The organism is Brevundimonas mediterranea (assembly GCF_014196125.1).
GTDB classification, from domain to species: domain Bacteria; phylum Pseudomonadota; class Alphaproteobacteria; order Caulobacterales; family Caulobacteraceae; genus Brevundimonas; species Brevundimonas mediterranea.
Genome location: NZ_JACIDA010000002.1, coordinates 730606 through 844640 on the forward strand (window position 1 = coordinate 730606; position 114035 = coordinate 844640).

The 114035-nt window shown below is 66.4% G+C and carries 105 protein-coding genes, 1 tRNA gene and 3 pseudogenes (1 of these 109 running past the window's edge); 51 read left to right on the plus strand and 58 right to left on the minus strand.

The features are described 5' to 3' along the window. Both GGR11_RS12365 and GGR11_RS12370 read right to left on the minus strand, forming a co-directional pair. A protein-coding gene (locus GGR11_RS12365; RefSeq protein WP_246331791.1) for an AGE family epimerase/isomerase crosses the window boundary here: on the minus strand, positions 1 to 671 show its 5' portion. 1549 nt of this gene lie to the left of the window's left edge; 671 of the gene's 2220 nt are visible here — the first part of the coding sequence; the start codon lies at positions 669 to 671; the stop codon falls past the left edge of the window. Between the two features lie 114 nt (positions 672 to 785). Then, positions 786 to 1247 (minus strand): Lrp/AsnC ligand binding domain-containing protein, encoded by a 462-nt coding sequence (locus tag GGR11_RS12370; protein WP_183197422.1) that lies wholly within the window; start codon positions 1245 to 1247, stop codon positions 786 to 788. Between the two features lie 109 nt (positions 1248 to 1356). Here GGR11_RS12370 and putA point away from each other — a divergent pair, with 109 nt between their 5' ends. The 7 genes from putA to GGR11_RS12405 all read left to right on the plus strand — a co-directional run bounded on the left by putA (position 1357) and on the right by GGR11_RS12405 (position 10918). Continuing rightward, positions 1357 to 4488 carry a bifunctional proline dehydrogenase/L-glutamate gamma-semialdehyde dehydrogenase PutA gene (putA, locus tag GGR11_RS12375; RefSeq protein WP_183197424.1) on the plus strand — a complete coding sequence of 1044 codons (3132 nt, stop codon included), beginning with the start codon at positions 1357 to 1359 and terminating at the stop codon, positions 4486 to 4488. A 171-nt stretch (positions 4489 to 4659) separates the two neighbouring features. Further along, a complete protein-coding gene (locus GGR11_RS12380) occupies positions 4660 to 5442 on the plus strand; it encodes an ABC transporter permease (protein WP_281380223.1) in 783 nt (260 codons plus the stop codon). Between the two features lie 45 nt (positions 5443 to 5487). Further along, a complete protein-coding gene (locus tag GGR11_RS12385; RefSeq protein ID WP_183197428.1) occupies positions 5488 to 6651 on the plus strand; it encodes a KpsE/RkpR family capsule polysaccharide export protein in 1164 nt (387 codons plus the stop codon). Further along, positions 6651 to 7316, plus strand: coding sequence for an ABC transporter ATP-binding protein (locus GGR11_RS12390; protein WP_183197429.1), 666 nt, complete (start codon positions 6651 to 6653; stop codon positions 7314 to 7316). Before GGR11_RS12385 ends, GGR11_RS12390 begins: the two co-directional genes overlap by 1 nt. Then, the gene (locus GGR11_RS12395; RefSeq protein WP_183197431.1) at positions 7316 to 8179 is read left to right on the plus strand and encodes a hypothetical protein; all 864 of its coding nucleotides are present in this window, start codon (positions 7316 to 7318) and stop codon (positions 8177 to 8179) included. The genes GGR11_RS12390 and GGR11_RS12395 overlap by 1 nt, the downstream gene beginning before the upstream one ends. A 189-nt stretch (positions 8180 to 8368) precedes the next feature. After that, entirely contained in the window at positions 8369 to 9799 is a 1431-nt protein-coding gene (gene rfaE2, locus GGR11_RS12400; protein WP_183197855.1) for a D-glycero-beta-D-manno-heptose 1-phosphate adenylyltransferase, read from the plus strand. Between the two features lie 3 nt (positions 9800 to 9802). After that, positions 9803 to 10918 (plus strand): AGE family epimerase/isomerase, encoded by a 1116-nt coding sequence (locus GGR11_RS12405; RefSeq protein ID WP_183197433.1) that lies wholly within the window; start codon positions 9803 to 9805, stop codon positions 10916 to 10918. A 52-nt stretch (positions 10919 to 10970) separates the two neighbouring features. Here the strand turns inward: GGR11_RS12405 and GGR11_RS16955 are convergent, their stop codons facing one another. The 4 genes from GGR11_RS16955 to GGR11_RS12425 form a co-directional block, all read right to left on the minus strand. Next, complete coding sequence (locus GGR11_RS16955; protein WP_183197435.1) at positions 10971 to 12278, minus strand: glycosyltransferase; 1308 nt, start codon at positions 12276 to 12278, stop codon at positions 10971 to 10973. Between the two features lie 107 nt (positions 12279 to 12385). Beyond that, positions 12386 to 13891: a glycosyltransferase family 4 protein gene (locus GGR11_RS12415; RefSeq protein ID WP_183197437.1), complete on the minus strand. Its 1506-nt coding sequence runs from the start codon at positions 13889 to 13891 to the stop codon at positions 12386 to 12388. Continuing rightward, positions 13891 to 16683: a glycosyltransferase gene (locus GGR11_RS12420; RefSeq protein ID WP_183197439.1), complete on the minus strand. Its 2793-nt coding sequence runs from the start codon at positions 16681 to 16683 to the stop codon at positions 13891 to 13893. Before GGR11_RS12420 ends, GGR11_RS12415 begins: the two co-directional genes overlap by 1 nt. Positions 16684 to 16910: 227 nt before the next feature. Then, a complete protein-coding gene (locus GGR11_RS12425; protein ID WP_183197441.1) occupies positions 16911 to 17765 on the minus strand; it encodes a hypothetical protein in 855 nt (284 codons plus the stop codon). Between the two features lie 333 nt (positions 17766 to 18098). Here GGR11_RS12425 and argB point away from each other — a divergent pair, with 333 nt between their 5' ends. Genes argB through dapD form a run of 3 tightly spaced genes read left to right on the plus strand, consistent with a single transcriptional unit; the run spans position 18099 to position 20538 of the window. Continuing rightward, positions 18099 to 19028, plus strand: coding sequence for an acetylglutamate kinase (gene argB / locus GGR11_RS12430; protein ID WP_183197443.1), 930 nt, complete (start codon positions 18099 to 18101; stop codon positions 19026 to 19028). Next, positions 19025 to 19684 (plus strand): pyrimidine 5'-nucleotidase, encoded by a 660-nt coding sequence (locus tag GGR11_RS12435; RefSeq protein WP_183197445.1) that lies wholly within the window; start codon positions 19025 to 19027, stop codon positions 19682 to 19684. Before argB ends, GGR11_RS12435 begins: the two co-directional genes overlap by 4 nt. Then, entirely contained in the window at positions 19681 to 20538 is an 858-nt protein-coding gene (dapD, locus tag GGR11_RS12440) for a 2,3,4,5-tetrahydropyridine-2,6-dicarboxylate N-succinyltransferase (RefSeq protein WP_183197446.1), read from the plus strand. The genes GGR11_RS12435 and dapD overlap by 4 nt, the downstream gene beginning before the upstream one ends. Positions 20539 to 20599: 61 nt before the next feature. On the opposite strand, the gene GGR11_RS12445 is transcribed toward dapD, so the two are convergent. The 9 genes from GGR11_RS12445 to GGR11_RS12485 form a co-directional block, all read right to left on the minus strand. Beyond that, on the minus strand, positions 20600 to 21100 hold the full coding sequence (locus tag GGR11_RS12445) for a YciE/YciF ferroxidase family protein (protein ID WP_183197448.1): 501 nt from the start codon (positions 21098 to 21100) through the stop codon (positions 20600 to 20602). A gap of 106 nt (positions 21101 to 21206) precedes the next feature. Next, positions 21207 to 22196: a UDP-glucose 4-epimerase GalE gene (galE, locus tag GGR11_RS12450; RefSeq protein ID WP_183197450.1), complete on the minus strand. Its 990-nt coding sequence runs from the start codon at positions 22194 to 22196 to the stop codon at positions 21207 to 21209. Positions 22197 to 22292: 96 nt separating this feature from the next. Then, a complete protein-coding gene (thrS, locus tag GGR11_RS12455) occupies positions 22293 to 24230 on the minus strand; it encodes a threonine--tRNA ligase (RefSeq protein ID WP_183197452.1) in 1938 nt (645 codons plus the stop codon). Beyond that, on the minus strand, positions 24227 to 24463 hold the full coding sequence (gene yidD / locus GGR11_RS12460) for a membrane protein insertion efficiency factor YidD (RefSeq protein ID WP_135194176.1): 237 nt from the start codon (positions 24461 to 24463) through the stop codon (positions 24227 to 24229). Before yidD ends, thrS begins: the two co-directional genes overlap by 4 nt. A 79-nt stretch (positions 24464 to 24542) precedes the next feature. Then, positions 24543 to 24998 carry an iron-sulfur cluster assembly scaffold protein gene (locus GGR11_RS12465; RefSeq protein ID WP_183197454.1) on the minus strand — a complete coding sequence of 152 codons (456 nt, stop codon included), beginning with the start codon at positions 24996 to 24998 and terminating at the stop codon, positions 24543 to 24545. Between the two features lie 73 nt (positions 24999 to 25071). Beyond that, complete coding sequence (locus GGR11_RS12470) at positions 25072 to 25962, minus strand: AraC family transcriptional regulator (protein WP_183197455.1); 891 nt, start codon at positions 25960 to 25962, stop codon at positions 25072 to 25074. A 63-nt stretch (positions 25963 to 26025) separates the two neighbouring features. Then, positions 26026 to 26694 (minus strand): HAD-IA family hydrolase, encoded by a 669-nt coding sequence (locus GGR11_RS12475; protein ID WP_183197457.1) that lies wholly within the window; start codon positions 26692 to 26694, stop codon positions 26026 to 26028. Between the two features lie 246 nt (positions 26695 to 26940). Further along, positions 26941 to 27756: a tetratricopeptide repeat protein gene (locus GGR11_RS12480; protein WP_183197459.1), complete on the minus strand. Its 816-nt coding sequence runs from the start codon at positions 27754 to 27756 to the stop codon at positions 26941 to 26943. A gap of 147 nt (positions 27757 to 27903) precedes the next feature. Beyond that, a complete protein-coding gene (locus GGR11_RS12485; protein WP_183197461.1) occupies positions 27904 to 29028 on the minus strand; it encodes a sulfotransferase domain-containing protein in 1125 nt (374 codons plus the stop codon). Positions 29029 to 29354: 326 nt separating this feature from the next. Between GGR11_RS12485 and GGR11_RS12490 the strand changes: the two genes are divergently transcribed. Then, positions 29355 to 30737: a leucyl aminopeptidase family protein gene (locus GGR11_RS12490; RefSeq protein WP_183197857.1), complete on the plus strand. Its 1383-nt coding sequence runs from the start codon at positions 29355 to 29357 to the stop codon at positions 30735 to 30737. An 82-nt stretch (positions 30738 to 30819) separates the two neighbouring features. After that, entirely contained in the window at positions 30820 to 31608 is a 789-nt protein-coding gene (locus GGR11_RS12495) for a C40 family peptidase (RefSeq protein ID WP_183197463.1), read from the plus strand. 1 nt (position 31609) lies between these two features. Here the strand turns inward: GGR11_RS12495 and mmcB are convergent, their stop codons facing one another. The 3 genes from mmcB to GGR11_RS12510 all read right to left on the minus strand — a co-directional run bounded on the left by mmcB (position 31610) and on the right by GGR11_RS12510 (position 33341). Continuing rightward, complete coding sequence (gene mmcB / locus GGR11_RS12500; RefSeq protein WP_183197465.1) at positions 31610 to 32056, minus strand: DNA repair putative endonuclease MmcB; 447 nt, start codon at positions 32054 to 32056, stop codon at positions 31610 to 31612. Between the two features lie 103 nt (positions 32057 to 32159). Next, a complete protein-coding gene (locus GGR11_RS12505) occupies positions 32160 to 32696 on the minus strand; it encodes a carbonic anhydrase (RefSeq protein ID WP_183197467.1) in 537 nt (178 codons plus the stop codon). A gap of 126 nt (positions 32697 to 32822) precedes the next feature. Then, a complete protein-coding gene (locus tag GGR11_RS12510) occupies positions 32823 to 33341 on the minus strand; it encodes a lipocalin family protein (RefSeq protein WP_183197469.1) in 519 nt (172 codons plus the stop codon). Between the two features lie 264 nt (positions 33342 to 33605). On the opposite strand from GGR11_RS12510, the gene GGR11_RS12515 reads away from it, so the two are divergent. Next, on the plus strand, positions 33606 to 35165 hold the full coding sequence (locus GGR11_RS12515; protein ID WP_343051130.1) for a methyl-accepting chemotaxis protein: 1560 nt from the start codon (positions 33606 to 33608) through the stop codon (positions 35163 to 35165). Positions 35166 to 35168: 3 nt separating this feature from the next. Here GGR11_RS12515 and GGR11_RS12520 read toward each other — a convergent pair whose 3' ends face one another. Continuing rightward, positions 35169 to 35771 carry a GNAT family N-acetyltransferase gene (locus GGR11_RS12520; RefSeq protein WP_183197471.1) on the minus strand — a complete coding sequence of 201 codons (603 nt, stop codon included), beginning with the start codon at positions 35769 to 35771 and terminating at the stop codon, positions 35169 to 35171. After that, on the minus strand, positions 35768 to 36307 hold the full coding sequence (gene thpR / locus GGR11_RS12525) for an RNA 2',3'-cyclic phosphodiesterase (RefSeq protein WP_183197473.1): 540 nt from the start codon (positions 36305 to 36307) through the stop codon (positions 35768 to 35770). Before thpR ends, GGR11_RS12520 begins: the two co-directional genes overlap by 4 nt. Positions 36308 to 36437: 130 nt before the next feature. Here thpR and GGR11_RS12530 point away from each other — a divergent pair, with 130 nt between their 5' ends. Further along, positions 36438 to 37187 carry a Bax inhibitor-1/YccA family protein gene (locus GGR11_RS12530; RefSeq protein ID WP_183197475.1) on the plus strand — a complete coding sequence of 250 codons (750 nt, stop codon included), beginning with the start codon at positions 36438 to 36440 and terminating at the stop codon, positions 37185 to 37187. A gap of 175 nt (positions 37188 to 37362) precedes the next feature. Then, positions 37363 to 37926 (plus strand): hypothetical protein, encoded by a 564-nt coding sequence (locus tag GGR11_RS12535; protein ID WP_183197478.1) that lies wholly within the window; start codon positions 37363 to 37365, stop codon positions 37924 to 37926. Positions 37927 to 37932: 6 nt separating this feature from the next. On the opposite strand, the gene GGR11_RS12540 is transcribed toward GGR11_RS12535, so the two are convergent. Together GGR11_RS12540 and GGR11_RS12545 are read right to left on the minus strand one after the other, a co-directional pair. After that, a complete protein-coding gene (locus tag GGR11_RS12540; protein WP_183197480.1) occupies positions 37933 to 38268 on the minus strand; it encodes a DUF2794 domain-containing protein in 336 nt (111 codons plus the stop codon). A 338-nt stretch (positions 38269 to 38606) separates the two neighbouring features. Then, positions 38607 to 39950: a trypsin-like peptidase domain-containing protein gene (locus GGR11_RS12545; RefSeq protein WP_183197482.1), complete on the minus strand. Its 1344-nt coding sequence runs from the start codon at positions 39948 to 39950 to the stop codon at positions 38607 to 38609. A 153-nt stretch (positions 39951 to 40103) separates the two neighbouring features. Here GGR11_RS12545 and GGR11_RS12550 point away from each other — a divergent pair, with 153 nt between their 5' ends. The 4 genes from GGR11_RS12550 to GGR11_RS12565 all read left to right on the plus strand — a co-directional run bounded on the left by GGR11_RS12550 (position 40104) and on the right by GGR11_RS12565 (position 43118). Then, positions 40104 to 40403 (plus strand): DUF6356 family protein, encoded by a 300-nt coding sequence (locus tag GGR11_RS12550; protein WP_183197484.1) that lies wholly within the window; start codon positions 40104 to 40106, stop codon positions 40401 to 40403. 81 nt (positions 40404 to 40484) lie between these two features. Further along, complete coding sequence (rlmN, locus tag GGR11_RS12555; RefSeq protein WP_154726336.1) at positions 40485 to 41645, plus strand: dual-specificity RNA methyltransferase RlmN; 1161 nt, start codon at positions 40485 to 40487, stop codon at positions 41643 to 41645. Positions 41646 to 41831: 186 nt separating this feature from the next. Then, entirely contained in the window at positions 41832 to 42272 is a 441-nt protein-coding gene (locus tag GGR11_RS12560; protein WP_008263805.1) for a DUF350 domain-containing protein, read from the plus strand. Between the two features lie 15 nt (positions 42273 to 42287). Next, a complete protein-coding gene (locus GGR11_RS12565) occupies positions 42288 to 43118 on the plus strand; it encodes a S1 family peptidase (RefSeq protein WP_183197486.1) in 831 nt (276 codons plus the stop codon). A 194-nt stretch (positions 43119 to 43312) separates the two neighbouring features. Here GGR11_RS12565 and GGR11_RS12570 read toward each other — a convergent pair whose 3' ends face one another. Both GGR11_RS12570 and GGR11_RS12575 read right to left on the minus strand, forming a co-directional pair. Continuing rightward, on the minus strand, positions 43313 to 46162 hold the full coding sequence (locus GGR11_RS12570) for a M16 family metallopeptidase (RefSeq protein ID WP_183197488.1): 2850 nt from the start codon (positions 46160 to 46162) through the stop codon (positions 43313 to 43315). 83 nt (positions 46163 to 46245) lie between these two features. Beyond that, positions 46246 to 47115, minus strand: a complete 870-nt coding sequence (locus tag GGR11_RS12575; RefSeq protein ID WP_183197490.1) for an isoaspartyl peptidase/L-asparaginase family protein — start codon at positions 47113 to 47115, stop codon at positions 46246 to 46248. A 143-nt stretch (positions 47116 to 47258) separates the two neighbouring features. Between GGR11_RS12575 and GGR11_RS12580 the strand changes: the two genes are divergently transcribed. Then, a complete protein-coding gene (locus tag GGR11_RS12580) occupies positions 47259 to 48260 on the plus strand; it encodes an NADPH:quinone oxidoreductase family protein (protein ID WP_183197493.1) in 1002 nt (333 codons plus the stop codon). Positions 48261 to 48421: 161 nt separating this feature from the next. Here the strand turns inward: GGR11_RS12580 and GGR11_RS12585 are convergent, their stop codons facing one another. Then, positions 48422 to 48820, minus strand: a complete 399-nt coding sequence (locus GGR11_RS12585; RefSeq protein WP_183197494.1) for a YkvA family protein — start codon at positions 48818 to 48820, stop codon at positions 48422 to 48424. Positions 48821 to 48875: 55 nt separating this feature from the next. On the opposite strand from GGR11_RS12585, the gene GGR11_RS12590 reads away from it, so the two are divergent. The 3 genes from GGR11_RS12590 (at position 48876) to arsH (ending at position 51171) form a co-directional block, all read left to right on the plus strand. Beyond that, complete coding sequence (locus tag GGR11_RS12590) at positions 48876 to 49658, plus strand: SDR family NAD(P)-dependent oxidoreductase (RefSeq protein ID WP_183197496.1); 783 nt, start codon at positions 48876 to 48878, stop codon at positions 49656 to 49658. A gap of 211 nt (positions 49659 to 49869) precedes the next feature. After that, positions 49870 to 49944: transfer RNA gene (locus tag GGR11_RS12595), tRNA-Gly, on the plus strand. A 471-nt stretch (positions 49945 to 50415) separates the two neighbouring features. Continuing rightward, positions 50416 to 51171 carry an arsenical resistance protein ArsH gene (gene arsH / locus GGR11_RS12600; RefSeq protein WP_035307546.1) on the plus strand — a complete coding sequence of 252 codons (756 nt, stop codon included), beginning with the start codon at positions 50416 to 50418 and terminating at the stop codon, positions 51169 to 51171. A 116-nt stretch (positions 51172 to 51287) separates the two neighbouring features. On the opposite strand, the gene GGR11_RS12605 is transcribed toward arsH, so the two are convergent. From GGR11_RS12605 to lspA, 7 genes are all read right to left on the minus strand, one after another. Beyond that, complete coding sequence (locus tag GGR11_RS12605; protein WP_183197498.1) at positions 51288 to 52397, minus strand: Fic family protein; 1110 nt, start codon at positions 52395 to 52397, stop codon at positions 51288 to 51290. A gap of 224 nt (positions 52398 to 52621) precedes the next feature. Further along, the gene (locus tag GGR11_RS12610; protein ID WP_183197501.1) at positions 52622 to 54553 is read right to left on the minus strand and encodes a cytochrome c/FTR1 family iron permease; all 1932 of its coding nucleotides are present in this window, start codon (positions 54551 to 54553) and stop codon (positions 52622 to 52624) included. 161 nt (positions 54554 to 54714) lie between these two features. Next, positions 54715 to 56127: a dihydrolipoyl dehydrogenase gene (lpdA, locus tag GGR11_RS12615; protein ID WP_183197504.1), complete on the minus strand. Its 1413-nt coding sequence runs from the start codon at positions 56125 to 56127 to the stop codon at positions 54715 to 54717. 63 nt (positions 56128 to 56190) lie between these two features. Next, entirely contained in the window at positions 56191 to 57450 is a 1260-nt protein-coding gene (locus GGR11_RS12620) for a cytochrome P450 (protein ID WP_008261169.1), read from the minus strand. Between the two features lie 112 nt (positions 57451 to 57562). Further along, positions 57563 to 57997: a MerR family transcriptional regulator gene (locus tag GGR11_RS12625; RefSeq protein WP_040349346.1), complete on the minus strand. Its 435-nt coding sequence runs from the start codon at positions 57995 to 57997 to the stop codon at positions 57563 to 57565. Between the two features lie 48 nt (positions 57998 to 58045). After that, positions 58046 to 58393 carry an MAPEG family protein gene (locus GGR11_RS12630; protein WP_153923203.1) on the minus strand — a complete coding sequence of 116 codons (348 nt, stop codon included), beginning with the start codon at positions 58391 to 58393 and terminating at the stop codon, positions 58046 to 58048. A 190-nt stretch (positions 58394 to 58583) separates the two neighbouring features. Then, complete coding sequence (gene lspA, locus GGR11_RS12635; protein WP_008258720.1) at positions 58584 to 59108, minus strand: signal peptidase II; 525 nt, start codon at positions 59106 to 59108, stop codon at positions 58584 to 58586. A 255-nt stretch (positions 59109 to 59363) separates the two neighbouring features. Here lspA and GGR11_RS12640 point away from each other — a divergent pair, with 255 nt between their 5' ends. After that, positions 59364 to 59795 (plus strand): hypothetical protein, encoded by a 432-nt coding sequence (locus GGR11_RS12640; protein ID WP_008262257.1) that lies wholly within the window; start codon positions 59364 to 59366, stop codon positions 59793 to 59795. Between the two features lie 223 nt (positions 59796 to 60018). Here GGR11_RS12640 and GGR11_RS17010 read toward each other — a convergent pair whose 3' ends face one another. Beyond that, positions 60019 to 60288 carry a hypothetical protein gene (locus GGR11_RS17010; protein ID WP_353738804.1) on the minus strand — a complete coding sequence of 90 codons (270 nt, stop codon included), beginning with the start codon at positions 60286 to 60288 and terminating at the stop codon, positions 60019 to 60021. Between GGR11_RS17010 and GGR11_RS16785 the strand changes: the two genes are divergently transcribed. The 10 genes from GGR11_RS16785 to GGR11_RS12690 all read left to right on the plus strand — a co-directional run bounded on the left by GGR11_RS16785 (position 60172) and on the right by GGR11_RS12690 (position 71764). Next, a complete protein-coding gene (locus tag GGR11_RS16785) occupies positions 60172 to 60438 on the plus strand; it encodes a hypothetical protein (protein WP_353738805.1) in 267 nt (88 codons plus the stop codon). The two genes, GGR11_RS17010 and GGR11_RS16785, sit on opposite strands and share 117 nt — an antisense overlap. A 57-nt stretch (positions 60439 to 60495) precedes the next feature. After that, positions 60496 to 61749 (plus strand): TolC family protein, encoded by a 1254-nt coding sequence (locus GGR11_RS12650; protein ID WP_135194152.1) that lies wholly within the window; start codon positions 60496 to 60498, stop codon positions 61747 to 61749. After that, on the plus strand, positions 61749 to 62957 hold the full coding sequence (locus GGR11_RS12655; RefSeq protein WP_112863179.1) for an efflux RND transporter periplasmic adaptor subunit: 1209 nt from the start codon (positions 61749 to 61751) through the stop codon (positions 62955 to 62957). The genes GGR11_RS12650 and GGR11_RS12655 overlap by 1 nt, the downstream gene beginning before the upstream one ends. Before the next feature lie 11 nt (positions 62958 to 62968). Beyond that, a complete protein-coding gene (locus tag GGR11_RS12660; RefSeq protein ID WP_112863180.1) occupies positions 62969 to 66190 on the plus strand; it encodes an efflux RND transporter permease subunit in 3222 nt (1073 codons plus the stop codon). A gap of 38 nt (positions 66191 to 66228) precedes the next feature. Beyond that, positions 66229 to 66789, plus strand: coding sequence for a cation efflux transmembrane domain-containing protein (locus tag GGR11_RS12665; protein ID WP_008261511.1), 561 nt, complete (start codon positions 66229 to 66231; stop codon positions 66787 to 66789). Next, positions 66786 to 67475 (plus strand): methyltransferase family protein, encoded by a 690-nt coding sequence (locus GGR11_RS12670; protein ID WP_008264189.1) that lies wholly within the window; start codon positions 66786 to 66788, stop codon positions 67473 to 67475. Before GGR11_RS12665 ends, GGR11_RS12670 begins: the two co-directional genes overlap by 4 nt. Before the next feature lie 150 nt (positions 67476 to 67625). After that, complete coding sequence (locus tag GGR11_RS12675) at positions 67626 to 69692, plus strand: heavy metal translocating P-type ATPase (protein WP_088582519.1); 2067 nt, start codon at positions 67626 to 67628, stop codon at positions 69690 to 69692. Continuing rightward, positions 69689 to 70132 (plus strand): CopM family metallochaperone, encoded by a 444-nt coding sequence (gene copM / locus GGR11_RS12680; RefSeq protein ID WP_088582518.1) that lies wholly within the window; start codon positions 69689 to 69691, stop codon positions 70130 to 70132. The genes GGR11_RS12675 and copM overlap by 4 nt, the downstream gene beginning before the upstream one ends. Positions 70133 to 70135: 3 nt before the next feature. Then, positions 70136 to 70558 (plus strand): hypothetical protein, encoded by a 423-nt coding sequence (locus GGR11_RS12685; protein ID WP_112863181.1) that lies wholly within the window; start codon positions 70136 to 70138, stop codon positions 70556 to 70558. Continuing rightward, the gene (locus tag GGR11_RS12690; RefSeq protein WP_183197507.1) at positions 70559 to 71764 is read left to right on the plus strand and encodes an acyltransferase family protein; all 1206 of its coding nucleotides are present in this window, start codon (positions 70559 to 70561) and stop codon (positions 71762 to 71764) included. Here GGR11_RS12690 and GGR11_RS12695 read toward each other — a convergent pair whose 3' ends face one another. Then, positions 71765 to 72403, minus strand: a complete 639-nt coding sequence (locus GGR11_RS12695) for a Fur family transcriptional regulator (RefSeq protein ID WP_240612159.1) — start codon at positions 72401 to 72403, stop codon at positions 71765 to 71767. It lies immediately after the preceding gene. 66 nt (positions 72404 to 72469) lie between these two features. Between GGR11_RS12695 and GGR11_RS12700 the strand changes: the two genes are divergently transcribed. Continuing rightward, a complete protein-coding gene (locus GGR11_RS12700; protein WP_183197508.1) occupies positions 72470 to 74626 on the plus strand; it encodes a heavy metal translocating P-type ATPase in 2157 nt (718 codons plus the stop codon). A gap of 73 nt (positions 74627 to 74699) precedes the next feature. Here the strand turns inward: GGR11_RS12700 and GGR11_RS12705 are convergent, their stop codons facing one another. The 11 genes and pseudogenes from GGR11_RS12705 to GGR11_RS12755 all read right to left on the minus strand — a co-directional run bounded on the left by GGR11_RS12705 (position 74700) and on the right by GGR11_RS12755 (position 86649). Next, positions 74700 to 75020, minus strand: coding sequence for a hypothetical protein (locus GGR11_RS12705; RefSeq protein ID WP_035307574.1), 321 nt, complete (start codon positions 75018 to 75020; stop codon positions 74700 to 74702). A gap of 52 nt (positions 75021 to 75072) precedes the next feature. Beyond that, on the minus strand, positions 75073 to 75540 hold the full coding sequence (locus GGR11_RS12710) for a DUF411 domain-containing protein (protein WP_035307575.1): 468 nt from the start codon (positions 75538 to 75540) through the stop codon (positions 75073 to 75075). Positions 75541 to 75693: 153 nt separating this feature from the next. Continuing rightward, positions 75694 to 77724: pseudogene (locus GGR11_RS12715) on the minus strand (NAD(+) synthase); the annotation flags it as partial. 167 nt (positions 77725 to 77891) lie between these two features. Next, a complete protein-coding gene (locus GGR11_RS12720) occupies positions 77892 to 78563 on the minus strand; it encodes a class I SAM-dependent methyltransferase (protein WP_230307678.1) in 672 nt (223 codons plus the stop codon). A gap of 39 nt (positions 78564 to 78602) precedes the next feature. Beyond that, complete coding sequence (locus GGR11_RS16960) at positions 78603 to 79307, minus strand: helix-turn-helix transcriptional regulator (protein ID WP_052004914.1); 705 nt, start codon at positions 79305 to 79307, stop codon at positions 78603 to 78605. Between the two features lie 36 nt (positions 79308 to 79343). Beyond that, positions 79344 to 79661 (minus strand): hypothetical protein, encoded by a 318-nt coding sequence (locus GGR11_RS12730; RefSeq protein ID WP_135194148.1) that lies wholly within the window; start codon positions 79659 to 79661, stop codon positions 79344 to 79346. Positions 79662 to 79958: 297 nt separating this feature from the next. Continuing rightward, entirely contained in the window at positions 79959 to 80369 is a 411-nt protein-coding gene (locus GGR11_RS12735) for a copper-binding protein (protein WP_035307582.1), read from the minus strand. Further along, entirely contained in the window at positions 80366 to 83518 is a 3153-nt protein-coding gene (locus GGR11_RS12740; RefSeq protein WP_112863184.1) for an efflux RND transporter permease subunit, read from the minus strand. The genes GGR11_RS12735 and GGR11_RS12740 overlap by 4 nt, the downstream gene beginning before the upstream one ends. Then, positions 83515 to 84816 (minus strand): efflux RND transporter periplasmic adaptor subunit, encoded by a 1302-nt coding sequence (locus GGR11_RS12745; protein WP_112863185.1) that lies wholly within the window; start codon positions 84814 to 84816, stop codon positions 83515 to 83517. Before GGR11_RS12745 ends, GGR11_RS12740 begins: the two co-directional genes overlap by 4 nt. Continuing rightward, the gene (locus tag GGR11_RS12750; protein WP_135194144.1) at positions 84813 to 86171 is read right to left on the minus strand and encodes a TolC family protein; all 1359 of its coding nucleotides are present in this window, start codon (positions 86169 to 86171) and stop codon (positions 84813 to 84815) included. The genes GGR11_RS12745 and GGR11_RS12750 overlap by 4 nt, the downstream gene beginning before the upstream one ends. Before the next feature lie 115 nt (positions 86172 to 86286). Beyond that, entirely contained in the window at positions 86287 to 86649 is a 363-nt protein-coding gene (locus GGR11_RS12755; RefSeq protein WP_088582514.1) for a hypothetical protein, read from the minus strand. Positions 86650 to 86821: 172 nt separating this feature from the next. On the opposite strand from GGR11_RS12755, the gene copC reads away from it, so the two are divergent. The 5 genes from copC to GGR11_RS12780 all read left to right on the plus strand — a co-directional run bounded on the left by copC (position 86822) and on the right by GGR11_RS12780 (position 89845). After that, the gene (copC, locus tag GGR11_RS12760; protein ID WP_088582513.1) at positions 86822 to 87184 is read left to right on the plus strand and encodes a copper homeostasis periplasmic binding protein CopC; all 363 of its coding nucleotides are present in this window, start codon (positions 86822 to 86824) and stop codon (positions 87182 to 87184) included. A gap of 6 nt (positions 87185 to 87190) precedes the next feature. Further along, positions 87191 to 88126 carry a copper homeostasis membrane protein CopD gene (copD, locus tag GGR11_RS12765; RefSeq protein ID WP_088582512.1) on the plus strand — a complete coding sequence of 312 codons (936 nt, stop codon included), beginning with the start codon at positions 87191 to 87193 and terminating at the stop codon, positions 88124 to 88126. 126 nt (positions 88127 to 88252) lie between these two features. Then, positions 88253 to 88462 (plus strand): hypothetical protein, encoded by a 210-nt coding sequence (locus tag GGR11_RS12770; RefSeq protein WP_221205252.1) that lies wholly within the window; start codon positions 88253 to 88255, stop codon positions 88460 to 88462. A 3-nt stretch (positions 88463 to 88465) separates the two neighbouring features. Then, positions 88466 to 89224: a cyclic nucleotide-binding domain-containing protein gene (locus tag GGR11_RS12775; RefSeq protein ID WP_183197511.1), complete on the plus strand. Its 759-nt coding sequence runs from the start codon at positions 88466 to 88468 to the stop codon at positions 89222 to 89224. Positions 89225 to 89365: 141 nt separating this feature from the next. After that, a complete protein-coding gene (locus tag GGR11_RS12780) occupies positions 89366 to 89845 on the plus strand; it encodes a pyridoxamine 5'-phosphate oxidase family protein (protein WP_343051147.1) in 480 nt (159 codons plus the stop codon). Positions 89846 to 90230: 385 nt separating this feature from the next. On the opposite strand, the gene GGR11_RS12785 is transcribed toward GGR11_RS12780, so the two are convergent. The 4 genes from GGR11_RS12785 to GGR11_RS12800 all read right to left on the minus strand — a co-directional run bounded on the left by GGR11_RS12785 (position 90231) and on the right by GGR11_RS12800 (position 94881). After that, positions 90231 to 91079, minus strand: a complete 849-nt coding sequence (locus tag GGR11_RS12785; RefSeq protein ID WP_183197515.1) for a copper resistance protein B — start codon at positions 91077 to 91079, stop codon at positions 90231 to 90233. A gap of 320 nt (positions 91080 to 91399) precedes the next feature. After that, positions 91400 to 93112, minus strand: a complete 1713-nt coding sequence (locus tag GGR11_RS12790; protein WP_425485675.1) for a copper resistance system multicopper oxidase — start codon at positions 93110 to 93112, stop codon at positions 91400 to 91402. A gap of 167 nt (positions 93113 to 93279) precedes the next feature. Next, the gene (locus GGR11_RS12795; protein WP_183197517.1) at positions 93280 to 93696 is read right to left on the minus strand and encodes a hypothetical protein; all 417 of its coding nucleotides are present in this window, start codon (positions 93694 to 93696) and stop codon (positions 93280 to 93282) included. A 489-nt stretch (positions 93697 to 94185) separates the two neighbouring features. Beyond that, the gene (locus tag GGR11_RS12800; RefSeq protein WP_183197519.1) at positions 94186 to 94881 is read right to left on the minus strand and encodes a DUF6629 family protein; all 696 of its coding nucleotides are present in this window, start codon (positions 94879 to 94881) and stop codon (positions 94186 to 94188) included. 375 nt (positions 94882 to 95256) lie between these two features. On the opposite strand from GGR11_RS12800, the pseudogene GGR11_RS17015 reads away from it, so the two are divergent. Both GGR11_RS17015 and GGR11_RS16905 read left to right on the plus strand, forming a co-directional pair. Beyond that, a pseudogene (locus GGR11_RS17015) lies at positions 95257 to 95604 on the plus strand (acetate/propionate family kinase); the annotation flags it as partial. Positions 95605 to 95671: 67 nt separating this feature from the next. Then, on the plus strand, positions 95672 to 96148 hold the full coding sequence (locus GGR11_RS16905) for an acetate kinase (protein ID WP_281380236.1): 477 nt from the start codon (positions 95672 to 95674) through the stop codon (positions 96146 to 96148). Positions 96149 to 96247: 99 nt separating this feature from the next. Here GGR11_RS16905 and GGR11_RS12810 read toward each other — a convergent pair whose 3' ends face one another. From GGR11_RS12810 to GGR11_RS12830, 5 genes are all read right to left on the minus strand, one after another. Beyond that, on the minus strand, positions 96248 to 96949 hold the full coding sequence (locus tag GGR11_RS12810) for a TPM domain-containing protein (RefSeq protein WP_183197521.1): 702 nt from the start codon (positions 96947 to 96949) through the stop codon (positions 96248 to 96250). 1 nt (position 96950) lies between these two features. After that, on the minus strand, positions 96951 to 97613 hold the full coding sequence (locus tag GGR11_RS12815; protein WP_343051131.1) for a TPM domain-containing protein: 663 nt from the start codon (positions 97611 to 97613) through the stop codon (positions 96951 to 96953). Positions 97614 to 97726: 113 nt separating this feature from the next. Continuing rightward, a complete protein-coding gene (locus tag GGR11_RS12820) occupies positions 97727 to 98335 on the minus strand; it encodes a LemA family protein (RefSeq protein ID WP_183197524.1) in 609 nt (202 codons plus the stop codon). Between the two features lie 390 nt (positions 98336 to 98725). Then, positions 98726 to 99985: a DUF4010 domain-containing protein gene (locus GGR11_RS12825; RefSeq protein ID WP_183197526.1), complete on the minus strand. Its 1260-nt coding sequence runs from the start codon at positions 99983 to 99985 to the stop codon at positions 98726 to 98728. A 739-nt stretch (positions 99986 to 100724) separates the two neighbouring features. After that, entirely contained in the window at positions 100725 to 101366 is a 642-nt protein-coding gene (locus tag GGR11_RS12830) for a lysophospholipid acyltransferase family protein (protein ID WP_221205255.1), read from the minus strand. Positions 101367 to 101681: 315 nt separating this feature from the next. Between GGR11_RS12830 and GGR11_RS12835 the strand changes: the two genes are divergently transcribed. Both GGR11_RS12835 and GGR11_RS12840 read left to right on the plus strand, forming a co-directional pair. Then, positions 101682 to 103274: an ABC1 kinase family protein gene (locus tag GGR11_RS12835; RefSeq protein WP_183197532.1), complete on the plus strand. Its 1593-nt coding sequence runs from the start codon at positions 101682 to 101684 to the stop codon at positions 103272 to 103274. A 169-nt stretch (positions 103275 to 103443) separates the two neighbouring features. Then, a complete protein-coding gene (locus GGR11_RS12840) occupies positions 103444 to 103686 on the plus strand; it encodes a hypothetical protein (protein WP_183197534.1) in 243 nt (80 codons plus the stop codon). Positions 103687 to 104320: 634 nt separating this feature from the next. Here the strand turns inward: GGR11_RS12840 and GGR11_RS12845 are convergent. Beyond that, a complete protein-coding gene (locus tag GGR11_RS12845) occupies positions 104321 to 104530 on the minus strand; it encodes a hypothetical protein (protein ID WP_221205256.1) in 210 nt (69 codons plus the stop codon). A gap of 108 nt (positions 104531 to 104638) precedes the next feature. After that, positions 104639 to 104836 (minus strand): type II toxin-antitoxin system RelE/ParE family toxin, encoded by a 198-nt coding sequence (locus GGR11_RS17020; RefSeq protein ID WP_221205322.1) that lies wholly within the window; start codon positions 104834 to 104836, stop codon positions 104639 to 104641. Between the two features lie 215 nt (positions 104837 to 105051). Between GGR11_RS17020 and GGR11_RS16910 the strand changes: the two genes are divergently transcribed. The 5 genes and pseudogenes from GGR11_RS16910 (at position 105052) to GGR11_RS12865 (ending at position 110896) form a co-directional block, all read left to right on the plus strand. Further along, on the plus strand, positions 105052 to 105183 hold the full coding sequence (locus GGR11_RS16910) for a hypothetical protein (protein ID WP_281380226.1): 132 nt from the start codon (positions 105052 to 105054) through the stop codon (positions 105181 to 105183). A 487-nt stretch (positions 105184 to 105670) separates the two neighbouring features. Further along, entirely contained in the window at positions 105671 to 106921 is a 1251-nt protein-coding gene (locus GGR11_RS12855; protein ID WP_183197537.1) for an SAM-dependent methyltransferase, read from the plus strand. Positions 106922 to 106962: 41 nt separating this feature from the next. Continuing rightward, a complete protein-coding gene (locus GGR11_RS16795; RefSeq protein ID WP_246331793.1) occupies positions 106963 to 107355 on the plus strand; it encodes a hypothetical protein in 393 nt (130 codons plus the stop codon). Between the two features lie 18 nt (positions 107356 to 107373). Then, positions 107374 to 108012: pseudogene (locus GGR11_RS16800) on the plus strand (type II glyceraldehyde-3-phosphate dehydrogenase); the annotation flags it as partial. Positions 108013 to 108415: 403 nt separating this feature from the next. Then, positions 108416 to 110896, plus strand: a complete 2481-nt coding sequence (locus tag GGR11_RS12865; protein WP_343051133.1) for a heavy metal translocating P-type ATPase — start codon at positions 108416 to 108418, stop codon at positions 110894 to 110896. A 29-nt stretch (positions 110897 to 110925) separates the two neighbouring features. Here the strand turns inward: GGR11_RS12865 and GGR11_RS12870 are convergent, their stop codons facing one another. Together GGR11_RS12870 and GGR11_RS16915 are read right to left on the minus strand one after the other, a co-directional pair. After that, positions 110926 to 111063 carry a hypothetical protein gene (locus GGR11_RS12870; RefSeq protein WP_183197539.1) on the minus strand — a complete coding sequence of 46 codons (138 nt, stop codon included), beginning with the start codon at positions 111061 to 111063 and terminating at the stop codon, positions 110926 to 110928. A 23-nt stretch (positions 111064 to 111086) separates the two neighbouring features. Then, a complete protein-coding gene (locus GGR11_RS16915; RefSeq protein ID WP_183197542.1) occupies positions 111087 to 111719 on the minus strand; it encodes a class I SAM-dependent methyltransferase in 633 nt (210 codons plus the stop codon). 218 nt (positions 111720 to 111937) lie between these two features. On the opposite strand from GGR11_RS16915, the gene GGR11_RS12880 reads away from it, so the two are divergent. Beyond that, the gene (locus GGR11_RS12880) at positions 111938 to 112717 is read left to right on the plus strand and encodes a lysophospholipid acyltransferase family protein (RefSeq protein ID WP_343051134.1); all 780 of its coding nucleotides are present in this window, start codon (positions 111938 to 111940) and stop codon (positions 112715 to 112717) included. Further along, positions 112714 to 113820 (plus strand): glycosyltransferase family 4 protein, encoded by a 1107-nt coding sequence (locus GGR11_RS12885; RefSeq protein WP_183197544.1) that lies wholly within the window; start codon positions 112714 to 112716, stop codon positions 113818 to 113820. The genes GGR11_RS12880 and GGR11_RS12885 overlap by 4 nt, the downstream gene beginning before the upstream one ends. Positions 113821 to 114035: the final 215 nt, after the last annotated feature.

A 114035-nucleotide genomic window follows, 5' to 3' on the forward strand; every position in this document is an offset into this window, starting at 1 on the left:
GCCTGATCCAGTGCGGTACGGACCGCTTCTCCAACGGCGGGGGCCCTATCCAGGATCTCGCGAACGAGCACATCGGCGCCGACGATGAAATTGCCGCTGTTCCAGAGATAGCCTTCGGAAATGTATCGTTGGGCGGTCGCTTGATCCGGCTTTTCGACGAAGGCGGAGACCTCCGACAGGGCTGGGCCCGAGGGGGCTATATAGCCATAGGCCGACGAGGGCTCTGTCGGAACCACGCCCAGGGTGACGATCCGCCCCGCCTCGGCGGCGGAAACAGCCTCTTTCACCGACCGGCGAAACGCTTCGTCATCAGGGATGTGGTGGTCCGACGCTACGAACAGATTGACGGCGTCGGGCGCGCGGCGGCTGGTCCAGAGTGCGGCGACGGCCATGGCCGCCGCCGAGTCCCGTCCTTCCGGTTCAAGCAGGACGACGGCGGTCACCCCTATTTCGTCAAGCTGGTTCAGGATGACCGCAAGGTGGGCGCTGCCGCCGACCACGATGAGTTCGCCCCCTCCGTGGATCAGGGCGTTCACGCGCGCAACAGACTGTTGGAACAACGAACGATTTCCAGCCAGCGGGATGAATTGTTTGGGAAGCGAAGGCCGGGACGCCGGCCAGAGACGGCTTCCTGAACCACCGCACATGATAACCGGATAGAGGGTAGCCATTATCGACGCCGTGAACGATCAAGGGTTCTGCCTATTAGGCGCGACGCGCGGCCTCGTCACCTCATTTGCCCGACCGGAAGTTGCGGTCTGACTCCTGAAACAAGCACCTCAATTCTACAACGGCAGCACCGTCGTCGACTTCACCTCCTCCAGCACCGCATAGGTCCGGGTCTCGCGCACCCCCGGCATCCGCACCAGGACGTCGCCGAGGAAGGCGCGATAGGCGTCCATGTCGCCGACCCGGGCCTTGATCAGATAGTCGAAGCCGCCGGCGACCATATGGCATTCCAGCACCTCGGGCTGGCTACGGACGGCGGCGGCGAAGGCTTCGAAGACGTCGCCTGTGGTGCGGTCCAGCAGCACTTCCACAAAAATCAGCAGGTCGCGGCCGACCTTGGCCGGGTCGATCATGGCGGCGTAGCCGGTGATGATCTTCTTTTCACGCAGACGCCGGACCCGTTCGAAACAGGCGGCGGGCGACAGGTTGCACTGTCGCGCCAGTTCGGCGTTGGAAAGCCGGCCGTCGGTCTGGAGCACACGCAGGATGCGGCGGTCGACGGGGTCTATATCGATCATCGGAAATCGGGCTCCTGCGCCGAACGATCTTCGGGATAGCCTCGTATCATACGAAGCACCTTCAATGAACTCCGGCCTATACGGCGGAAATCCACAGGATTTTGTCGCCATGACTTCGCCCGTCTTCACGCCCTCGAGCCTGGCCGCCTGGGATGGTCTGGACGCGCACAAGTTCCGCGACGAGCGCGAGGCCGTCGCCGCCAACCTGGCGCGGACGCCGCTGGACGCGGCCGAGCGCGCCGCCGTTGTCGCCGAAGCCACAGCCCTGGTCGAACACGCTCGCCGCAGCCAGAAGAAACAGGGGGTGGTCGAAAGTTTCCTGCAGCAGTTCTCGCTGGGCACCCGCGAGGGTCTGGCCCTGATGTGCTTGGCCGAGGCCCTGCTGCGCGTGCCGGACGAGGAGACGCGCGACCGTTTGATCGCCGAAAAGATCGGCTCGGCCGACTGGGCCTCGCATCTGGGCCAGTCCGACAGCCTGTTCGTCAACGCCTCGACCTGGGGCCTGATGCTGACCGGCAAACTGGTGGACGTGGACGACGAGGCGCGCAGCGATCTACCCGGCTTCCTGAAGCGGATCGCCGGTCGTCTGGGCGAGCCGGTCATCCGTCAGGCCGTGGCCACCGCCGTCAAGATCATGGGCGAGCAGTTCGTCGTCGGCCGCACGATCCAGGGCGCGCTGAAGCGGTCGAACAAGGAAGGCTGGCTGTGCAGCTTCGACATGCTGGGCGAGGGCGCCCGCACCGTCGCCGACGCCGACCGCTACGAGAAAATCTACGCCGACGCCATCGAGGCGGTCGGCAAGACCTCGAAGGGCCAGGGTCCCGAGCACGGCCACGGCGTGTCGGTGAAACTGTCGGCCCTGTCGCCCCGCTATGAGGCGACGCATGAGGACGACGTCTGGGCGGCCCTGTATCCCCGCATCCTGCGCCTGGCCCAGATCGCGGCCAAATACGACATCAACTATACGATGGACGCCGAGGAGGCGGACCGTCTGGCCCTGTCGCTGAAACTGCTGGACCGGCTGGCGCACGAACCCAGCCTGGGCGGCTGGACCGGCCTGGGCCTGGCGGTTCAGGCTTATCAGAAGCGCGGGCTGGAGACGATCGAGCGGGTCGCCGACCTAGCCCGTCGCTCGGGCCGCCGTCTGATGGTGCGCCTGGTCAAGGGCGCCTATTGGGACACCGAGATCAAGCGCGCCCAGGTGTTCGGCCGCACCGACTACCCCGTCTATACGACCAAGGCGGCGACCGACCTGAACTACCTCGTCTGCGCACGCGCCATGATCGAGGCGGCGCCGGCGATCTACAGCCAGTTCGCCAGCCACAACGCCCACACCCTGGCGGCCGTGCGGCGCATGGCCCGCGACCGGGGCGTGGCGGTCGAACACCAGCGCCTGCACGGCATGGGCGAGGCGCTCTACGACGCGGCGCGCGAGGCCTGGGCGGATGAGACCGTGATCGTCCGCGCCTACGCCCCTGTCGGCGGGCACGAGGAGCTGCTGCCCTATCTGGTGCGGCGCCTGCTCGAAAACGGCGCCAACTCCTCCTTCGTCCACGCCCTGCTGGACGAGCGCGTGCCCGCCTCGGCCGTCGCGGCCGATCCCATCTCCCTGGTCGAGCAGGCGCCCGACCGTCACCCCAAGATTCCGGTTCCGAAAGACATGTACGGCGATCGTCAGAACTCCCTCGGCCGCGATTATTCCCAGGCCGCCGACCGCGACCGCCACGCCGGGGCGCTGGAGCTTGTCGATCGCGAGACGCTGACCTCCGGCCCGATCATCGGCGGCAAGCTGCGCGCCGGGATCGACGCCCAGGCCGTGACCAATCCGTTCGACCGGTCCCTGGTGCTGGGCCATGCCTCGGAAGCCGAGGCGGCCGACATCGACGCCGCCGTCGAAGCCGCCGCAAACGCCCAGGTCACATGGGACCGTCAGGGCGGCGCCAAACGCGCCGTGACCTTACGCGCCATGGCCGATGCGCTGGAGGCCGATCTGGACCGCCTGGTCGCCCTGCTCAGCCGCGAGGCGGGCAAGACCCTGAACGACGGCGTCGCCGAGGTGCGCGAGGCCGCCGACTTTTGCCGCTACTACGCCCTGTTGGCCGAACGCGACTTCACCGCGCCCGAGATGCTGAAGGGCCCCACGGGCGAGACCAACCAGTTGATCCTGCATGGACGCGGCGTCTTTGCCTGCATCAGCCCGTGGAACTTCCCCCTGGCCATCTTCACCGGCCAGATCGCCGCCGCCCTGGCCGCCGGCAACGCCGTCCTGGCCAAGCCCGCCGAACAGACGCCGCTGATCGCCGCCGAGGCCGTGCGCCTGTACCACAAGGCCGGGCTGAACCCGGCTCTGCTGGCCCTGGTCCCCGGGCGCGGCGAGACGGTCGGCGCGGCCTTGGTCACGCATCCGGGCGTCGACGGCGTCGCCTTTACCGGCGGCACCGACACGGCTGCCGCGATCAACCGCGCCATCGCCGCCCGCCCCGGCGCCATCATCCCCTTCATCGCCGAGACCGGCGGCCTGAACGGCATGTTCATCGACACCACGGCGCTGAAGGAACAGGTCATCGACGACGTGATCCAGTCCGCCTTCGGCTCGGCCGGCCAGCGCTGCTCGGCCCTGCGCGTTCTCTATGTGCCCCAGGACTCGGCCGACGCCCTGATCGAGGGCCTGAAGGGCGCGCTGGCCGTCCAGACCGTCGGCGACCCCGCCGATCCCAAGACCGACATCGGCCCCGTCATCGATCCGGAATCCCGCCGCGCCCTGGAAGCCCACGTCGAACGCCTGTCCAAGGAAGCCAGGATCATCGCCCGCGCCGACCTGCCGCTGGGCGCGGAAAAGGGCGACCTGTTCGCCCCGACCCTCGCCGAGATCCCCACGCCCGACTTCCTGGAACGCGAGGTCTTCGGCCCCATCCTGCACATCTATCGCTACGCTCCCTCCGACCTGAAGTCGGTCGCCGGCAAGCTCGCCGCGCGCGGCTACGGCCTGACCCTGGGCGTCCACAGCCGTATCGAAGCCTTCGCCGCCGAAGTGATCGACCTGGTCCCCGCCGGCAACGTCTACGTCAACCGCTCGATCACCGGCGCCGTGGTCGGGGTGCAACCTTTCGGCGGGGAAGGACTTTCAGGCACCGGCCCCAAGGCGGGGGGACCCAACAGCCTGATCCGCTATGCGGCGGAGAAGACGATTAGCGTGAATATCGCGGCCCAGGGGGGGGATCCGGCGCTGTTGAATTTGTAGGGCGCCGCTTAGCACCCATGGGCGGATAAGGATCGCGCTGTGGCTGGCGTCCGCAGAAGCGCTTTCACCGACGCCGGTTTTGAGCCATAGAGCAACAAGTCTTCACATGTTCGGTGTTTCGTCGGCCACTCCCCTGATCCATATTCGATCCACGAACTTAAATCTGGTGCGATGATCCCCGTTTTTTTTAAGCTACACGGCCGGGTTGTTGGCGCCTTGCTGATGAGGGAGATGGCGACGCGCTTCGGCCGAGAAGGCCTGGGCTTTGCGTGGCTTGTCGCTGAACCTCTAGTTTTTTGTCTTGGCGTTATTTTCCTTTGGGCGCTGACCAAGCCGACATTCAATTCTGAGCACGGCATTCAACTCGCGCCTTTCGTGATGAGCGGCTACATGTGCCTGATCCTGATCAGGCACCTCATCAGCCTGCTCACGCCAGCGATCCAGGCAAATATGGGATTGCTCTACCATCGCCTTGTCACCCCGATGCACATCCTTATAGCGCGGATGCTGCTTGAAATCGGCGGCGCGACAATCGCCTTCGTAGTGCTCTATTTGGCGCTTCTGGCGATCGGGCAGGTAGGACCGCCACACAACATACTGCTCCTGTATGCCGGTTGGGGGACAGTCGCTTTTTCGGGCGCGGGTTTTGCCTTGATTATGACTGGCCTGGTCATGCGGTTCGAGGCGATGGAGCGTGTCGTGGGGCTGATTAGCTATCTCATGATCCCCGTTTCCGGGGCATTCTTCATGGTGTCTTGGCTGCCGCATTCCTTTCAAAAAATCGTCATGCTGGTCCCGTTTGTCCATGGAACCGAAGCGATACGCGCCGCTATATTCGGCGAGTTTGTGGAGACTCACTACAGCTTTAGCTACGCTATAGCTGTGGGAGCGATCCTAAATGTCGTGGGGTTACTGTTAATCTTCAGTTCACTCGACCGCATCGATGTCGAGTGATTCAGCACAACATAATAATTGCGACCTAACTAGGCCCAGCAGATCATGACCGAGACAAAAATCAACTATATGGGGCCTGCGCCCGAAGCTCTTCTGCCGGCGCCCAAAGCGCCGGCGTTCTGGAGGAAGCTGCCGTTGGGTTTTGCGCTGGTCGTGCTTTTGCCGACCATTATCGCGCTCATCTACAACCTTCTAATCGCTTCTCCCATCTATGTCTCGGAAGCGAAATTTGTTGTTCGATCACCGGGCCAGCACCAACCTTCAAGTTTCGGCGTAGCGCTTCAGGGTGTGGGTTTGTCCTCGGGCGCGAACGACTCCTTCGCGGTGCACGATTACATCACTTCGCGCGACGGCCTGAAGGACGTCCGGCGCACGCAAGATGTTGCAGCCATTATTGGGCGCCCGGACGCAGACTTTCTGAGTCGCTACCCCAGCTTCGGCGCCGCGCAAACGGAGGAGGGGCTCTATAAGGGGTTCCGACGTTTCGTAACGGTAGGATATGATTCGGCGACGGGCATCAGCACCCTAAGAGTTCGGGCGTTCCGCCCGAACGACGCCTACGCGATAAATAACGCTCTGCTGATCGCCAGCGAACAACTGATAAATCGCCTGAACGAAAGGTCGGCGACTGACCTCGTCGCCGACGCTGCTCGGACACAAAATGAGGCTCGCCAGGCCCTTCAGAGCGCCCAGGCACAACTCGCAGCCTTTCGGAATCGACAAGGCTATATCGATCCCACGCTTTCGGCGAGAGAAAGCTCCGAGTTGATCGGCGGCCTGCTGGCGAACATAGCCCAGTTGAAGGCTGAGCGTGATCAACTTCAATCCGAAGCTCCGGCAAGTCCTCAATTGGATAGCCTCAATGGGCGCATAGCCGCCTATGAACGTCAGGTGGTCTCTGAACGAGCCAAAATCGCCGGTAGCGCCAATTCGCTCGCCCCCAGCGTTGGAACCTATGAGCAGCTTGTCCTTGCCCAGGAGATTGCCGATCGGCAACTGGTCCAGGCGACCGCTGCCGTTGTCACGGCGCGTGATGACGCGCGACGACAAAATCTCTACCTGGAGCGCATTGTCAGCCCTCACATACCAGATGAGCCAGCCTTGCCACGCCGGTGGTTTGCCGTCTTCACCGTCTTCGCCTCAGCTTTGCTCGTCTACGCCTTGGGATGGCTGGTGCTGGCGGGCGTTCGGGAGCATAGGCAATCGTGATGCCGGAGGATGTCGGTCTCCGTGTGTCGGGACTCAGCAAGACTTATCGAACCGCCCACAATCCGCTGTTTCGGAACCTCAACTTTGAAATCTCTCGAAGTGGGCGACTCGCCATTCTTGGTCGAAACGGGCAAGGAAAATCGACGCTCATAAAAATGCTGGGCGGGATTCTCCCTCCCACTGAAGGGCGAATCGACTGGTTGATGAAGTCCTCGTGGCCGATCGGTTTTGGGGGCGGGTTTCAGGGCAGCCTGTCAGGGTTGGACAATATCAATTTTTTGTCGCGTCTGTATGGCAGGGACTATCAAGAGTTACGCGACCGCGTTGATGACTTCGCTGAGCTCGGCGTGGCCCTTAAGAAGCCCGTGAAGCACTATTCTTCCGGCATGCGGGCGCGACTCGCCTTTGGGCTGTCTCTAGCCATCGAATTCGACTGCTACCTGATCGATGAGTTGGTGGCCGTTGGGGACGCGCGCTTTCAGCGGAAGTGTGAAGAAGAGCTGTTTCAGCATCGTGCAGGGCGCGCCTATCTAATGGCGTCGCATGACATGAGCCTGATCTCGCAACATTGCGACCGCGCGCTCATAATCGAAAGCGGAAGCGCCAAAATTTTTGACGATATTGAGGAGGCCATCGACATCTACGTATGGCTCCGCGCGGCCTGATGGTGCCTTCCCTGGTTGTTTACTTCGGACCCGGCGAGGCGGATCGCGGTTGGCGGGACGCGGTGGAGGCTGTTGCGCTTAGTAGAGGTTGGACGTTGAACTGGCTGGGAGCCTCGGAGGGCGAGATTTCGCCGGAAGACGAAAGGTTCATCCTGGAATGTTCCCCGCCAGCTTCGCCTGACGCCGACGGCATGGACAATGTTGCGATCCTCGTGCGTCCAACGATCACGGATCGCGTTCCGTGCGAAGACGCAACCACGTTGGAGAACATCACGCGGCAGTCTGAATGGCTCGCGCGGTGTGCGCAACTCGAGAGCGAGGGCACGTCCATCGTCGACGGCAACGAGATTCACATTACGCTGCCAAAACTCGGCGACGTTGTGCGCGCGCCGCTCGATGCTCACTACGAGAATGTTGAACCGTCCCTGGCGGTCTATTCCGAATTCCCATTGGTCGATGGCGCAAAGGCGAACTGGCGGGCATCGCTGTTCCACTGCTCGGGCCGCCGGTCCCGAGTGGTCGCCAGCGATGACGGGCCGACGGAGATTGACTTGACCGGCCGCGCAGGCCCTCTCATCTCGGGTCCCTACATCCATCTTCCCAAAGGGCGGTGGAGGTTGAAAACAGTTCTGGAAATCGATCCCCAGGGCGGAGCGTCCCAACTAGCCTTCGACTGGGGCGATAATCACCATCGAGTTTATTTCGAAGCGGCGCCTAACGTCGCTGGAATATACGAAGTCCTCATGGAAACAATCAGGCATGAGGCGTGGTGTGGAGAGTTTCGTATACTTTCGCTGCATCCTCACTTTAAAGGAAAGCTGAGCTTTTCTGGGTGTGATGTAGAGTATGTCAGTCAAATATAGTGTCGTTTAGGTCATGTATGTTTGACTATATCTACTGTCTTGGAAATAAGAGCAGTAAATATAGAATCGCGGATTCATAATGTGTCCCCGTGTGGGCTTCGGCGTAATAATCGGATGACTGTCATGGCTGTAACCCTTACCGATAAAGATACAGTCCGATTCAGCGGAGAAAATCTGTTCGACCCCAGGATGAAAATTCTCGTGTTGGGGGACGTAATGCTGGACGGTTACGCCAGCGGCGATGTTGAGCGCATTTCGCCTGAGGCTCCCGTCCCCGTGTTGAAGCACATGGGACATCACGAAGTCGCAGGCGGCGCCGCTAATGTCGCGATGAATATCGCCGCCTTGGGTGGTTTTGTCACACTCATCGGCATCGTCGGACAAGACCCGGAAGCCGCAAGGTTGACGACCATCCTCGAATCTGGCGGCGTGACGACCAGATTGGTCGCAGTTGCAGGCCGACACACGACGTCCAAGGTTCGCATTCTGGCTGGAAATCACCAGATGCTCAGGATGGACAAAGAGCATTCAGGTTCTGTGGGCGTCGATGTCGAGGAACTCATACTGACGACAGTCGATGCGGCGCTTCCCAATGTGGCGGCAATCGTTCTTTCGGACTATGAGAAGGGCTGCTTGTCTGACCGGGTGCTTTCGGTGGTGATTTCGCGTGCCCGTCTGGCGGGTGTGAAGATCTTCGTAGACCCCAAACGCAGAAATTTTTCAGACTATCGCGGCGCACACTTCATTACGCCGAACAGGAAGGAATTGACCGCAGCGACTGGAATCGCTTGCAGGGACGACGCAAATTGCAAGCTTGCGGCTCAGCGCGCGGCGGAGGCTTCTGGCGCTTCTATACTGTTGACGCGGTCTGAAGAGGGGCTAAGCCTATTTTCGGTCGATGACGAAGACATCTCCCTGGCGACGGACGCAAAGGAAGTCTTCGACGTTTCTGGCGCAGGCGACACAGTTGTATCGGTGTTCGCCTATGCGATCACTAGCGGCGCCTCTCCGCTGCTGGCCTTAAAGGCCGCCAACGCCGCAGCCGGACTGGTCATTGCCAGGGCGGGCACAGCGACGACGTCGGCCAGGGAGGTCGTCAAGGCGTTGGAACTGAAGTCGGCGTCGGGCCGTGCAGAGGTTTCCCCCCACGTGCGCCAGGCCTCCTTGGAGGACGCTGTTCTCATCCGCCGCCAATGGGAGGGCGAAGGCTTGACCGTGGGGTTCACCAACGGCTGCTTCGACTTGCTACACCCCGGCCACATTAGCCTTCTCCGGCAAGCCTCGGAGTACTGTGATCGGTTGGTCGTTGGCTTGAACACCGATGCGTCCGTGCGCCGTCTGAAGGGGACCGCTCGCCCCGTCCAGAACGAAGCCGCACGCGCCGACGTCATGGCGGCGGTTCGCTTCGTCGACTTGGTCGTTATGTTTGATGAAGATACGCCTCAAAACCTGATAGCCGCTCTGGAGCCGGACCTGCTGGTCAAGGGCGCAGACTATCAAGAAGACCAGATCGTCGGCGCTGATATCGTCAAGAAACGCGGAGGCGCTGTGGTTAGGGTCGATATAGTTGCTGGCCAGTCAACCTCCAATTTGATCGCCCGCAGTCAGTCAGAGGGTTAAGGCATGACTCAAGCGATCAGGTTGCAGGAAGCCGCGCAGGAGGCGTCCCACTGGCTCTTTGAGGTCGCCATTCCGCTGTGGCTTGAACGCGGCGTCGATTGGGAACGCGGCGGCTATTATGATGCTCTTAGCTTTACGGGCGTAGAGAATGCATCAGATTTCAAGAGGCTAAGAGTTACAACCAGACAGATATATGTCTTCGCGGAAGCGGCGCGTCTTGGCGTGTCAAAAGCACAGGCCGGTGCGGAGCATGGTCTTCACTTTCTTCGAACAAACCTACGTAATTCAGATGGTGGTTTTGTCGCGCGGACGGATCTTGCAGGTCGCGTAATCGATGATACGCGTGATCTCTACGATCTGGCTTTCTCGCTCTTCGCGTTTGCACACGGCTTTCGGCTGCTGAGGGACGAAGACCTACGCACTGAAGCTGTGAACCTAGTCGACTTCATCCTTGAACGGCTTTCTCATCCATGCGGCGGCTTTCAGGAAGCTTTGCCTTCCCGGCTACCGAGGCGGCAGAACCCGCATATGCATCTGTTGGAGGCTGCCTTAGCCTGCTCCGAGCATATGGGCGATGCCGTATTCAGAACCCTCAGTGAAACCCTGATCGAGCTCTGTATCCTCCGGTTCTTCGACGCCAAAAACAGCGCCATCTACGAGTTCTTTTCCGACGATCTATCCGAACCGCTTTCCGTCGAGGGAAGAAAGGTTACGGAACCGGGGCACCACTTCGAATGGATCTGGCTGTTCCATGAAGCGGAACGTATCCTTGATCGAGGCATGCCCAGCGTCGTCGAGCTAGCGTCTTCGACCCTGCGTCGCGGCCGTGACCCCGTTTCAGGTTTGCTGTTTGGCGAAGTGTACGACAACGGCGACGTCTCCCAGGCGTCGGTTCGTTTATGGCCGCACACGGAATGGCTGAAGGCTACGCTTGTCTCGGATCACGCAGGATCGCCGATTGAGGCGTGGCGAGCACTGAACTCTTTCCTGACTCCAAATGGGCTGTGGCGTGAGGTTTGGAATGCAGAAGAGCAGCGCTTTGAAGAACCCGCCTCACCTGCAAGCTCACTCTATCACATTACGGTCGCGGTCTCGGAGCTTCGTCGAAAAGTCGGCTAAGACTTCTGCACGGCCAGTTCGCCGCCGGCCGCCGGCCGCCGCTTCCGCATTCTCAACTTGGCGATGACGTCCCGGCCAGGGCCCGTCCACCCTCGCGGGGGGCGACCGCTGTTTTGTCGAGCGCCGACAAAAGGGAGCAAATGGAATCTCTCCAGTCGGTATCACAGCCTGGACGGACGACTATGGCGCCGCTCTGGATTTCCTCAACCCAGGCAGAAATGGCTGAGGCCATGGCTATGGTATCGGCCTGCACAGGGAAATAGCGGATGCCGGATGACGAATGGCGGCAGAAGACCGCAAGATCTCGAGCAAGGACCGGTTTTCGGTAGCGTAGCGCCTCGGTCAACGGCAACCCAAATCCCTCGGCGAAGGACGCCAGGAGAACCCCATCGCTGGCTTCATAGAGGCGCATCAACGTCTCATCGCTGGCGTTATCAAGCCAATGAAGACGTTTCCCGTGCTCAGGATGGGCTCGCAGACGTTCGAGGAGGGAAGCGACCTTCCAACCGGCTCGTCCGACGATCACGAGATTCCCAACAAAACCTTCCCGCCAAAGTCGATCAAAGGCATCAAGCACTCCCTGATGGCCTTTTCGAGGTTCGAGAGTGCCCACCATCAAGATGGTGGGATTAAGCTTCAGCCTCGCGAGATAGTCATCGAAACCGTCAGGAACGCCGGTAGTGTGAAGGCTGGCCTGTATATCCGTTCCCATCGGCAAGACGTGGGTATGATAGCCCCTGCTTAATCCGAAGCGACTTCTCAGCACCTCGATCAACTCCGATTTTGTCTGCACAGAGTTGCATAGAAATCCTTCGGATAGAGATCCCAGCACGCGCAACCATTTTCCGTATCGTGCGACATTTTCGGGTGAGAACCATTCGGGCCGCTGTATCGGCAGAAGGTCATGAATCAGGAACCAAAGGCGCGCCCCCTCGCCGACGAGATGGCGAAGTTGCCCTTCGTGAATCCGGACGACGTCCAGCGAATAGTCCAGCCCCAGGAAGACGTCACCTGCTCGCGCGTGAATCGCTACGGGGTGCTCGGACGATCGCATGGCCGGCCAATCGATACGATGGTATGGCGTTCGCCTGGACGCCACCACATACCAGACATCCCAACCTTGCGCCTGGATCTCATCCTTCTGGAGCGCCAAGGCTCTGACGACGCGTTGTATGCCGGTCCCAGCGTCGTTCTTGCTGATCATTGTGACATCGATGAACATGCGTCGCATCGGGGCGCCGTCGACCGGGGAGGCGGTTCGAGCAACCCTTCGTCGGTCCAGCCAGACACGAAAACGTTCAAGCGTCCGCGGCGCGGGATTCAGTTCGATGCGTCGCCTGATCTTGGGCCAGATCGCCACTAGTTACTCTCCCAAATCCAGTAGCGGCATCGTGGCCATGACGACGAGCCTCTGCCAATTCTGCGCCCTGCAGCCTTGATGCAAGGCTTGACGTGTGAAAGCGCCTCTCAAAGCGCCTTGCCTTTATGGCGGAGCTGGCGGCCCCGCCGAAATCCGTGCAGTCTCAGCAGTATCGGTGACTTCAGAAAGGGCAAAGAGGTTAGCAATCCAGCCCAGCGCGGCAGGATGAGCCATGCGTAGTCGGCGCAGAACACGCTTTCGGCGCGCCAGGCGAACGGCAAGAATATTTTGCGGCGATGGCGTTGGTCGGCGAACATGCCCGCGTCGCGGGAGGACGGTTTGAACCGCAAGCTTCCGAACACAACAACACGCGGATCGATCCGCCAGGTGCGCGGAGGCGCGCCATAGACATCCAGGTTAAATCTCGCCTGATCTTCGTAAGTCTGTCGCATGACCTGATCCCTGCCCCGGTTGCCCATTTCGACGCGGAGCTTCTTGTCGCCGCATAGAACCGACAGATACGTCGCAAGCTCCTGGGCATCGCCAGCTTTGAACAGAAAGCCGTTACGCCCATGCTCGACGATTTCAGGGATTCCGCCCTTTCTTGAAGCGATGACCGGCCGTCCGGCGCTCATGGCTTCCATCAGGCAGACCGGTTGGTTTTCGTCCCAGACAGAAGGAAGGCAAACTATGTCGGCCTCCGAGTAAACACTGGCAATATCCTCATGAGGCACCTTACCCAGGAAACGTACCCGACCAAGAATACCTAAAGCCTCGGCTTGTTTTCGATAATTGTCCTGTTCCGGCCCTTCGCCGGCGAGAAGTAGTTCTATGTCGAAATCCGTCACAACCTGCGCCATAGCGGATAAGAGTGTGGCGACGCCTTTGTGCTGGCCGAAATATCCTATGTAGGCAATGCGGGTTCGTGACTTCGACGGCTTGTCAGATTGCTGTGAATCAAGCTTCTGGACGCCGTTGGGTATGATGTGAACATCGTCGCCCACCAGTTCAGCAGCGGCATATCTAGCCGCCACGTACCGACTCGGAGCGATGAGGTGATCGAGGTGTTCAAAACAGAAGCGCACCATGTCCCGACGCAGCCGCAGGGGCACATGGAGACCGCGACCGTCGTGAATTCGCGGCACACACGAAGCGCAGGGCAAGGAGGCGTCGCACGCCTCGCCGTCGCGGCGAACGCCCGTGTTTTGCTGGCAGAAACCCCAGAAATCGTGCAGCGTGCACACGGTTCTGATACCCGCCCGCTTCGCCAGGATGGGCAGTCTGACAGACAGGCCTATGATGTTGTGGAAATGCACGACATCAGGACGAAATGACTTTAGCACATTCCGGAAGTGGTCCTCTATCGCTGGATGGAGGAAGTTGATGTACGCCGGACTGTAGTCTTCTTCGGTCGTCTCGATCCGGACCACTGGTAGTCCATCATAGAATTCGTCCGTGCGTGAATGCCGGGGGCCGCGCCCCACGATTCCCCCGGCAAAGACCAAGACCTCGTGTCCCAGAGTGACCAGGCTTTTGGCCTGTTCGTGCGCGACCAGTTCCGCCCCCCCCATGAAGCGGGGGGGGTAGGCGTTGGTGCATACCAGAATACGCATCAGGCGATTGCGCGCATCCGAACGGCGCTGGCGATGCGGTTGATGAAGGCATCGCTTTCAAAGCCGAGGCAGTATTTGTAGCCCGCGACGCAACGGTCGAAATGATATCTTTCCTGATAGTTACACGGTGCACAGGCAGGGTGATTGGCCACCACAGTCGGATTGGCGCCAGGGTGAAGTATGCTCTCCTGAAAGTCGCGACTTAAAACTAAGGTAAAATCGTCTCTCAGAATTTGGGCGATGTGGGAAGTGAAGCTGTCCGTCGTTAGGATGCTGTTTGAGTACTTAATGATCCGGAACGTATCTAATACACTTGTTATGTTCTTGGTCTGCACGCCGTTTGACTGAAAATCATTGTGCCAGGCGCTGTCATTTTGAACATAGCAAGAGAAGTAGTCGCCGCCAAGAATCTGGTTAACTTTCTTGTAAACCAAAGGGGGGATGGTCTGGAATGATTTCCCAGCCGGAAATGCGGCATTTCCTCTAAAATTATCCCGGTCTGATTCTGACGTCATGTCGTCTACATAGTCGGACATGATAGTTCTGAGGGATTGGAGCGACCGTTTCATCTGGGATAAGAATACAGTGGGATATATGCCATGCTTGGCTGCTATCGGCTGCCAGGCTCGGAATCCAATGTACGTAGGCGCGGCGTCTTGCCATCCCATACGGCGATAGATGAATCGCTCAGACAGAAACAGTCTAACCCGTGCCTTGAACGAGTTCTCGGCGCCGCTGCGGGGAAGCGTTTTTTGGAGATCGACCGCCTCAACCCAGTTCATTCGCCAGTCGCTCCCGAAATAGGTGCTCATCCACTCTTTCGTGGTGGCCGGGGGGAGGGGTGTGTAGATCGGCCTGATCTCACGTTCTGGATGGCCTTGGCGGACCTCCAGGCCGAAACGAGAAAAGATATGGCCGCATAAATCTGCCAGGATGGGCTGAACATGGATTACACATCCCGGCGCGCAGACGGGGGCTCCGGCTTCCAGCAGCGTAAATAGGCCTGTCCAGATCATCAGGTTGTCGCCAAAACCGACATGCGACAAATCAATCATTCGCAAACGAGAGCGGGATCCCGTCGGTTTCGACAGCGCTTTCTTCATCACCGCATATGGCGCGCCGATGACGCGAGCCGCCCGAACCAGCCTTCGGGTGCCCCGCTTTGTGGGGCGAGCCGCGGGCGCCTGGCTGGGCAAGACCGGTTGTGGTTCTGAGCTGTTGTTGGGGCCGTAAAGGCTTAACATCTTGTCGCCGAGCATTTTGACAAGGATGCCGTAGCTCTCGATGCGCAGCTGTTCGGCAGCAGGAGGCGAACCGGGATTCTCTCCGACTCCAATCTTGTGGAAAATGTCTTTCCAGGTCTTCTCCAAGTCGTCGCTAATCACCTCCTCGACAAAATGACGGGCTTCCGCTCCTAGGGCGATGCGGCGTGCTTTGTCTCTCAGAAGCGCAACAACTGCGCTCGCGAGGCCCGCGACGTCTTTCTGTTCTACTACAACGTGCCCGCGCCCGCTGCGGAGGTACTCCAGATGCGGCAGATCGTACATGACGGTGGGGACCCCATGGGCCCACACCTCGCCCAACACCATAGGATATCCCTCGAATTCGGAGGTCATGACGTGAACGGCGCTCCGCCGTATAAAGACACTCACATCTTTGCTGTACCCAGTGAAGTTGACGCGGTGACCAATGCCCAGGGACGCAGCGTACTCTCTAGCCCAATCAAGATCGGGGCCACCCCCAACGATAAGGAGGCGAGCGTCGGGCTCCTCCGCAAGGACCATCGGAAACATCTGGAGCACATGGTCAATCCGCTTCTGGTGCTTTTCGGCGCGAGCAACCCAGACGATCGTGCGACCGTCAAGCGGCGCCAAGGTGGTCGGTAGTTCGTCGAATGTAAGCGGATTGTGGACCAAGCGTGCGGGAACGCCCCAGCTTTGGAACCATAACTCATCGACGCTGCTAAGGACCGCGATCAGATCAGCATGCCGGTACCCAAGGTATCTGAGGTTCGCGAGCCCAAGATCATCGAGGTTATGGATCCCGGCGTCGAAGACGTTGTGCCAGCCGACAATGGTCGGGATGCCCAAGCTCTTGGCAACCATTACATCCCAAACCGACGATACTTCATACCACTGATTTGTTACAAATAAATCAATCTCTTCGATTTGCAGTATGTCAGCCAATGCACGGCCGCGAGGGGGGTAAGAGTTATTATGCATCATCCTCTCAGGAATGATGTAGCGCTTCACCTCGCTCCCATAATCGTAGTCCTGATCTGGTATTGCCTCTTGATCTGTGATCAGTATCACGTTGAAACCCATACGGGTCCAGATTTCTATCTCCCGGGCCGTAACCCTTTCTGTTCCGCCGTTATTAAGTCGCCAATAGTAGAGTGCGATATTTTTTACAGGACGAATTCGACGTGAAAATATATTGTCGCTATCTGCCAGTTTTCGCAAAAAAGCGGGGTCAGAGAAGTAGTGTTTGCTGGCATTTATTATAAATGAGAGTGTGTCAGTGCGGCTTGAAAGGCCAGCGTTAACACGCTTCGAAGCTGTGGCGCCAGTTTTCCCTCGCTGTTCAGGCGATAGTTGTCGGGATAGATACTCCGGAGACGACGTAATCTCTCTAATGATTCGGGAGTGATCTCCATGCGTACGCAGAGCCTTCGAGTGAGCTTTCAGACCCTCTGTATCAGGAGCTCGACCCAGCAGGGCGCTGTAGAGCAGGGACACATACTCTTCAGGTGAGAGTGTGTCCTGCGTCTTGGTCGGAATAGATGTGGTCATTGTATTCGCTTAGCTCGTAATGTCGGCGCAGATTGGCGCGGCGTGAGAATCCGCTGCGATCATGGACGCAGATTGAGTGTGCGGTTTTAAAGGATCGGGTGCGGGCATGGCCAATTGGGGCTGCGTCCAGACTGTAGCACAATCAAGGAGTTTGTGGGTGGCGCCCAAACATCAGCCGGATTTTGTGTTGGTTGCGCTTAAGGCTCTCGGCTTGCGCGCTTTGGAGATTACTCGGTCACCCAGCGGCGAGGCGCTGCGGGTGGTTGGTGTTGATGTCCATACTCATAATATCTTGGCGGTTCGTAGTGCGTCGCTGCGTCAAATGGCTCTCTGAATTTCCCTCTGGCCTCTTCAAGATCAACAAAGTAGGCATTCACCCCGACTAAATCGGATCCCACTAGAGCCATTCCTTTTTCAAGGCCGATATTCTCAAAGGCCTTTAGGCTGCCGCCGTACCAAGCGGTTCCATCCCACACGCCGTTTGGATCGTAAGGCACAGTCATGGCGACGTTCGGGGGCATAGTGCAGTTATATTCAAGGCATGCGACCCTCGAGCTTCTTCTTAGAGCTCGCCAGACGTGAGGTGTGTTGTAGTCAATATCTATTGATATATAGTCAAGTTTACCGTTTTTGTCGGATTCATCTACTATTTGGCTAACATTTTCAGCAGTAATGAAGGTTTGCACAATTTTTAGATTACCAGAATCTATATATTGCTTCATGAATTCTTTTGCCGATTCCGCAAGTTCTGGGGACCCCTCCACCCAAACGCCGCTCCAGCCTCGTTCTAAAAGAAATCGCGTCGTGTTCTGCGTCCCGTCTCCAACGCCTATCTCGAAAAACCGCTTATTGCCTTCACCTATACGGCTGAATATCTCAGAAATAACACCATCTTCACCATGTTGACTGTACATCCGCCGATTGTATCGGGCGAGTGTCTTTGGATCTGAGTATCTGCCGTCCGCACCAAACGCATCCCAAAGCTGTTTAGACACCGCGAGAGCGCTTGATCGCCACGATTCATGACGAACCTCATTCAGCAACTTAATTAGTTCTGAAAGTTTTTTGTCAATATCAGTCAAGTTGGATCCGTTTTGGGGGGCTGTTTCGTCAGACATCTATATCGACCTGGTCGGTTTTGCTGTGTAAATTATATTTAGTTATTGATTTGTCATTTTAGCTCACCAATCTCTAGCGAGACAAAATGATTTCCGTCTGGACGCTATCCTGAAGCTACGTCGACAACAATGGCTCAATGCGTATCCCGAGCGATATCGTTCTATTCGTTGGGGGCTGGGCCAGCATGGCGCTAGTACCCCACAGGGGCTAGCTTTGCGCGCCCAGATTCAGCGGCTATCCTGTGGGCCTCTTTTGTTCGTGACGCTGCGCCCCTTCCCCGCTATCTCGCGCCGGTGATGAACGAAACAGAACGCCAGTCCGAGGAACGCAGCTGGGAGACGGCGAAGACGCTCGCCGAGGCCCTGCCGTATATTCAGGTCTATGACCGCGAGACCGTGGTCATCAAATACGGCGGCCACGCCATGGGCGAGAGCGCCGTGGCGCGTCAGTTCGCGGCCGATGTGGTGCTGCTGAAGCTGATGGGGGTCAATCCGGTCGTGGTGCACGGCGGCGGGCCGCAGATCAGCGCCATGCTGGAGAAGGCGGGGGTCAGGTCCAGCTTCGTCGATGGTTTGCGGGTGACGGATCCGGCGACGATGGAGGTCGCCGAAATGGTCCTGTCCGGCGCCGTGAACAAGGAGATCGCCCACTGGATCACCATGGCCGGCAAGGAGGCGGACGTGCGCGGCGTCGGTCTGTCGGGCAAGGACGCCGGCCTGCTGACGGTGGAGAAGACCCGCCGGACCAAGCGCGATCCCGACAGCATGATCGAGCACGAGGTCGACCTGGGCTATGTCGGCGAACCCACCAAGGTGGATCCCAAGCTGATCAAGGGGCTGATCGCCTCGGAGACCGAGGACTGGGTCCCGGTCATCGCCCCGATCGGGGTGGCCGAGGACGGCCAGACCTATAACGTCAACGCCGATACGGTGGCGGGCGCCGTGGCCGGGTCGCTGGGCGCCAAGCGGATGCTCCTGCTGACCGACGTGCCGGGGGTGAAGGGCGCGGACGGCGAGATCATTCGCCAGATGACGCTGGAGGAGGCGCAAGGTTTGATCGACACCGGCGTCGCCCACGGCGGCATGATCCCCAAGCTGGAGACCGCCATGGCCGCCGTGCGCGCCGGGGTTGAGGCCGTGGTCATTCTGGACGGCCGGCGTCCCCACGCCATGCTGGTGGAGCTGTTCACCGAATTCGGCGCCGGCACCCTGGTGAAGGCGTCTTGATCGACCTGTCGCACGTCAACGCCTGGGTGTTCGACATGGACGACACCCTGTATCCGCGCGAGCAGGGGTTGATGTCCTTGGTCCAGGCGCGGATCAACGCCTATGTGGTCGAGGCGGTCGGCCTGGCGCCCCAAGAGGCGCGCATCCAGCAGCGCCAGTTTCTGGATGAACACGGCACCACCCTGGCCGGGCTGATGGCCAACTACACCATCGATCCCGAGGACTTCCTGAACGTGGTCCACGACGTGCCGCTGGACGGGGTCGAGCCCAATCCGCGTCTGGCCGAACGGCTGAAGACCCTGCCGGGACGCTGTTTCGTCTTCACCAACGGCGCGCGGGATTATGCGCATCGGGTGCTGGACCGGATCGGCATCGCCGACTGTTTCGAGGGCGTCTTCGCCATCGAGGACGGGGACCTGACGCCCAAGCCGGCCCCGTCGGCCTTTCGTCGCATGATCGAACGGTTCGATTTCGAGCCGCGCTGCGCCGCCTTCTTCGAGGACACCCCGAAGAATCTGGAGCCCGCCAAGGCCCTGGGTATGGCGACCGTCCTGATCGGTGACGGCCACGGCAAACCCCTGGGGGACCATATCGACCGGATCGCCCCCGATCTTCTCGACTTCCTCAACGCCCTGACCTTCAAGGACGCCGCATGACCGACCTGTCGCATCTCGAATCCGTCATCGAGGCCGCCTGGGAAGACCGCGCCGATGTCTCGGCCGCCACCCACGGCGATGTCCGCGACGCGGTCGAGACCGCCCTGGCCCTGCTCGATTCCGGCCAGGCCCGTGTCGCCTCGCGCGGCGAGGACGGGGTCTGGACCACGCACCAGTGGCTGAAGAAGGCGGTGCTGCTGTCCTTCCGGCTGAACGACAACCAGATCATGCGCGCCGGCGACCGCGGCCCGACCAGCCACGCCCCGGGCGTCGGCCCCTATTGGGACAAGGTGCCCAACAAGTTCGGCGACTGGGCCGCCGCCGATTACCAGGCCGCCGGCTTCCGCTCGGTGCCCGGCGCCATCGTTCGCCAGGGCGCTTACATCGCCAAGAATGTCGTGCTGATGCCGTCCTTCGTGAACATCGGCGCCTTCGTCGACGAAGGGTCGATGGTGGACGCCTGGGCTACGGTCGGCTCCTGCGCCCAGATCGGCAAGAACGTGCATCTGTCTGGCGGGGCGGGCATCGGCGGGGTGCTGGAGCCGCTTCAGGCCAATCCGACTATCATCGAGGACGGCTGTTTCATCGGCGCCCGCGCCGAGGTCGCTGAAGGCGTGATCGTGCGCGAGGGCGCGGTCCTGGCCATGGGCGTCTATCTGTCGGGCTCGACCAAGATCGTGGACCGGGCGACCGGCGAGATCTTCCGGGGCGAGGTGCCGGCCTATTCGGTCGTGGTGCCGGGCGCCTTGCCAGATCCCAAGGGCGGTCCGTCGCTGTACTGCGCCGTCATCGTCAAGCGGGTGGACGCCCAGACCCGGGCCAAGACCGGGGTCAACGAACTGCTGCGCGACTGAGGACAAAAGAAAAACGGAGGCGACCGCGAGGCCGCCTCCGTCCTTTATCCGGCCCACAAGATCAGGCGGCGGACTTCATCGCATCCTTGTTGACGGCGGCGTCGGCGATGCCGGTCAGGTCTTCGTCGGTCTGGGATTCTTCCTGCAGGGTCTCGTCCAGCAGGGCGGCGGCGTCCTTCATGCCCAGCACCAGGGCCCAGCGCTTCAGCGTGCCGTAGCGGGTGATCTCATAGTGTTCGACCGCCTGGGCGGCGGCCAGCAGGCCGGCGTCGAGGGCGGGGTTGCCCTTGTATTCTTCCATGATCTCCTCGCCCTCGGCCAGGATGCCTTCGATGGCGTCGCAGGTCTTGCCGCGCGGGGCCTTGCCGATGATCTCGAACACCTGTTGCAGGCGTTCGATCTGGCCTTCGGTCTGATCCTTGTGCTTTTCGAAGGCCGCCTTCAGCTCGGGCGACTGGGCCGCACGGGCCATCTTGGGCAGGGATTTCAGGATCTTGCGCTCAGCGTAATAGATGTCCTTGAGCGTGTCGTGGAACAGTGTGTCGAGGGTTTTCTCGGCCATGATCGTATCTCGCAAATTGTGATGGGGCGCGGGGGGCGCACCTCATCACAAGCGATCAGGCCGGCTTCCGTTCCTGTGCACGGTTCCGTGCGCAGGGCTGCGAACGCTAAGCCTCGTGCGCCTCCCGCTCGGCGGCATGCCAGCGCCAAGCCGTACGAACGATGTCGTCCAGAGTCCGCGTTGGTCGCCAGCCCAGCACCTCGCGCGCCCGGCTGTTGTCAGCCACCAAACAGGGAGCATCGCCCGCGCGACGGGGCGCGGTCTCGACGGGGAAGGGGCGGTTTGTCGTGCGGCGGATGGTGTCGATCAGTTCCCTGACCGTCGTCCCCCTTCCGGTCCCTAGGTTGAATACCGTCGTCTCGCCCCCGTCGAGCAGGTATTTCAGCGCCCGCACATGGGCGTCGGCGAGGTCCATGACGTGGACGTAATCGCGCACCGCCGTGCCGTCTCGCGTGTCATAGTCGTCGCCGAAAAGTTTGAAGCCCTGACGTTGGCCGAGCGCCGTCTGTAAGGCTAGGGGAATGGCGTGGGTCTCGGGGTGGTGGCGCTCGCCGATCCGGCCCTCTTCGTCCGCTCCGGCGGCGTTGAAATAGCGCAGGCAGACCGAGCGGAAGCCCGCATAGGTCGAATAGTCTGCTAAGGCCTGTTCGACCATCAGCTTGGAGCGGCCATAGGGGTTCAGCGGCGCCTGGGGATGGACCTCGTCCATCGGCAGGTACGCGGGATCGCCATAGGTGGCGCAGGTCGAGGAGAAGACCATCGCCTCGATCCCGCCGCGGCGCCCCGCCTCGATCAGGGTCAGGGCGCCCACGACATTGTTGTCGTAGAAGCGGCCAGGTTCCTTCACCGATTCCCCGACCTCGATAAGGGCGGCGAAATGAAGGACTGCAACGGGCCTGTGCCTGGCGATCACCGCATCGAGGCGTGCGCCGTCACGGATGTCGCCGATCTCGAGCGCGCCCCACTGGACGAAGGTCTCATGGCCGTTCGACAGGTTGTCGTAGACCACCGGCGAGAAGCCGGCTTGGTGAAGGGCAAGACAGACATGTGAGCCGACATAGCCGGCTCCCCCCGTGACCAGGATGGTGGTCGACATGACTGCTCTCTCCTTTGACCCTCGCCACGACGAACAAGGGGGCGTGCGAGTGCTTGACGTCCTACCCTAGGCGAGTTTCGCCGTGAAGGTGCGGCCTCAACAGACCACTTGCGATTGCTTCAGGTCCGGCGGCGTGGCCTCTTCGGTCAGCAGGCGGATGGCTTCCTCCACCGTCACCACCGTCTGAGCCTGCGAGCCCAGGCGGCGGATGGCGACCATGCCCTGTTCGGCTTCTTGGCGGCCGACCACGGCGATGACCGGCACCTTGCCGACCGAGTGTTCGCGGACCTTGTAGCCGACCTTCTCGTTGCGCAGGTCGATCTCGGTGCGCAGGCCGGCGGCCTTGAACCGGGCCATCACGTCACGGGCGTAGTCATCGGCGTCCGAGGTGATGGTGGCCACCACGGCCTGGGTCGGGGCCAGCCACAGGGGGAAGGCGCCGGCGTAGTTCTCGATCATGATGCCGATGAAGCGTTCGAAGCTGCCCAGAATAGCCCGGTGCAGCATGACCGGACGGTGCTTCTGGCCGTCCTCGGCGATGTAGGTCGCATCGAGCCGTTCCGGCAGGACATAGTCCAGCTGGATCGTGCCGCAGGTCCATTCACGGCCGATGGCGTCCTTTACGATGAAGTCCAGCTTGGGCGCGTAGAAGGCCCCGTCGCCTTCGGTCACGACCGGCTCGGTGCCGGCGGCGCGGGCGGCTTCGGCCATCAGGGCCTCGGCCTTGTCCCAGAACTCGTCCGAACCGGCGCGGTTCTCGGGCCGGGTGCCCAGGCTGATATAGGCGGTCTCCATGCCCAGGTCGGCGTGGACGCTGCGGGCCAGTTTGATGAACTCGGCCGTCTCTTCGACGATCTGGTCCTCGCGGCAGAAGATGTGGGCGTCGTCCTGGGTGAAGCCGCGCACCCGCATCAGGCCGTGGAGCGAGCCCGACGGCTCATAGCGGTGGCAGGCGCCGAACTCGGCCATGCGCAGCGGCAGTTCGCGGTAGGAGCGCTGACCCTGATCGAAGATTTGCACGTGGCCGGGGCAGTTCATCGGCTTGAGGCTGAGAGTCTCGCCCTCGACCGTCTCGCAGACGAACATGTTGGGGCGGTACTTGTCCCAGTGGCCGCTCTGTTCCCAGAATTTGCGGTCCAGGACCTGGGGCGTCTTGACCTCGACATAGCCGGCGGCGTCCAGGCGGCGGCGCATATAGGCCTCAAGCACGCGCCACAGGATCCAGCCCTTGGGATGCCAGAAGACCATGCCCCGGCCCTCTTCCTGCATGTGGAAGAGCTCCATGGCCTTGCCGACCTTGCGGTGGTCGCGCTTTTCGGCCTCTTCCAGCCGCTGCAGATAGGCGTCCAGGTCTTCCTTGGTCGCCCATGCGGTGCCGTAGATGCGCTGCAGCTGTTCGCGCTTGGAATCGCCGCGCCAATAGGCGCCGGCCAGCTTGGTCAGTTTGAAGGCCTTGCCGACGTGGCGCGTCGAGGGGAAGTGCGGACCCCGGCACAGGTCGATCCAGTCGCCCTGTTTGTACAGGGTGATGGTTTCGTTCTCGGGCAGGTCGCGGATCAGCTCGGCCTTGAACTTCTCGCCGCGCGCCTCGAAGAAGACGATGGCCTCGTCGCGGTCCCAGACCTCGCGCTCGAACTTGGCGTCGCGATCGATGATCCGGCCCATCTCCTTCTCGATGGCGGCGAAGTCGTCGGTCGAGAAGGGCTCGTCGCGATAGAAGTCATAATAGAAGCCGTCCTCGATGGCCGGGCCGATCGTGACCTGGGTGCCGGGGAACAGGGTCTGGACGGCTTCCGCCAGGACGTGGGCCGTGTCGTGACGAATGGTGTACAGCGCGGCGGGGTCGTCGCGCATGATCAGGCGGAAGTCGCCGCCCGTCTCCAGCACCCGGCCCATATCGCGCTGCTCGCCGTTCAGCTCGGCCAGCACGGCCTTCTTGGCCAGGGACGGCGAGATCGAGGTCGCAACGTCGCGCGCCGTCGAACCGGCCGGATATTGGCGCACGGCGCCGTCTGGGAATTTCAGATCGATCATGTGTCAGTCTTTGCAGGCGGGACCGGGTCGTAGCCCGATCCTCCGAAGGGATGGCATTTACAGAGGCGACGCACGGTGAGCCATCCCCCCTTGACCGGCCCGTGCTGGATCAGGGCGTCGCGCCCATAGTCCGAACAGGTCGGCAGAAACCGGCACTGCTGGCCGATCAGGGGGGACAGCGTCAGCTTGTAGCCCCGATGGGCCGCGCGGACGCCGCGTTCATAGAGAGACATATGTCCCTTCGCCGGGGGCTGGATGGGTTCGCCGCGCTTATCCCCTGTCATCGCAGGGGGATCAACCGCTGAGAGCCCGTCAGGCCGCGCCGGCGAGACGAGTTCGTTCCGCCAGCGCCTGGTTCACGGCCTCCAGCGTCGCCTCGACCGCCACCAGGGTCGAGGCGTGACGCGCCGGATAGTCGGCGACGGGCCTCAGCACCCGCAGATCCTCGAACCGGCCGGTCGGGCCTTCGCCGCCGGATTTCAGCATGGCCGACAGGGCGTCGCGCGCCTCGGCGATCTCTGCGGCCGCGGCGCCGATCACGGCCTGGCCCAGCACCCCGGCCGCCGCCTGGCCCAGGGCGCAGGCCTTGACGTCCTGGGCGAAGTCGATGACCCGGCCCTGATCGTCCAGCGTCACATCCACCGTCGCCCGCGACCCACACAGTTTGGCCACCCGCTCACCGGTCCCGTCCGGCGCCGCCAGCCGCCCCGAATGGGGCAGGTTCGCCGCCAGCATCAGGATGCGCGCGCTGTAGAGATCGTCGATCATGGTGCGAACATAGGACGACAACCGCGCCCGCGAAACCTCCCTCTCCCCTGCAGGGGAGAGGGAGAACGGCGGCCTACGACTGGATCGGCAGGAAGATGTCCGTGACGGCCTCATGCTCCGGCACGTCGGGGAAGAAGCTGACGCGCTGGGCGAACAGGGGGAAGTCGCGAAGCTCGTGTCCGCTGCGCGGCAGCCACTGCCCATAAAGCCAGGCGGCCGAGGCGCTCAGATCGTCGCCGCCGCCGACCTGTCGCAGCACCGCACAGCGTCCGGCGGGGATGACGCCGGCGACCACGCCCGCCGCGTTCGGCAGGATCGCGCGCGGGGCTACGGCGCACAGATCGATGCGATGGGGCGCGGCGGCGTCATCCTCGGGCTCCGTATGGAAGATGTTGAAGGTGGCGCTGATCTTCGGCGGCAGGCCCGCCGCCTTCCGCCAGGCGATGAAACGACGGATCGTGTCGCCGATGTGGGCGGGATCGCCGCTGTGCGTCAGCAGGCCGACAGCGGTTTCCGGGAAGTCGAGAATGCGAACCTCGGCTTCGGTGGGTGTGGTGGGTGTCATGGTCTGGCTCCGGGCTTGGGTGAGCGGCGTCTGGGCCGCAAGCCAGGGCGTCCAGCGGGGCGCTCTTCGGAACTCGGTCGGGCTCTGGTCGAAATGACGTCGGAAGGCGCGGCTGAACGCCTCCGGCCCCTCGAACCCGCTGTCGAGCGCGATCTCCAGCACGCTGGCCCCGTCACGAAAGGCCAGCCGGTAGGAGGCGCGCTTCATCCGCTTCAGTTGGACGTACCGACCGACGCTGATCCCGAACAGCGAAGAGAACTGCCGCTGGAAATGGTGTTTGGAAAAGGCGGACACGTCGCTCAGCAGCTCCACGTTCAGATCCGCCTCCAGGTTTTGGTCGATGAAGACCAGCACCCGGCGCATCCGCGCATGATAGTTGTCGATGACGCTTCGGCTCATCCGCACCTCCCTGGCACGGCTGGAGATAAGGGAAGAGGGGCGGCCGAACCTGACCCGGAATGCTCAGGTCTCGATCGAGAACCCAAGCGCCCCGTCGGCCTCCACCTCCAGCCGCGCCTGGGCGTAGTCCGCCAGTTTCGGGTGCGACGTTTCCAGCGGATGGGTCCAGGCGGCGGTGATGACCACGACGTCTGCGCCGGCGGCTTCGCCGGCCTTGATCCCGGCCTCGGCGTCCTCGAACACCAGACAGTCCTTGATGTCGACGCCCAGGCTTTGGGCCGCCAGCAGATAACCCGAGGGGTCCGGCTTGCCGCGCTCCACCCGTTCGGCTGTGACCATGACGGCGGGCGGCTCCACGCCGGCGGCGCCCATGCGGGCGCGGGCCAGGGGCGCGCTGGCCGAGGTGACCACGGCCCAGCGGTCGGGCGGCAGGCGTTTGAGGAAATCAAGGGCGCCGGGAATGGGGACGACCCCATCCACATCCTCGATCTCGCCCCGCTCGACCCAGGCCGCCTCCGCGGCCAGGTCGATGTCCGGCAGATTCTGGCGGCGGATGGTGTCGGGGCCGCGCACGCCGTGGATGGTGGGAATGAAGCGCGCCACGTCCAGGCCGTGCAGCTCGGCCCAGCGGGTCCAGACCCGTTCGGCGGCGGCGGTCGAACTGATCAGGGTGCCGTCCATGTCGAACAGGAAGGCCTGATAAGTCTTGGGTGTGTGGAGGGAGGAAGCCATGCGTCTATCCAGCACGGGTCTGGACCGGGGGCAACCGGACGCCGCCCAGCCCCCGTAATGACGCTGGTTCGTCGCCTGTGTTTTCAAAGGCTTGACGAAATCTCGCGGCCTTCGACCCGTCGGTCTTCCAAACCGTGAGATCCTCGGTGGGTGTGGTCGCCGCAGGGGCGGACAGAGTTCGGATCAGGGAGATTTCAGACGATTCAGACAATTCAGACTATGTTTTTGTGAGTCTGAAATCGCGGCTCAACCGCCCTGAAGCGAACTCCAGGTCCGGGCCGTGTCCGGCGTCGCCCCGCCCGACGCCGCCGCACCGCCGGCGGAATTGCGCGCCTGCAGCCATTGCAGGCTCTGTTCGGCCTGTTCGGGCGGCAGTTCGCGGCGCAGGATCTGTTCGGCCTCGCCCATCTTGCCCTGAAGGCCCACCACCATGGCCAGGTTCTGGCGCACCCGGCTGGAGGCGGCGGGCTGGGCGGCCGCACGCCGCAACAGGGTCTCGGCGCCCGGCGCGTCGCCGCGGGTCAGGGCGGCCGTGGCGGCGTTGGTCAGGACGTCGGGATTGTCGGGCGACAGGACCAGGGCCTGGTTCCAGGCGGCGTGGGCGTCGTCGAACCGGCGCACCTGTTCATAGGCCACGCCCAGCAGCGAATAGGCCCGCCAGTCGCGCGGCGCCAGGTCGCGCGCCTTCTCCAGCGGGGCGACGCCGTAGAAGGCCTGGCCTCGGGCGATATGGGCGCGGCCCAGCTCCAGCAGGGCGTCGAGATTGGCCGGCTGGATGGTCAGCACCCCCTCGGCGGTCTGAACCGCCTGGTCGTACCGCCCCATTTCGCGCAGGGCCTGGGCCAGTTTCACCCCGGCCACGGGATCGGCCGGATTGATCTCCTGCTCCCCGGCCCAGAAGACCGAGCGCGACAGGGCGTCCATCCGCTCATAGGCGGCGCGGGTCTCGGCCGGGGCCGGTGAGCGGCGCTGTTGGGCGGGGGCGGGATCGGCCGCAAACGCCGGTGCGGCCGAGAGGCTGAGCAGGGCGGCGGTTGCGAGAAGGGCGGGCATGGGCGACATGGGTGGAGTCCTGACGGTCCGGTCGCCTCCAGACTCGCCGGTTCGCGTCAACTGTTGGTTAAGATCAGCTTTTCGGCTTCATGATCGCATTTCGGCCGACTGGTGCCGGACAGCGGAGCCTTAAACCTATATGGCTACGACGCTCCTTCAAGCAACTCGAGACATGGCGGGATGCAAACCTAAGTTCGAGCTTTCTCCGAGGTATTTCAAACGCACGCCACCGAACTCGAAAGAGCCCTTACGACCGTCGTTCACGGAGTACAGTCGAAACTCAAGAGGGTGCAGATGATCCACGACGTCAATTTCTAAACTTGGCGTCTTCTTCGTGGCGATAGGCAGGACCAAGGTCTTCATCTCCATTACACCCCGGTCATCGGCGTAGGTGTAGGCGTCCATCTTGATGGCAATCAAACGACCATCGGAGGGCGCTTTGAGAACGGGGCGCATCATCCATCGCCCCACGGGAAGGCACAAGTAGGGGCCGTGAACAAGCAAGCTCGCTTCCCCATTGACGCTCAAGGTTACAGCGCCCCCCCCATCAGTTTCTGGTCCGTTGAACAGGTAAGGTGACCAAAACGTCTCTTCTGAGCGGAAATCTTTTGGGGCGTGGAAAGGCGCTAGGGCGCCCTCGGCGGCTTTTCGCGCAACGTCGGGCAGGGCCCCGACCCACTTGCCGGATCGGCCGTCCCCGAGATGCCCCGCATGCCAATGGGTTGCCATGTCCCATTCCTGTGTGTCGCGAGGTGCGGCTTCTGAAACCCATGTCGAGATCTGTGCTCGAACAGACTCGGGGGACAAGGCGGCGAAGATAGACTCACACTGCTCGTCCGTAACGGGAAGCGATAGAAAACTGGCGAGGCGACGAATTGTGTCGCTACGCTCAAAAAACCTATCTTCATATTGCAGCTGCATCATGTTGAGTGACGCGGGGATCGAAGCAATTGATACTAGGGAGCGTGACAACGCTCCTATTTGATCTCTATACTCAGAATCGAACCGCTCTTTTTGCGAGACTAGAACGTCGCGAGGATCTCTAGAGGTAACTATCACCTTGGCTGACGAGAGTCGAGCCAAGTTAATGAGATTATTATCTATTCGGTGTGATTTTAAAATGAAGTGGTCAAAGTCTGGCGGCACCATGCCGAGAAATTGGTAACCCTCTTCGCTCATTGCGCTTGCAGCGTGAATCTCGTTTACAGAGAATAACGCCCTCACGGCGTTAAAAATCCAAGTCGAAGCGCTCGCTTGCGTTCCTAGCGTCAATATCAGCATTGATTATATTTAACTCTAATGCGAAGACATATTTTTGTCGTGAAATATCTGACGTGATTGCAACGATTAAACAAGCTCGCTTTGGATGCGGGATTGCAAGCGTCCGCTTCTCGGCTCGACTGTTTCGTATTCCCCCAGGCTAAATTGGCCTTCTTGGGATGACATTTTTGAACGGTTATGCAGCTCAAATGCTGCTCGACGTGGTGCGGTTCAAAATTTTAGGCTGTGTGCGGAGAGGCGCGAGACGCGGAGGTCTCGCCATTCTGTGTCCGTATGAGATAGGCCGGGCCTAGACCATCCGCCGACCTCGATAAGGATTTCCCATGATGGGCGAGTTCCACAGCCTCCTAGAGCTCGTTACCCAGGGCAGCGCCGCCATTCCAATCCGATTTGTCGATCCAGACAGCGTGCTTGATGCGGCCGCTAGACGCTGGGCCGACATAAACGCGTTCAAGGGGAGATCGGGTGATATTCTGGTGGTCCCAACGGCCGCAGGGTGCGTGGGGCAGGTTCTTGCAGGGGCGGAGAAGGGTGGGGAACTGCTGTCCGCGCGGGCGCTTTCAGCCCGCCTGCCAGGCGGTCTGTACCGGCTAGAGGCCGAGCCGGAGGCTGCGCGGCGGGCGGCCCTGGCCTTCCTGCTGGGGGCCTATGTCTTCGACCGCTACAAGGCCCGGCCGGACAAGACGCCGGTGCGGCTGGTCGCGCCCGAGGGGCTGGACCTCGCCGAGACAACGCGGATCGTCGCCGCCTGCGCCCTGGCGCGCGAGATGGTCGATACGCCCGCCGCCGACATGGGACCGTTGCAGATCGAGACCATCGCCCGCGAGATCGCCGAAAGCGCCGGGGCCGCGATCACTGTCGTCGAGGGCGACGCCCTGCTGGAGGCGAACTACCCCGCCGTTCACGCCGTGGGTCGGGCGGCGGCGGCGCACCGGGCCCCGCGCCTGATCGAGATCGGCTGGAAGCTGGACCAGACGGACCTGCCGCTGGTGGCCCTGGTCGGCAAGGGGGTGGTGTTCGACACCGGGGGGCTGGACCTGAAGCCGGCCGCCGGGATGCGGAACATGAAGAAGGACATGGGCGGATCGGCCCACGCCCTGGCCCTGGGGCGGCTGGTCATGCAGGCCGATCTGCCGGTGCGGCTGGTGGTCATCGTCGCCGCGGTGGAGAATGCCGTGTCTGCTGACGCCTTCCGGCCCGGCGACATCCTGAACAGCCGCAAGGGGCTGACCATCGAGATCGGCAACACGGATGCGGAGGGGCGGCTGATCCTGGCCGACGCCCTGACGAGGGCGGGGGAGCATCAGCCCGACCTGACCCTGGACTTCGCCACCCTGACCGGGGCGGCGCGGATCGCCCTGGGGCCGGACCTGCCGCCCCTCTATACCGACGACGACGCCCTGGCCGAGGGCCTGCTGGCGGCGGGGACCGCGGTGGGCGATCCCCTGTGGCGGATGCCGCTGTGGGCCGGCTATCGCGGCGCTCTGGACACCGAGATCGCCGACCTGAAGAACGACTCCTCGGCCTGGGCTCAGGCCGGGTCGGTCACCGCCGCCCTGTTCCTGCAGCGCTTCGCCCCGACGACCGGCGCCTGGGCCCATATGGACATCTTCGCCTGGAACCCCCGCGCGCGGCCCGGCTATCCCGAAGGTGGCGAGGCACAGGCGCTAAGGGCTTGTTTCCACTATTTGAAAACGCGGTTCTGTTGATTTCTCTCAGAAAAAAGACGGCTGTTAACGGCCCCTTCGGCATCTGCCGATAGGGTTTGGGTTCAACCATGCGAGTCCACGTTTGACCGACGTCCTCGACCTTCTTCCGACCGGCGACCGCCTCGCTCGCCCCGACCTCGCCGAACAGGCGTTGGAAGGGCTGGTGCGCGCTTCCGCCTATCGCAAGACCAAGCCCATGCATTGCCGCGTCGCCGTCGCCGACATCCTTTCGGACCGCGACGCTCGCATCGACCAGCTGCTGCACGGCGAGATCTTCGACGTTCTGGACCGGGCCAACGGCCGGGTCTGGGGCCGGGCGCGCCGCGACGGCGTGGTCGGCTGGGTGGTGGTGGACAGCCTGTCGGCCGGGGCGCCCCTGCCGACCCGCCGCGTCGCCGCCGTGGACGCCGCCTTGCCGCTGAACGCCCTGGTGGTCGAGACGGCCGAGGGCCTGGCCGAGACGGATCTGCAACCCGTCGGCGATTTCGAGCGCGATTTGGCCGCCGTGGCCGAACGCCTGCTGGGCCGCCCACACGAGCTGGGCGCCCGCTCCTCCGTCTCCACCGACTGTTCCGGCCTGGTGCAGCAGGCCCTGCTGGCCTGCGGCTTGCCGGGCCCGCGTCGCTCCGACGCCCAGGCCGAACTGGGCCAGGCGGCCCCCGCCGGCCCGCACCTGCGCGGCGACATCGTGGTCTGGCTGGCGCCCGGCGGCGATCAGGACTGGACCGGCCATTCGGCCCTGATGATCGACGCCGAACGGATCATCCATTCCACCGGAGACAAGGGCGGGGTCGTGATCGAGGCCCTGGCCGAGGTCGAGGCGCGCCTGACGGACGAAGGTTTCGCCTCCGCCGTCTTCCGCCGCCTCTGATTTAATCCCGCATCGTCCGCATCGCCCCCAGCCGCGCGAAGGCCAGGGTCAGGGCCTTGCGTCGCGCCGGCGCCAGCGGACTGACCGGCGCCGTCCGCACGACAGCCCCGCCGAAGCCGTCGGCCACGATAAGCCCGGGCGCCTCCGGCAGGACGTCCTGCGGAAACTCCGGCGCGACCGCAAAATACAGGGCGTCGCAGAACGGCCCGTATTCCTGCCATTTGCGGTCGACGCGATAGTCCTCGACCCCTGATTTGACCTCGCAGATGACGATGTCGCCCTTCGGCCCGACCGCCATGACGTCGGCCCGTCGCCCATTGGGCAGGCAGACTTCCAGAAGGGGCGCATAGCCCATATCCAGCATCAGCCGCGCCGTCCCCCGCGTGACCGACAGGGTGGTTTCCGGTCGGCTGAAGACCAGTTCAAGCGAGACTGCTGTGGCGGCCATACCGGATTTATGTTCCGGATACGTTCCGGGCGCAAGCGGGGGATCGTCCGGCGCCCCCGATCGGGCTCAGGATTACGGGCGGGCTTCTGTGGAGGGATGCGCCTCAGGCGATCTCCTCGACCTGCCCATCCAGGGACATCAGGCCCAGTTCGACCTCAAGGTGTTCGTGGCGCTGCTTGATCGCGTCGCGCAGGGCGTGAAGCTCGTGCGTGTGGATCGCCAGTTCCTTCTCGGGGGTGTCGACGGCCTCCTCGCCGAGAAACACCTTGTAGGCGCCGCAGTCGCGGTGGTCGATCACCATGACCTTGTGGATGTGGTGGAGGTCGATGGCGACGTCCAGATGGTTCCAGAAGGTCTCGCCCCAGCTGGGGAATTTGTCGGTCAGAGCGCCCAGCGAGGCGCCGGCCAGGACGACGTGGTCGTATTTGTCATGGAGGCCGTGGCCCTCCATGTAGGCGATGGTGTCATCGGTCAGGCGATAGTCCATGCAGGTCAGCAGCAGGATTTCGGTGTGGCCCCGCGCCCGGGCGACGCCGGGCGCCAGGGTGGACAGGAGGCTGACGCCGGCGCCCAGGGCGATCAGGCCAAAGGCGCTCCGGCGTGACAAGGAGGGGGTGTGGTGAACACAGCAGCCGTTCATTTGATCGCTCCGTGGTTGATGCGACACCACGGGTATCTGTGTTCGATAAGCTTGACTATTAAGTAGTCGTCCGGGCCGGGGCGGCAATGCGGCCTTAAGGATGAGCGCCTTTTCCGTCCCGGTCCGCTAACGTCCGGTGCTGACCACCCGGCTCATGTCCAGGCCCAGGGCGCGAGCACGGGTCATCAGGCGCGTGCGTTCCGCTGGAGAGGCGTTCTGATCGCGGTGCCAGATCCACCAGTCGGACTTGTTCGGCAGGGCCAGTATGGCCCAGTTGTAGTCTGGGTCGTGGTCCCAGACCCAATAGTTCTGACCCGCCAGACCGCCGAAGCTGAGCAAGCCGGGCAGGGTGAAGCGGAATTTGGCGTTGGTCGTGGTGTCGGCGATGCGGGCGTTGGCGCGCAGCACCTCGTTGCGTCCGTCGGCGCGGCGGGTGCAGGTGACGACGATGCTGTAACGGTCGGGTCGATCTTGGGGCGTGAAGTCGATCTGGGCCCGGCTGCAGTCCTTCTGGACGTCGTTGTGGCTGCGCTCGATCTCAAACCAGCGGCCGTCGAACCTGTCCAGATCGACGTCGCGGGATTGGGCGAGGGCTGCGAAGGGCAAGAAGGTGAAAGCGGCGGCGAACAGGCTGGCGCGAAGCATCGGATGGCGTCCTCGAGCAGTTTTCAGGACATACGACGCCAAGCGGCGTTTGGTTGCCTGCGATACGCCCGCGACGCTCGAGGCTCAGAACCGGCCAAGTGTCGCACTTCTGCGACAACGGCGAGGGGCTGATTTTTAGCGTCTCGTGTAACGCCGGTTTCATTCATGTCGCGTTAGTGATTTTGGCGCGACGCTCCAGTCTACTTCGGACAGTCAGTAGAAAATTAGACCTGACTGTAATTTCCAGAAATATAGGGGGCTGCTGTGTCCGATATAAAAACGCAAATAACGACCTGGAACACCCATGACCGGGAAATCGGTGAGCTTGTTCATGAGCGGGCTGGAAAACATCTGGAAAAGGCCCTGCTCGGCGCCTACCAGGTGATCGATCCGTCGCTGACCGCCTTGCCGCGTGATGTCTGGGAGAATGAGAAGAAGAAGTTCTCGTTCATCGCGCGGGGCAATTTTCCTGACGAATATTTTGAACAGCAGGCCGTCATTACGGAGAACATATCCAGCAGCCTGGATTATGCGACCTATCTCAGCAAGACCTATGCCGCCTACGCTGCAGGACTCGCGTCTGGACTGATGAAGGAAAAGCGCTGGAATGAGAAGAACTCCGACGAACTGATGCGCAGTTTGATGAGGTCGATCTTCTCCGACGCCAGTGTCGTCATGTTCAACTATTTCCAGATCTTGACGGCCAAGGCCGATGAGGAGCGCGCCATCGTCGAAGCGGAGCGCAAGTTGGTCGCCGATGAGCAGAGCGCGGTGGTCTCCGCCCTCGCCGACAGTCTGAAGCGATTGGCCCAGGGCGACCTCACGGCGCGAATCTCTGTCCCCTTCAATGGTCGCTACCAACAGATCAAGGACGATTTCAACGCCGCCATCGACAGCTTGCGCGAGGCCATGACGGCCATTGCAGCGTCCACAAGCGGATTGCGCGCGGGCTCGGATGAGATCGCAGCGGCCTCTGACGACCTGTCGCGCCGCACTGAACAGCAGGCCGCCAGCCTGGAGGAAACCGCCGCCGCTCTCGATGAGATCACCGCGACGGTGAAGCGCAGCGCCGACGGGGCCAAACAGGCCGCCGCCGCCGCCTCCGACGCCACAGTCGGCGCCGCCAAGTCCGGCGATGAGATGCAGGACGCCGTCGCAGCCATGGGCGAGATCGAACAGAGCTCCAGACAGATCACCAACATTATCGGCGTGATCGACGAGATCGCCTTCCAGACCAATCTGCTGGCCCTGAACGCCGGCGTCGAGGCGGCGCGGGCCGGGGACGCGGGCCGTGGCTTCGCCGTCGTCGCTCAGGAGGTGCGCGCCCTGGCCCAGCGTTCGGCCGAAGCGGCGCGGGAGATCAAGACCCTGATCGCCAGCAGCACGAGCCAGGTGGAGCGCGGCGTCAAGCTGGTCGGCGACACCGGCAAGGCCCTGACCGGCATTGTGACCAAGATCGCCGACATCGACACCCTGGTCTCGGAGATCGCTCAATCGTCCCAGGAACAGGCGACAGGCCTCAACGAGGTCAACACCGCCGTCAACCAGATGGACCAGGTGACGCAGCAGAACGCCGCCATGGTCGAACAGGCCACCGCCGCAGCGTCCAACCTGAGGTCGGAAGCCAACGAACTGGAGCGGCTGGTGTCGCGCTTCCAGACCGGCGAACCGGCGCGTGCGGCCGCTCGCCCCGCGCCGACGCCGTCCAGCCGTCCCCTGCCGGGGCGCAGCGCCGCCTCTCAGGGCCGCGACAAGGTCGTCGCCCTGGTTCGGCCCGGCGGAATCCAGGGCAACGCTGCGCTCAAGGAATGGGAAGAGTTCTGACGCTCAAGGCTCCGGTAAACGTGTCAGGCGCGCCCGATTGACGGCCCAGTCGGCGCGCGTCTGACCCCACAGGTCGATCACATGATCCTGCATCGGCTCGGGCAACTGGCCGCGTCCGCGATTGACCGAGCCCAGCCGCGTCGCCACCCGGGCCGAGGCCTGGTTGTCGGGGTCGATACAGTGGATCACATCGTCCCAGCCCAGGACGTCGAAGGCGTAGTCCATGGCGGCGGCCGCCGCCTCGACCGCATAGCCCTTGCCGGTCGCGTCGCGGTGCAGGCTCCAGCCCACTTCGCGGCCCGGCCAGCCGTAGGGGTGTAGGGGGCCGATGCGGCCGAGCCAGAGACCCGTCGATTTCTCCAGGATCGAGAACATGCCCTCGCCGGTCAGGGCCCACATGCCGGCGACCGCGCACAGGGTGCGCCAGACCTGGGGTGGGGGCTGGACGCCGCCGATGAAACGGGCGGTTTCTTCGTCGGCCATGAACTCGGCCCAGCGCGGGAAATCCTCGATCGCCGGCGGGCGAAGGATCAACCGCGCCGTCTCCAGGGTCGGGCCCAGGGTGACGTGGGGCGGAACGGCGTAGGTGGGGTCGGAGACGGTCACAGCAGATACTCCCGCTCCAGCGCATACTGGCTGCCGTCGCCGGTCAGGACGCTGGAATAGAGACCGAACCGGTCGATGCGGATGGGCGGCGAACGCAGCAGATTGTGGCCCGCCATCCAGGCGCCGATCCGGTCCGGGTTCGTCTGGGGCTTCAGATAGGCCAGGGTGACGTGGGGGCGGTAGTCGCGGGACTCCAGCGTCAGGCCGGCGCGTTCGGCGGCCTTCTTGCAGCGGCCGGCGAGGACGGTCAGCCGTTCGTTGGGCGTCTCGACCCCGGCCCAGAGGGTGTGGCTGCGGTGGTCGTCGCCGAAGGCGCCGACGCCCTTCAGCACGATCTCGAACGGGCCGCCGGCGACGCGGGCCAACTCGGAGGCCAGATCGTCGGCCCTGCGCTCGTCCGTCTCGCCATAGAAGGCCAGGGTGACGTGCAGGGCGTCCAGCGGCCGCCAGCGCGCGCCCGGAAGGCCCGACTGGCGGCGCTTCAGCGTCTCCTCGACGTCCGGCGGCAGGGTCAGGGCGGTGAACAGGCGCAACATGCGACTGAAGGTAGCGGCAGGAACCGCACCCTCCAAGTCCGGTTTTCCTTGCAGTGGAGCCTGTGGCTCACGATATTCGAGACCTGTGACCGGAGAAGTCTCTCCGGCCAATCGGAGAAAGTTCGTCGCCATGAGCGATTTCAACAACGGCTACGCCCGCCCCCTGCCGCAGACGGCCGACATGTCGGTGGACGCCGGCCTGCGCGGCTTCATGCTGGGCGTCTACAACAAGCTGGCCCTGGGCCTCGTGGTCGCGGCCGCCTTGGCCTATACGACCGGCAATGTGCCGGCGGTGCAGCAACTGCTGTTCGGCGTGACGCCGGACGGACGCGTGGGTCTGACGATGCTGGGCATGATCGTCCAGTTCTCGCCCCTGGTGCTGCTGTTCGGCTCGATGTTCTTCATGAAGAACCCGACGGCCAAGGGCGTGAACCTGCTGTACTGGGCCGTGGTCGCGACCATCGGCGCGGGCCTGGGCGTGCTGTTCCTGCGTTATACCGGCGGTTCGCTGGCTTCGACCTTCCTGGTCACAGCGGCGGCCTTCGGCGGTCTGAGCCTGGTGGGCTACACCACCAAGAAGGACCTGACCGCCATGGGGACCTTCCTCATCTTCGGCGTTATCGGTCTGATCGTGGCCATGATCGTGAACATGTTCCTGCAGTCGACCATGATGTATTTCATCATCAGCGGCCTAGGCGTGCTGATCTTCGCGGGTCTGATCGCCTATGACACCCAGCGTCTGAAGATGACCTACTACGCCCTGGGCGGCGACCAGAACGCCATGGGCGTGGCCACGGGCTTCGGCGCCCTGAGCCTGTTCATCAACTTCGTGAACCTGTTCCAATTCCTGCTGGCCTTCATGGGCGGCAACCGGAACTAAGACCTGTCGCAAGACGGATGCGGAAAGGGCCCCTCGCGGGGCCCTTTCTTTTTGCGGCATAGTGTTTAGGCCTTGGCTCGACCAAATGGGGTGAGCGATGTTGAAACGCGGACGGAGCTTGGTAGGGCTTGTCGCAAGCTTGCTCATTACGTCGCCGCTCGGTGGTTGCTTGACCATGGCCGCCTATCAAAGGCTACACGAGGAGCAGGCGGCAGATCGATTTCGCCAGCCTGGAGCCACCGAACTCACATGGTTCCAGGCGCAGGGCTTCCCGCTGTCCGGCATGCTGCAGATGACCGCACGTCTCACACGCCCTCTGCCGACCGGCATGGGCTTTGGGCCCAAGGAGACGCTGACGTGCGAAGGCAAGGCGATCCGGCTTATTCCGGACACGCCCCGAAATCGATGGCTCATCGCGAACAGGATGTGGTGGTCCCTCAAGGAGGAAGGCGTCTGGCGCGACGGATCCCCGACTGAGTGGCGGTGGCCCGAGCTGACGAGTTTGATCCGAGAAGCGACCTGCGGCGCTGGAGGCGCGTTTCGGTTCGAGGGCGTACCGGACGGCGGTTACTTAGTGATGGCCCAGATTTCGCCCCCGGCCTACGCGGTCGACGATTTTGGCGAAGAGTTTGATATTGTTCTGAAACCGGTCAGAGTATCCGGCGGACAATCAAGGGCTCCGCAGGACATTCGTTTGAGCGACGACGATTGGCTTTCCCCTGTCGTGCGCCAGAGGTGAACAGATTCACTCGATTACCTGGAACCGTCGCCCATCAAACACCCGCAGGACCTGGGCCAGGTCTCGGCCGCGTTTCAGGATCTGGCCGCCTTCGCCGATGACGGCCCACTGGCCCTGGCGGCTCTGCAGGGCCGGGCGTTTTTCGATGCGGTAGAGGGGGGCGTCGCCGGAGCGGCGGAAGACGGCGAACTCGGCGAAGTCCTTGTGGCCGACGATGGCGTAGTCGCGCCATTCCCCCTGGGCGACCATACGGCCGTAGACCCGCAGGATCGGGTCCAACTCGCGGCGGTCGAAGAAGACGGGACCGGCGGAGGCCGCCGCGTCTTGAGGGGTGATGCTCATGGTTTGAACTTAGGCCACAGGGGCGCCGACGCCAGAGGCGACGCAGAAAAGACGGGCGACACCAAATGGCCTCGTTTCCGTCCTTCGCCCGCCTGCTTGGGCGGCGAAACACCAATCATCGGCTCGTCGGAGTTCGGAAGCGTCCGGATCCTGAACAGCCCCCCCAGCCCCCTGGATGTTTCCACAAAGGGCTCCGGCGGCCGATGCTTCCTCCAAGCGAGCGCCCGCCTTGCCGATCCCCTCCCCCTCCCAGGCAAGGCGGGTGTTTCTTTCTGGAGCCAGGCTCGGGTCGGATGCGCCACGGTCGGCGCCCGACCCGAAGCCTTTAGGCCGCGCCCTCAGGCGGTAAGAGGGATTTCCAGGTTCACCGTCACCGTATCGCCATTGCGGCGCGTCTCGACTGCGGTCGCGCCCGCCGATCCGCGCAGGGCCTCGGCCGCCGCGCGGGCGTCTGCGACCGGGGCGCCCCCGACTGAAGTGATGATGTCGCCGGCGATCAGTTCGCCCTGGGCCGCCGCCGAGCCGCCCTCGACAGCGACGACCTGAACCTCGCCATCGAGGTCGCGCAAGGTGGCGCCGTAAGCCAGCACCCGGTCCGCGCCGATATGGACCGCGCCCTCGACGGGGGTCGCAACCGTCAGGGCGGTCGTGGCCTCGTGCCCGGCGCGCAGATAGACCACGTTCAGGCTTGAGCCCGGCGCGGCGACGCCGACCGTGGCGTTGACCGACCCGGCGTTGGCCACCGGACGGCCCTGGATACGGGTGATGACGTCGTCGTCGCGCAGGCCCGCCCGCTCGGCGGGCGAGCCGGGCGCCACGTCGGCGACCACGGCCCCGCGCACGATGCCCAGCCGCATCTCGCGGGCGCGTTCGGCGGTCAGGGAGGCGAAGATGGCCCCGGTCTCGCCGCGCTTGACCTCGCCGTGCGCGCGCAGCTGGTCGGCGACATACAGCATGATCCGCGTCGGCACGGCGAAGGCGATGCCGTCGTTGCCCCCGCCCATGCCGCCGGACAGGATGGAGGTGTTGATGCCGATCAGCCGGCCCCGGCTGTCCAGCAGCGGCCCGCCCGAATTGCCCGAGTTCACAGCCGCGTCGGTCTGGATATAGTCCTCGACCGCGTCGCCCAGGCCCGAGCGGTTCAGGCCCGAGATGACCCCCATTGTCAGGGTCTGGTCCAGGCCCAGCGGATAGCCGACCGCAAAGGCCAGGTCGCCCGTCCGAAGCGTGTCGGAATCGACCGTCTGCACCTGTTTCAAGTTCAGCGGCCGGCCGTCGGGCACGATCTTCAGCACGGCGATGTCGGTGGCCTTGTCCGCCCCGACCAGCACGGCGTCGAACAGCCGGCCGTCGGTCAGGTCGACGGTGAATTTCCGCCCGTTCTCGACGACGTGGTTGTTGGTGATCAATATGCCCTGGGCCGCATCGACGATGACGCCCGAGCCCGAGGCGTAGGGTTTGGGATCCTCGGCGTCCGAGCTGGGGCCGCGCGACTGGCCCAGGGTCGTCACCTGGACCACGGCGGGCAGGGAGCCTTCCAGACCGGGGGCGAAGCTGAACACCCCGCGCCGTGCGTCATAGGGAAGATAGCTGGGGCCAGACTGCGCAAGGGCCGGGCCGGCGAGGGTCAGCAGGGCGGCCGCGACAGCCATGGAGGAAACGGCCTTGGAGCGAAGCGTCATCGAGATTCCCTTGATCGAGCCGCGACTCTAGCCGGAGTTCTCGCGCATGACGATGGGCTGGGCGGCGGCTTGTGTCGGTGTTTGCAAAACAGGGCTTGCGTCAGGCCCGCTCCCACGTGACCATCGACGTCCGCGAACCGCCGGAGCCGCCGCATGAGACAGACGACGATCGACCGCGCCCGTCCGGGCTCGACGGCGTTCGACCGCCTGTTCCGCGAACATCCGCGTCAGGTCGGCGAGACCTATTTCCAGCATATGGGCGCCTCGGCCGCCTTCGGCTTGCGCCTGCTGCGGCTAGCCGGCGCGGCCTTCGCCCACGCCCTGGTTCCCGGCGTGCACAAGACCACCGTCTCCACCGCCGTGCGAGGCCTGGCCCAGGAGATGGGCGGCCGGGCGGAAGAAGCGAAACAGAGCCGGATGCGCGACGCCGGCGTCTGGGACGTGGGGTTGTAGTCGCGTCCCAAACCGCCCGGCCATGCAATTGCCGGGGTTCGTGCTATATAGGCCGGCTAAACCGCATCCAGGATCGCCGCCTTGAGCATCACGCTCGATCTTTCCCGTGTCTCGAACGCGCCTGCCGTTAAGGCCCCCGTCAACCTGTCCGGTCTGACGCGCGCGGGCCTGCGCCAGGCGCTGATCGATGCGAACGTCTGTCCGCCCGAAAAGGCCAAGATGCGCGCCAGCCAGGTGTGGAGCTGGATCCACCACTACGGCGTCACTGATTTTGCGGCCATGAGCAATGTGGCCAAGGACATGCAGGCCAAGCTGGCCGAGCATTTCACCCTGGCCCGGCCCGAGATCGTCGAACGCCAGGTGTCCAAGGACGGCACCCGCAAATGGCTGATCCGCACCGCGCCGGGCATCGAGATCGAGACCGTCTATATCCCTGACGTGGGTCGGGCCGGCGCCCTGTGCGTGTCCAGCCAGGTCGGCTGCACCCTGAACTGCACCTTCTGCCATACCGGAACCCAGAAGCTGGTCCGCAACCTGACCGCCGCCGAGATCGTGGCTCAGGTCCAGGTCGCCCGCGACGATCTGGAGGAATGGCCGTCGCCGAAGGAAGACCGCCGCCTGTCGAACATCGTCTTCATGGGCATGGGCGAGCCGCTCTACAATCTGGACCATGTCGCCGACGCCATCGACATCATCTCGGACAATGAGGGCATCGCCCTGTCGCGGCGCCGGATCACCGTCTCGACCTCGGGCGTCGTGCCGCAACTGGACGCCCTGGGCACGCGCACGGCGGCCATGCTGGCCATCAGTCTGCACGCCACCAACGACGCCCTGCGCGACGTCCTGGTGCCGCTGAACAAGAAATATCCGCTGGACCAGCTGATGGCGGGCATCCGGGCCTATCCGGGCCTGTCCAATGCGCGCCGGGTGACGTTCGAATATGTGATGCTGAAGGGCGTCAACGACAGTCCGGAAGAGGCGCGGGCCCTGCTGAAGCTGATCGAAGGCATCCCGGCCAAGATCAACCTGATTCCGTTCAACCCCTGGCCGGGCGTCGAGTACGAATGCTCGGACTGGAAGACGATCGAACGGTTCGCCGCCATCCTGAACAAGGCCGGCTACGCCAGCCCCATCCGCACCCCCCGCGGCCGCGACATCCTGGCCGCCTGCGGCCAGCTGAAGTCCGAGAGCGAGAAGGTGCGCGCGAGCACGCTCAGGAAGGCGGAGCAGGCGGCGGCTTAGTTTCGTATCCTTCCATGAGATAGGGAGGGCGTCGGGGATGCGGAAATGCCCCCTCCGCCACGGCTGAAGAAGCGCCGCGCCATCGCCCCCAGAGGGGAGGAGACGGCCCCTTCGACACATAATGTCACGTACTGTGTCTCCGCCGCGCTTGCGGATTGGGGCGGCAATCGGGCAAGGCGTGTGGATATGGACCCATCACTGTCCGACGTTCTGTCCAGCGCCGAGGTGCAGGCTTTCGCCTCGGGCTTTCCGGTCATGGTCATGCACCTGGCCGTCACCCTGCTGCTGCTCGCAGCGGGGGCGGCGATCTACGCCATGCTGACGCCGTGGAAGGAGATCGCCCTGATCCGCGAGGGCAATCCGGCCGCGGCCGTGGCCTTCGCCGGGATTCTGGTCGGTCTGGCCATTCCGCTGGCGGTGTCCCTGTCGGTCTCGACCTCGGTGCGGGACATCACCATCTGGGGGGTGGCGACCCTGGTGCTGCAACTGCTGGCCTTCCGGGTCGTGGATTTGATGCTGCACGGCCTGCCGCAGCGGATCAAGGACGGCGAGGTCTCGGCCGCCGTGGTCCTGGTGGGGGCCAAGCTGGCCACGGCCGTGATCCTGTCCGCCGCCCTGACCGGCTGATCGGCGGGCTGACCCATGCAATTCCCTCGCCTGCCGGACTGGGCCATCTACAGCGCGGTCGCGGGCGTGCTGCTGGCGGTGTCGCTGGGCCGGCGCGAGAACGCCGACGCCCCGCCGGCCCCGCCGCCGCCGGACGAGATCGAGGGCGCCCTGCTGGGGCCCGTCACCCCGTTTGATTCCGCCGTCACCATTGACGCGCCAGACGCGCCGTTCCAGCCCTCTTCGGGCACGGCCTTCTCCATCGCCGGCCGTGGCCGCTGGGTCACCGCCCGCCATGTGGTCGAGGGATGTCGCAAGCCCGCCCTGGTGATCGGAGGCGACCGAGCCGTCGCGGCCGATGTGCGCCTGGCGCCCCGCGCAGATGTCGCCCTTCTGATCACGGATGGCGGCCCGCCCGCCCTGCCGGTCGCTGCAGACGCGCCCCTGCGCAAGGGGCAGCGGGCCTTCCATCCCGGATTCCCCCAGGGGCGCGCCGGAGAGGTGACCTCGCGCCTGCTGGGCCGCGAGACCCTGAAGGTGTTCGGACGCGGAGCCCGTGATGAACCAGTCCTGGCCTGGGCCGAGGTCGGACGCACCGACGGACTGGAGGGCACCCTGTCGGGTCTGTCGGGCGCGCCGGTGATGGATGGGCGGGGCCGCGTCCTGGGCGTCACCATCGCCGAGGCCCCGCGGCGGGGGCGGATCTACACCACGGCGCCGGAATCCTTCGCGCCCGCCATTCGCGGCGAGCAGCGGGCCGACGAGGTGGTGCTTGGCGAGCCGGTGACCATCGACAACTATGGCCGGGTCGCGGATGCGCTAAGGCGGGACCTGCGCGTGGCGCAGGTGGTGTGTCTGTCGGTTTGAGGATCTGAGACGGCGGCTCTCCCTCCCCCTGCGGGGGAGGGGCGCTGAGCCGAAGGCGGAGCCGGGTGGGGACGGCAGGGCGATGCGCCACAGGCTTGTCTTGGATCGGACAGGTGCGGCCTTGCCTGGCCGCCCCCACCCGGTCGCTACGCGACCCCCCTCCCCGGACGGGGAGGGAGAGGTCTTCGCGATCCCTACTTCAGCGAACCGCTGTTCAGGTTCAGATCGCCCGCCTCGATCACTTCGAGGTTCGGGTGTTTGGCGCGCAGGTCGTCGAGGAACAGCGAGCCGTCGCCGACGATCACCAGGCTGGCGCGATTGACCGGCAGGTGTTCGGCGAAGGCGGCCTCGACCTGTTCCGGGGTGACGGCGCGGATGCGGCCGGCGTAGTCGGCCAGATCGCTCATCGGCAGGTCATACAGGGCCAGGTTGGCGACCAGGGAGCCCAGGCCGTCCACCGTTTCCAGCGACCGACCGAAGCCGCCGATCAGGGTAGCGCGGCGCGGGGCCAGGTCGGCCTGGGTTGGGGTCTCGGTTCCCAGTTTGGCGATCTCGGCCAGGATCAGGTCGGTGACCTCGTCGGCGGTCTCGTTCTTGGTCTGGGTCGAGGCGGTGAAGACCCCGGCGTCGGCGCGGACGCCCAGCGAGGATCCGGCGCCGTAGGACAGGCCGCGCTTGATGCGGATTTCCTGGTTCAGCCGCGACGAGAAGCCGCCGCCCAGCAGGGTGTTGCCGACCGTCAGCGGGAAATAGTCGGCGTCGGTGCGCGACACGCCGCGGATGGCGGCGACGACGGCGGCCTGGCCGGCGCCGGGCTGGTTCACCACGACGATGCGCGGAGCCAGGGCCTGACCGGCGGGATTGGCCGTGGCGGCCGGTGCAGTTCCGGCCGGGCGCCAGTCGCCGAACGCCTGTTGCGCCAGGGCGCGGGCGGCGGCGGGGGTGATGTCGCCCGAGAAGACCAGGGTGGCGTCCGACGGACGGTAGCGGGCGGCGTGGAAGGCGGCCACATCGGCCGGTGTGATGGCCGGCACCGTCTGCTGCGTCAGGGTCGCGCCATAGGGGGCGTCGCCATAGATGACGCGGCCCACGGTCATGCTGGCGATGGAGCCCGGCTGGCTGAGAGCGACGCGCAGGCCGTCCAGGGCCTGGGCCTGCTGACGCTCCAGCTCTTCGGCGGCGAAGACCGGGTTCTTCACCAGATCGGCCATCAGGGCGACCGTCGCCGGGAAGGCGTTGGCCGGGGCGTTGGCGTAGACATTGGTGAAATCCACGCCCGCGCCGGCGCCAATGGAGGCGCCCAGCTGTTCGATCTCGGTCGCGATTTCGGGCGCCGACTTGGTCTTGGTGCCCTGGGTCAGCAGGGCGGCGGTCATGGAGGCGATCCCGGCCTTGCCCGTCGGATCGTCTGACGAGCCGGCGTCGAAGCTGAGACGAGCCGAGACCAGCGGCACCCCGTCGGTCGGGGCGACCAGGACGCGCAGGCCGTTGTCCAGACGGAAGTCGGCGACGCTGGGCGTGGCGGGGGCCACTTCGGCCGACGGTTGCGGCAGGGGCGTGCGCTCGGCCTCCGGCAGCAGGACGGCGGGGGTTCCAGCCGGCGCCAGGTCGGCCACCTTGACGGGGGCGTCCACGTTCATCTTCTGAACCGAGGGCGGGTTTTGCTCGTCAGCGGCCAGGTAGCGGATCGTCGACTGGCGCTGGGGCGTCAGATATTTGCGCGCCACGCGCTGGACGTCGGCGATGGTGACGGCCTGGATTTGGGCGATCTCGCGGTCGGCGGCGGCGGCGTCGCCGGTGTTGATCAGGGCGAAGCCGAGCGCCGTGGCGCGGTCGTCGACCGTCTCGCGGCTGCGCAGGGCGTCGGCGACGATCTCGTTCTTGGCCTCGGTCAGTTCGGCGGCGGTGACGGGGGCGTCGCGCAGCTTGGCGATCTCGGCGTTTAGGGCGGCGATCCCCTCTTCGGCCGTATGGCCCTGGGCCATGATGGCCAGGGCGGTCAGATTGCCGGCCTGCTGGGCGAAGTCGGGGCTGGAGCCGATCTGTGCGGCGATCTGCTGATCATAGACCAGCGACCGGTACAGGCGGCTGCTCTCGCCGGTCGACAGTATGCCGTCCAGCACGGTCAGGGCGGCGCGGTCGGCGTCGGCGTATTTGACCGTCGGCCAGCCGATCACCACGGCGGGCAGGGGCACGTTCGGCGCATGATAGGTGGCGTCGCGCGGGCCGGTCGGCTCGGGCTCGACGACATTATTGGCCGGCAGCGGCGTGGTCGGGTTCTTCAGCGGAACGAAATACTGGTCGATCCAGCGGTCCAGCTGGGCCTGGTCGAAATTGCCCGCCACGATCAGATAGGCGTTGTCGGGCCGGTAGTAGGTGGCGTGGAAACGCAGCACGTCGTCCAGGGACGAGGCCTCAAGCTCCTCGATCGAGCCGATGCCGGCGCGGCGATAGGGGCTCTCCTGATACAGGGTCTCGGGCACGAACAGTCCGAACAACCGGCCGTAGGGATTGGCCAGGATGCGCTGGCGGTATTCTTCCTTCACCACGTCGCGCTCGGCGACGAAGGTCGGCTCGTCCACGACCAGCGAGCCCATCCGCTCGGCCTCGGCGAACAGCATCCGCTGCAGGTGGTTGGCGGGGACGGTCTCGAAATAGGCGGTGGTGTCATCGGCGGTGAAGGCGTTGTTCGACCCGCCCACGTCCTCGGTCAGACGGTCGAAGGTCTCGGGCGGCAGGTTCTTGGTCGCCTTGAACATCAGGTGTTCAAACAGGTGCGCGAAGCCCGAGCGGCCGGCTGGATCGTCCTTGGACCCGACCTTGTACCAGACCTGGACCGTCACGTTCGAGGTGTCGGCGTCGCGCGCCGTATAGACCTCCAGCCCGTTCGGCAGCACGCGCCGGGCGAAGCCCAGCGGCGGCACGACGACGCCCTGAGGCGCCTGGGCGACGACGGGCGCGGGGGCCGGGGCGGCGAAGGCGGGCGCTGCAAGGCCCAGCAGCAGAGCCGAAGCGGCGACGGTGACGGTCAGGCGGATTTTCATCGGGGGTCTCCAGGCCCGGAACGCCGGGGCGGAGGCGACCGTACCAGCGTCCGCCCGCCGTGCACCTTACAGAGCTGTAATCTTCAGCGTCCGAACACCTCGACGCCGATATCGCCGTCCGGCGTCAGCCAGGCGCGTTTCATGCCCTGGCTGTTGAAGGGGCTGGCGATGTTTCCGGCGGCGTCCAGGGCGATCATTCCGCCGTCGCCCCCCAGCACGCCGATCTCGTCGATCACGGCCTGGGTCGCGGCGGCCAGGGTCTGGCCGGCGGCGACGCGCCAGGCGACCTGGGCGGCGGCGGCGACGCGGATGAAATATTCGCCCTGGCCGGTGCAGGAGGTCGCGGCGTGGCCGTCGGCCCAGGTTCCGGCGGCGGGGATGGGGGTGTCGCCGACGCGGCCCGGCATCTTGCCGAAGACCCCGGCGGTCGAGGTGGCGGCGGCGAGGCGGCCCCGGCTGTCCAGCACGCAGGCGCCGACCGTGCCGTGGCTGAGGGTTCCGGGCGGATGATTGTCCTCGCCCTGGCCCGCGTCGGTGTACCAGGCGGCCTCGTCGGCGATCGGCTCCAGCCCCTGATCGTGCGCGAACAGGGCCGCGCCCTCGCCGACCAGCATGACGTGCGGCGTGCGGTCCATGACGGCGCGGGCGGCGACGACGGGGTTGCGGAAGCCTTGCAGGGCGGCGACGGAACCGGCGCGTTTCGTCGATCCGTCCATCAGGCTGGCGTCCAGCTCATAGGCGCCGGCCAGATTGGGAGAGGCGCCCTTGCCGGCGACATAGAGGCCGGAATCCTCGAGCATGGTCACCGCCGCCACGGCCACGTCCAGGGCGCTGTCGCCCGCCTCCAGCCGGGCCTTCATGGCCTCGACCGCCTGGCGCATGTGCACGACCTCGGCGTCATAGTTGCGTTCGCGCCGGGCGCCGGCGCCGCCGTGGAGGATGAGGGCGGTCATGTCGTCTTCCTGAGCCTGCTTCTGTCGCCTCTTTCAATCGGGCGTGGCGCTCTTTAGCGTTGGGATGAAGGCCGCGCCATGTCGGTCCAGGGAAAACGGCCTCAAGCAGCGCGAAGCGCGGTAGGCCAAGAAAGGAAACTTCTATGCGCGCAGTCCTGTCCAAGGCCCCTGGCGGTCCCGAAACCCTGGTGGTGGAAGACGTGCTCGATCCGACGCCCAAGGCGGGCGAGGTGGTGATCGAGGTCAAGGCTGTGGGGATCAACTATCCCGATACCCTGATCATCGAGGACAAATACCAGTTCCGGCCCGAACGGCCCTTCTCGCCCGGCGCCGAGGTCGCGGGCGTGGTCGAGGCCGTGGGCGAGGACGTCAAGGGCGTGCGCAAGGGTGACCGGGTCATCGCCGTGCCCGGCTGGGGCGGGCTGGTGGAGCGGCTGGCGGTCAAGGCCGAGACGGTCATTCCCATCCCGGAGGCTATGAGCTTCGAGGAGGCCGCCGCCCTGATCATGACCTATGGCACCAGCTATTATGCGCTGAAGGATCGGGCGCAGCTGAAGGCCGGCGAGACGCTTCTGGTGCTGGGCGCGGCCGGGGGCGTGGGCGCCGCCGCCGTCGAACTGGGCAAGGCCATGGGCGCGCGGGTCGTGGCGGCGGCTTCGACCAATGACAAGGTCCAGTTCGCCCTGGACCTTGGGGCCGATAACGGCCTGATCTATCCGACCGGGCCGATGGACAAGGCGGCCCAGAAAGAACTGTCCGGCGAGTTCAAACTGGCGACCGGGCGTGACGGGGCGGACGTGGTCTATGACGCGGTGGGCGGCGACTACGCCGATCCGGCGCTTCGGGCCATGGACTGGAACGGGCGCTATCTGGTGGTCGGCTTCCCGGCGGGCATCCCGTCCCTGCCGCTGAATCTGACCCTGCTGAAGTCGGTTTCGGTGATCGGGGTCTTCTGGGGCGCGGCCGTCGCGCGCGATCCCAAGGGCCACGCCGCCAATATGGCCGAGCTGATGCAGATGTACGCCGAGGGCAAGATCAAGCCGCGCGTGTCGCAGACCTTCCCGCTCGACAAGGCCGGGGCGGCGATCAAGGCGCTGGGCGATCGTCAGGCTCTGGGCAAGATCGTGGTGACGGTGGAGAGCTGAAATCCCCTTCTCCCCCTGCGGGAGAAGGTGGCCCGAAGGGCCGGATGAGGGGGTTGTGCGAAACGGCGAGGCTGGCGCGACCCCTCGCCCGACCGCGCCAGGACGACGGCTGCGCCGCCGTGTGCGGTCTCCCTCTCCCGCAGGGGGAGAGGGGGCCTACCCTAATTGCCCTTCAGTCGCTGGACCGCGTCCTCTGCCTGGTCGCGGTGGCGGCGTTTGATATTGGCGCCGACCATGGCGAGGACCGCCGTGATCACGGCGGCGTCGTCTGTGTAGCCGATGCCCGCGAAGATGTCGGGAATCGCGTCAATGGGCAGGATGAAATAGGCCAGGCCGGCGAAGATCATGCCCTTGGCCGCCATCGGCGTCTCGGGATCGCGCGCGGCGTACCAGGCGGCCAGGGCCTGGTCGGCGAAGGGTATGCGGGCGGCCGTCCGGGTGATCTTGGGCCAGAAGCCCCGGCTTACGCGCGCTTCGTTGACCTTCACCACGGAAGGGACGAGGGCCTTTTTCGGGTCCAGGGCGTCGGATGGGTCGGCGGGTTTGGCTTTGGCGGTCATGGCCGCTAAATCCTCAAACGAAACTCAGGTTCAATACAACATAGGAACGACCGGGATGAAACTCGACAACAGCATTTCCGCCGTGGTCACGGGCGGGGCGTCCGGCTTGGGCGAAGGCACGGCCCGCGCCATCGCCGCAACCGGCGCACGGGTCGCCCTGTTCGACCTGAACGCCGAACGCGGCGAGGCGATCGCGGCCGAGATCGGCGGCGTCTTCTGCAAGGTCGACGTCACCGACGACGCCTCGGTCGCCGCCGCCTTCGCCAAGGCCCGCGCCGCCCATGGCCAGGAGCGGTTGACCGTCAACTGCGCCGGCATCGCCACCGGCATGAAGACCGTCTCGCGCAAGAAGGACACCGGCGAGATCAAGGCCCACGACATGGCCCAGTTCGAACGCACCGTGCGGGTCAATCTGTTCGGCACCTTCCGCGTCCTGTCGCAGTCGGCGGCGGGCATGGTGACGCTGGAGCCTATGGCGGACGGCGAGCGCGGCCTGATCGTCAATACGGCGTCCGTGGCGGCCCAGGACGGTCAGATCGGCCAAGCGGCCTATTCGGCGTCCAAGGGCGGGGTCTACGCCATGACCCTGCCGGTCGCGCGGGATCTGGCCCAGGAAGGGGTCCGCTGCAACACCATCCTGCCGGGCATCATGTGGACGCCGATGATGGCCGGCATGGACCAGAAGATCCAGGACGCCCTGGCCGCCGCCATCCCCTTCCCCAGCCGCCTGGGCACGCCCGCCGACTACGCCTCCCTGGTGCTGGAGCTGGCGCGCAACGTCTATATCAACGGCGAGTGCATCCGGCTGGACGGGGCTATCAGACTGGCGCCGCGCTGAGGCGCGGGGGGCGCTACGCTCGCGACGCGGTCGCTCGCTGCTTGAGCGCGAAACCGCTCATGCGGCGGGCGGCGGGGGGGGCGTTTCAGCGGCGATTTTCGGGCTCAGGCGATGCGAACCGCGATAGGCCGAAAAAACCTCTTGCGGGACCGCTCAACCCTCCGCTATACGCCCCCTCCTCGACGGGGAGCGCACCTAGCTCCTACGGAGTGCGGGCGTAGCTCAGTGGTAGAGCACAACCTTGCCAAGGTTGGGGTCGAGAGTTCGAATCTCTTCGCCCGCTCCAGTCGAGATTGCCAAGGCAATCAATAGGTTATGGCAGGGCGATCCCAACGGGATCGCCCACCCTATTTTTTACGCCGCTACCACACCGCTACCAAAAATCTTTTGCTGGCGAGCGCTCGCCTGTCCATTGGCATGGCGCATTGCGGTGAAGGCCCCTGAAATCTGCTGAAAAGACCGAACTAATTTTTGCGGAGATCGACCCGCGAGCAGGTCACGGGAAAATAGTGCCTTGGAATGTTGTTGCCCGCAGCTTCTTGCCTCGTATCCGTCAACCGCCGCCTTTGACTCTCTGAAGGATCCCGCGGGGTTTGGCGACGGTCAGGGTGTCGCGGTCTCGGCGCGGTCCCGAGCGATTGCTGTTCACCGTCCTGTAGTGACCTTAATAGGACCGGCCCGGTCTATCGCTCGTCCGCACGTCGGACTTCGCGGACGTCTGGCCGGCGTCGGCCGCCTGTCTGACCAAGGACCTGTGATGACCTTCACCCGCCTGCGCTCGCTGCCGGACCCGGATCATCTGCCGGCTCTGGACGCGGCCTATCTGTCCGCCGATCCCGCCCGTGGACTGGGCCCGACCGAGCCGGCGCCGCGTATCCTTCTCCTGTACGGATCGCTGCGCGAGCGGTCGTATTCGCGGTTCTGCGTCGAGGAAGCGGCCCGCCTGCTGCAGCAAATGGGATGCGAGACCCGCATCTTCGACCCCACCGACCTGCCCCTGCCGGGCGCGCCCGGCGACGACGACCACCCGGCGGTGCGCGAGTTGCGCGAACACGCCTTGTGGTCGGAGGGCATGGTCTGGTGCAGCCCGGAGCGGCACGGCCAGGTCTCCGGACTGATGAAGCTGCAGATCGATCACCTGCCGTTGAGCCTGGGCGGCATGCGCCCGACCCAGGGCCGGACGCTCGCCGTCATGCAGGTGTCGGGCGGGTCCCAGAGCTTCAACGCCGTCAACACTCTGCGCCTTCTGGGCCGCTGGATGCGGATGGTCACCATCCCCAACCAGTCGAGCGTGGCCAAGGCCTTCCAGGAATTCGACGAGGCCGGCCGGATGAAACCCTCGGCCTACTATGAGCGGATTGTCGATGTGATGGAGGAACTGGTGCGCTTCACCATCCTGGTCCGGCCCCACGCCGTTCAGCTCGTGGACCGCTATTCGGAGCGCAAGGCGGCCGGAGTTTTGGTGGATGCCGCGTCCGACCTCTCGGCCATTGCTATCGCACGCCAGGCCTGAGGCTGCGTTTTTGGCGGTAACGCGCCAGAACTGGCGAATTGCGATCCTCCCTGTCGAGGCAGGGTCTTCAGTGGAGCCGCACGGCGCAGAGCCTCGCCGGCGCCATGGGGAGGCGCTTATCCTCGATCGACCAGAGAATAGCTTGTGCTGCGTCCCCCGCCGTCATCCTTCACGAGGATGCCCCGGTCCACCAGATCTTTGATGTCGCGCAAGGCCGTGTCGGGCGAGGACTTCGTCAGCGCCGCCCATTTGGTCGAGGTGAGCTTGCCTTCGAAGCCGTCGGGCAGCCGGTTGATGACCGTGCTCTGGCGCTCGCTCAACGTCTGACCTGCGAGCGCCTCCCAGAAGCGCGCCTTGCGCATCACATGGGTCAGGGTGGTTTCCGCGCCGTCGAATGCGCGATCGAGGCAGCCGAGGAACCAGTCCAGCCAGAGGGTCACGTCCAGCGCGCCTTTCTGGGTCGTCTCCAGGGTCGCGTAGTAGTCCTTGCGCTCCAGCCGGATCTGGGCGGACATGCTGTAGAACCGCTGGGCGCTTTTCTCGGAACGGGCGAGCGCCATGTCGGCGATCGCCCGGGCGATCCGGCCGTTCCCGTCGTCGAACGGGTGGATGGTCACGAACCACAGGTGGGCGATCGCGGCCTTGAGGACCGGATCCGTCCGCGGCTCGTCAGTGAACCAGTCGAGGAACGCGCGCATCTCGTCCTGCAGACGGGCGGCGGGCGGCGCTTCATAGTGCACGCGCTCTCGTCCGAAGGGGCCCGAGACGACCTGCATCGGGCCGGAGCTCTCGTTGCGCCAGGCGCCGACGACGATCTTCGTCATGCCGCTGCGTCCGGTCGGAAACAGGGCGGCGTGCCAGCCGAACAGCCGTTCCTCGGTGAGCGGAGACGCAAAGTTCTGGGTCGCGTCGAGCATCATTTCGACGACGCCTTCGACGTTGCGATCCGCGGGGGCGAGGGCCCCGATATCCATGCCGAGGCGGCGGGCGATGGAGGATCGCACCTGATCCTTGTCGAGCAGCTCGCCTTCGATTTCGCTGGATTTCAGGACATCTTCGGTAAGGGTCTCGAGGACGGCTTCAGCGCGGAGGTCGAAGCCGAGCGTGTGCATCCGGCCAAGCAGAAGGCCTTGGCGATGACGGACGGCTGGGAGGCGATCGGCAAGCGCGTCAGCGCGCCATTCCAGACGCGGCCAGCCTTCGATCTCATGGATGTATTGCGCCATTCCCCGCACTCCTTGCGGGGAATATGGGCGTTATGCGCCGCAGGAGCAAGGCTGTTCTCCGCGTGAAGTGCGGAGAATAGGACGCCTAATCTCCGCACCAAGGGAGGCCTCGCACACTATAGGCGGCCCCCGCACCCTGGGTATCCGCGGACTGCGCGGCTATCGGCGCCCAAGGAGCTCCGAAACCCGCGGGCCGCAGTTGGGCCTCAGGCGGAGACGCCCGCTCAAGAGGCTGGGCGCGCGCCCTTCGGCGCCGCATGCCGGGAGAAGCCGACCACGAGGATAGCAATCGTCAGAAGCTGAACGGCGACGCCCTCGACCGTCGGATAAAGACCGAGGATCTCGATGCGGGGGATCCACTCCAGCGGATGGACATCGAGCCAGCCCGCCTCCTGCAGCGCAGCCACGCCCTTGCCGACGAGGACGACCGACAGGATGGCCATGAGGATCGAGCTCAGCGAGAAGAACCGGCCGATCGGGAGGCGCATGCTGTAGGCCAGCAAGGCCCAGGCCACCACGGCCAGGATGGCCACCGCCGTCAGGGCGCCGGCCAGCATGCCGAGATGGCCGCCCTGGCTCCAGATCGCCGCATAGAAGAGGATGGTCTCGAACACCTCGCGATAGACGACGATGAAGGCCAGCAGGAACAGGAACCAGGCCGACCGCTTCGACAGCGCGTGGGAGAGCTTGTCGCGGATATAGGTCTGCCAGGCGTCGGCGTGCGACTTCCCATGCATCCAGATGCCGACCGAGACGAGCACCACGGCCGCCAGGAGCGAGCCGAATCCTTCGGTGAGCTCCCGGCTGGCGCCGCTGATGGAGATGAAGAAGGTCGCGGCCGCCCAGGTGGCGCCGCCGGCGACCAGCGCGGCCACCCAGCCGCCGTGGACGTAGCGCAGCACCTCGGGCCGTTCGGCCTTCCTCAGGAAGGCGATCATCGCCACCACGATGAGGATGGCTTCCAGCCCTTCGCGCAGCAGGATGGTGAAAGCGCCGAGGAAGCTGGCGAGATTGTCCGCCTCCTGGGGCGCGAGGGCGCGTTCGGCCGTGTCCAGCAGGGCGTTCGCGCGGGCGACCCGGTCCGCGACCTCCTGGGTCGGCGCGCGCCTGCTGATCGAGATGCGCAGGTCGGTCATGGCCGTCTCGACCCGCCGCAGCAAGACGCCGTCACGAGCGCCGAGCGCCGGCTCCACCGGTTCGACGCCGTCGAGATAGGCCGAGAGGGCGAGGTCGGTCGCGGCCTTGCGGTCGCCCCGGCGATAGGCGGCCTCGCTTTCGGCCAGTCGCGTCCGGGCCAGGGTCAGGGTCGATCCCTCGGCGCGAACCGTCGCCTCGGGATGGCGACGCAGGTGAGCGATGACCGCCCGCGCCTTCGTCTCGCCGATCCTTGTCGCCAGCTCCGCCGGGGTGGCCTGGGTGAGGGCGGCCAGGTCAGGGAACGCGGCGCGGATCGCCGCGTCGCTCTCCCAGAGGCGTCGACCTTCGGCGGCTTCGGCGTCGGTGAAGGCGAACCGGCCCACGTAGAAGGCCAAGGCCCAGCGATCCTCGGCCGGCAGATGGGCGAAGCTGGCCATGGCCGTGCCCTCGAGCCCCTGATCGATCACCTGGTAGAGGCCGAACACGCTGCGCTGACGGGCGCGCTCCACATCCGCGAAGGCGATCGCAGGCGGGTCGAGCCCCTCGGCGCCCGGTCCGTCGGCGCGTCCGGTCACGCCATGGCAGACCGAGCATTGCTCGGCATAGAGGGTCGCGCCGCGGGCCAGATCAGGCGGGAACGAAGGCGCGAGCGGGCTCGGATAGGCCGCCAGCACCGCGCCGGCCAGCGCCTTGGCCCGGGCCCCGACGACCCCCGGGTCGGCCTTGTCGAGGATGGCCGCCTGCAGGGCCTCCGCGTCACGGATCAGGCCGGCCTTGGCCGGGTTCGGCGGCAGGGCGTCCAGGCGGGTCCGGATCTGGCCGCCGAACTCGATCATCTCGCCGTATTCGGCCGGATTGGTCACCTGACCATTGGCAACCGCGCCGGCATAGTCGACCGCCACATAGTCGAGCAGTCGCCAGGCGACCTGGGCCTCGGAGGCGGACGGCGCCTGGGCCAGGGCGGGTGCGGACAGCCCCATCGCAAGCATCAGGGCGAAAAGGCGGAGCAGAGGGCGCATGGGAGACCTAGTTGTGAGCGGCTCGCAATAGCATTCAGGCGACGGCACTGTCGCGCTTTATTCGCGACGCGGCCGGGCTCGCAGGCGGCGACGGCTCCCCGTCCGCCGAGACGCCACGGCGCTGCGTGGCCAGCCCGGGCAGCTACGCGGCGCGGCGCTCGTTACAGGTGGATCGTGCGGTCGGCCACAGCCAGGCATGCCTCGCGCAAGGCTTCCGGAAGCGTCGGATGCGCATGGCTCGTCCGCGCCACGTCCTCGGCCGCCGCGCCGAATTGCATGACGGCGACCGCTTCATGGATCAGACTGCCGGCGTCCGGCCCCAGGATGTGCACGCCGAGAATCTTGTCCGTCCTGGCGTCCGCCAACACCTTGACCAACCCGTTCTTCTCCAACCGCGCCTTGGCCATGGCGTTTGCCGAGAACGGAAAGCGCCCGACGCGATAGGCCACGCCGGCCGCCTTGAGGTCGTCCTCGGTGCGCCCGACTGAGGCCAGTTCCGGCCAGGTATAGACGACCGCCGGAATCGTTCCGTAGTCCACATGGCCCGCGCCCCCCGCCAGGCGTTCGGCCAGGGCGATCCCTTCCTCCTCCGCCTTGTGGGCCAGCATGGCGCCGCCGATGACGTCGCCGATGGCGTAGACCCCGTCGGCGCTGGTCCGGAACCCTTCGTCCACCGGAATAAAGCCCCTGCGGTCGGGCGCAATGCCGACCGTTTCCAGATCGAGCCTGGCGGTTGCGGGCCGTCGGCCGATGGAGACCAGCACGACATCGGCCTTGATGGTTCCTCGCGCGCCATCGCCCACGGGCTCGACGTCGAGGACGACGTCGTCGCCCTCCATCCGCGATCCGACCACCTTGTGCCCAAGGCAGAACTGGAAGCCCTGGGCCTCGAGCACCTTGTGCAGCGCCGCCGACATCTCCGAGTCGACGCCGGAGGCGATCCGGTCGAGCACTTCGATGACCGTGACCTCGCTGCCGAGCCGACGCCAGACCGACCCCAGCTCCAGTCCGACGTAGCCGCCGCCGATCACCGCCAGATGGCGCGGCGCCGCCGTCAGGCTCAGGGCGCCGGCGGAGGTGACGATTCGCCGCTCGTCGATGGGCAGGTCGGGCAAGGTCGCCGCTTCCGATCCGCTGGCGATGACCACCGCCTTGCTGGCCTGCACCTCGAAAGCGCCGTCCGCGGCGCGCACCTCCACCCGGTCGCGCGCCAGCAGCCGCCCGCGGCCCTGGAAGCGGGCGACCTTGTGCTTGCGCAGGAGGTAGGCGACCCCTTCGCCAAGCTCGGTCACCACCTTGCCCTTGTGCCGCATGACACCGTCAAGATCGGCCCGCACATTGTCTACCATGACGCCGAACGCTTCGAGATTGCGCGCCATCTCCAGCCGCTCGGTGGCCTGGAGCAGCGCCTTGGACGGAATGCACCCGATGTTCAGGCAGGTCCCCCCGAGCAGTTCGCGGTCGTCGATGACCGCCACCGACAGGCCGAGCTGGCTCGCCCGGATCGCACACGGGTATCCGCCCGGCCCGCCGCCGATGATCACCAGGTCGTAGGAGGTCGTCGAACGGCTCATGGCGTCAGCCTTTGCTGCGAGTGGATGGGAGAGAAGGGCCCCGGCCAGCCCGAGGAAGCGGCATCAGGCGCCCCCCTCATTGAGGGCCGCGTCGCGCGTCTCCATTCGGAACCCGCTTCCGGGGAGGGCCGGCAGGCGGCGGAAGTCGATCTCCAGATCCTGATCCGGCAGCCGGTAGTTCAGGTCGGCGAGCAGGCCGACGGCGCGCTCCATCAGCTCCACGACGATCCCTTCGCCAGGGCAACGGTGACCGGTCGCCGCATCCCCACCGCCCTGGGGGATGAGACCGAACGGATCTCCGGAGCCGTCGCTGAACCGCTCCGGCCGGAACGCCTCGGGATCAGTCCAGTGTGCGGGATCGTGATTGGAGCCATAGAGGTCGAGGACCACCTGACGGCCCTCCGGGAAGACCAGGTCGCGCCAGCGAAACGGCGCGCGCACACGCCCGATCACTGCCGGGAAGAACGGATAGAAGCGTCGGACTTCCTGGACGAAGGCGCGGCGACGTCCGGCGTCGGCGTCGGCCAGACGGGCCGCATCCGGGTGAGCCTGCATCGCGTGCGCCACAAACACGATGTAGACCGAGGTCGCGACAGTCGGCCGCAATACATTGGCCAGTTCGACCGCCGCCGTGTGGATCGGCAACGGTTCGCCGTCCGCGGCGCGGGTCCAGGCCCAGGCGTGGGCGGCCGTGTCCGGATCCGGCGACAGACGGCCGGCGCGAATGTCTTCAATGATCGAGCCCAGCCAGGCGTCGACGCGGCGACGCGCGTGCCTCGACCACAGATGCCGGGGGCCCCGCGATCCCGCCGCGTCGAACAGCGCCCTCAGGTGACGGACCCGTTTCGCCTCTTCGTGCGGCTCGAGCGGCACGCCGGCCCAGGCGCAGACGGCCCGCGTTAGCACCGGCTGCAAGGCGTCATACAGCACGATGTCGTCCTCGCCGGCCCATTCGACGGCCGCGCGCCGCCACTCCGCTTCGAACAGTTCGCCCAGTCGCGCGACACGGGCTGGCGACATCAGGGACATGAACACGCCCTTGCGGGCGCGGTGGGCCTCGCCGTCCAGCCCCTGGACGCCGCCCTCGCCGAGCAGCGTGCGGCGGACCGGCGCCGGCATGGCGCCCGCCCGCACGATGCGGGTCTCGTCATAGAAGATCCGCGCCGCCTCGCGGCCTCTCAGACAGGTCGTCTCCTTCAGCGCCAGGCGGGTCTCGACGACGTCGGCGCCGGCCTGCTCGAACAGGTGGGAAAGGCGCCGATAAGGGTCTGTCAGCAGGGCCAGGGTCTGGTCGCCGTGTCGCGAGGTCGGCCGATGCGTCATCGAAATCCTCCAGAAGGACGGGCGGTCCGCGACGGGAGCCGCCAATCGCCTCCAAACGTCGCGGTGGGCTAATGGCTCCGGGGTCTTTGCGCCTTCCGGATCTTCCACAGGGTCAAAGCGGCGCGGATGGATCGTGCAACGCCTCGATCACCTTGCAGGCGGAGACCCGGCCCCCGGCGCATTCCGTCGTCATCCGCGACAGTTCGCGCTGGAGGGCGCGGAGCCGGGCGATCTTCTGTTTCACATCGGCGAGATGACGTTCGGCCAGGGTGCTGGCCTCGGCGCAGGGCCGATCGGGGTGATCCGACAGATCAAGCAAGGAGCGGATCGAATCCAGATCGAAGCCCAGCTGGCGGGCATGCCGGATGAATGACAGGCGGCGCTCCGCCGCGTCGTCATACATGCGCCGGTCGCTGGCGGTGCGCGGCGGCGGCGGAAGCAAGCCGATTTCTTCATAGAAGCGGATGGTCGGAACCTTGACGCCCGTGGCGGCGGCCAGTTTGCCGATGGGGCGCAACCCGGACGAGGCGGGAGAGGGGAGGGGCATCGCGTCAGCTCGTAACGGCGGGTGAAAGGCATCTGGGGCGGGGAGGGATCATCGGCCCAGCCCCATCAGGACGACGGCGATGCCGAAGGCGGCAATCGTGGAGGCGCCGGTGAGCGCCATGCCGAAGGCCGGGGCCGCCGCGCCCTGCGCGTAACCCAGGGCGAAGAAACCCCGACCAACCAGATAAAGAGGGACCAACACCGGCAGCAGGATCATCTCCTCGCCGCGCAGCACGGTGGCGAGCACCAGGTGGGCGCTCACCGCCAGAACGGTCTGTTCAAGCGAGTTCTGTAGCACGGCGGCGGGTAGGGCGAGCCTGGCGCCGGGCGCCGCATCGGCGGACCCGGCCGGTCGGCGTCGGACCGGAACCGGATGCTGGCCACCACCCTCAAACACCCCGCGAGCCACAGGAAGACCGGGAGATTCGCCTGCAGGGCATAGGCCAGCCTATCGGCCGTCGCCATGTCGCGCGCCGCGCCGAGAAGGGGCGGGGAAAGCCGCAGCCAGGCGGAGGCCGCCGCTGAGGCGGTGATGAGAATCGCCGGCGCCGAGCGGACGGCGATCGCCCTCTGTTCGGCGGGAAGCCTCATCGCGCCGCCCGTCCCAGGGTCGAGGACGCCGCGCGGCTGTCCGAGCCCCGGACGGTGAGGAGGAGCAGCGCGACGCCGCAGACAATGGCCGCATCGGCGAGGTTGAAGGTCGGCCAGTGCGCCGCCCCCCAATGAAGATCGATAAAATCGGTGACCGCGCCAAAGCGTAGCCGGTCGACGAGGTTCCCGATCGCTCCACCGGCGATGAGGCCTGCGGCGGCCGCCGTCACGGCGCTGCGCGTGCGCCAGATCCACGCCAGCAGGGCGCCGATGATCAGGGAGGCCACGGCGCTCAGCGCCCAGCGGCCGACGGCGCCTGAGCCGGCGAACAGGCCGAAGGTGACGCCGGGGTTGAACCCGAGACGCAGCGCGAGAAACGGCGTGAGGTTGATCGGAGCGTCCAGCTGAGCGCGCGCCGCGGCCTTGGCGGCCTGATCCACGACGGCGATCAGCGCCGCGAGCGCGAAGGCGATCGTCTGCAGGCGGCCGGGAACGCGTCGCGTCGGGTGCATGGTGATCATGAAGCCTCCAATGGATTTCAACTGATTTTGGGCCCTCTAGTTACTAGAGGATCAAGCTGGTTTTATCTGACAGGCGTTTCTTTCATGGAAGCCATGCATTCTCGGCATGATCGTCTAGCCATTGGGAGATGCATGCTTCTCGCGAAAGGGTAATCCGATGACTGAACCCCCTCTCGTCCTGTGCACTTCCTCGCCCGGCTGCAGTTGCGGCGTGGCCTCCAGGTTCGACAGCGCCACCCCGCCTACCGGCGCATCATGATCGCGGTGATCGCCGTCAACTGCGCCGCCTTTATGGCCATAGCCAGCGGCGTGTCCCTGCAAGGCTCGGCGCCCCCTGGGCGCCAATGTGCTCAACTTCCTGGCCGACGCGCCACCTACGGCATCAGCCTGGCCGTGATCGGACGTTCGGTCGCCGTGCAGTCCGGGGCGGCCAATGGCCAAGGCGCCAGCCTCGTTGCGTTGGTGCTGTTATTCCTCAGCTACGCGATCTCGCGAGCCACCTCCGGGGCGCCGTCCCGTGGCATCACCGGACTGGGCCCTCTGGGCTTCTTCGCCAACGCCCTGGCCGGCTTACTGCTGGTAAGCCACTGCGCAGGCGACGCCAACGTCCGCTCGCTCTGGCTATGCGCGCGCAACGACCTTACCCAGAGCCTGGCGTCGCGGCGACCGGCGGAGCGGTCTGGCTGACCGGTTCACGATGGCCCGACCTGATAGCGGGAGCGCTACTCAGGTGAAGATTGCGCATTCTGCAATCTCGATCCACCTGCAGACGCAGCGAAAGAATCGGACGCGATCAGCGTGCGCTCGCTTAAAGATCGCTCGACGTTGCTGAATAGGTCGAGATGGCCGACGACGCGCCACTCTCGGCCTTGCATGTCGACTTTCCCTCTCCCTCACCGCGGATTGGTGGTCACTCGAAACAGTCGCAGCCCCCGAACACTGTAACAGATTGCTTGATCGCCCGAATGAAAGTATCCACCACGCGATGGCGTGGCCAATTGCGACATGGGCAAGACTGATACTGGCGGTGACCCTGGTCTCCGCCGTGTTTTTCGTCGCCCCGATCGCTGACGCCGCGACCTGCGCCCCAGAGACGACCTCGGCTCACGCCATTGTCGCTCAGGATGCAGGCGATAGCGACCAGGGCGACCTTGGCGGTGGGCACGGAGTCTGCACCCACGGCCACTGCCACCACAACGGAACCGCCCGTGCGGATGTCGCCGACGACATCGCGATGCAAATCCACGCAAGGCCGGTTCACGCCTTCCCCTCGAGTGATTTTCCGTCGTCGATCTCGCCCGACGGCCTGAAGCGTCCGCCCAGAGTCTGACACGACGTCTGCGCCGCCGTGCGCGCGATCTCGTGTCAAATTTCTGGAAGATGAATCATGCCTCCCTCACATCGCAGGCCGCCGCGTTTCGCGGTCGGCTGCGCGCTGGCCGCATTTGCGGCCGTGCTGGCCAGTCCCGCTTGGGCTGACCCCGCTCCGTCGTTCGCCGAGCTGCTCGCCCAGCTCGATCAAACCCCGGCCACCCTTGAAGCCGGCGCCCTGTCCGACGCCGCTGAAGCGCGTGTCCGCCAGGCCCGTGTCAGGCCTAATCCGACGATCGCTCTCGACGCCGAAAACGCGTTCGGCACGGGGCCCTTCTCAGGCTACGCCAACGCAGAAACCACCTTGTCGATCAGTCAGGACCTTGAGCTCTGGGGACGCCGAACCGCGCGGGTGAATGTCGCCCGCGCGGAAGCCGGAACCGCGGCGCTGCAACGGGACCTCGCCATCATCGACGCCGCCGGACGACTCGCACAGGTCTATGCCGATGCGGAAGCCGCTCAACGGCGGGCCGTGCTCGCCGAGGAAAGCCTTACCTTGACCATCGCCGATGCGAGGGCCGCCCTCGTTCTTGTCGAAGAAGGCCGTGAGCCACTGCTGCGCGGCATCCAGGGTGAAAGCGAAGCGGCTGCGGCGCGTGCCTCGCGCGATGAGGCCGTCGCGGAGCGCGACGCGGCCTTCGCGCGACTGACCGCAGTCGCCATGCTGGCGGCTCCGGTGACGACCATCGACGCCAGCCTGCTGGACCTCGCGCCTGCCGCCACCTTCGCGGCCCCGGCGGATGCGCCGACCGTTCGCGTCGCCGAGGCTCACCGCGCGGCCGCCGAACGCCGGATCGACGTGGAGCGAATCCGCTCGCGCCCGGACATCAACGCCAGCGTCGGTGTCCGTCGATACGAGATGGAGGACGCGACGGCGTTGACTTTCGGCGTCAGCATGCCGCTGCCCCTGTTCGACCGCAACCGCGGGAACATAGACGCGGCGCAGGCCGACTTCCGGGCTGCGGACGCGCGGCTTCTTGGAGCCCGTCAGGAAGCCCAGGCCGATCGCGCCGCGGCGCGGGCGCGGCTTGCCGCCTCCGTCAGCCGGGTCTCCGCCGCCGATGCAGGGGTGGCGTCCGCTGAGGAAGCCTACCGTCTGTCGCGGATTGGAACCGAAGCCGGGAGGATCTCCCAGCTCGAACTGCGGGTCACACGCACCGCCCTGATCTCAGCTCGGACTTCGGCCGTCGATGCACGCCTTGCACGTGTCCAGGCCGAGATTGAACTCGCGCGCCAGGACGGCCGCGCCCCCTTCCAAGGAGCCCAATGATGCGCAAGCGCACATCCAACAAGACGTTGCTGATCGGCGGCGCCGCCGCCGTCGTTCTGCTTGGCGGAGGCGGGCTGTTCCTGCTCACGCGCGGGCCGGACGCCGCTCCAGCCGCCGCCGAGGGTGAGGCGGGTCACGCTGAAGAAGAGGGCGCTCATGCCGAGGGCGAAGCCGGCCACGAAGGCGAGGCCGAAGCGCCGGAAGGCTTCGTCGCTCTGAGCGCGGCCCAGGCCCAGGCCGCCAACCTGATCGTGGTCGGCGTCGGTCGGGGAGGGGGCGCCGAAACCCGGCTCTCCGGGCGGGTCGAGCCCATGGTCGACGCGCGCGCCGCTGTGGCGGCGTCCGTCGGCGGGCGGGTCGAGCGGGTTCTCGTAGCTCCGGGCCAGTCGGTCCGGATCGGTCAGCCCCTGGCGAGCGTCGTCAGCGGTGAAGCGGCGACGTTCCGCGCGGACGCAGACGCGGCGGCCGCCGAAACTGAAGTGGCGCGCCAGGCTTATCAACGCAACCGCAATCTGGCGGACCAGGGCGTTGTCGCCCGACAGGAGGTCGAGGCGTCCCGCGCGCAACTGCTCAGCGCCGAAGCCGGCGCCCGCGCGGCTCGCGCGCGGTCCAGCGCGGCGGGCTCGCCCAACGCTTCGGGCCGCCTCAGCGTCACCAGCCCCATCACCGGAGTCGTGACCAGCGTCCAGGTCGGACCGGGCGGCTTCGTCGCCCCTGGCGGCGTTGTCGCCGAGGTCACCAACCCGGCCAGGGTTGAGCTCGTCTTCAACGCGCCGCCTGCTTTGGCCGCCAATGTAAGGGCCGGGGCGCCTCTGCGGGTCAGCAACCCCAGCGGCGACTTCGACGCCATCGTCACCGGCGTTGCCGCAGGCGCGGGCGGCGAAAGCGGCGCCACGGTCATTCGGGCCCGGCCGACGGGCTCTGTCCTCCCGCCGGCCGGTTCCGCCGTCACGGGGGCGATCGTGACGGGCGAGACGACCGGCGGTCTCACCGTGCCGACCGAGTCCGTCCAGACCGTCGACGGCAACACCGTCGTCTTCGTTCAGGTCCCGAACGGCTTCCAGGCCCGTCCGGTGCTCGCCGGTCGTCAGGCCGGGGGGCGGACTGAAATCCTGCGTGGCCTCACCGGGGCTGAACGGGTCGCCGGCACGAACGCCTTCCTCCTCAAAGCCGAGCTCGCCAAGGGCGAGGCCGAGCACGGTCACTAGGGGCGCACCGCATGTTCAAATTCATCATCGAACTCTCGGTCAAATTCCGATGGTTCGTGGTTCTCGCCACGGCGCTTGTCGCGGCCTACGGACTCCTCGAGCTGACACGGCTTCCCATCGACGCCGTGCCGGATATCACCAATCGCCAGGTCCAGGTGACCACGGTCGCTCCGGCGCTCGCGCCTGAACAGATCGAACGACAGGTCACCTACCCGATTGAAACCGCCATGGCCGGCATTCCCGGCCTGACCACGACCCGATCCCTCAGCCGAAACGGCTTCAGCCAGGTCACGGTCATCTTTACCGACCAGACCGACATCTATTTTGCGCGCCAGCAGGTCGCCGAACGGCTCGCGGGCGCCCGGGAGGCCATGCCTGACGGGGTGGAGCCGACCATGGCCCCGATCACCACGGGCCTCGGTGAAGTGCTGATGTGGACGATCGACTACAAGCCATTCAACAGTCAGAACCTCGCCAAGCCTGGCGAGCCGGGCTGGCAGGCGGGCGGAGCCTATCTGACGCCCGAAGGCGATCTGCTTTCGACCCCGCAGCAGCGCGCCACCTATCTGCGCACCGTGCAGGACTGGATCGTCGCGCCGCAAATGCGGACCGCCCCCGGTCTCGCCGGCGTCGACACCGTCGGCGGCTATGTGAAGGAGTATGCGGTCCGTCCGGACGCGGCGCGCCTTTCCGCCTACGGCCTGGGCATGGGCGACCTTATCCAGGCCCTCGATCGCGCCAACACTCAGGCCGGCGCAGGCTATATCCAGCGCGCTGGCGAAGCTCTGACGGTCCGCACCGACGCCTTGGCCTCCACCGTGGAAGATCTGGCTCAGGCGCCGGTCGTCAACCGGAACGGCCTGATCGTGCGGGTCGCCGATGTCGCCACGGTCGAGATCGGCCAGGCTCCGCGCCTGGGCGGCGCCAGCCGTGACGGCCACGAGGCCGTGCTCGGAACGGCGCTGATGATCGCGGGCGGCAACAGCCGCACCGTGGCCCAGGCGGCCGGGGAGCGACTCGATGAGGTTCGCAAGACTCTGCCCGCAGGGATCGAGGCGGTGACGGTCCTTGACCGTAGCGCCCTGGTCAACTCGACCATCTCGACCGTGGCCCGCAACCTCACCGAGGGCGCCCTTCTGGTCATCGTCGTGCTGTTCCTGCTGCTCGGAAACATTCGTGCGGCCAGCATCACGGCCTTGATGATCCCGATCAGCTTCCTGTTCGCCGTCATCGGCATGAATAGGTTTGGCATCAGTGGAAACCTGATGAGCTTGGGCGCGCTGGACTTCGGCCTTCTGGTCGATGGGGCGGTCATCGTCGTTGAAAGCACCTTGTTGATGCTGTCGCAGCGGCGGATCGATCTGGGACGGGCTCTGACCCGTCGGGAACGCCTTGATGTCGCCGTGGCCGCAGCTCGCAAGATGGTCAAGCCAGCCGCCTTCGGTCAGCTGATTATCCTGCTCGTCTTCACCCCCTTGCTGATGCTCGAGGGCGTCGAGGGCAAGACGTTCGTCCCCATGGGCGCAACGGTCATGCTGGCGCTCGTCGGCGCCTTCATCTTCTCCTTCACCTTCGTTCCGGCCATGACGGCCCTGCTGGTGCGGGACCCCAAGAAGGTCGAGACCGACGAACACGGCCAAGCCCACGAACATGAGACCTTCCTGCTCCGCCACGCGCGGCGTTGGATCCAGCCGGCCATCCGCGCCGCCGTCGATCGTCCTAAGATCGTGCTGATCTCGGCACTCGGCGCGGTTGTTGTCGGTGGTCTGGCCTTCTCGTCCCTGGGACGGGAGTTCATCCCCACTCTGGACGAGGGCGACATCGCCATGCAGGCGCTGCGTGTTCCCTCGGCGTCGCTGGAACAGTCCCTCGCCATGCAGATGGCGTTGGAACGGGTCATCACCGCCCAGCCGGAAGTCGAGACCATGTTCTCCAGGACCGGCACCGCCGAGGCTGCCGTCGACCCGATGCCGCCCAACATTTCGGACAGCGTCATCGTTCTGAAGGACCGCAAGGACTGGCCGGATTCAGGTCTCGAGAAGGAAGCCTTGCTCGAGCGGTTCGAAGAGCTCGCCAACCAACAGATCGGGAATAATTTCGAGTTCAGCCAACCCATCGAGCTCCGCTTCAACGAACTCATTTCCGGGGTCCGGACCGACCTCGCGGTCATGGTCTACGGCGATGACTTCGACACCATGCAGCGGGTCGCTGATGAGGTGGCCGGCGTACTGCGGCAGACCACCGGCTCCGCCGACGTTCGCGTCGAACAAGCGTCGGGCTTGCCGACGCTCACGGTCAGCGTCGATCGGTTCGCGGCGGCCAGCTACGGCCTGTCCGCAGCCGACGTTTCTGAAGCGGTCTCGGCCGCCATCGGCGGCGCGGAGGCCGGCCGGATTTTCGAGGGCGACCGTCGCTTCGACGTCGTCGTCCGTCTTCCGGACGATGCGCGCAACGATCCGGCGGCGCTCGCGGCCCTGCCGATCGTCTCTTCGACAGGCGTAACCGTGCCGCTGTCTTCGGTAGCCCGTATCCAAAGCGCCGAGGGGCCGAACCAGATCAGCCGCAACGACGGTAGCCGACGGATGGTGGTCCAGGCCAACGTTCGCGGCCGGGATCTGGGCGGCTTCGTCACCGACGCACAAACCAAGGTGGACCAAATCCAGCTCCCGCCGGGCGTCCGCCTGACCTGGGGCGGTCAGTTCGAGAACCTCAAACGGGCCGAACAACGGCTGGGCCTGGTTATTCCGATCGTCTTCGTCCTGATCGGTGTGCTGCTGTTTATGGCTCTGGGGTCGTTCTCCGAGGCTGGGCTGGTCTTCGCCTGCGTGCCCTTGGCCTTGATCGGCGGCGCCTTGGCGCTTCTCATGCGAGGGATGCCGTTCTCGGTGTCTGCGGCCGTTGGCTTCATCGCCGTCTCGGGTGTGGCGACCCTGAACGGACTTGTTTTGATGCAGGCCATTCGCGAGCGATTGCAGGCGGGGCTCGCGCCCCGGGACGCGGCGATCGAAGGGGCGTCCAGCCGATTGCGTGCGGTGTTGACGACAGCCTTGGTCGCCATTGTCGGCTTCATCCCGATGGCGCTCGCCCACGGCGCGGGGGCCGAGGTTCAGAAGCCTCTGGCGACGGTCGTCATCGGCGGCCTTCTGACCGCGACGGCCCTGACCCTGCTGGTCCTGCCGACCTTCGCGGCCAAGGCGGTGCGTCATCGCAAGGACGAGGGGGTTGAGGATTGATTGCTCGCACTCAGGATGACCGTCAGCAGCGACGCACGTTGCTGACGGTTCTCGCGCTCAACGCGGGCCTGGCATTAGCGCTCGGGATCGGCGGCTTGTCCGCCGATTCCAGCGCTCTGCTGGCCAATGCAGTGGACAACGCCTCGGACGCTGCTGTCTATCTGATCAGCTTTCTCGCGATCGGTCGGCCTGGTTCGTGGAAGCGGGGGGCGGCGCGCCTCTCGGGCGTCATGCTCCTTATCTTCGGCGCTGGCGTCCTTCTGGACGCGGGTCGTCGATTCCTCATCGGGACCGAACCGATCGGCCCGACCATGATGGGACTCTCGGTCGTCGCAGCGATCATCAACCTGATCTGCCTGCAGTTGATCCGCCGTCAGCACAGCGGCGACGTCAACATGAAGGCTGCCGAGACGTTCAGCTTTAACGACTTCGCCTCCAACGGGGGAATCCTCGTCGCCGGGGCCCTGGTGCTCTGGCTCGGCCAGGCGTGGCCGGACCTCGTCGTCGGCGTCCTCGTGGCCGCCATCGCGTTGAAGGGCGGCGTGGATATCCTGCGCGATGCGGCTAAGGATCGTCCGGCTGAGGGGGAGGGGCAATGATGCCGCTCGAGCCCTCCGACAGCGTCTCCAAGCCCGCAAGCCCCGCTTTGTCCGGCTCCTCGCCCCCTGATGACGCCTGTCGATCAGCGGTCGATATCCAATCCGTTCAACGATGGCGCAAGGCGGGCATTCTCGTCGGGGGCCTGCTTCTTGTCGTCTGCGCGGCGCTCGTCACATCCTGGCCCTTGCTCGAACATCCTGTCGAGCATCTGGGCCTGATCGCCATCATGGTTTGCATCATCGGTCGGGCTTGGTGTTCCCTTTACATCGGTGGCCGCAAGAAACAGGAGATCATATCCGCAGGACCGTATTCGGTCAGCCGCAATCCGCTGTACGTCTTCAGCTTCATCGGCGCGTTTGGCATCGGCGCCCAGTCCGGCAGCCTTAGCGTCGGTTTGGTCTTCGGATTAGCCTGCTGGGTGGTGTTTCGCATCGTGGTCGGCCGCGAAGAACGCTTCCTCTCCGACGCCTTTGGACACGACTACCAAGCTTACCGTGAGCGCACCCCTCGGTTCCTGCCCAAGCTCTCCCTATGGCGCGACGAGGCGGAAATCATGATCCGGCCGGTATTCTTCGTCCGCACGGTGCGCGACGGCTTCGTCTTTCTCCTAGCGCTTCCGCTTTTCGAAGCGATTGAGCAGCTCCAGCGGCTCGGGGGCTTTAATGCCGTCGTGCCCGTGCCCTGAGGTCGGGAGAACCGGGATGACCACCTGCGAGCGGATCGCGCTGGAACCCGCTGGCCCGGCGCGCCTTCGCCCGTGTCGCTATCCCGCCCCCTCGATCGCGGCGGTCGCCGCAAGCAGCCGCGATTCCCAACCCGCAACGGGACCCTATTTATGACCAGCACAACACTGCCGGACCATCTCCACACCAAGTCCGAGGAGCACGATCACGGTGGCGTTCTAGGCTCCAATACGGAGCTGATCTTCGCCCTGACAAGTGGCCTTGCTCTGGGCCTTGGATTCGCCCTCGAGAAACTCGCAACGGGCCTTCCCGCTTGGATTCCCCTCGCCCTCTTCCTGATCGCCTACATCTTCGGCGGCTTTTTTACGGTGCGAGAAGCGTTCGAGAACCTCCGCCAGAAGCGCTTCGAGATCGATACCTTGATGCTCGTCGCAGCCGCAGGTGCGGCGGCGCTCGGGGCCTGGGCCGAAGGCGCTCTCCTGCTGTTTCTGTTCAGCATCGGCCACGCGCTCGAACACTACGCCATGGGCCGCGCCAAACGCGCGATCGAGGCCCTGGCCGAGCTTGCCCCCCGGACAGCCCATGTGCGACGCGACGGGCAGGTCGTCGAATTGCCTGTCGAAGATTTGGTCGTCGGCGACACCGTGGTGGTGCGTCCAAACGAACGACTGCCCGCTGATGGCTTTGTCGTGGTCGGCACCACAAGCATCAACCAAGCCCCCGTGACCGGCGAAAGCATGCCTGTCGACAAGCAGCCCGTCGCGGATCCCGAGGCGGCGCGGGCGAGACCGGCCCAGGTCGGATCGCCGTCTCTCGTCTTCGCGGGCACCATCAATGGCTCAGGCGCCATCGAGATTGAGACGACCCGCACATCGAGCGACACCACCCTGGCCAAGGTGGTTCGGATGGTGAGTGAGGCCGAGACGCAGAAGTCGCCGACCCAGCGCTTCACGGACAGGTTCGAACGCATCTTCGTGCCTGTGGTGCTGGCGCTCGCCTTTGTCCTGCTGTTCGCCTGGGTCGTCGTCGATGAGCCGTTCCGCGACAGCTTCTATCGCGCCATGGCCGTGCTGGTCGCCGCGAGTCCTTGCGCGCTCGCCATCGCCACCCCGAGCGCCGTCCTCTCGGGCGTCGCCCGTGCGGCGCGCGCCGGTGTCCTGATCAAGGGCGGCGCGCCGTTGGAGAACCTCGGCTCGCTCAACGCCATCGCCTTCGACAAGACCGGCACCCTGACCGAGGGACGGCCGCGGATCACCGACGTCATGACGGTGCGCGGGACGAAGGAGGGCGATCTTCTGGCGGTCGCTGTGGCGGTCGAACGGCTCAGCGACCACCCGTTGGCGGAGGCCATCGCGCGCGACGGTGGCGCACGCTTGCGCGATACGATCATCCCGGCCGCGATCGACCTCAAGAGCCTGACGGGCAAGGGCGTGACCGCCCAGCTGCACGGCGAGACGATCTGGATAGGGAAGCCGGAGATGTTCGGCGTCGACGGCGTAGCGCCGCTCGGCGACGAAACAACCTCTGTCGTCGCTCAGTTGCGACTGCAGGGGCGAACCCTGATGGTGGTGCGACGCGGCACGCGCGATCTCGGTGTCATTGGGCTTCTTGATACGCCTCGCCCAGCAGCGCGGCCGACGCTGACCGCTCTTCGCGCCCTCGGCATCGGGCGAATGATCATGATCTCGGGCGATCACCAGAAGGCCGCACAGGCGATCGCCGGACAGGTCGGCCTGACAGAGGCTTGGGGCGACCTCATGCCCGAGGACAAGGTCGACGCCATCAAACGCCTTCGCGCTGACGGCAAGATTGCCATGGTCGGCGACGGGGTGAACGACGCCCCGGCCATGGCCACGGCGACCGTCGGTATCGCGATGGGCGCGGCTGGCTCCGATGTTGCGCTTGAGACCGCCGACGTCGCCTTGATGTCCGACGACCTGTCGCAGCTGCCCTTCACCGTCGGTCTCAGCCGACAGACGCGGCGCATCATTCTCCAGAATCTCTACGTCAGTCTCGGAATCGTCGCCTTCCTTGTGCCGGCGACGATCCTCGGCCTTGGCATCGGCCCTGCCGTGGCGCTCCACGAGGGGTCGACCCTGCTGGTGGTGTTCAACGCTCTGCGCCTGCTCGGCTACCGCGACCGAACGGCGCCCATCCTTCCCAGTGCAATCCCGGCCGCCCCCGTGGCCCCGCCGGCTCTCTCGAGGACATCGTCATGAAGCGTTTCGGATGGATTTCCGTCATCGCCGTCTTTCTCGCCCTGTCGGTCTTCGCCTTCGGGATGATCTCGCGGCAAACCCGCGAGGTCCCTGCGGCGCCGTCGGCGGCTGACTCTCGCCCGAGCGACACCGAGGCAAGCCACGCTGGCGAGACCACGGACAGCCCATCGACTCGCGCCTATCGCGAGGCCAGCGCGAAGATGCACCAGGCCATGAGCATCAACTACACGGGCGACGCCGACATCGACTTCCTGCGCGGAATGATCGCCCACCACGAGGGTGCGCTCGCAATGGCCAAGGTCGCCGTCGAGCATGGCGAAGCCCGCGACGTGCGTAATCTGGCCGATGAGATCATTGCGGCCCAGGAATCCGAAATTGTCCGGATGAGAATCCTTCTTGCGCGCCATGAGGACACGCCCGCGCCCAACGCAAGGCCCTGACGCATGGCCGGCAAACGCTTCACCGTGCGCGGCCGGAGCATTCGTTGGCGGGAAGGCCGCTATCGCCAACGAGGTAGGCGGCGGCTCCAGGCGCGCCCGCTGAAGCCACGGCCCGTGCTCGATACGCTCGTCGCCATCGGGGTCAGCCTGTTCGCAGGAGGCCTGGTCTTCTGCATGGCCCTTCTGCTGCTGGGCGCACACAAGGTGCCGCTGCATTTTGGTTACGGGGCCATTCTGGGCGGCGTGATCGGCTGCTCGTTTGTGTTTGGACCCCGCGATAGGCCCGGACTGATGGTCGTCGGAGGCTTGGTCGTCGTTTGGGTTTTGGGAACGGCCGTCCTCTACGCTTCGCGAGACCAGATCGTCCTGCGTCCACATGAGCACCGCAGCGCCGCCGCCAAGTCTGCGCCACGGAAGGCTGACTGAATGCCCGAAGCCGCGCTGACCGAGCCATCGCCTCGCCCCGTCCGGATCGCGCGCGGCGGCTGGCTGGACGCGCTGCGTTTTATCGTAGGGGCGCTGATCATCCTCTACCATTTCCGCGAGGCCGCGCCTGTGCCTCTCGGACAATTGCATCCAGTCTTCGAGCGCGGCTATCTGCTCACCGACTTCTTCATCATCGACTCCGGCTATGTCCTGGCCCGCATCTACGGTGATCGCCTCGCGTCCGGACAGGCCTCGCTGCGCGCCTATGCGCGCCAGCGCCTGCTGCGGGTCATTCCGGCCCACCTGGCGGTCAGCCTCGTCCTGGTGCTGCTCGTCGGCGGCGCCGCCCTGGCCGGGATCGCGCCCAGCAATCCGCGCTGGTTCGACTGGTCGCAACTGCCCGCGCAGGTGCTACTGGTCCAGGCCTATGGCGTGCCGGGCGGGCAGGGGTGGAACGCCCCGACCTGGACCCTCTCGGCCCTGATCGGCTGCTATCTCCTGCTGCCCTGGATCTGCCGCGCCCTGTGGCGCTGGCCGCCGGTCGCAATGGTGATCGGCGCGACGCTCCTCGTCGTCGCCGCCGATATCGCCGCCTCGCTGTGGCTCGGCGATCCGATCTACCGCCTGCCGATGCGCTACGGCATCCTGCGCGCCCTGCCGCTCTTCCTGCTCGGAGTCGCGGCGGCCTTCTACGGTTCGCGGGTCTGTGTCGCGCCGCACCGGGCCAGGGCGATCGGCCTCGCCGCCGCCTTCGCGCTCGTGGGGCTGCAGGCCTTCGGCGCCTTCAGCCTGGTGTCGCTCGGCCTGATGACCGTGATCATCTGGGCCGCCGGCGCCGTGCCGGTGCTCCGGCCGTCACGCCTGGTCGAACACCTCGCCCTGATGTCGTTCTCGATGTTCCTGACCAATGAGGTGAGCCGCATCGTCTGGTTCGGCCTGCTCGACGCCCTTGGACAGGAGGCGTGGTCGTCCGGCGTTCGCTGGGTCCTGTGGGCGATCGGCTTGGTCGGGGCGTTCGTGGCCGCCGCCGTGTTTCGCTACGGCTTCGACCGACCGGTCCAGACCTGGCTTAGTCCGTCCCGACGGGGGGGGGCGACCCGAATGTCGGCCGCCGCCACCGAACGGGCCATGGAACTGGCCGCGGGCCCCGGCGTCGCCGCGGCCGGGCGCCCGGGCCAGGCCGTCATCGACCCGCCGCGGGCTTGATCAGGGGCGCGGCTCAATGCTTGCGGGCCCGGACCCCGCGGCCGCCTCCGGCTCCGTCTGGAGGACCGGATCCCGGGCGGCGCCGGGGCGCGGCGGGCGGCAAGCCGAACACAGACCCTGGCCTTCGAGCGTGATCCGTTCGATCTCGTAGCCCGCCGCTGTCGCGGCCGCGTTCAGCGCAGCCAGGTCGGGCGCGGGAACCTCGCGACAGGAGCCGCAGCAGTCGCACAGCAGGTAAAGGGCCGGCGCGCCGGGCCGCTCGGGATCGCAGGCCACGTAGGATTTGAGGGTGGAAAGACGATGAACCAGTCCTCGGGTCTCGAGGAACTGCAGCGCCCGATAGACCGTCGCAGGCTTCGCGACGCGGGCCTCCCGGTGATACGTCGCCACGAGATCATAGGCCTTGGCCGGAGAGCCCGCGATAAGCAGGAGCTCCAGCACCCTGCGCCGGGGGCGCGTCAGCCTGTCCCCAGCGGCGGCCACGCGGGCGGCGGCTGCGCCCAAAGCGCGTTCCACCTGTGCCGCCGTCGGCGGCGCGGTCTCCCGGTCGTGCGGACAAGGCGAGGTCATCAACGGGCTGGGCCCGGCCTCCAGGTTCAGCGGACGGCGCCCTTCACTCCAACCGAACGGCGCGCTCATTTTTAGCTTGCATCTACAGTCGCTGGAGGAGGTAGCCTTGCCCTGTAGAGATCACAAGGAACAGACATGACGGCGCAAACCCTCGAAAGCCGATACCGGGTGACCGGGATGGATTGCGCCAGCTGCGGCCGCAAGATCGACACGGCGATCCGCAGGCTGCCGGGCGTCGAGGACGTGTCGGTGGCGGTGCAGACCGGCGTGCTGAAGATCAGGCATGACGGAGACCTCGCTGACGAAGCGGTCCTGCAGCAACTGCGCAACCTGGGCTACAGCGGGGAAGCGGCCTCGCCGACGTCCGGATCCGTTGCGGCGCCGGCCGGCCCGCCTCCGGCGGCCGCCGGGGCCGGGGGCGCCCCGTGGTGGTGGACCGGGAAGGCGCGCCTCACCGCGCTCTGCGGCCTGGCGCTGCTGTCCGCCTATGGACTGGGCACGCTGTTCCCCTCCCTCGAACGATACGCCTTCCTCGCCGCCCTGGCCGTGGGGTTGATTCCGATCGCGTCGCGCGCCTTTTCGGCGGCGCGCCACGGCACGCCCTTCTCCATCGAAATGCTGATGACCATCGCCGCCGTCGGCGCCGTCTTCATCGGGGCCGCGGAAGAGGCCGCCGCCGTCGTCCTGCTGTTCCTCGTCGGCGAAATGCTGGAAGGGGTGGCGGCCGGACGCGCGCGCAAGAGCATCCAGGGGCTCGCCGCCCTCGTGCCCAAGACCGCCTTCGTCGAGGTGGACGGCGTGACCACGGAAGTCGCCGCCGAGACCGTGGCGGTGGGCGCGGTCATCCTGGTCCGGCCCGGAGACCGCGTTCCCGCGGATGGCGAGATCATCGAGGGCGCGGGAGACCTCGACGAGGCCCCGGTGACGGGCGAGAGCGTGCCCAAACGCAAGGTCGTGGGCGATCCTGTGTTCGCCGGCACGATCAACGGCGGCAGCGTCCTGCGGGTGCGCGTGACGGCCTCGGCCTCGGACAACACCATCGCCCGGATGGTGCGTCTCGTCGAGGAGGCGCAGGAATCGAAATCTCCGACCGAACGGTTCATCGACCGCTTCTCGAAAATCTACACGCCGGGCGTGCTCGTGTTCGCCGCCCTCGTCGCGGTCACGCCGCCGCTGCTGTTCGGCGGAACGTGGAGCGAATGGATCTACAAGGGCCTCGCCGTGCTGCTGATCGGCTGCCCCTGCGCCCTGGTCATATCCACGCCGGCCGCCATCGCCGCCGGCCTGTCGGCGGGCGCCCGGCGCGGCCTGCTAATGAAGGGCGGGGCCGTGCTGGAAACGCTCGGCAAGATCACCGCGATCGCCTTCGACAAGACGGGGACCTTGACCGCCGGCAAGCCCGTCGTCACCGACGTCGTCGCCGGGACGCGGGACGCCTCCGCCCTGCTGACCCTGGCGGCCGCGCTGGAGACGGGATCAAGCCATCCGCTGGCCCTCGCCATCCTGGCCCGAGCCGAGGCGGATGAGATCACGGCGCCGCCGGCGTCGGCCACCCAGGCCATTGCGGGGGAGGGCGTCGAAGGCGAGGTCGGCGGCGAACGCATATTCCTCGGCTCGCCGCAGGCCGCGGCCCGGCGCGCGCCGATCTCGCCAGCCCAGGACGCAGCCATCGCCGCCCTCAACGCCGAGGGCAAGACGGTGTCCGTCCTTGTCGCCGCAGGCGGGGTGGCCGGGTTCCTCGCCATGCGTGACGAGGCGCGGCCCGATGCGGTCCAGGGTCTGGCCGACCTGAAGGCGCGGGGCATCCGCACCGTCATGCTGACGGGCGACAATCGCCGCACGGCGGAGGCGGTCGCCGCCGGGCTGGGCATCGAGCCCCGGGCCGAACTGCTGCCGCAGGACAAGCTGGTGATCGTCAAGGCGCTCCAGGCCGAAGGTCTGGTGGTCGCCAAGGTCGGGGACGGCATCAACGACGCCCCGGCCCTGGCCCAGGCGGATGTCGGCATCGCCATGGGCGGCGGCACCGACGTGGCCCTGGAGACCGCGGACGCCGCCGTCCTGCGCGGCCGGGTCAGGGACATTCCCGACATGATCGCCCTGTCCCGCGGGGTGATGGGCAATATCCGGCAAAACATAACCATCGCCTTGGGATTGAAGGCCGTCTTCCTGGTCACCACCGTGATCGGAGTGACGGGCCTGTGGCCCGCCATCCTCGCCGACACCGGAGCCACGGTCCTGGTCACGGCCAACGCCATGCGCCTGCTGCGCTGGACGCCGCGTCGACAGGCCTGACGGGAGAGAGCCGGGCTCGAAGGGCCGCGCCGGGAGGGATCCGGGTCAGCCCCTGGCCAGCGAAGGTCAGGGATTATCCGGCGCCGCGCAACCCTGCCTCCGCTCGCGGATTGCATCCCGACACGGCAAGCGACGCCGGAGCGGAGCGCAGGGTGTCATGGGCGAACAGACTGGCGATCAACCGGATGTCGATGGCGAGCGCCCCGACACCGCGAGGACCCGCGGCGAGACTGATCCGGACGCTCCCGCGACGCCGCCGAAGCTCCATATGACGGGCAGGGGTCTCAGCCCGGCCGAGTATCGCGCCCAGCACGGCGGTCACCCGCATCAGGCTGACTTTTCGCGAGGCGCCGATGGCGGCGACGACCCGGCGGAAGCGGCTGGGGCGGGCCAACCCGACAGGCCGTGAACCGGTCGCCTGACGCCCTCCGGCCGCGGGTCGGCGGTCAGGTGCCGTTGTGTCGGCCGAACACGCGGGTCGAGCCGTCGTTGAGGATCAGCACCGTCGTATAGGGTTCGCGGCCGGCGGCCTCCATGCCCGGCGAGCCCGCCGGCATGCCGGGCGCGCTCAAGGCCCTGGCGGCGGGGCGTTCGCTGAGCAGCCGATCGACATCGCCGGCGGGGACGTGGCCTTCGATGGCGTAGGCGCCGACCACCGCCGTGTGACACGAGGCCAGCCGGTCCGGAACGCCGTGCTGCGCCCGGATCGGAGCCAGATCCTCGCGCTCGACGACCTCGACGGTCCAGCCGGCCTGGCGCATGTGCGCGATCCAGCCGCCGCAGCAGCCGCACCAGGGCGTCTTGTAGGCGGTCATCCGCTTCGGCGGCGCGGCGAGGGCCGGGCCGGCGAAGGCGAGGGCCGGCAGCGCCGTCAGAAGGGCGCGTCGGGAGGGGGAGGGCGAAGAGGCGGGCATGACGGCATCCTGGCGAGCGAGGCGACGATCCTAGCCGGATCGCCGGGCGTTGACGACGCTGACGATGTCGCGGGCCGCCGTCAGGCCTGGCGCCCCCAGGACGCGAGCAGACCGCCCTGGCCCGAAAACCGGCGGGGCGTCGTGCGGGGCGAACTATGGGACATTGCGCTTCAGGTCGTCCAGCCAGACCCGGGCGCTCGCGTCCGAGGGCGCCCGCCAGTCGCCGCGCGGCGAAAGGTTGCCGCCCGAAATCACCTTGGGGCCGTTCGGCATGGCGGAGCGCTTGAACTGGCTGAGGGCGAAAAACCGGGTGACAAACACCTCCAGCCATTGCTTGATCGTCGGCAGATCATAGGCGGCGCGCGAGGCGGCCGGGAAGTGGGCCGGCCACGCCCCCGCCTCGAGATCCCGCCAAGCGTGCCAGGCCAGGAAGGCGACCTTGGAGGGACGCAGGCCGTAGCGCGTCAGGTAGAACAGGTTGAAATCCTGCAGTTCGTAGGGCCCGATCCTGGACTGCGTGCTCTGAAGCGCGTCCGCGGCGGCCTGCGGCACCAGCTCGGGCGAGATCTCCGTGCCCAGCACGCCAAGCAAGGTCGCCGAGGCCGCCTCGTCCAACTGCCCGGTGGCCGCGACCCAGCGGATCAGGTGCTGGATGAGGGTCTTGGGGACCGAGCCGTTGACGTTGTAGTGGCTCATGTGATCGCCGACGCCGTAGGTCTGCCAGCCCAGCGCCGACTCGGACAGGTTGCCTGTGCCGAGCACCAGGCCCTCGCGCTGGTTGGCGAGCCGGAACAGGAAGTCGCTCCTCAGCCCGGCCTGGACGTTTTCGAAGGTGACGTCGTAGACCGGTTCGCCGCGGGCGAACGGGTGGCCGATCGCCTCCAGCATCGTCCGCGCCGCGGGCCGGATGTCGATCTCTTCGCCCGTCACCCCGAGGCTTCGCATCAGGGCCCAGGCGTTGCGCTTGGTGCCCTCGCTGGTGGCGAAGCCGGGCATGGTGAAGCCCAGGATGTCCGTGCGCGGACGGCCCAGGGCGTCGAAGGCCTTCGCCGCGACCATCAGGGCGTGGGTGGAGTCGAGGCCGCCGGAGACGCCGACCACGACGCGCCTGACGCCCGCCGCGTCGAGGCGCTTGGCGAGGCCCTGCACCTGGATGTTGAAGGCTTCATAGCAATCCTGGTCCAGCCGGGCCGGATCGTCCGGCACGAACGGAAACCGGTCGTGCGGCCGCAGCAGCCCGATATCGACGTGCTCCGCCGCATGCTCGAAGGCGATCCGCCGGAAAGCGTGCTCGGGGTGGCCGGCGGCGGCGGCGGCGTTGTTGAAGGTGGGCGTCCGCAGCCGCTCGAGGCGCATGCGTTCGACGTCCACGTCCGCCACGGCCATCTGGGCGACGTCCGGGAAGCGGCGGGTCGCGGCCAGCAGACGGCCGAGCTCGTGGATGGTCGCCTGCCCGTCCCAGGCCAGGTCGGTGGTGCTCTCGCCGGGCCCGGCCGCGGCGTAGAGGTAGGCGGCCTGGCATCGCATCGACTGCGAGGCGCAGAGCAGCGCGCGCTCGTCGGCCTTGCCGACCACGATGTTGGACGCCGACAGGTTGCAGAGCAGGGTGGCTCCCGCCAGCGCCGCCAGGGTCGAGGGCGGGGTGGCGGCCCAGAAGTCCTCGCAGAGCTCCATGTGGAAGACGAAGTCCGGGACGTCGCTGGCCTCGATGATCAGGTCGGTCCCGAACGGCGCCCTCTGCCCGGCGACGGCGATGTCCAGGCCGCGCACGCCGGCGCCGGGGGCGAACCAGCGGTTCTCGTAATACTCCCGATAGTTCGGAAGGAAGCTCTTGGGCACGACCCCCAGGACGCGGCCCCGGGCGAGGGCGACGGCGCAATTGTAGAGCCGTCCGTTGCGGACGAGGGGCGCTCCCACCACCAGCACCGGCTGCAGGTCCCGGCTCGCCTGCACGAGCTCGGCGAGCGCGGCGTTCACCGCCTGAAGGAGGGCGTCCTGGAGCAGGAGGTCGTCGATCGCATAGGCGGACAGGCCCAGCTCCGGAAACAGCATGAGGTCGGCGCCGCGGGCGTGTCCCTCCCGCGCCAGTTTCAGGGTCTCGAGGAGGTTGGCCGCCGGATCGGCCACGGCGATGCGCGGCGTGCAAACCGCCACACGCACGAACCCCTGCGCCCGGTTGGAATAGAGTTCATGCGCTCGGCCTCCTTTGGCGTCGACCGGTACAGGAGCGGCCCGGCGCCCGGCAAGTTGCGCCCTCCGTCGCGCGCCGCGGCCGCCCGAGCTCGGGCCCGCCGTCATCGCGGGCAGGCGGAGCTCGCTGTCGAGGGCGTCGCGGCGCCCCCGACGGCGGCCTACGGCCGCACGGCCGCGTAGAGGGAGATCGACCCGGTCGGGGTGGGAATCCGCCGCGTCTCGCTCACGGCCTCGAAGCCGGCTTCGCGCATGAGGTCCGGGAGCACGCCGAGCGCATTGGGCTCGGTGTGCTCGAAGCCGTCCAGCATCTGAACCTGCCGGAAGAGCAGGCGCATCAAGGGATTCGCCTGGCGGCCGGCGTCGGCCATATGCAGCCGGCCGCCGGGTCGAAGCGCGCCCAGGCAGGCGGCGAGGATCGCCCGCTTCACGGGCATCGGGCATTGATGCAGCACCAGGCTCGAGACCACCTTGTCCGCGGCCGCGCCCGGCAGGATCGCGGTCAGCGCGTCCCCGTAGCCGGCTCGCCATTCCACGTGGACCCCGGCCCGGCGAGCCTTGTCGCGCGCGATCTCCAGCACCGCCTTGTCGGGATCGACGCCGATGAGGCGCGATCCCGGCGACGCCGTCTTGAGCTGGATCGCGAAGGTCCCGGTGCCGCAGCCGACGTCGAGGATTGTCTCGCCAGGCTGCGGATCGGCTTCCGACAGCAGGGCGCACCGCCAGCGACGCTCCCGGGTCATGACGGCCAGCACCCTGTCGTAGGCGCCGGTGAGCTCGTGGCGACCGAGCGCGGGGACGAAGTCTCTGTCCTGGTTCATGGCGACGAGCATCGCCTGGATTCGGGCTCGCCGCTTGAACGAAGCGGCTGCTCAGCCGGAGGGGACCAGGCGCCGCGGCTGCACCCCGAACATCGCCTTCATCGTCCGCGCGAGGTGCGCGCCGTCGGAGAAGCCGGCCTCATGGGCGGCGGTGGTCACGTCGACCCCGCCCGCCAGCAGTGTCGCCGCAAGCTGCAGCCGCCGCCAGAGGACGAACCGCTTGAACGACAAGCCTTGCGCTTCGGCGAAGACGTGACGGAACCGGTCGGCCGACAAACCCGCGCGGCCCGCAGCCGCATCGAGCCGCACGGGGCCTTCCGAGAGCGCGGCGTCGATGAACGTCAGGACGCCGGCCATCCAGGACACCGCGGGCGCGGCCGGCTCGCCTCCGGCTCCGCCCGCCTGGTCCGACCAGAACCGCCGACGGCCCTCGGCCGCCAGCACGTGGGCGCTGGACGCGCGGACGAGCACGGCCCGAAGCGCCGCGCGCGCCTCCACGCCCAGACTTCCCGGCTCGAAAAACAGGATCTCGGCCTGCGCCGCGGCGCCGAGCCGATGGCCCACGAGCGGATCGACGAGAAACGCCGTGGCGCGAAGGACGCGGCCGCCCGCAGTCTCGACGGCGATCGGCCGGTCGGCGAACACCGCCTGCGCCGCGAGGTGCCGGTGAAGCGCGTTGTCGCCGACCGCGCCGCGCCACCGCGCCCAGCCCGGGCCGATCTGCAGACCCCCGCGCCAGGCGCCGTCAGGGCTCACCGGCGCGCCACAGGCGGGAAACGACGCCGGATGGGGTCAGTCACGGTCCCGGCCCCCGGATCGGCCGCGGCGATCTCGCTCGTCGCGGCGGTCGGATCGCGCGGGCTCGTCGGCGTCGTCCTCGAGGCGCTCTTCCCGCGCCCCGGACGCCACGCCGGCGGGACCGATTCGCCAGCTCACGACGGCGACCACCAGGAGCACCAGCAGCAGGGCGGCGGCCACCGAGCCCCGGCGGGACCGCCCAAGAAGATCCGACGCGGGCGCCCGTCGTTGAGGAGTCAGATCGATGGACCTCAGCAGGCACGACAGGCGTGCCTCGCCCGACCTTGAGGGCATTCCGTTCATGTCGCTCATGTCACCCACCTCCTTCAAGATCGAACTCGGGTACTCCAAGGCGAGTTCCAACGCTGCGGTCCCTCAGTCCACGGTTCGGCTTGTTCGCACGACATCCCCGCGCCGAGCGCCGCCTCGAAGCCCATTCGGGTTCGGACCGAAACAACTCGGACAGTCGGCACTGTCCATCTTCACGCCGCTTTGAAGCCGTCTGCTGAACCCATAAAGGCTCGACGCGGCGGAGAAGCCAAAGGTTCCCCGCCGCGTCGTCAACCCGGACGCCGCCGCCCCGTGCGACGACAGTCCGGCAGCAGGGGATTACTGCGGCCGAATCGCCTTCACTTCGCCCGCGCTGCCTGTAACGACCAGATCAAACTCGACCCGGTCGCCGACCTTCGCCTGGTCAATCAGGGCGGGTGACGCCGCGAAGCCCATGGTCATCGCGGGCCATTCCAGACTGGCGATCGGCTCGTGCTCGATCGTGATCTTGCCGCCCTCCGCGTCGATGGCCGAAATCACCCCGCGCGCGGTCGCGGACTCCTCTCCGGCCGCCGACGACATGGCGTCCATCTCCGCGGGCGCCGCGGGGGCAACGGCGGAACCGGTGGCGGCTGGGGTTTCCGTCTCCGTCGCCGGCTGCTGACTGCAGGCCGCCAGGGCAATGACCGCCCCGGCTGACAGGCTCAGGCCGAGGGCGAGCCTGGCCGACTTCACGAACAGGTTTTTCATAGGGTAGCTCCTTGGGTGGGGGTTTGGGTGGGACGTGATTTCCGGCGTCTCAGGAGGAGATAGCCGGCTGGGATGACGAGCATCGACAGGAGGGGCGCGGTGATCATGCCGCCAATGACTGGCGCCGCGATCCGGGTCATGATCTCCGACCCCGCGCCGTGGCCGATCAGGATCGGGAACAGACCGCCCAAGATCACGGCGACCGTCATCGCCTTGGGCCGGACCCGCAGAAGGGCGCCCTCGCGAACGGCCTCCTCGACCTGCTCCCGGTCGGGATCAGGTCCTCGATCCTTCAGCGCATGTTTGAGATAGATCAGCATCACGACGCCGAACTCCGCCGACAGGCCAGCGAGGGCGATGAAGCCAACCCCGGTCGCGACCGACTGATCGAAGCCCATCAGATAGAGCAACCAGAAGCCGCCGGTCAGGGCGAATGGCAGGGTGCCCATGATGAGGAGGGCTTCGTCGAAGCGCCCGAAGGTCAGATAGAGCAGGATGAAGATGATCACGAGCGTGGCCGGAACCACGATCTTTAGCCGCTCGGCCGCCCGTTCCAGATATTCGAACTGGCCGGAGTAGGCGATGCTGACGCCCGGCGCGAGATCCACCTCGCTGGCGACCGCCTGACGCAGATCGGCGACGACAGACGCGAGGTCGCGCCCCCGAGTGTCGACATAGACCCAGGTGGTCAGCCTGCCGTTCTCGGACTTGAGCATCGGCGGGCCGTCCGCGATCTGGATATTGGTGACCGTGCCAAGGGTGATCTGCTGGCCCGACGGCGTCAGCATCGGCAGGGCGCGCAGTTGCTCCAGACTGTCGCGCAATTCTCTCGGGTAACGGACGCTGATCGGATAGCGGGCGAGCCCCTCCACCGTCTGTCCGATCGTCTCGCCGCCCACGGCGCCCGATACGATCGATTGGACATCGGCGATGTTCAGGCCGTAGCGGGCCGCCGCGCGCCGGTCGATGTCGATGTCGACATAACGCCCGCCGGTCAGGCGTTCGGCCAAGGCGGAGGTCACGCCCGGTACGGTCCTGGCGACATCGGCCACCTGGGCCGCGATACGGTCCATCGCGGCCAGGTCAGAGCCGGACACCTTGACGCCGACGGGGCTCTTGATGCCCGTCGCCAGCATGTCGATGCGATTTCGGATGGGAGGGACCCAGACGTTGGACAGTCCGGGGACCTGAACCGCGCGATCGAGTTCTTCGATCAGTTTTTCCGGGGTCATGCCCGGCCGCCATTCATCGCGCGGCTTGAACTGGATGGTGGTCTCGAACATCTCCAGCGGAGCCGGATCCGTGGCGGTTTCCGCCCGGCCCGCCTTGCCGAACACGGTCGCCACTTCGGGCACGGTGCGGATCATCCGGTCCGTCTGTTGCAGCAGTTCCGCGGCCTTGGCCGGGGAGAGACCCGGCTGGGCCGAAGGCATATACAGCAGGTCGCCCTCGTCCATCGCCGGCATGAATTCGCCGCCGAGCTGGCTAAGAGGCCAGGCGGTGGTGGCGAAGATCAGCAAGGCTGCCACCAAGGTCTTTCTGGGATGATGCAGCACCCAGTCCAATGGCCCGCGATAGATGCGCGTGAGCCAGCGATTGATCGGATTGCTCTGTTCGGCCGGGATCCGTCCGCGGATCAGATAGCCCATCAGAACCGGCACGAGAGTGATGGACAGGATCGCCGCCGCCGCCATCGCATAGCTCTTGGTAAAGGCTAGGGGCGCGAACAGCCGGCCCTCCTGGGCCTGCAGGCTGAACACCGGGATGAACGACAGGGTGATGATCAGCAGGCTCAGGAACAGCGCGGGGCCGACCTCCACGGCCGCCTCGGTGATGACCTTCCAGCGATCTTCGCCCGCCAGCTTTTCATCCGGGTGATCGTGTTCCCATCGTTCGATGTGTTTGTGGGCGTTCTCGATCATGACCACCGCCGCATCCACCATGGCGCCGATGGCGATGGCGATGCCGCCCAGCGACATGATGTTGGCGTTCACGCCCTGAAGATTCATGATCAGGAAGGCCGCCAGGACGCCCAGCGGCAGGGTCAGGATGGCGACCAGCGCCGACCGGGCGTGCCAGAGGAACAGGCCGCAGACCAGGGCGACGACTATGAACTCCTCGATCAGCTTGCCGCTCAGATTGTCGATCGCCCGGTCGATGAGCTGCGAGCGATCGTAGGTCGTCACCACTTCGACTCCCGGGGGCAGTCCGGCTTTGAGCGTCTCGAGTTTCTCGGTCACGGCCGCGATCGTGGCGCGGGCGTTTGCGCCGGATCGAAGGATGACGACGCCGCCCGCGACCTCGCCTTCGCCGTTGAGCTCGGCTATGCCGCGTCTCATCTCCGGGCCGATCTGGATGGTCGCGACATCCCCGAGGCTGATCGGCACGCCTCCAGCCGCCGTGCGGAGCGGCACGGCCCGGAAGTCGTCGAGCTCGGTCAGATAGCCGTTGGCGCGGATCATGTATTCGGCTTCGGCGAGCTGGAGCACCGAGCCGCCCGTCTCGCCGTTGGCGCGCTGGAGAGCGTCCACCACCGCCTGATGGGTGACGCCGTAGGACGCGAGCCTGACGGGGTCGAGCACCACCTGGTATTGCCGCACCATGCCGCCCAGGCTGGCGACCTCGGCGACCCCCGGCACGGTCTTCAGCTCGTAGCGGAGGAACCAATCCTGCAGGCTTCGCAATTGCGCCAGATCGTTGCGGCCTGTGCGATCGACCAGGGCGTATTCATAGACCCAGCCTACGCCGGTGGCGTCCGGACCAAGTGCCGGTTGGGCGGTCGCGGGAAGCCGCGCCTGCACCTGGCTGAGGTATTCGAGGACCCGGGAACGCGCCCAGTAGAGGTCCGTCCCATCTTCGAACAGCACATAGACGAAGCTGTCGCCGAAGAAGGAATAGCCTCGAACCGTTCGCGCGCCGGGTACGGACAGCATGGTGGTCGCCAGAGGATAGGTGACCTGGTTCTCGACGATCTGGGGCGCCTGCCCCGGGTAGCTGGTGCGAATGATGACCTGCACGTCCGACAGGTCCGGCAAGGCGTCGACCGGCGTACTGCGAACCGCGAACAGGCCGGCGGCGAGCAGGGCGACGGCGGCCATAAGGACGAGGAAGCGCCCCTTGACCGAGGCGCGAATGACCGCGGCGATCATTGGCTCGACCTCCCGCGCGAGGCGGGCGCGGCCATGGATGCGCCCGTTGGGGCGGCGGTGGCGGGCCGGGACGTCGGGCCGATCGGCCGCGCCGTTACGCCTGACAGGCTGGCTTCGGAATCGATCAGGAACTGCCCCGACGCGACGATCCGTTCGCCTTCCCTGAGACCGGCGAGGATCTCGGTTTGCCCCCCGGCTTCTCGCCCGACACGGACCTCGGCCGGTTGATACCGGCCTTCCGGCCGGGCGAGCATGACAATGTCCCGTTCACCCGTTCGGATCACCGCCTCGGTCGGCACGAGCAACGCCGTCGTCGAACCGCCGCCGAAGGTGATCCGGCCGAACATGCCGGGGCGCAAACGGCCCCCGCGATTGGCCATTTCGATCCGTCCCGTGACCGTGCGGCTGTCGCCGACGAGTTCCGGCAACAGGGCGGTCAGACGACCCGTGAACCGCTCTCCCGGGAACGCGGTCAAAGCCACCTCGACGGACTGTCCGACCCTTAGCCGGCTCCCCAGCGCCTCCGGGATGGCGGCATTGACCCAGACGGTGGCCAGGCCGTTGATCTCGGCCAAGGTCATGCCTTGGGTCACGCTCATGCCGGCGCGCACGCCCAGGGTCTTGATCACGCCGCCAGTGGGCGTTGAGATCGTGATCGTGTTTCGCGCCCGCCCGCTGCGCTCCACCGAGGCGATCAGGCTCTCGGACATGCCCATCAGCACCAGTCGCTGCCGCGCCGCCTGGATCAGGGGCGTGTTGCCGGTGCGCCGTACGGCCAGATATTCCGTCTGGGCGCCGCCCCAGGTCGGGATGAGCAAATCGACCAGAGGCGCGCCCGCAGCGATGACATCGCCCGGCGCGCGGTTGTAGACTCGCTGCACGAAGCCGTCGGCCCGCGACTGGACCACGGCGATGTCGCGTTCATTGTAATCGACCACCGCCGTGGCGCTCAGATCGCCCTCAAGGTCGCCACGGCGAGCCGTGGCATACCGGACCCCCAAATTCTGGGCCAGCGCCGGATCGATTCGAACGCCGGGGGTGGCGGTCGTTCCCCCCTCATCGGCATATTTGGGGATGGTCTCCATGTTCATGGACGACTTCCCCGGCCCCGGGTAGCGTTCGTTTGGAACCATGGGATCGTACCAATAGAGGATCTCGCGCTCCCCTCCCCCCTCGGCGGTCTCACCGCCGGCCCCATCCAGCCGCGGAGCGACGACGATGCCGGCCCCGACGCCGACCCCGACCAAAAGAAGCGCGCCCATGGCGATGCCCAGGCGTTTGTTGCGAAGGGCGTTCATCGGTCGTCGTTCCCATAGGTGAGAGTGATCTCGACCACTTGACGCATCACGGCGGCCTCGCGATCGAGCGTGTCGAGCCGGGCGTTGGCCACGGCGGTGAAGGCTTCGAGAACTTCAACGATGCCCGCCCGACCCGCCGCATAGCTCGCGGTTTCGAGATCGGAACGCTGAAGGACACTGGGCAGAACGACGTCGCGCGACCGGACCCATTGATCGTGAGCGGTCGCGTATTCGGCCAGGGCGCTTCGCAGCGACGCGGTCAACACGCGCTCAGCGTCCTCACGCTCGGCGGTGACCCGCAGCGCATCAGCGGCGCGCGCGGCGATGACGGGATCCTGCCTTCGACCGGGAAAGATCGGCAGCCGCACGCTCGCTCCGACGGAGAACAGATCGCCGAACCGCTCATCGCGGCGGGCGTAGCTGGCTTGGAACGACCAGTCCGGGCGACGTCCGGCGCGGGCCAGGTCGACCTCGGCTTCGGCGCGGCGCGCGGCGGCTCCATAGGCCCGCACGGTCGGCAGCTGGGCGATGCCGTTCCGCAAGGCGGTCAGGTCGAGATCGTCCTGCGGCGGCGGGCCAACCGTCTCGGGATCGGCGTCGCCCGTCCACCGGGCGAGTTCGGCTCGCGCCTTCTCGATGTCGGCGGCGAGACTGCTGCGGCGATCGTCAAGATCGGCTTTGAGCTGAACGGGCCCGAGAGCGTTGGCGGGCCGATAGGCGCCGGACGCGACTCCGGCCGGGGCGGCGTCCCACAGGGGTTGCAACGTCGCCAGCAGCTCTTCCAACGCCGCAAAGCGGCGTTCGGCATAGAACAGGTCGATCCACGCAAGGCCCACGGCGACCCGGACCTCTCGTCGCGCGACGGACTCCTCAGCGCCGGCGACGCCGATCGCCGCCTCGGCGATGTCTCGCTCGGCGCGACGACGCGCGCGGCTGGGCACCTCCTGCTCGACGCCGATCCTGAGCATGGTGAAGTCTTCATCGAATTGCCCCGCGAACGGCCCGGTCACCGGATATCCGTCGAGACCGACGGAGAGCCGGGGGTCCGGCAGAAGCCCCGCTGCCGGAACGGCCGCACGAGCGGCGTCGACACCCAATGCGCTGGCGCGCAGACTGGGTGCGCTGAACGCCGCGCGGGCCAGGGCCTCGTCGAACGTCTGGGGGTCAGCCTGGGCCGGCGCGGTCCAGACGCTCAGGAGCAGAACGGAAGCGGGAAGGATCGCCCAGCTTGCGGTTAGCTCACGGCACCGGGTGGGCGCCGAAGCCTCGGCTCGCCGCGTCGTGACGCGCGGCAGGCGGACACGGGGCGGCTGACAAGCAGACGCGCGTGTCGCCGTCCTCAAACGAATGGTCATGAAATTCCTCGAAACCATCGGACCCGCCGTGAGGGCAGGACACCGGCGAAGGGCTCAGATCGATCGGTTACCGCGGCGTAACGTCGCGCACGGCCTACCGTTCAGCGAAAGCGTTCTAAGCCAGCCGTTTCGGCGGATTCTTCAGTGGAAGCGGGCCTGCGCCCTCTCGCACGACATCGACGGCTGCGAACCGGAGTCCCCGCGGAGCCGAAGGCCGTTGAACGGTCGGCGCCGGCGGCATGGGCGCCGCGACGGCGGCGCAGCCCATCTTGGCGATGCAGTCGGGCGTCATCTCGTCGCAAGGGCTAGTAGCGCCGCCGGAAGGCCCGTCCGCCATCACCATCATCTCGGCGCAATCCATGTCCGCCATGCCGCCCGTCGCTTCGAATACCTGGAACGGCGTGGCGTGCGCGGACGACTGGCCGACGAAGCCGGCCACCGCCAGGGCGAACAGAAGGGTGCGGACGAGGTTCCACATGCGCGTTCATCCCACGCCCGTCGGCCGGCCGTGTCAAGCGACCGACGGGCTGGCGTCGGGCGCGCGCAACGCAATGCTCCGGATCAGCGCGCGCCCGCCCGCAGTTCGAACGAGGGATTCAACCCCGGCGCCCGTATAACTCATTGAACCCCTCTGGTTTCGGAGCCTCCCTATGACCACTCGCAAAATCCTTTCCGTCGTCGGCGCCGTCGGCGCCCTGCTGTTGGGGGCGACGCAGGCTGCCGCCCACGCGCGCGTCGTCGCCTCCAACCCGGCGGCGAGCGCGAGCATCGCCTCGCCGCGTTCGCTGACGGTCACCTTCAGCGAACGCGTCGTTCCCGCTTTCTCGGGCCTCGAGGTCGTGAACGCCGCCGGCGCCAAATTCCCGGTCGCGACCACCGTCTCCGATGACGGCATGACCGTTTCGGGACGGACGGCGCGACCGCTCGCGGCCGGCGCCTACAGCCTCAACTGGCACGCCGCCTCCGCAGACGGCCACCGTATGACCGGCGCCATCGCCTTCACGGTGCGCTGACCCATCGTGCTCGACGTTCTGGTCATCCTGCTCCGGCTCGCGCAGTACGGCGGCGCTGTCGTCCTGCTCGGGACGCCGCTGTTCCTCCTCTACGGGTTGCGCGGGTCGGACGCGGTGGCCCTCGGCTGGACGAGATCCTTGCTGGTCAGCGCGGCGGCCGTGGTCGCCATAGGCTCCGCCGCCGCCTTCGCGGCCCAGACCGCTGTGATGGCGGGCTCGCTGACTGAAGGTCTCAAGCCGGCGACGCTCGGCTTCATGCTCACGGGCACGAGCCTCGGACCCGCCTTTCTCGTCCGGACGCTGGCCGCGTTGCTCGCGCTTCTTGCGCTCATTCAAGACAAGCCGTCCCGCGGCCTGTGGAAATTCGTCGCTGTCGCCGGTCTTATCGTCGGCGCCAGCTTCGCCTGGACGGGACACGGCGCGGCCACCGAAGGCGCGGGGCGCTATGTTCATCTGACGGCCGCGATCCTGCACAGCTGGGCGGCGGCGGTGTGGCTCGGCGCGCTCGCGGCCTTGCTGATCCTGACGTTGCGGCGGCGGTCAGAAACGGTCGATGGCGATAGGATCCTCTATCGAGCCCTTCACGGATTCGCCGGCGTCGGATCCGCATCGGTCGCCGTCCTGGTTCTGAGCGGACTGGTGAACAGCTGGTTCATGGTCGGACCCGATCGTATCGCTGGCCTCTTGAGCACGCCCTACGGCCTGCTGTTGACGGGCAAGCTCGTGCTCTTCGCGCTCATGCTGGTTCTGGCGGCCGCGAACCGCTTTTATCTGACGCCCCACCTCGGCAGCGCCCTGGACGATCCCGAGTATCTTGGCCCCGCCATTTCACGGCTGAAACGCAGCTTGGTGATGGAGACCCTCCTCGCCCTGGGGCTGCTGGCCCTGGTGTCCATCATGGGAACCCTGGCTCCGGTCTCGGCCATGGAAATGGCGATGTAGCCGTTGGCGCGCGCCGAACGCGCTGGAGCCAGGTGCGTCGCACGCGCTCTTGGGACCGGCTGCGAATGGCCGTTGGCCCAGCGACCTGGACCCGCCTAGACTGCTCAAGAATTGAGGGGGCGCGCCGTGTCAGATCGAGTTCGTGATCTTATTGAACAGTGGCGGCGCGACCCGGCTGCGACCTACCAGACCTGGTTCTTGTGGGACGAGCGTCTGAAGAATTTCCGCTCCATCCGTCGCGGCATCGGCCAGGTCGTCAAGGAGATCGAAGCAGGCCGGTTCGGCGTGGCCTATCGCGGGTCATCGCTGGAAACGATCCTCCGGCGCGCATTTTAGCGAATGATCGCCGTAACGAAGCCCATGCCTGCGCCGCGATTGCCTCGCCACGGATGTGTCGATCGGCCCAAAGTCAACGATTGCGACAGCTGCGGCGCGCGCGCGCTGAGCATTTGCGGCAGCGTGGCCGACAGCGATCTTGCACGGCTGGGAGATCTGGCCGAGGTCGTCAAGTTGGCCGCCGGCGCGGTTTTGACCCGGGAAGGCGAACCCGCGCCCTACGTGTTCAATGTCACCACGGGGTCGCTGCGGGTCTACAAACTGCTGCCGGACGGTCGACGCCAGATCATCGGCTTCCTGTTCGCCGGCGACTTCCTCGGTCTAGCGATCGGTGAGTTCTACGTGTTCTCCGCCGAAGCCATGGAGCCGACGACCGTCTGCCGGTTCCGCAAGGGACCGTTCCGCGCCCTCGTCGAGAGCAGTTCGCCCCTTGAGCATATGCTTCTCCACCGCACGTCCCACGAACTGGCCGCCGCCCAAAACCAGATGCTTCTGCTGGGACGCAAGACCGCCATTGAGCGGCTGGCGTCCTTCCTGCTCGACCTGCCCGGCCACGACCCCGCGCGCCCGACGGTCCCGGGCCATGTCCGCCTGCCCATGAAACGCGGCGAGATCGCCGACTATCTGGGATTGACGATCGAGACGGTCAGCCGCGTGCTCACCCGCATGAAGGCCAACGGCATCATCTCGATGCCCTCCCAGAGCGATCTGATCGTCGAACGTCCGGACCTCCTGCGCGCTCACGCCGGCGGAGAAATCTGAAGCCGGCGGGTTGAGCCAGATCAAGGCCAACTTTTCTGCCGGGAGGTATAGTCGGGAGGTCGCTGACCCGGAGGGCGGCGCCACGGACGCGAACTCGAAGATCGACGCCTGCCCGCCGATCAACGGCGTTCGGTCGAAACCATCGTCGACCTTCTCAACCGTGAACGCCTGATGAGCATTGGGGTCAATCGACCCGACGGCTGGCCGCAGGTGACGACGGTCGGTTATCTGAATGACGGCTTGAACCTGTATTTCGTCAGCGGCCGCGACAGCCAGAAGCTGGCCAACGTTCAGGCCGACGACCGTGTTTCGGTCTCGATCCATTGCGATACGGAGCTGGGTGGCGCCGTCGGCGTTTCGATGGCCGCGCGCGCGAACGAGGTGACGGACGCCGGCGAAGTCGAACGGCTCAATCAACTGATGTTCAAGCGCTGGCCTGCGGTCAGCGTTTACTGCCCGGCTACGAGTTCCGTGGTGCTCATTCATGTGAAACCCGAACTGATCTGCGCCATCGCCGCCTCCGGGGGCCGAAGCCGAACGGAATGTTTCTCGCTCGGCAATTCAGCGGAGCGAGGCGAACAGCGCTCCGCCAAGACGGGCAGGAAAGCCCGGCTGTCCTGATCACGGGCGCGATAGCGCGCCGGCGCCCGAGCGCGTCGGTGATGTGGATCAAGGCGGCTGTCGGCGGCATGCCCGATGTTGTTGCGGCAGGGTCGGGGTGAAATCACTCACGTCGGCCGGTTTCTGACCTGCGCCTGGATTCTCCCGGTTCCCGCCGCCGCCCGAGCCGACCCTTGCGAAGGGCGGCTGCCCGGGCGCGCGGGCGAGACCTTCGCGGGCATCGTCCGCTACGTCGGCGACGGCGACAGTTTGTGCGTGGGAAACACCGCCGGTCCCGCTCCCTGGATCGAGGTGCGGCTTTCAGACTTCGACGCCGCTGAACTGCACAGCCGCACCGGCCTACACCCAACAGGCTTACCCGTGGCGGCCGGCGGCCACTCCAGGCCTAGCGCCACACCTGAAAACCGATGATCCACTGGACCTCGTCATTCGGGTCCCCCGACAGGCGGCGGAGCTCTCTTGTCTCGCCGAACCCATGGTTCCAGGCCACGCCGATATACGGCGCGAACTCGCGCCGGAACTCGTATCGCAGACGCAGACCCACCTGCGTGCTGGAGAGCCCGCTGCCTGTGCGACGCGCCGCATCGGATCGGCCGAACAGATTGGCCTCGACATCGGGCCGAAGCACGAGACGCTGCGTGACTCTCAGATCGGTAGCGATTTTCAACCGGGCCGCGGTGCGCCCGTCTTCGCCCACATAGGCCGTCGCCTCGACGGCATTCCAGTATGGCGCGACGCCTTGGACGCCCAACGCCGCCCAGGTCCGGTTCGGCCCCTCGCCAAAGTCCTGGCGCACCCCCAGTTGCGTGCCCCAGAAGGGATGGAACGGGCGAAACCACAGTGCTTCCACGCTGGCCGTTTCGGTTCGGCCGCCGCGGCGATCCCCCTGTGTCCTGAGCCAGGCCTTGTCGAACGGGCCGCCGTACCAGGCCTGCACATCCCAGGCCGAGCCCGAACCCTGGTTGGTTTCCACAGCTTCGAACTGCTCGACGAAGACGGCCCCGAGCCGCAAGCCGTCGGAGGCCTCGGCCCCGGGCATGACGCTGCGACTGAACCCACCGGAATAGTCAAAGGAGTCCCGGGCGTCCGCCGGTGCGGGACCGCCCTGCATCGGCGACATCGGCGATGCGACTGAACCCGGGTTGCCTGGCCGGGTGTTCATGCCGGGCATGGCCTGCATCGCGGCGCTGTCGGGAGCGGGCGGCGTCAAGACCGGCATCGGCATCGTCGTCATGGGCTCAGGCGACGTGTGGGCGGGAACGGCTGGCGGTGGCGCTGGCGCTCGGGCTGGAGCCGTCGCCGTGTCGGGACGAGCGTGGGATTGCCTGCGCTCCGATTCCGCCGGCCCCGGCGGGGGTCGCATGGGCGGGGGAGCCGGACGGGTCTGACGCGGCCGAGTTGGGCGCACAGGCGCTGCCGCGGGGGACGGCGCGGGCATCGCCATCCCGGGCATCGGGACGGGGGTCTGTGCGGCTGCTACGCCGGGAGCCATGAGCGCCGCAAGGGCCCCCATCACCGCTGAAGTGCGCCGGGCCCCGTGCTGATCTAGCGTTCTCATGCCACGACCACCTCGCGAAACATGCCCGCCGCCATGTGATAAAGGATATGGCAGTGGAACGCCCATCGACCGGGCGCATCGGCATTGATCCCGATGGCGACCCGTTGAGCCGGCTGGACATTGACGGTGTGCTTGCGCACCCGAAAAGCGCCGTCCGGATCCTCCAGGTCCATCCACATGCCGTGCAGATGCATGGGGTGGGTCATCATGGTGTCGTTGACCAACACCATTCGAAGCCGCTCGCCGGTCCGGAACGCGACCGGGGGCGATTCCGAATACCGGATCCCGTCGATCGACCAGATGTACTGATCCATGTTCCCGGTCAGATGCAGCTCGATCTCCCGGCCGGCGGGACGCGCGTCCACGACAACGCCCTGCGACCTGAGATCGGCGTAGGTCAGAACGCGGCGCCCGTTGTCCCGTAGACCGATACCGGGGTCGTCCAGATTGACCCTGGGGGTATCGACCCGCATGTCGACACCGGGACCGTATTCGGTTCGCGCGTGCCGGGCGGCCACGGCGGGTGGTCCGACAGAGGCCATTCCCGGCATATCGACCATGGCCATGGCGCCCATCATGTCCTGCGCCGTGAGCCAGACCCGCGGATCCATGGGAGGCGGGGCAAGGGCTGTCGCTCCCGACCCGCCGAGCGTGCCCCGCGCGAACCCCGAGCGGTCCATGGCCTGCGCAAAGATCGTATAGGCCGCGTCATCCGGAAGTTCGACGAGAACATCATAGGTCTCGCCTGGTCCGATGCGGAATTCATCGACCCGCACCGGTTCTACGGGCTGACCGTCGGCGGCCACTACAGTCAACTTCAAGCCCGGAATGCGAACGTCAAAATAGGTGGCTGCACCCGCGCCGACGAAACGGAGCCTGACGCGTTCGCCGCGCCTTGCCAAACCGGTCCAGTTGCCCGCCGGCGACACGCCGTTCATCAGATAGGTGAAGGTGTAGCCAGAGATATCACTGAGGTCCGTCGGATCCATGCGCGCGCGATAGAACATCGCGCGGCGCGCCATGGCTGCGGAGAACCCCGACTTGACGGCATCGTCGACAAAGTCGCCAAGGTTGGGTTGCCCGAAGTTATAGTAGCCGCCGTACTTCTTGAGCTTCATGAATATGGCGACCGGGTCCTCATCGCTCCACTCGCTGAGCATGACCACATAGTCCCGGTCGACGGTCGGCGGACCTCCACCAGCGTCCTCAATGACGATCGCGCCATAGACTCCGGTTTGCTCGTGCAGCGTGTGGGCGTGGTACCAATAGGTCCCTGCCTGAACAACCGGAAAACGGTATGTGAAGCTCTCGCCCGGCGCTATGCCGGGAAAGCTTATGCCGGGTACGCCATCCATTTCAGGCGGTACAAGCATCCCGTGCCAATGGATCGAGGTCATTTCCTCGAGGCGGTTGGTCACGCGGATCGTCGCCGTCTCGCCCTGCCTCAAGCGGAGCAATGGCCCGGGGATTGTGCCGTTGATCGCCGTGGCCGTCGATGTGCGACCGGAGAAGTTGACGCTCAGCGGCGCGATCGTGAGCTCATATTCGCCGCGCTGCCCGGCGACCTGGCTCCACGCCGGCAGTGTCAGGGCCGCCGCCCCCGCGACGGTCCCGCCCATGACGAACCTGCGCCGCGTCGCCCCGTCCAGACCCTGGGCGCAGGACGTCATGTTGGGACGCTGGGAGCGGCAATAGCCGGGACCGAACAAGTCATACTCATATCTCAGTTCCGATCATCCAAAGGCGAGTCGACAATAGACAATTCCGTGGCGCTCAGACCCCCGCCGGGCCGGTTCTGGCCCGCCGCATACGTGGAGCGGCGGACCAGAACCGAGATTGCATATCCGGCGCGGGGGCATCGTGTTTCATGGCCGGGTCAGCGGGGCGCCGGCATTTTTCCGTCATTCATCGGCATGCCCATGTGCTCCTCCGTCTGCAGGCCGGGCCGGGCGATCGGAGCCTGGGCGCCCGCCGCCATGCCTTGCGCTTGGGCTTCACGTTCCATGGCCATTCCGCTGCGATGGTCCTGCGCCCGACCGGCTTCAGAGCAGTTGGCCGCCGCGCTGCGGCAGTCCATGCCTGCCTGACCGTGGCCGTCGTCATCCGCAGCGGCGCCGTCGGCACTTGTACCGGCGGCCGGCGCAGCGCCGGCAGGATCCACCGACTGCTGCGCAGAGTTCCGGGCCGACGCCGGGGCTTGATCGCATGCAGCGAGCAGAAGGATGAGCGCGGATGCGGCGGACAGCGGATTGAGTTTTTGGATCATCGCGGTGCTGGGTGTGTTCGTCGTCATAGTCGATCCCCAAAATCTGATGTCCGGCCTATTGGGCTTATGGGCGGCCTGCCTTGACATGGATCAACCGGCCGGAAGCTACGGGGAGGATCATCGATGAGGAGATCCGGTGCATCGTCGAGGAAGGCGAAGCCAGGGTCCGCAAGGTGCACACGCGGACGAGCTTCGCCACCTGGCCGAGGCGCTCCTCAAGCATGAGACCCTCTCGGGTGACGAGATACGCAGCTCCTCGGCGTCAGGCCGGCGGCCATCGCCCCTGGACGCCGTGTTGGTCGGCGGACGCCCGCGCCGCGCCAGCCCCGGCTATCGCGATCGGGCGGGGCTGCATAGTGACTGAGAAACGGGGCGGCGGGAGGCCGACCCGCGCACTGGGCGAGGCTGACCCGCCGTTCTCAATACCGGCTTCTGATTACACCTCTATCTGAGGATCTCATGAGCCTTCGAACGTCGGGAACCGCCTGTCCTCGCTGGACGAAGCCGCGCCGCCAATCAGGTCCAAGGCCGCGGGCGACCACCCGGTGGCTCGTGGCGACCACGGGACGAGGAAAACGGCCGCCACACAAGGTACAACGACATGATCGCGCCGCCGAAGCAGAACACCGAGATATAGGCGAACGTGAAGAACAGATAGGTCATCACGAAGACAATGCTGACCAGCACGCCAAATACCTTGGCGTCCTTGCTGGAGCTGAGCAATAGAGGGCCGATGATCACCAGCAGGTAGATCGCGTAGGTGAACTCGCGACCGATGACGAGACCCAGCAATTCGGTCCCGCCATAGCTGATCGCATGCGACAAGAAGCGGGTGACCAGCCAGTCCTCATGGGCGAAGTACGGAACATACTGCAACCCGCCCAGAAACCCGCCGAGGATGGCGAAGAGGAGATAAAGTCGATGACGGTGCGGAGGCTCGATGAAGTAGGTGGCCAAGGGCACCCAGACCGGCCATGCCAGCCAAGAGAAGAACATGTATCCCAACGAATACCGCGTCACCGCGGCAAGGTCGCCGGCCTCGCCGGCGCGCCAGACCAACCCTTCGAGCAGCTGCTGAACGGAGAACAGCAGGGGCAACGCCGCCAGGGCGAGATAGCGCCGATCACCGCGCCAGGCGCGTCCCAGGCTGATCACGCCGGCTGGGGCGAGCACCGCCGCCGCGGTGAAGCTGGCCGTCGCGGAAAAACACATTCGCGGTCAACCTTTGGTTTGCGTTCATCGCGGCCAAGAAGAGTGCTCGAGCAAGATGACTCCTGCTGAGACCACTCGCCCAGACTCCCTGATCAACCTGCAGCTTGCAAGTCCCCCGGATCTTTTGGCGATGAACGCGGGCTCTTCCAGTTTGAAGTTCGCCCTCTACGCCACGGCCGGCGGGGTCAGCCCCGCCGGCCGTGGCGCGATCTCCGACCTCGCCGGCGACCAGAGCTGTTCATCGCGCAAGGGCAGGGTGTTGTCCGCGAGGTATTGGAGGGCCCCGTGGCGACGGGCGCGGCGGCGCGCCTGGCGTGCGAGGCGCTCACGCGCCACGGGCTCGCCCAGTCAATCCGGGTCGTCGCACATCGCATCGTGCATGGCGGGGCCGCCTTCAAGGGCCCGGCCGAGCTGACCCCTCCGGCCCTCGCGGATCTGCGGGCGCTCGCCCCCCTGGCGCCGTTGCATCAGCAAGCCGCTCTGGAGGGTGTGGCGGCCGCGCAGCAGATATTGCCGGCGGCCCGGCAGGTGGGCTGCTTCGACACAGCTTTTCACCAGGACCAGCCAAGGTCCGCGCGCCTCTACGCCCTGCCCCGCCGCCTGATCGCCGAGGGCGTGCTCGCCTATGGGGTCCACGGGCTATCCTACGCTCACGTCGCACGCTGCTTGCGCGACCTGGATCCGGAGTGTGCGGGCGGCCGCGCCATCGTCGCGCATCTGGGAAGCGGCGCGAGCTTGTGCGCGCTCGATACGGGCCGCAGCCTGGCCATGACCATGGGCTTTCAGCACGCTGGACCGCGTGCCGATGAGCACGCGCTGCGGCGCGATCGACCCCGGCGTGATCCTCTATCTCCTGGATCTCGGCATAACCGCGGACGGGGTCCGCCGCATGCTCTACGAAGACTCCGGTCTGCTGGGGCTCTCCGGCATCTCCCACGACATGCGCAAGCTGCTGGCCAGTCCGGCGCCGGAGGCGGCGGAGGCCGTCGAAGTCTTCGTCTATCGCGGCGGGCGCGAGATCGGTTCTCTCAGCGCGGCGCTCGGTGGACTCGACACGCTGGTGTTCACGGCGGGCATCGGCGAGGGTTCACCCGAAATCCGACAGCGCATCGCCCAACAGGCGGCTTGGTTGGGCCTGCGCCTCGATCCTGCTCGCAACGCCGCCGGCGCGACTGAGATCGGCGTGGGGCCGGTTCGGGTGCTGGTGCTTCCCGCCGACGAAGAACTGGCGACGGCGGAGGCGGTGTACGGCCTCCTTCGATCATAAGGGGTCTCAAGCGGTCTCAGGAGCCTTGTGACGCCAGCACCGGCCGGGGGCCGGCTGCTACGCGCGCTCGGCCAAACAGTTCGGTGGCAGACGACGCGATCATGATCGGGTGGGCGGTGTCTCGATCAGTGCGTTGGGCAGCTCATTGGGGTTTTCTGGTCCCGCAGGAAAGTGCTCCGCGAGGAGACGGCCGCAACGCTCGATGGCGGCTACCAACCCACGGCAAGGTTCTCCCACCTTCACGCCTGACAGGAGATCTTCGATCGCCCTGTCCCAAGCCGCGGCGCCGACCTTGGCGTTGATCCCCGAATCGGCGAGCACCTCAGCCCTGCGGTCTTTCAGGGATACGAAGATCAGCACGCCGGTATGCTCTCGGGTCTTGTCCAGGCCGCGCGCAAAGAACTGTTCCAGGGCGCGTTCGCGCACCCGGGTCCGCTTCAACGCGGGCGGGGTCAACGCCCGACGGATTGGCGGAAGCGACACGAGCGCGAAAATGCTCGCGAACAACAAGCATTGCAGCAACGCGTAGCCGGCAAGAGCCGTCAGCACCGCGGCGTGCATGGCCGCCACGTGAGCCGCCGACCAACCGCCGAGCGCATAGTCGAAGTGTCCCGCGGCGCGGGCGATGGCGAGAGCGAGCAGGGGGAGCGCCAGCGCTCCGGTCGCCGCCCAGGCCAAAGGGACTTCGGCATAGGTCGCCGCCTCGTCCGTCACGGAGCAGACAATCTCGCCGCGCGTCGTCGCCTCGGCGGCCGCGACGGCCCGTTCGATGCGATCATGGTCATCTCGATTTAGCAGCATTCTACCAACCCCCTGAGGCGCCGCCGCCTCCGAAAGAGCCGCCGCCGCCGCGGAAGCCGCCGCCGCGACCGCCACGCCCGTGGCCGGAGCCGCTCATCATCAGCAGGAGCAGCGGCAGCATCCAAAGGTCCATGCGATGGCCGGGTCGGCCGGTAATCGTCCCAAACAGCCCGAGCAGCACCCAGAGCCCGAGGAGAACCAGAACCACGGTCGGAACCGAGCCGTTCGAGGCCCTCTGCGGCTCGGCGCTGGCCGCGACCCTGGCCTTGGCCTGGTCGTCCGGCAGCGACAGCTGCTCGATCAGCGCGTCGGCGCCGCCGACGACGCCGCCTTCGAAGTCCCCTGTCCGAAACCTGGGCAAAACCCGGTCCTGAAGGATGACAGTCGAAAGCGCGTCGGTGAGCACCCCCTCCAGCCCGTAGCCGACCTCGATGCGGACCCGGCGCTCGGTCGGCGCGACGATCATGAGCGCGCCCGTGTCGCGGCCCTTTTCGCCAATGCCCCAAGCGCGGCCAAGCTGGTAGCCGTAGTCCTCGATCTCGTAACCTTGCAGCGACGGGACGGTGACGATCACCAGCTGCCGGGAGGTCTTGGCTTCGAGCCCCTCGAGCTTGGCGGTGAGCGCCGCCTCTGTCTGAGGCGACAGGATGTTGGCGTCGTCCACCACCCGCCCCGTAAGGCTGGGAAAGGTCGGAGCCGCCACCGCCGCCGCGGCCCAGAGCAGCAGTCCCGCAAGCAGTGACAGGACGGCCGCCAGGACCGGGCGACCCCGCGCGGTCATTGGGCGGGGGCGCGCGGTGCGGGGGCGGAGTTAGCCGCCGGCGCCGGCGCGAAGCTGACGCTCGGCGCGGCCTGGGAAGTTTCGGCGGCCTGGAACAGCTGCATCGGCGTGGCGGAGGAATAGGCGGTCTTGGCCCAGATGATGGTGGGGAATGTGCGCAGGCTTGTATTGTAGTCGCGCACCGCTTCGTTGTAGTCGCGGCGGGCGACGGCGATCCGGTTCTCGGTGCCCTCCAACTGGCTCTGAAGGGCCAGGAAGTTCTGGTTGGACTTCAGATCGGGATAGTTCTCGCTGATCGCTAGCAGACGACCGAGCACGCCGGTGAGCTGGTTCTGGGCCGCCTGGTAGCGCTGGAACGCCGCCGGGTCGGTGACGGTCGAAGCATCGACCTTGACCTGGGTCGCCGAGGCGCGGGCCTGCGTCACCTGGGTGAGCACGGTCCGCTCCTGCACGGCGTAACCCTGCACGGTGGCCACCAGGTTCGGGACCAGATCGGCCCGCCGCTGGTACTGGCTCTGGACATCCGCCCATGAGGCCTTGGCCTTTTCCTGCTTGGTGGGGATGGTGTTCACGCCGCAACCGGCCAGCAGGACCGGGAAGAGCATCAGCGCTCCGAGACGTGCGAAACGTCGCAGGAAATTGGTCACATCGGTCTCCCATAAATCCGTTTCGGTGAAGCCTGATGTGGCCGCCAAGCTGACCCGTCGCGTCTGGGGTGAGACCCTCTCCGGCGAGGCTCGGACGCCGGGCGCCGCGCGATGAGGGCGGGTGGATCACTGGCGGGACTCGACTGGGCGAGCGCCTGGTCGAGACGAGCCGATTCCTGCGCCTTGGCGCAGGCCGCGCCGTGACGACCAACACTTGGCGATGGCTTGGCTTGACTATGGGCGTGGTCTCGCATTCGGCGGTTCCCCAAGCTTGGCGCTCAGAAGGCCCTGAGCGTCGCTCTACCGCTAGACGCTGCGCCGGCCCAGCGCTTACACCGGTCGGCCGCCTCAGATCCGCAGGACGAGGATGAGGGCGGCCGCCGCCACGGCCGCTAAACTGGCGCCGCCCATGAGGAGGCCGTGCTTTCGTCCGCCGACGACGGCCGCAATGACCGCCTTCGACAGCGTATTGGACGCCACAGCCAGGCTCACCGCAAGCACGGCGGCCGATGCCGCCAGGTCGCGCCCGGCCAGCTCGGAGACCGACAGGGTCAGAGCGTCCACGTCCGCCACGCCCGACAGCGCGGCCAGACCGTAAACCCCCATCGCGCCAAAGGCGCGCGAGAGCACCTTGCCCAGCAGCATGATCACCGCGATCAGTCCGGCGAACTTGAGGGCTGAGGCCAGCTCGAGCGGATTGGTCAACGTCGTGATCGTCTGCGGTTCAGCACCCGCCGGGCGCCTGGTCATCAGGAGCGCTCCCGCTGCGCCCAACACCAGGGCGAACGCGCCCATCGGCCACGCGAGGGCCAGAGCGAAAGGTCGGTTGATGGCGCCCGCGAGCACGAGAACCCGCAGGGCCATCAGCCCGCTGGAGATGAGACTGCCGCCCGCGAGCCACGTGCAGAGCGCGGGGTTTGAGCGCACCAGCCGCGCAAAGCTCAAGGTCGTCGCCGTCGATGAGGCCAGGCCCCCGGCGAGGGCGGAGAGCAGCAGGCCGCCGCGCGCGCCAGCGATGCGGACGGCGGCGTAACCCAGAAATGACACGCCGGCGATCAACACCGCCAACAGCCAGATCCGCCGGGGATTGAGCGCTTGCCAAGGATCAAAGGTGCGATCCGGCAGCACCGGCAGGATGAGAGCGGTCATGACCAGCAAGACGAGGAGCGCGCGGAGCTCCGCCCAACTCAGAGCACGCACCCAGGCGTGCAAGGGCCGCTTGAAAGCGAGAAGGGCGGTGGCGGCGACGGCGCCGCCGACCGCCACGAGGAGCGACCCGCGGGCGGCGTAGGCGCCCAGGGCGAACGCCAGCAGCCCCGCAATCACACCGGTCGCGCTCGCATCGCGGGTGCGACGGGCCTCGAGCAGTTGGAACACGCCGAGCACGAGCGCGAGGGAGAGGAATGCGCCAGCCAGCAGAGCGTCCGCCGCGCCCCCTGTGGTCGACGCCACCACGCCGCCCAGCAGTCCGGTCAAGCCCAAGGTCCGAAGGCCCGCCGCGCGGCGGCCCTCGCCCGCGCTACGACGTCGCCAGCCGCGTTCGAGCCCGATCAGGAGTCCGATCGCCAGAGACACGCCCAGCCGCCCCAAGACTTCAAGTTCTGACACGTCTGAACAACCTCACCCGGGGCCGAGGTTCCTAGGGGCCCCGGCAAGCAGACGCTGCGCTGCGACCCACCCTTACAGCCCACACGAGAGCCCGCCGCTGCGCACCTGTAATCGGGTGCGGGACGCATCGTCCTTTAGCGGAATGCAGGCGGCCGCCGGACGCGCTTGCGCGCCGCGACGGGGCTCGGGGAACGGATTTGCGAAAGGTATCGCATATGACGAGGGCACGCCGGTTCGCGCGGTCAGGGCAGATCCTCAGCCTGGCGCTGGGTTTGCTGGCCTCGCCTGCATCAGCGGAAACCTGGGCGAAGCGCTGGATGCGGCTTACCGGACGACCCCGGCCTGGTGGCCCGCCGGGAGAATCAGCGCGCGGTCGATGAAGTCGTGTCGCAGGCGCGATCCGGCTATCAGCCCACGCTCGGCCTCACCGGTGGCGTCCTGGGCAGCGAAACAGCCCTGCCCTTGCTCGGCCAGATCAACGCTTCAGGGGTCGGCCCTGGTCCTTGAGCAACCGCCCTACACCGGCGGGCGGGTCGCACAGGCGTATGATCCGGCGTCGCGAGCGGCCGCGGTCGCGTCTCGCCAAAAATCCGCGCCCTGGACCCCGATGATCGAAGCCCTCGACCGGGTGGGGGATGGCCAGCCCTCCCACCGCTGAGGGGCTTGATTTGATAGCGCGCGTCGTGTGTCCCCGACAACGGCAGCGCCTTGCGGCCTCACCGAACCCAGCGCTGCGGGTTCAGGTCAGCGCGCCTTCGATCGCCGTCTCCGCCCGTCGCACGAATTCCGCCGCCGGCAGGTCCGGCGGCATTGCGGCCAACAGCGTCACCGTGACGACCCCACGCCCAGTGGGGCCGCCGCCGGGCGGCCAGAACCGACCCGCATCCCAGGCGACCGGCGTCGCCTCGACGTCCAGGCCCCGATAGAGCCACTCCACGCCACGCTTGAAGCGGATCGCGCCACCGGGCGGTGTCCGGGTACCCTCCGGGAAGATCAACACCGAACGGCCGGTCTTCAACGCGGTGCGGCTTTGCACCAGCATCTCCCGCACCGCGCGCCGGTCATCACGGTCGATGATGATCATCGGGGAGCGGCGCAGGTACCAACTCATCACCGGGATGCGCAGGAGTTCGCGTTTGGCGACGATCGCCACGTCCGGAAACAGGACCAGGGCCGCCACCGTCTCCCACGTGGATTGATGGTTGGCGACGATCAGCCGGGGCGCGACGGGCGCCGACGGCCCGCCGCGCACGATGAAGCGCAAGCCGACCACGACGGCGAGCAGCGCGAGCACGCCCCGCGCCCACACCCGCGAGAACCTGCGGATCGCCATCGGGGGCGACCCGCGCACCCACAACAGCGGAATGGTCAGGCCGAACAATCCGGTCCAGGCGGCCCATATAGCTATGAACACGGCAGACCGGAGTGTGCGCGCATCGCCTCCATGGGGCGCTCGCCCCTACGCCTCAGACGCGCCTCCGCGCAAACCATTCCGATGCGAGACGATCGAAGGAGTGCAGCGGACCTCTCTCAGCGGACGCCCGGGCGCCGCGCCCTGACGCGATCAGGCCTGCGACCTTCGGAGCCAGGCCTGCCGCATCTGGGCCTGGATCGGGGCGGCCATCCTCGCCAGCCGCTGTAATGGGCAGGTCCGAGCGACGTCCAGTTTCTGGTCATCGGCAGCGGCGGGGCGGGCATGATCATCCTCAGGGCGCTTCAGATCGGCCTGGCGGCGTTTGGACTGCTGATCGCGGCGCTCTGGGCGCGCGTTCGGCCGCAAACCGCCGCCGCCCTGCCGCAGCGGGTTCGACGCTTGCTGGAGCAGCTCGGGCCGACGTTCGTCAAGCTGGGGCAAGCGCTCAGCCAGCGCCGCGACCTGCTCTCCTCCGCCTGGACGATCGAGCTGGGCCGTCTACAGGCGGCGGCGCAGCCCTTCTCGGCCGAGGTCGCCGCAATGGCCGTCGAAGCGGCGCTCGGCAAGGCGCCTAAAGACTTGTTCATGGAATTCGAGACGGCGCCGCTCGCCGCGGCCTCTGTCGCCCAGGTCCATCGCGCCCGCCTGCACGACGGCCGCTGGGTAGTGGTCAAGGTTCTGCGCCCAGGCGTGCGCCGCCAGATCGACCGCGACATGCGCATCGTAGTCGCGGTCGCCTGGTTGGGAACGGTGCTCGTGCCGTTCTTGCGCCGGCGGCGCGTGGTGCTTTTGGCCCGGGAAATCTGGCGCAACCTGCGCCGCGAGACGGACCTCGATGAGGAAGCGCGGAACATCCGTCGCTTTGCACGCGCCTTTCAGGACTCCTCGACAGTCTTCATCCCCGATGTGATTGACACTCTGAGCGCCCGCGGCGTTCTGGTTCAGGAAATGAGCCATGGGCGCGACATCGGCGATGCGACCTTGGCGGGTGAGGCCAAGGCGCTCGCTCAGGCCTTCGTGAACTTCTATCTGGAGCAGTTCTTCCGGGTGGGGGTGTTCCACGCGGATCCGCATCCGGGCAACATCTTTGTGCTCGAAGACGGGCGCCTCTGCTTTCACGACTTCGGCGCGGTGGGCATGCTGGATTCGGTCTCGCGGCGCGCGCTCATGGCCTTTGTCCAGGCCTTTGCGGCGCAAGATCCCGATTGGCTCGCAGACGCGGCCAGCGATCTCGGCTTGCTCACGCTGGGCGTCGACCGCACCGCGGTCGTCCGCGGCGTCGAGGCGATCCTGGTCGAGCTTGAGGGCATGCCGCTCGGGTCCTGGTCCATCGCCGGCCTCATGGTCGACATCGCCCGCTTAGGCGGCGGCGACGCGGTCGCGCTGCCGCCCCACCTCGGCGTGCTGATGCGCACGGTGTTCATCGCGGAAGGAACCCTGCGCACGCTGGATCCGGGGTTGAACGTGACCGAGATGTTGAGCGAAAGCGCGCCCAAGGTGCTGCAGAGCCTCGACCATGCCAAAGGCGGGGCCGCGCCCACGCTCGGCCGGTTTCGCTGGGAATTGGCCACGGCGGCGCGGGACCTTCCCCAGGCAGCCGCCCGCTGGCTGCACGATGGGCGCCAAGGCGGCGGCCTTGCGATCCGGCTTCCCGACGCGACCGCTGCGGCCGATCGTCTGGGACGCTCCGCCGATCGCATCGCGCTGGCCCTCGTCGCCCTTGGCCTCTACATCGCCGCCTCACTGCTGATGCAACACAGCATCGGTCCGCGGATCCTCGGCGACCTGCCCCTCCTGGCCGCGCTGGGCTACGGTCTTGCGCTCTGGTTCACATTTCGCCTCGTACGCAATCTCGGCCGGACCGATCGGTCCTAGCCGCCACCGTCGAGCGACCGCCTTGCGAACCTCGGTCACGCCCACCGGTCTGACATCTTCACGTGCCGTCCGAGGACGCGCGTTCGGCTACGCCCGTGCGTCTAAAGACCAGAGGCGCAGGCGCGTTGGCGGTGCTTCGGCCTCGGACCGTCAAAGAGGAGGTCTTCTCATGAGCAAAGCGACAGCCTTGGCGGACGCCGTGATCCTGGCCGAGACCGTTTCGGCGTGCGCCAGCCAGCCGCATACGGACGCCACCATGTTGTCCAGCTCTCACGCGATGCCACCCCAGGGCGGCTACATGAGCGACCGGTCCATGCCGGCCTGGAGCGCCGATTGCACCAAGGAAGCCCTCGACAAGATGCCGCCCGAGCACCGTGGCGCCTGCGAGAAGGCGCAATTCCACAACCCCTAGCGGCCGCTGCGGCGGACGGCGTCAAAGACCTTCGCGTCTCACGCGGCCCGGGCGCCACCGACCGCCCCATCTGAGGATTCCGCCATGAGCTGGCTTGCAAACAACTGGATCTGGGTCGTTCTTGTGGCCGGATTCCTCGCCTTTCATCTATTCGGACATGGGCATGGACACGGCGGTCATCGCCGCGCGCAGCAACTGCCTCGGCAGGAGCCCGAGCCTGGAGTCCCGGACGGTCAGAAGACGACGCCTGGCCAAGCGCCCGAACGCGAACACCGCCGGCACGGCGGCTGCTGAGCCGCCTGAGCCAGAATGAGCCGGCGCTTCTCGACTACGACAACCGCCTGCGCGCAAACCCATTGGGCTCGACGGCCCCGGCTTCCCAACGCCAGATCATGCTGGTGCTGACATTGAGACGGGCGAACATTGACTGACTGGCCTTCTGAGTCTCGCGGACTTGTTTGATGCCGCTGGGGCGAAGAACAGCGTGATTGGCGGTTCGACAGGGCGTTCATTGGCGGGACTCAAGCCGGCGTGGCTGTGAAATTTCCGATCTCGACCGAACGGTCGGGAAAGGTCGCAGTGATGTGCAGCTCGCCGCCCATCGCCGCGATCAGGCCGCGCAATGTGCAGACTTTCATGTCAGGACGGCGGACCAGCTTCGAGATGGCCGGCTGCTCACCTCCATGACGTTCGCCAGTTCCTCCTGGCTGATGCCCAGACCTTCGCGGAGTTGCTCCAGGCTGACCATTTCGGCCACCAGCTTCGCCTTCCGCGTTTCATTCGCGGCGAGCCGGTCGGGGCTCCAACCCTTCTTGAGGTCGGAAAACGGGCGATGTCCGCTCATTTCAACAATCCTTCCTGTTTCAATTCCTTCAGACGCACGTCGTAAAGCTCGTCCGCGATGGGGTCAGCCGCGCATAGAAACGGTCGTCCCCCGTTTTGTCGCCTCCGATCAACAGGATCGCCGACCGACGCGGATCGAAGGCGTGAAAACACGCAGCGGCCCTCCTTCGCTCTGAATCCGCAGCTCGCGCATGTGAGAGCGCCGCGAATTGCCGATCCCCGACGAATGCGGAAAGCGCAGGTTCGGCCCTTGCGCAATCAGCAGGTCGACCGTGAAGTCGATCGCATCCTGATCGGTCTCGCTCAGATCTGGGCCCCGCCCTCAGCGTCTGGATCAGCGCACCAGCCGTCGTCTCGGCAGGGCTTGGCGCCGCGGCCTCTACGCCGTTCGCTGGCGCGGCCCTGCTGGCGGTGATCGGCGGCGGATGGATCTGGCTGACCTTGCGCCGTTCCGCGGCGCCGGCCGCGCCCGCTGCGGACCGGCGGCCGAGTTAAAGCGTCCTCACCAACGCTCTCCTGGCCTTGAGCTTCGCCGTCGCGGCCATCGTCGGCGTCTTCAAGGTCGGCGTTTCACTGCGGAGCGGCCGCCTCGCCGGCGCCACGCAAGGCGAGATCGCCGCCATGTTCGCCGTGTGCAGCTGGTCATGTTCGTGACCCAGGCCGTCCTCTTCTCTCCGCTGGTGCGCGCCGAACGCACTTGGCGCTTCCTCGCGCCGGGCTTCGCCTTGCTCGCGGCCGGGCTCTTCTTGGCGTCTTCGGTGGCCGGATTCGCGCCAAGGATGACGTGGTCAGCCTGATCGCCGCCAGCGCCGGGGCGGTCAGCCCGACGCTCGCCTACTGGCTCTCGGTGCACGCGGGAAAGCGCCAAGGCGCCCAGTTGGGGCGTCAGACAGCGGCGTCGAGCTTGGGCCAAGCGGCATGCGCCGCCGCCGGCGGGTGGCTCTTCGGCCAACTCGGCGCGGGCGCGCCATTCTTGTGGAGCGCAGGCCTGGCCGCGGTTAGCGCCGTCGCCACCTATCTGATCGCCCCACGGGTCGGCGGCGTCTCGCCAGGATCGGCCCGGCCACGCCGATCGGCGATGTGTAATCCGCGCTGATGCGCGGCGTCTAGAAGACCATCAACATCCTTCAGGAACAAGCTCATGCTCCGAGAAGCCTTTGGTTCCGTCCTCCCCGACCGCGCGGCCTTCGATCTGCTGGCCAAGGTGCTTGACCGCTCGGTCCGCTACGGCACCCTCGCGGTGATCGATCCGTGGGATGGGCGCCATGCCTTCGGCACCGGCGACGCGCCATTCGCCACGATCCGTTTCACCGATCCCGACGAGGCGGGGCGGCTGCTGGGAAACCCCAGTCTCCACATTGGCGAGGCCTATATGGACGGTCGGCTTGTTATCGAGGACGGCGACCTACGCGATTTCCTGCTGATCGCGGTGGCCGCCTCGGACGTGCTTGTCGAGCAGGTCGGCGGCCTGACCGAGTTCGCCGCGCCCCTGCGCAGGCTGCGCCGGGCCAATCCGATCGCCCGCGCCCGCGCGAACGTCGCCCATCACTATGACCTCTCCGAAGAGTTCTATCGGCTCTTCCTCGATCCGGACCTGCAATATTCCTGCGCCTATTTCGAGACCGGCGACGAGCCGCTCGAGACCGCCCAGGCCCGCAAGAAGCGCCATATCGCCGCAAAACTTCGGCTCAGGCCTGGCGCTCGCGTGCTGGACATCGGATCAGGGTGGGGCGGCCTGGCGCTCGAGCTGGCCCGTGGGTACGGGGCGCAAGTCGATGGTCTCACTCTCTCGCGGGAACAGTTGACGGTCGCCCAGGACCGGGCCGCCGCCGAGCGACTGGATGAGCGGGTGCGGTTTCATCTGCGCGACTATCGACACGAAACCGGCGTCTACGACCGGATCGTCTCGGTCGGCATGTTCGAGCATGTCGGACAGCCCCACTATCGCGAGTTCTTCGAAACCGTCCGAGACCGCCTGGCGCCCGACGGGGTCGCGCTCATCCACGCCATCGGCCGCCGGGCGGCCCCGGCGGACAGCGACCCATGGATCGACAAATACATCTTCCCAGGCGGCTACTGCCCTTCGCTCTCGGAGGTCTTCGCGGCCGTCGAAAAGGCGGGGCTATGGGTGACCGATGTCGAGGTTCTTCGCCTGCACTACGCCGAGACCCTGAAGCGCTGGTACAACCGCTTCCAGGCGAGGCGGGCGACCGCCGCGCAGATCTATGACGAGCGCTTCTGCCGCATGTGGGAATATTACCTAGCCGCCTGCGAAGCGGGCTTCCGGGTGGGCGGGCTGATGGTCTTCCAGCTGCAACTGAGCCGCGACGTCGGGGCCTTGCCGCTGACCCGCGACTATATGGTCGACGACGAACGCCGCGCCAGCGCCTGAGCCTCCCCCTCCCCACAGTTCTTGCAGAACGAGGCCAAATCATGAGCGGGGCCCACAAGATCCGCGTTGCGGTCAATGGCTATGGCGTCATCGGCAAGCGGGTGGCCGCGGCCGTCGCCCGACAGAGTGATATGGTGCTGGTCGGCATCGGCGATGTCACCGCCGACTGGCGGTTACGCGACGCCGCGCGACGCGGCTTCTCGCTCTATGGCGTAACGGCGGGGCATTCCGAGGCCATGCTTAAGGCGGGGCTGGCGCCCGCCGGCGTGCTTGCGGACCTGATCGGCGCGGCCGACATCATCGTCGACTGCACGCCAAAACATGTCGGCGCCGCCAACGCTGCGCTCTACCGCCAAGCCGGCAAGCCTTTCATCGTGCAGGGCGGCGAGAAACACGAGGCGACCGGACATTCGTTCGTCGCCGAGGCCAGATAGGCGGGGGCGCTCTCCCGGCCAGCGACCCGGGTGGTCTCCTGCAACACCACCTCTATCGTGCGCATCTTGTCGGTGCTCAAACGCGCCGGCCCCCTGCGGCGCGCGCGCGGCACATTGCTGCGGCGGGCGACCGATCCCTGGGAGAACGACCACAGCGGCATCATGAACACCCTGGTTCCGGAGCCGGAGATCCCGAGCCATCAGGGGCCCGACGCACAGAGCGTAGACCCCGAGTTGGACGTACTGACCATGGCCGTGAAGGTTCCCGAGACCATAGGCCATCTGCACTACTGGGCCGTGCAGCTGACGCGGCCCGCCGATAGGGCCGAGGTGCTGGCGGCCTTCGCGACTTCGACGCGCATCGCGCAAGTCTCCATGGGGGACGGCCTCGTCGCGCTCAATGTCGTCAAGGAGATGACCGCCGACCTCGGCCGTCCGCATGGTGATCTCTATGAGGTGGCGCTTTGGGCCGACATGCTGCGGGTCGAGGGCGACGAGCTCTTCTACGCCTATATGGTGGACAACCAGGCGATCGTCATTCCCGAGACGATCGACGCCATCCGCGCCTTGTCCGGTGCGGTGGACGATCCGGCCGCCTCCATCGCCCAGACCAATGCGAGCCTCGGCATCGGCGAGCTGGCCGCCGTGGGCTCGTGAGCGGGGACCCGTCTCGGACAGGGAGCCGGCGGCGGGCAGGCCGTAACCTGGCCCTACCGCACCGCGCGCTTCAGCCGCAGCAGCTCGGCGCTCGCCTCATGAGAGGCCGCCCCGCCCCCACGTGCGTCGGCCAGCCAGGCGTCGACCAGCGACTGCAGCACCTCCACCTCGACGCGGGCGAGCGCGGCGCGCGTCGCCTGCAGCTACGTCAGCAAGTCCTCTCGGTCGCGATCCTCGTCGAGCACCCGCGTGATGCCGCCAATCTGCCCTTGAGCCGGCGCAACCGGGTGCGAAGTGTGGCTTTGTCGGACGAGATCATCGGTGTGATCGAGGCTGTACCCAGATCCGCAAATTGCAAGCCGACGTCTCCGCCCCAGCGGCCCCAACCGAGCGGGAGCTAACCGTGACCAGCCTCCACCATCATCTCCCCTCCGACGCGGCCGCCTCCCAGGGCCCTGCGACCGCGGCGATCGATCCCGTCTGCGGGATGACGGTCGACCCGGCGACGACGCCGCACCACGCGGAGCATGCCGGCCGCGCCTACCACTTCTGCTCGGCCGGGTGCCGCGACAAGTTCATCGCCGAGCCCGCGCGCTACCTGACCTCGAGCGCGGCGGCCAAGCCGCCCCCGGCGCCAGCGGGGACCCTCTACACCTGCCCGATGCACCCTCAGATCCGCAAGGTCGGCCCTGGATCCTGTCCGATCTGCGGCATGGCCCTGGAGCCGGAGACGGTCGACGCCGAGGCCAAGCCCAATCCCGAGCTCGCCGACATGACGCGCCGCTTCTGGATCGGGCTGGTGCTCGCGCTTCCCGTGCTCGCCCTGGAGATGGGCGGTCACCTCACCGGTCTGATGATGCGGGTCGATGGCCACGTCTCGGACTGGATCCAGTTCGCGCTGGCCACCCCCGTGGTCTGGTGGGCCGGGTGGCCCTTCTTCGCACGCGGCTGGGCCTCCTTGCGCACCCGCCACCTCAACATGTTCACGCTGATCGCCATGGGCGTCGGCGTCGCCTGGGCCTATAGCATGGTGGCGCTGCTAGCGCCGCACACCTTCCCAGCGGCGATCCGCAGCGCCCAGGGCGCGGTCCCGGTCTATTTCGAGGCCGCCGCGGTGATCACCGTCCTCGTCCTGCTGGGCCAGGTCCTGGAGCTCAGGGCCCGCGAGCAGACCTCCGGCGCCATCCGCGCCCTCCTCGACCTGGCTCCAAAGACCGCCCGCCGGATCCGCGGCGATGGCAGCGACGAGGAAGTGACCCTGGACCAGATCGGGGTCGGCGACCGGTTGCGGGTACGGCCTGGCGAGAAGGTGCCCGTCGATGGCGAATTGGTCGAAGGCCGCGCCGCCGTCGATGAGTCCATGGTGACCGGCGAGTCGATGCCGGTGACCAAGGAGCCCGGCGCCAAGGTGATCGGCGCCTCGCTCAACACCACGGGGTCGTTCGTCATGCGCGCCGAGCGCGTCGGCGCCGACACCCTCCTCTCACAGATCGTGCAACTGGTGGCCCAGGCGCAGCGCAGCCGCGCGCCCATCCAGCGGCTGGCGGACCAGGTCTCCGGCTGGTTCGTGCCGGCGGTCATCGCCGTGGCCCTCGTCGCCTTCGCGGTGTGGTGGGCGCTCGGGCCCGAGCCGCGCTTCGGCTATGCGCTGATCGCCGCCGTCTCGGTCCTGATCATCGCCTGTCCTTGCGCGCTGGGCCTAGCCACGCCCATGTCGATCATGGTGGGCGTCGGCCGCGGGGCGCGCAGCGGAATCCTGATCCGCAATGCCGAAGCGCTGGAACGGTTCGAAAAGGTGGACACCCTCGTCGTCGACAAGACCGGGACCTTGACCGAAGGCCATCCCGCCGTCACCGCGCTCAAGCCCGCCGAGGGGCAGGATGAGACAGAACTCCTGAGGCTTGCCGCGAGTCTGGAGCGCGCCAGCAAGCACCCGCTGGGCGAGGCCATCGTCCGCGCGGCCCTCGAACGCAAGCTCGCCTTGAGCGATCCCGCCGACTTCGACTCCCCCGTGGGCCGCGGCGTCCTCGGCCAGGTCGAGGGTCGCCGCCTCGTTCTGGGAAACCCGAAGTTTTTGAAGGCGCAGGGCGTGGACACCGCATCCATGGACGCGAGTGCCGAAGCCCTGCGCCAGGAGGGCGCCACCGCGATCTTCGTCGCTATCGACGGTCGCCTGGCTGGCGTCATCGGCATCGCCGACCCGATCAAGGCCACCAGCGCCGAGGCGGTGAGGGCCCTCAAGGCGGCCAATGTCCGCGTCGTCATGATGACCGGCGACAATCAGACCACGGCCCACGCCGTGGCCAAACGGCTCGGCATCGAGGAGGTCGCCGCCGAGGTCCTGCCCCAGGACAAGGCCTCGGTGGTGGCGAAGTTCCGCAAGGAGGGCCGCGTCGTGGCCATGGCCGGCGATGGCGTCAATGATGCGCCGGCGCTGGCGGCCGCCGATGTGGGGGTGGCCATGGGCGCGGGAGCGGACGTGGCGATCGAGAGCGCCGGCGTCACCCTCCTGACCGGCGACTTGCAGGCTCTGGTGCGCGCCCGGCGGCTCTCGCATGCGGTGATGCGCAACATCCGCCAGAATCTGATCTTCGCGTTCGCCTACAACGTCGCCGGGATTCCGATCGCCGCTGGTGTGCTGTATCCCGTCTTCGGCCTTCTCTTGTCGCCGATCGTTGCGGTCGCCGCGATGGCCGTCTCATCGGTGAGCGTCATCGGCAACGCGTTGCGATGCGGGCGGTCAAGATCTGAGTGCTCGCCGACGCGACTGCGAGAGCATCAAGGAGACCGGTCGGCTGGGCCGCCGGACGCACAAGACCTCCCAATGGCCCACGGCGGAGGGCGAAGAAAGTCCGGGCGTCGTCATCGGCCCGCCGGGACTTAAGGGCTCTCGATACGCCGATTGCGACGCGCTCACCTGAGAACGAACATGCCGACCGCCACGGCCGCCATCACCAGGGTGGCGACCCATCCCAGCAGACGCTGGATCAGGGGCGCCGTGAACGGCCCCATCACCGAGGCCCGCCCGACGACGATCATCATCGTCGCCATGATCGGTACGGAGATCAGGCCGTTCAGGACCGCGCTCCAGAACAGCGCCTTGATCGGATCCAGCGGCGAGTTGTGTAGGGCGAAGCCCAAAAGGGTGGCAAACCCGATGACAGCGTAGAAGCCGAGCGCCCGGTCTCCAGACGCAGCTTCGCGGCGATGTGACGCTTCTTCTTGGCCTGGGCCAGTTCAAGACTTTCGTCGCCATCCTGGAAATAGGCGCAGGAGTACTGCAGGTCGGGGTCGAGGAAGAGGCGATAGAGTTCCTCGGAGAGGTCATAGTGGTGGGCGACATTGGCGCGAGCCCGTTCGACCGGGTTGGGCCGTTGGGGCTTCTGGGACGGGCTGGCGAAATCACTGGCGATGGAAGCACCCATCATCAGGAAATCGCGCAGCGAACCCTGTTCCAGGACAAGCGTGCCGTCCATGTAGGCTTCACCCACGCCCAGCATGGGGTCGGCCAGTACGCGCCCTGGAATTCGGGGATCCGTGAGCCGGATGCTCGCCGTTGGCGTCTCGTCCGGGCCGAAGACATGCCGCTGTCCCCAGGGATCGACAACCACGAGCGAGCCATGCTGTACGGCACGCCCGAGCGCCGTGGCGAGAAGGTGGAATGCGGTGCGGTCGGGCAGAATTGACCGGAGGGCTTCCTTGATCATCAGGCTCACCGTGGTGGAGAGGGGGCGCACGGTGAGACGCCGGAGTCCGGGGGACATTACAGGCAACGCGGTTTGCGAACCAAACCCAACGTCCAACGCTTGCCTTGCTCCTTGGGGGTCAGGGGCACGCCACCCCGACATGTAATGGAAGGGCCGCCGCAGCGTCCCTTGTAGTGATTGGAGCGTTCCTCCCAGTCGTCGCGTGAACGGAGGGTCTCGTGTCTACGCTACGTTCATTGGCGTTTGGCGGCCTGTGGGGGCTCTGGACCGCGCTTTTTGGTCTGGCGATCCCGCTCGTATCGATCGCCGGGTCCCCGCCGGCGACGGTGCGAATGCTGTCGCGGGTCTGGGCCCGCGGCGTTCTGGCCCTGCTGGCTGGCGTCGTCGGTTTGCGGCATCGGGAGCGGGGCCGGGAGCACGTTCATCCTATGCCGGGCCTGATTGTCTCCAACCATCAATCGACCTGGGAAACCCTGGCGGCCCTCATCCTGTTTCCTGATGTTGCGATTGTGGCCAAGCGCGAACTCCTGCGTATCCCGGTGATGGGCTGGTACCTGAGGCACTCGCCGATGATCCTGATCGATCGGGCATCGGCGGCCGCCTCCCTCCGGGAGATGACATTGCAAAGTCGGGCGGCCCTGGCGCTCGGACGCCCCGTGCTGATCTTTCCGGAAGGCACCCGCAAGGCGGTCGGCGAACCGATCGAATTCCGGCGTGGTGTGGAGTTTCTCTACAAGGCGCTCGGCGTCCCGACCCTCCCCGTTGTCCTGGATTCGGGGCGCTTCTGGGGTCTCGGCGGCCTTCCCCAGCGGTCAGGGGTCATCACCGTGTCGCTGCTGGAGCCGATCAACCCAGGCCTCAGCGCAAAGGATTTCACCCGGACGGCGCAAGCCGCCATGCAAGCCGAGGTCGGTGCGATCGAGAAGCGGCGGGTGGCGGCGCCCGGCTTGTCGGCGGGTTGGCTCGCATCTCCTCAAATGCCGGAGCTCCGTCCATGAAGATCGCCCAGGTCACGCCGCTGTACGAAGCCGTGCCACCCAGGCTGTATGGCGGCACCGAGCGGGTCGTCGCCCACCTGACCGACGCTCTGGTCGATCTGGGCCACGACGTCACCCTGTTCGCCTCGGCCGACGCCGAGACGCGCGCGCGGCTCATCCCCGTACGCGATCAGGCGATCCGGCTGGATCCGGCGCCGTTCAAGTCGGACCTGGCCGCACACATGGTCATGCTGTCGGAGGTGCTGAAGCGCGCCGACGACTTCGACGTCATCCACTTCCACACCGACATGATCCAGTTCCCGATGTTCGAGCGGTACGCCGATCGGACCCTCACCACCCTGCACGGGCGCCTGGACATGAAGGATATCGGCGGCGTCTACGAGCGCTGGCCGCAGTTCGGCCTCGTCTCGATCTCGGACGACCAGCGACGCCCCCTGCCCTTCGCCAACTGGAAGGCCACGGTGCACCACGGCATGCCGGGCGAACTCTACCGGTTCTCGCCGAAGCCGGAGGGCTATCTGGCCTTCCTGGGCCGGATTTCACCCGAGAAACGCCCCGACCGCGCCATCGAGATCGCTACCCGGCTGAACAAGCCGCTGAAGATGGCCGCCAAGATCGACGCGGCCGACAAGGTCTATTGGGAAACCGTCATCCGGCCGCTGGTCGAAGGCAATCCGCTGGTCGAGTTCGTCGGCGAGATCGGCGACCACCAGAAGTCAGCCTTCCTCGGCGGCGCCGAGGCCCTGCTGTTCCCCATCGACTGGCCCGAACCCTTCGGCCTGGTGATGATCGAAGCCATGGCCTGCGGCACGCCGGTGGTGGCCTTCCGGTGCGGCTCGACGCCCGAGGTCATCGAGGACGGGGAGACCGGCTACCTCGTCGACACCCTGGAACAGGCCGTCGCGGCCGCCGGCCGGGCGCATCTGCTGGACCGCGAGGCGGTCCGCGCCCGGTTCGACCTGCGGTTCTCGGCCACGGCCATGGCGAGGCGCTATCTGGACGTCTATGGCGACCTGTCGGCGCAACGGCCTTTTGCCGAACAATTGATCGACGGCTACGCGGCGCCCCGGCACGAACCGTTGAGCTTCGCAGTCCTGGCCTGAGACAAGCCCGCCAGTATCGCTCTTGCCCGGTCCGGCGCTCCGGCCAGAAGACATGACCGGCGCGCCGGATCATGCGGCTGTGCTGACCTCAGGTGGTCGCCGCCCCCTTCCACGCCCCGGCGCCACCACAGCCTTGGCGGCATGAGCGTCGCGAGCGTGACACCCGCGCGGGCAGGTCAGGGGCGAGTTTGTCGCGGGATCCGGCACAGGATCAG

Excerpts from the sequence above, each read along its gene's own strand:
- GGR11_RS12370 (WP_183197422.1), bottom strand. The coding sequence starts at position 1,247 with ATGATCGATATAGACCCCGTCGACCGCCGCATCCTGCGTGTGCTCCAG.
- putA (WP_183197424.1), top strand. The coding sequence starts at position 1,357 with ATGACTTCGCCCGTCTTCACGCCCTCGAGCCTGGCCGCCTGGGATGGT.
- GGR11_RS12380 (WP_281380223.1), top strand. The coding sequence starts at position 4,660 with ATGATCCCCGTTTTTTTTAAGCTACACGGCCGGGTTGTTGGCGCCTTG.
- GGR11_RS12385 (WP_183197428.1), top strand. The coding sequence starts at position 5,488 with ATGACCGAGACAAAAATCAACTATATGGGGCCTGCGCCCGAAGCTCTT.
- GGR11_RS12390 (WP_183197429.1), top strand. The coding sequence starts at position 6,651 with ATGCCGGAGGATGTCGGTCTCCGTGTGTCGGGACTCAGCAAGACTTAT.
- GGR11_RS12395 (WP_183197431.1), top strand. The coding sequence starts at position 7,316 with ATGGTGCCTTCCCTGGTTGTTTACTTCGGACCCGGCGAGGCGGATCGC.
- rfaE2 (WP_183197855.1), top strand. The coding sequence starts at position 8,369 with ATGAAAATTCTCGTGTTGGGGGACGTAATGCTGGACGGTTACGCCAGC.
- GGR11_RS12405 (WP_183197433.1), top strand. The coding sequence starts at position 9,803 with ATGACTCAAGCGATCAGGTTGCAGGAAGCCGCGCAGGAGGCGTCCCAC.
- GGR11_RS12415 (WP_183197437.1), bottom strand. The coding sequence starts at position 13,891 with ATGCGTATTCTGGTATGCACCAACGCCTACCCCCCCCGCTTCATGGGG.
- GGR11_RS12420 (WP_183197439.1), bottom strand. The coding sequence starts at position 16,683 with ATGACCACATCTATTCCGACCAAGACGCAGGACACACTCTCACCTGAA.
- argB (WP_183197443.1), top strand. The coding sequence starts at position 18,099 with ATGAACGAAACAGAACGCCAGTCCGAGGAACGCAGCTGGGAGACGGCG.
- dapD (WP_183197446.1), top strand. The coding sequence starts at position 19,681 with ATGACCGACCTGTCGCATCTCGAATCCGTCATCGAGGCCGCCTGGGAA.
- GGR11_RS12445 (WP_183197448.1), bottom strand. The coding sequence starts at position 21,100 with ATGGCCGAGAAAACCCTCGACACACTGTTCCACGACACGCTCAAGGAC.
- galE (WP_183197450.1), bottom strand. The coding sequence starts at position 22,196 with ATGTCGACCACCATCCTGGTCACGGGGGGAGCCGGCTATGTCGGCTCA.
- thrS (WP_183197452.1), bottom strand. The coding sequence starts at position 24,230 with ATGATCGATCTGAAATTCCCAGACGGCGCCGTGCGCCAATATCCGGCC.
- yidD (WP_135194176.1), bottom strand. The coding sequence starts at position 24,463 with ATGTCTCTCTATGAACGCGGCGTCCGCGCGGCCCATCGGGGCTACAAG.
- GGR11_RS12465 (WP_183197454.1), bottom strand. The coding sequence starts at position 24,998 with ATGATCGACGATCTCTACAGCGCGCGCATCCTGATGCTGGCGGCGAAC.
- GGR11_RS12470 (WP_183197455.1), bottom strand. The coding sequence starts at position 25,962 with ATGAGCCGAAGCGTCATCGACAACTATCATGCGCGGATGCGCCGGGTG.
- GGR11_RS12475 (WP_183197457.1), bottom strand. The coding sequence starts at position 26,694 with ATGGCTTCCTCCCTCCACACACCCAAGACTTATCAGGCCTTCCTGTTC.
- GGR11_RS12480 (WP_183197459.1), bottom strand. The coding sequence starts at position 27,756 with ATGTCGCCCATGCCCGCCCTTCTCGCAACCGCCGCCCTGCTCAGCCTC.
- GGR11_RS12485 (WP_183197461.1), bottom strand. The coding sequence starts at position 29,028 with ATGCTGATATTGACGCTAGGAACGCAAGCGAGCGCTTCGACTTGGATT.
- GGR11_RS12490 (WP_183197857.1), top strand. The coding sequence starts at position 29,355 with ATGGGCGAGTTCCACAGCCTCCTAGAGCTCGTTACCCAGGGCAGCGCC.
- mmcB (WP_183197465.1), bottom strand. The coding sequence starts at position 32,056 with ATGGCCGCCACAGCAGTCTCGCTTGAACTGGTCTTCAGCCGACCGGAA.
- GGR11_RS12505 (WP_183197467.1), bottom strand. The coding sequence starts at position 32,696 with ATGAACGGCTGCTGTGTTCACCACACCCCCTCCTTGTCACGCCGGAGC.
- GGR11_RS12510 (WP_183197469.1), bottom strand. The coding sequence starts at position 33,341 with ATGCTTCGCGCCAGCCTGTTCGCCGCCGCTTTCACCTTCTTGCCCTTC.
- thpR (WP_183197473.1), bottom strand. The coding sequence starts at position 36,307 with ATGTTGCGCCTGTTCACCGCCCTGACCCTGCCGCCGGACGTCGAGGAG.
- GGR11_RS12530 (WP_183197475.1), top strand. The coding sequence starts at position 36,438 with ATGAGCGATTTCAACAACGGCTACGCCCGCCCCCTGCCGCAGACGGCC.
- GGR11_RS12535 (WP_183197478.1), top strand. The coding sequence starts at position 37,363 with ATGGCCGCCTATCAAAGGCTACACGAGGAGCAGGCGGCAGATCGATTT.
- GGR11_RS12540 (WP_183197480.1), bottom strand. The coding sequence starts at position 38,268 with ATGAGCATCACCCCTCAAGACGCGGCGGCCTCCGCCGGTCCCGTCTTC.
- GGR11_RS12545 (WP_183197482.1), bottom strand. The coding sequence starts at position 39,950 with ATGACGCTTCGCTCCAAGGCCGTTTCCTCCATGGCTGTCGCGGCCGCC.
- GGR11_RS12550 (WP_183197484.1), top strand. The coding sequence starts at position 40,104 with ATGAGACAGACGACGATCGACCGCGCCCGTCCGGGCTCGACGGCGTTC.
- GGR11_RS12560 (WP_008263805.1), top strand. The coding sequence starts at position 41,832 with ATGGACCCATCACTGTCCGACGTTCTGTCCAGCGCCGAGGTGCAGGCT.
- GGR11_RS12565 (WP_183197486.1), top strand. The coding sequence starts at position 42,288 with ATGCAATTCCCTCGCCTGCCGGACTGGGCCATCTACAGCGCGGTCGCG.
- GGR11_RS12570 (WP_183197488.1), bottom strand. The coding sequence starts at position 46,162 with ATGAAAATCCGCCTGACCGTCACCGTCGCCGCTTCGGCTCTGCTGCTG.
- GGR11_RS12575 (WP_183197490.1), bottom strand. The coding sequence starts at position 47,115 with ATGACCGCCCTCATCCTCCACGGCGGCGCCGGCGCCCGGCGCGAACGC.
- GGR11_RS12580 (WP_183197493.1), top strand. The coding sequence starts at position 47,259 with ATGCGCGCAGTCCTGTCCAAGGCCCCTGGCGGTCCCGAAACCCTGGTG.
- GGR11_RS12585 (WP_183197494.1), bottom strand. The coding sequence starts at position 48,820 with ATGACCGCCAAAGCCAAACCCGCCGACCCATCCGACGCCCTGGACCCG.
- GGR11_RS12590 (WP_183197496.1), top strand. The coding sequence starts at position 48,876 with ATGAAACTCGACAACAGCATTTCCGCCGTGGTCACGGGCGGGGCGTCC.
- arsH (WP_035307546.1), top strand. The coding sequence starts at position 50,416 with ATGACCTTCACCCGCCTGCGCTCGCTGCCGGACCCGGATCATCTGCCG.
- GGR11_RS12605 (WP_183197498.1), bottom strand. The coding sequence starts at position 52,397 with ATGGCGCAATACATCCATGAGATCGAAGGCTGGCCGCGTCTGGAATGG.
- GGR11_RS12610 (WP_183197501.1), bottom strand. The coding sequence starts at position 54,553 with ATGCGCCCTCTGCTCCGCCTTTTCGCCCTGATGCTTGCGATGGGGCTG.
- lpdA (WP_183197504.1), bottom strand. The coding sequence starts at position 56,127 with ATGAGCCGTTCGACGACCTCCTACGACCTGGTGATCATCGGCGGCGGG.
- GGR11_RS12620 (WP_008261169.1), bottom strand. The coding sequence starts at position 57,450 with ATGACGCATCGGCCGACCTCGCGACACGGCGACCAGACCCTGGCCCTG.
- GGR11_RS12625 (WP_040349346.1), bottom strand. The coding sequence starts at position 57,997 with ATGCCCCTCCCCTCTCCCGCCTCGTCCGGGTTGCGCCCCATCGGCAAA.
- lspA (WP_008258720.1), bottom strand. The coding sequence starts at position 59,108 with ATGATCACCATGCACCCGACGCGACGCGTTCCCGGCCGCCTGCAGACG.
- GGR11_RS12640 (WP_008262257.1), top strand. The coding sequence starts at position 59,364 with ATGATCGCGGTGATCGCCGTCAACTGCGCCGCCTTTATGGCCATAGCC.
- GGR11_RS12650 (WP_135194152.1), top strand. The coding sequence starts at position 60,496 with ATGCCTCCCTCACATCGCAGGCCGCCGCGTTTCGCGGTCGGCTGCGCG.
- GGR11_RS12655 (WP_112863179.1), top strand. The coding sequence starts at position 61,749 with ATGCGCAAGCGCACATCCAACAAGACGTTGCTGATCGGCGGCGCCGCC.
- GGR11_RS12660 (WP_112863180.1), top strand. The coding sequence starts at position 62,969 with ATGTTCAAATTCATCATCGAACTCTCGGTCAAATTCCGATGGTTCGTG.
- GGR11_RS12670 (WP_008264189.1), top strand. The coding sequence starts at position 66,786 with ATGATGCCGCTCGAGCCCTCCGACAGCGTCTCCAAGCCCGCAAGCCCC.
- GGR11_RS12675 (WP_088582519.1), top strand. The coding sequence starts at position 67,626 with ATGACCAGCACAACACTGCCGGACCATCTCCACACCAAGTCCGAGGAG.
- copM (WP_088582518.1), top strand. The coding sequence starts at position 69,689 with ATGAAGCGTTTCGGATGGATTTCCGTCATCGCCGTCTTTCTCGCCCTG.
- GGR11_RS12685 (WP_112863181.1), top strand. The coding sequence starts at position 70,136 with ATGGCCGGCAAACGCTTCACCGTGCGCGGCCGGAGCATTCGTTGGCGG.
- GGR11_RS12690 (WP_183197507.1), top strand. The coding sequence starts at position 70,559 with ATGCCCGAAGCCGCGCTGACCGAGCCATCGCCTCGCCCCGTCCGGATC.
- GGR11_RS12695 (WP_240612159.1), bottom strand. The coding sequence starts at position 72,403 with ATGAGCGCGCCGTTCGGTTGGAGTGAAGGGCGCCGTCCGCTGAACCTG.
- GGR11_RS12700 (WP_183197508.1), top strand. The coding sequence starts at position 72,470 with ATGACGGCGCAAACCCTCGAAAGCCGATACCGGGTGACCGGGATGGAT.
- GGR11_RS12710 (WP_035307575.1), bottom strand. The coding sequence starts at position 75,540 with ATGCCCGCCTCTTCGCCCTCCCCCTCCCGACGCGCCCTTCTGACGGCG.
- GGR11_RS12720 (WP_230307678.1), bottom strand. The coding sequence starts at position 78,563 with ATGCTCGTCGCCATGAACCAGGACAGAGACTTCGTCCCCGCGCTCGGT.
- GGR11_RS12730 (WP_135194148.1), bottom strand. The coding sequence starts at position 79,661 with ATGAGCGACATGAACGGAATGCCCTCAAGGTCGGGCGAGGCACGCCTG.
- GGR11_RS12735 (WP_035307582.1), bottom strand. The coding sequence starts at position 80,369 with ATGAAAAACCTGTTCGTGAAGTCGGCCAGGCTCGCCCTCGGCCTGAGC.
- GGR11_RS12740 (WP_112863184.1), bottom strand. The coding sequence starts at position 83,518 with ATGATCGCCGCGGTCATTCGCGCCTCGGTCAAGGGGCGCTTCCTCGTC.
- GGR11_RS12745 (WP_112863185.1), bottom strand. The coding sequence starts at position 84,816 with ATGAACGCCCTTCGCAACAAACGCCTGGGCATCGCCATGGGCGCGCTT.
- GGR11_RS12750 (WP_135194144.1), bottom strand. The coding sequence starts at position 86,171 with ATGACCATTCGTTTGAGGACGGCGACACGCGCGTCTGCTTGTCAGCCG.
- GGR11_RS12755 (WP_088582514.1), bottom strand. The coding sequence starts at position 86,649 with ATGTGGAACCTCGTCCGCACCCTTCTGTTCGCCCTGGCGGTGGCCGGC.
- copC (WP_088582513.1), top strand. The coding sequence starts at position 86,822 with ATGACCACTCGCAAAATCCTTTCCGTCGTCGGCGCCGTCGGCGCCCTG.
- GGR11_RS12775 (WP_183197511.1), top strand. The coding sequence starts at position 88,466 with ATGATCGCCGTAACGAAGCCCATGCCTGCGCCGCGATTGCCTCGCCAC.
- GGR11_RS12785 (WP_183197515.1), bottom strand. The coding sequence starts at position 91,079 with ATGACGACGATGCCGATGCCGGTCTTGACGCCGCCCGCTCCCGACAGC.
- GGR11_RS12795 (WP_183197517.1), bottom strand. The coding sequence starts at position 93,696 with ATGACGACGAACACACCCAGCACCGCGATGATCCAAAAACTCAATCCG.
- GGR11_RS12800 (WP_183197519.1), bottom strand. The coding sequence starts at position 94,881 with ATGTGTTTTTCCGCGACGGCCAGCTTCACCGCGGCGGCGGTGCTCGCC.
- GGR11_RS12810 (WP_183197521.1), bottom strand. The coding sequence starts at position 96,949 with ATGCTGCTAAATCGAGATGACCATGATCGCATCGAACGGGCCGTCGCG.
- GGR11_RS12820 (WP_183197524.1), bottom strand. The coding sequence starts at position 98,335 with ATGCTCTTCCCGGTCCTGCTGGCCGGTTGCGGCGTGAACACCATCCCC.
- GGR11_RS12835 (WP_183197532.1), top strand. The coding sequence starts at position 101,682 with ATGATCATCCTCAGGGCGCTTCAGATCGGCCTGGCGGCGTTTGGACTG.
- GGR11_RS12840 (WP_183197534.1), top strand. The coding sequence starts at position 103,444 with ATGAGCAAAGCGACAGCCTTGGCGGACGCCGTGATCCTGGCCGAGACC.
- GGR11_RS12845 (WP_221205256.1), bottom strand. The coding sequence starts at position 104,530 with ATGAGCGGACATCGCCCGTTTTCCGACCTCAAGAAGGGTTGGAGCCCC.
- GGR11_RS12855 (WP_183197537.1), top strand. The coding sequence starts at position 105,671 with ATGCTCCGAGAAGCCTTTGGTTCCGTCCTCCCCGACCGCGCGGCCTTC.
- GGR11_RS16795 (WP_246331793.1), top strand. The coding sequence starts at position 106,963 with ATGAGCGGGGCCCACAAGATCCGCGTTGCGGTCAATGGCTATGGCGTC.
- GGR11_RS12870 (WP_183197539.1), bottom strand. The coding sequence starts at position 111,063 with ATGGCGACGATGATGATCGTCGTCGGGCGGGCCTCGGTGATGGGGCCG.
- GGR11_RS16915 (WP_183197542.1), bottom strand. The coding sequence starts at position 111,719 with ATGATCAAGGAAGCCCTCCGGTCAATTCTGCCCGACCGCACCGCATTC.
- GGR11_RS12885 (WP_183197544.1), top strand. The coding sequence starts at position 112,714 with ATGAAGATCGCCCAGGTCACGCCGCTGTACGAAGCCGTGCCACCCAGG.